This is a genomic window from Shinella zoogloeoides, assembly GCF_022682305.1.
GTDB lineage: Bacteria > Pseudomonadota > Alphaproteobacteria > Rhizobiales > Rhizobiaceae > Shinella > Shinella zoogloeoides_B.
This window is the reverse complement of record NZ_CP093528.1, coordinates 279,657-391,840: the sequence shown is the minus strand read 5'-3', so window position 1 is coordinate 391,840 and position 112,184 is coordinate 279,657. Positions and strand designations below refer to the sequence as shown.

113 protein-coding genes, 1 tRNA gene and 1 pseudogene (2 of these 115 cut by a window edge) are annotated in these 112,184 nt (G+C 63.7%); 29 read left to right on the top strand and 86 right to left on the bottom strand.

Going from position 1 to position 112,184, the window contains the following annotated elements; all coding sequences use genetic code 11:
- The 4 genes from MOE34_RS01995 to MOE34_RS01980 form a co-directional block, all read right to left on the bottom strand.
- Positions 1 to 929, bottom strand: partial view of an alpha-glucosidase family protein gene (locus MOE34_RS01995; protein WP_242220368.1) — the 5' portion only. Its footprint begins 724 nt before the window's first position; 929 of the gene's 1,653 nt are visible here — the first part of the coding sequence; the start codon lies at positions 927 to 929; its stop codon lies beyond the left edge, outside the window.
- 25 nt (positions 930 to 954) lie between these two features.
- Positions 955 to 2,100 (bottom strand): carbohydrate ABC transporter permease, encoded by a 1,146-nt coding sequence (locus MOE34_RS01990; protein WP_242220367.1) that lies wholly within the window; start codon positions 2,098 to 2,100, stop codon positions 955 to 957.
- A 1-nt stretch (position 2,101) separates the two neighbouring features.
- Positions 2,102 to 3,112 (bottom strand): carbohydrate ABC transporter permease, encoded by a 1,011-nt coding sequence (locus MOE34_RS01985; protein ID WP_242220365.1) that lies wholly within the window; start codon positions 3,110 to 3,112, stop codon positions 2,102 to 2,104.
- A gap of 136 nt (positions 3,113 to 3,248) precedes the next feature.
- Entirely contained in the window at positions 3,249 to 4,589 is a 1,341-nt protein-coding gene (locus MOE34_RS01980) for an ABC transporter substrate-binding protein (RefSeq protein ID WP_431522402.1), read from the bottom strand.
- 327 nt (positions 4,590 to 4,916) lie between these two features.
- Between MOE34_RS01980 and MOE34_RS01975 the strand changes: the two genes are divergently transcribed.
- On the top strand, positions 4,917 to 5,942 hold the full coding sequence (locus MOE34_RS01975; RefSeq protein ID WP_242220361.1) for a substrate-binding domain-containing protein: 1,026 nt from the start codon (positions 4,917 to 4,919) through the stop codon (positions 5,940 to 5,942).
- A gap of 40 nt (positions 5,943 to 5,982) precedes the next feature.
- On the opposite strand, the gene folD is transcribed toward MOE34_RS01975, so the two are convergent.
- Positions 5,983 to 6,882 carry a bifunctional methylenetetrahydrofolate dehydrogenase/methenyltetrahydrofolate cyclohydrolase FolD gene (gene folD / locus MOE34_RS01970; RefSeq protein ID WP_242220359.1) on the bottom strand — a complete coding sequence of 300 codons (900 nt, stop codon included), beginning with the start codon at positions 6,880 to 6,882 and terminating at the stop codon, positions 5,983 to 5,985.
- A 318-nt stretch (positions 6,883 to 7,200) separates the two neighbouring features.
- Here folD and MOE34_RS01965 point away from each other — a divergent pair, with 318 nt between their 5' ends.
- Entirely contained in the window at positions 7,201 to 7,989 is a 789-nt protein-coding gene (locus MOE34_RS01965; RefSeq protein WP_242220357.1) for a WecB/TagA/CpsF family glycosyltransferase, read from the top strand.
- Positions 7,990 to 8,025: 36 nt separating this feature from the next.
- On the opposite strand, the gene MOE34_RS01960 is transcribed toward MOE34_RS01965, so the two are convergent.
- From MOE34_RS01960 to MOE34_RS01865, 20 genes are all read right to left on the bottom strand, one after another.
- Positions 8,026 to 8,556: a hypothetical protein gene (locus MOE34_RS01960; protein WP_242220354.1), complete on the bottom strand. Its 531-nt coding sequence runs from the start codon at positions 8,554 to 8,556 to the stop codon at positions 8,026 to 8,028.
- Positions 8,553 to 8,921, bottom strand: coding sequence for a hypothetical protein (locus MOE34_RS01955; RefSeq protein ID WP_242220352.1), 369 nt, complete (start codon positions 8,919 to 8,921; stop codon positions 8,553 to 8,555). Before MOE34_RS01955 ends, MOE34_RS01960 begins: the two co-directional genes overlap by 4 nt.
- 15 nt (positions 8,922 to 8,936) lie before the next feature.
- The gene (locus tag MOE34_RS01950; RefSeq protein WP_242220351.1) at positions 8,937 to 9,488 is read right to left on the bottom strand and encodes a rod-binding protein; all 552 of its coding nucleotides are present in this window, start codon (positions 9,486 to 9,488) and stop codon (positions 8,937 to 8,939) included.
- 262 nt (positions 9,489 to 9,750) lie between these two features.
- Positions 9,751 to 10,149 (bottom strand): hypothetical protein, encoded by a 399-nt coding sequence (locus MOE34_RS01945; protein WP_242220349.1) that lies wholly within the window; start codon positions 10,147 to 10,149, stop codon positions 9,751 to 9,753.
- 1 nt (position 10,150) lies between these two features.
- Positions 10,151 to 10,903 (bottom strand): flagellar biosynthetic protein FliR, encoded by a 753-nt coding sequence (gene fliR / locus MOE34_RS01940; protein WP_242220346.1) that lies wholly within the window; start codon positions 10,901 to 10,903, stop codon positions 10,151 to 10,153.
- Complete coding sequence (gene flhA, locus MOE34_RS01935) at positions 10,900 to 12,987, bottom strand: flagellar biosynthesis protein FlhA (RefSeq protein WP_242220343.1); 2,088 nt, start codon at positions 12,985 to 12,987, stop codon at positions 10,900 to 10,902. The genes fliR and flhA overlap by 4 nt, the downstream gene beginning before the upstream one ends.
- 97 nt (positions 12,988 to 13,084) lie before the next feature.
- Complete coding sequence (gene fliQ, locus MOE34_RS01930; RefSeq protein WP_160787025.1) at positions 13,085 to 13,351, bottom strand: flagellar biosynthesis protein FliQ; 267 nt, start codon at positions 13,349 to 13,351, stop codon at positions 13,085 to 13,087.
- Between the two features lie 9 nt (positions 13,352 to 13,360).
- Positions 13,361 to 13,777, bottom strand: a complete 417-nt coding sequence (gene flgD / locus MOE34_RS01925) for a flagellar hook assembly protein FlgD (protein WP_242220341.1) — start codon at positions 13,775 to 13,777, stop codon at positions 13,361 to 13,363.
- On the bottom strand, positions 13,771 to 14,217 hold the full coding sequence (flbT, locus tag MOE34_RS01920) for a flagellar biosynthesis repressor FlbT (protein WP_160787023.1): 447 nt from the start codon (positions 14,215 to 14,217) through the stop codon (positions 13,771 to 13,773). Before flbT ends, flgD begins: the two co-directional genes overlap by 7 nt.
- Positions 14,214 to 14,564 carry a flagellar biosynthesis regulator FlaF gene (flaF, locus tag MOE34_RS01915; protein ID WP_160787022.1) on the bottom strand — a complete coding sequence of 117 codons (351 nt, stop codon included), beginning with the start codon at positions 14,562 to 14,564 and terminating at the stop codon, positions 14,214 to 14,216. The genes flbT and flaF overlap by 4 nt, the downstream gene beginning before the upstream one ends.
- A gap of 38 nt (positions 14,565 to 14,602) precedes the next feature.
- Positions 14,603 to 15,658: a flagellar hook-associated family protein gene (locus MOE34_RS01910; RefSeq protein WP_242220338.1), complete on the bottom strand. Its 1,056-nt coding sequence runs from the start codon at positions 15,656 to 15,658 to the stop codon at positions 14,603 to 14,605.
- Positions 15,659 to 15,661: 3 nt separating this feature from the next.
- Positions 15,662 to 17,116 carry a flagellar hook-associated protein FlgK gene (flgK, locus tag MOE34_RS01905; protein ID WP_242220335.1) on the bottom strand — a complete coding sequence of 485 codons (1,455 nt, stop codon included), beginning with the start codon at positions 17,114 to 17,116 and terminating at the stop codon, positions 15,662 to 15,664.
- Positions 17,117 to 17,159: 43 nt separating this feature from the next.
- Positions 17,160 to 18,455, bottom strand: a complete 1,296-nt coding sequence (locus MOE34_RS01900) for a flagellar hook protein FlgE (RefSeq protein WP_242220332.1) — start codon at positions 18,453 to 18,455, stop codon at positions 17,160 to 17,162.
- Between the two features lie 110 nt (positions 18,456 to 18,565).
- Entirely contained in the window at positions 18,566 to 19,240 is a 675-nt protein-coding gene (gene rem, locus MOE34_RS01895; RefSeq protein ID WP_242220330.1) for a transcriptional activator Rem, read from the bottom strand.
- A 281-nt stretch (positions 19,241 to 19,521) separates the two neighbouring features.
- Positions 19,522 to 20,100, bottom strand: a complete 579-nt coding sequence (locus MOE34_RS01890; protein ID WP_160787017.1) for a transglycosylase SLT domain-containing protein — start codon at positions 20,098 to 20,100, stop codon at positions 19,522 to 19,524.
- Entirely contained in the window at positions 20,024 to 21,352 is a 1,329-nt protein-coding gene (locus MOE34_RS01885) for a flagellar hook-length control protein FliK (protein WP_242220327.1), read from the bottom strand. Before MOE34_RS01885 ends, MOE34_RS01890 begins: the two co-directional genes overlap by 77 nt.
- Positions 21,349 to 22,683 (bottom strand): chemotaxis protein MotC, encoded by a 1,335-nt coding sequence (motC, locus tag MOE34_RS01880; RefSeq protein ID WP_242220324.1) that lies wholly within the window; start codon positions 22,681 to 22,683, stop codon positions 21,349 to 21,351. Before motC ends, MOE34_RS01885 begins: the two co-directional genes overlap by 4 nt.
- A gap of 3 nt (positions 22,684 to 22,686) precedes the next feature.
- On the bottom strand, positions 22,687 to 23,922 hold the full coding sequence (locus tag MOE34_RS01875) for a MotB family protein (protein WP_242220321.1): 1,236 nt from the start codon (positions 23,920 to 23,922) through the stop codon (positions 22,687 to 22,689).
- Positions 23,919 to 24,569: a hypothetical protein gene (locus MOE34_RS01870; RefSeq protein WP_242220318.1), complete on the bottom strand. Its 651-nt coding sequence runs from the start codon at positions 24,567 to 24,569 to the stop codon at positions 23,919 to 23,921. Before MOE34_RS01870 ends, MOE34_RS01875 begins: the two co-directional genes overlap by 4 nt.
- Positions 24,570 to 24,866: 297 nt before the next feature.
- Positions 24,867 to 26,144: a flagellin gene (locus MOE34_RS01865; protein ID WP_242220315.1), complete on the bottom strand. Its 1,278-nt coding sequence runs from the start codon at positions 26,142 to 26,144 to the stop codon at positions 24,867 to 24,869.
- A 753-nt stretch (positions 26,145 to 26,897) separates the two neighbouring features.
- On the opposite strand from MOE34_RS01865, the gene MOE34_RS01860 reads away from it, so the two are divergent.
- The 3 genes from MOE34_RS01860 (at position 26,898) to glf (ending at position 34,090) form a co-directional block, all read left to right on the top strand.
- Positions 26,898 to 30,737 carry a beta strand repeat-containing protein gene (locus MOE34_RS01860; RefSeq protein ID WP_242220312.1) on the top strand — a complete coding sequence of 1,280 codons (3,840 nt, stop codon included), beginning with the start codon at positions 26,898 to 26,900 and terminating at the stop codon, positions 30,735 to 30,737.
- 153 nt (positions 30,738 to 30,890) lie between these two features.
- A complete protein-coding gene (locus tag MOE34_RS01855) occupies positions 30,891 to 32,939 on the top strand; it encodes a glycosyl transferase (RefSeq protein WP_242220309.1) in 2,049 nt (682 codons plus the stop codon).
- Positions 32,936 to 34,090 carry a UDP-galactopyranose mutase gene (glf, locus tag MOE34_RS01850; protein ID WP_242220306.1) on the top strand — a complete coding sequence of 385 codons (1,155 nt, stop codon included), beginning with the start codon at positions 32,936 to 32,938 and terminating at the stop codon, positions 34,088 to 34,090. Before MOE34_RS01855 ends, glf begins: the two co-directional genes overlap by 4 nt.
- 59 nt (positions 34,091 to 34,149) lie before the next feature.
- Here glf and MOE34_RS01845 read toward each other — a convergent pair whose 3' ends face one another.
- From MOE34_RS01845 to MOE34_RS01770, 16 genes are all read right to left on the bottom strand, one after another.
- Complete coding sequence (locus MOE34_RS01845) at positions 34,150 to 35,352, bottom strand: flagellin (protein ID WP_242220303.1); 1,203 nt, start codon at positions 35,350 to 35,352, stop codon at positions 34,150 to 34,152.
- Positions 35,353 to 35,703: 351 nt separating this feature from the next.
- The gene (locus tag MOE34_RS01840; protein ID WP_160787007.1) at positions 35,704 to 36,924 is read right to left on the bottom strand and encodes a flagellin; all 1,221 of its coding nucleotides are present in this window, start codon (positions 36,922 to 36,924) and stop codon (positions 35,704 to 35,706) included.
- A 236-nt stretch (positions 36,925 to 37,160) separates the two neighbouring features.
- The gene (gene fliP / locus MOE34_RS01835) at positions 37,161 to 37,907 is read right to left on the bottom strand and encodes a flagellar type III secretion system pore protein FliP (RefSeq protein ID WP_242220300.1); all 747 of its coding nucleotides are present in this window, start codon (positions 37,905 to 37,907) and stop codon (positions 37,161 to 37,163) included.
- Positions 37,904 to 38,431 carry a flagellar basal body-associated FliL family protein gene (locus MOE34_RS01830; protein ID WP_242220298.1) on the bottom strand — a complete coding sequence of 176 codons (528 nt, stop codon included), beginning with the start codon at positions 38,429 to 38,431 and terminating at the stop codon, positions 37,904 to 37,906. The genes fliP and MOE34_RS01830 overlap by 4 nt, the downstream gene beginning before the upstream one ends.
- Before the next feature lie 32 nt (positions 38,432 to 38,463).
- Positions 38,464 to 39,174: a flagellar basal body L-ring protein FlgH gene (gene flgH / locus MOE34_RS01825; protein ID WP_160787004.1), complete on the bottom strand. Its 711-nt coding sequence runs from the start codon at positions 39,172 to 39,174 to the stop codon at positions 38,464 to 38,466.
- Positions 39,171 to 39,701 (bottom strand): MotE family protein, encoded by a 531-nt coding sequence (locus tag MOE34_RS01820; RefSeq protein ID WP_160787003.1) that lies wholly within the window; start codon positions 39,699 to 39,701, stop codon positions 39,171 to 39,173. The genes flgH and MOE34_RS01820 overlap by 4 nt, the downstream gene beginning before the upstream one ends.
- Positions 39,698 to 40,765, bottom strand: coding sequence for a flagellar basal body P-ring protein FlgI (locus MOE34_RS01815; RefSeq protein WP_242223692.1), 1,068 nt, complete (start codon positions 40,763 to 40,765; stop codon positions 39,698 to 39,700). The genes MOE34_RS01820 and MOE34_RS01815 overlap by 4 nt, the downstream gene beginning before the upstream one ends.
- A 44-nt stretch (positions 40,766 to 40,809) precedes the next feature.
- Positions 40,810 to 41,319 carry a flagellar basal body P-ring formation chaperone FlgA gene (gene flgA / locus MOE34_RS01810; protein ID WP_242220295.1) on the bottom strand — a complete coding sequence of 170 codons (510 nt, stop codon included), beginning with the start codon at positions 41,317 to 41,319 and terminating at the stop codon, positions 40,810 to 40,812.
- Positions 41,320 to 41,339: 20 nt separating this feature from the next.
- Positions 41,340 to 42,122: a flagellar basal-body rod protein FlgG gene (gene flgG, locus MOE34_RS01805; protein WP_242220287.1), complete on the bottom strand. Its 783-nt coding sequence runs from the start codon at positions 42,120 to 42,122 to the stop codon at positions 41,340 to 41,342.
- A gap of 9 nt (positions 42,123 to 42,131) precedes the next feature.
- Positions 42,132 to 42,464: a flagellar hook-basal body complex protein FliE gene (locus MOE34_RS01800; RefSeq protein WP_242220284.1), complete on the bottom strand. Its 333-nt coding sequence runs from the start codon at positions 42,462 to 42,464 to the stop codon at positions 42,132 to 42,134.
- Complete coding sequence (flgC, locus tag MOE34_RS01795; protein ID WP_160786998.1) at positions 42,461 to 42,880, bottom strand: flagellar basal body rod protein FlgC; 420 nt, start codon at positions 42,878 to 42,880, stop codon at positions 42,461 to 42,463. Before flgC ends, MOE34_RS01800 begins: the two co-directional genes overlap by 4 nt.
- Positions 42,881 to 42,883: 3 nt before the next feature.
- Entirely contained in the window at positions 42,884 to 43,264 is a 381-nt protein-coding gene (gene flgB, locus MOE34_RS01790; protein WP_160786997.1) for a flagellar basal body rod protein FlgB, read from the bottom strand.
- A 194-nt stretch (positions 43,265 to 43,458) separates the two neighbouring features.
- Positions 43,459 to 44,022, bottom strand: coding sequence for a flagellar protein (locus MOE34_RS01785; RefSeq protein ID WP_242220283.1), 564 nt, complete (start codon positions 44,020 to 44,022; stop codon positions 43,459 to 43,461).
- Positions 44,019 to 45,374, bottom strand: coding sequence for a flagellar protein export ATPase FliI (gene fliI / locus MOE34_RS01780; protein ID WP_242223690.1), 1,356 nt, complete (start codon positions 45,372 to 45,374; stop codon positions 44,019 to 44,021). Before fliI ends, MOE34_RS01785 begins: the two co-directional genes overlap by 4 nt.
- Before the next feature lie 60 nt (positions 45,375 to 45,434).
- The gene (flgF, locus tag MOE34_RS01775) at positions 45,435 to 46,160 is read right to left on the bottom strand and encodes a flagellar basal-body rod protein FlgF (RefSeq protein ID WP_242220280.1); all 726 of its coding nucleotides are present in this window, start codon (positions 46,158 to 46,160) and stop codon (positions 45,435 to 45,437) included.
- Positions 46,161 to 46,162: 2 nt separating this feature from the next.
- Complete coding sequence (locus tag MOE34_RS01770; protein ID WP_242220278.1) at positions 46,163 to 46,942, bottom strand: DUF1217 domain-containing protein; 780 nt, start codon at positions 46,940 to 46,942, stop codon at positions 46,163 to 46,165.
- A gap of 172 nt (positions 46,943 to 47,114) precedes the next feature.
- On the opposite strand from MOE34_RS01770, the gene motA reads away from it, so the two are divergent.
- The 6 genes from motA to MOE34_RS01740 all read left to right on the top strand — a co-directional run bounded on the left by motA (position 47,115) and on the right by MOE34_RS01740 (position 52,291).
- Complete coding sequence (gene motA, locus MOE34_RS01765) at positions 47,115 to 47,993, top strand: flagellar motor stator protein MotA (RefSeq protein ID WP_160786993.1); 879 nt, start codon at positions 47,115 to 47,117, stop codon at positions 47,991 to 47,993.
- A gap of 3 nt (positions 47,994 to 47,996) precedes the next feature.
- Positions 47,997 to 48,941, top strand: a complete 945-nt coding sequence (locus MOE34_RS01760) for a FliM/FliN family flagellar motor switch protein (protein ID WP_242220276.1) — start codon at positions 47,997 to 47,999, stop codon at positions 48,939 to 48,941.
- A gap of 63 nt (positions 48,942 to 49,004) precedes the next feature.
- The gene (gene fliN, locus MOE34_RS01755) at positions 49,005 to 49,595 is read left to right on the top strand and encodes a flagellar motor switch protein FliN (protein WP_242220274.1); all 591 of its coding nucleotides are present in this window, start codon (positions 49,005 to 49,007) and stop codon (positions 49,593 to 49,595) included.
- A gap of 30 nt (positions 49,596 to 49,625) precedes the next feature.
- Positions 49,626 to 50,663: a flagellar motor switch protein FliG gene (gene fliG / locus MOE34_RS01750; protein ID WP_242220272.1), complete on the top strand. Its 1,038-nt coding sequence runs from the start codon at positions 49,626 to 49,628 to the stop codon at positions 50,661 to 50,663.
- A gap of 96 nt (positions 50,664 to 50,759) precedes the next feature.
- Positions 50,760 to 51,839: a flagellar biosynthesis protein FlhB gene (gene flhB / locus MOE34_RS01745; RefSeq protein WP_242220270.1), complete on the top strand. Its 1,080-nt coding sequence runs from the start codon at positions 50,760 to 50,762 to the stop codon at positions 51,837 to 51,839.
- A 5-nt stretch (positions 51,840 to 51,844) separates the two neighbouring features.
- A complete protein-coding gene (locus MOE34_RS01740) occupies positions 51,845 to 52,291 on the top strand; it encodes a hypothetical protein (protein ID WP_242220267.1) in 447 nt (148 codons plus the stop codon).
- Positions 52,292 to 52,339: 48 nt separating this feature from the next.
- On the opposite strand, the gene visR is transcribed toward MOE34_RS01740, so the two are convergent.
- From visR to MOE34_RS01675, 13 genes are all read right to left on the bottom strand, one after another.
- A complete protein-coding gene (visR, locus tag MOE34_RS01735; RefSeq protein ID WP_242220266.1) occupies positions 52,340 to 53,083 on the bottom strand; it encodes a transcriptional regulator VisR in 744 nt (247 codons plus the stop codon).
- 11 nt (positions 53,084 to 53,094) lie between these two features.
- On the bottom strand, positions 53,095 to 53,838 hold the full coding sequence (visN, locus tag MOE34_RS01730) for a transcriptional regulator VisN (RefSeq protein WP_242220263.1): 744 nt from the start codon (positions 53,836 to 53,838) through the stop codon (positions 53,095 to 53,097).
- A gap of 579 nt (positions 53,839 to 54,417) precedes the next feature.
- A complete protein-coding gene (gene fliF, locus MOE34_RS01725; protein ID WP_242220262.1) occupies positions 54,418 to 56,112 on the bottom strand; it encodes a flagellar basal-body MS-ring/collar protein FliF in 1,695 nt (564 codons plus the stop codon).
- 268 nt (positions 56,113 to 56,380) lie between these two features.
- Entirely contained in the window at positions 56,381 to 56,770 is a 390-nt protein-coding gene (gene cheT / locus MOE34_RS01720; RefSeq protein WP_242220260.1) for a chemotaxis protein CheT, read from the bottom strand.
- Positions 56,771 to 56,854: 84 nt separating this feature from the next.
- Entirely contained in the window at positions 56,855 to 57,409 is a 555-nt protein-coding gene (cheD, locus tag MOE34_RS01715; RefSeq protein ID WP_242220258.1) for a chemoreceptor glutamine deamidase CheD, read from the bottom strand.
- Positions 57,406 to 57,795, bottom strand: a complete 390-nt coding sequence (locus tag MOE34_RS01710) for a response regulator (RefSeq protein WP_160786984.1) — start codon at positions 57,793 to 57,795, stop codon at positions 57,406 to 57,408. Before MOE34_RS01710 ends, cheD begins: the two co-directional genes overlap by 4 nt.
- Positions 57,795 to 58,850: a protein-glutamate O-methylesterase CheB gene (gene cheB, locus MOE34_RS01705; RefSeq protein WP_242223687.1), complete on the bottom strand. Its 1,056-nt coding sequence runs from the start codon at positions 58,848 to 58,850 to the stop codon at positions 57,795 to 57,797. Before cheB ends, MOE34_RS01710 begins: the two co-directional genes overlap by 1 nt.
- The gene (gene cheR / locus MOE34_RS01700; RefSeq protein ID WP_242220257.1) at positions 58,847 to 59,752 is read right to left on the bottom strand and encodes a protein-glutamate O-methyltransferase; all 906 of its coding nucleotides are present in this window, start codon (positions 59,750 to 59,752) and stop codon (positions 58,847 to 58,849) included. The genes cheB and cheR overlap by 4 nt, the downstream gene beginning before the upstream one ends.
- On the bottom strand, positions 59,749 to 60,213 hold the full coding sequence (locus MOE34_RS01695) for a chemotaxis protein CheW (protein WP_242220255.1): 465 nt from the start codon (positions 60,211 to 60,213) through the stop codon (positions 59,749 to 59,751). Before MOE34_RS01695 ends, cheR begins: the two co-directional genes overlap by 4 nt.
- A gap of 6 nt (positions 60,214 to 60,219) precedes the next feature.
- Entirely contained in the window at positions 60,220 to 62,499 is a 2,280-nt protein-coding gene (locus MOE34_RS01690; RefSeq protein ID WP_242220253.1) for a chemotaxis protein CheA, read from the bottom strand.
- A 23-nt stretch (positions 62,500 to 62,522) separates the two neighbouring features.
- Positions 62,523 to 62,888 (bottom strand): chemotaxis response regulator CheY1, encoded by a 366-nt coding sequence (cheY1, locus tag MOE34_RS01685; protein WP_024270516.1) that lies wholly within the window; start codon positions 62,886 to 62,888, stop codon positions 62,523 to 62,525.
- On the bottom strand, positions 62,885 to 63,184 hold the full coding sequence (locus MOE34_RS01680) for an STAS domain-containing protein (RefSeq protein ID WP_242220251.1): 300 nt from the start codon (positions 63,182 to 63,184) through the stop codon (positions 62,885 to 62,887). Before MOE34_RS01680 ends, cheY1 begins: the two co-directional genes overlap by 4 nt.
- A 138-nt stretch (positions 63,185 to 63,322) precedes the next feature.
- Positions 63,323 to 64,921, bottom strand: coding sequence for a globin-coupled sensor protein (locus MOE34_RS01675; RefSeq protein WP_242220249.1), 1,599 nt, complete (start codon positions 64,919 to 64,921; stop codon positions 63,323 to 63,325).
- A gap of 586 nt (positions 64,922 to 65,507) precedes the next feature.
- Here MOE34_RS01675 and MOE34_RS01670 point away from each other — a divergent pair.
- Positions 65,508 to 65,762 (top strand): GlsB/YeaQ/YmgE family stress response membrane protein, encoded by a 255-nt coding sequence (locus MOE34_RS01670; RefSeq protein WP_242220246.1) that lies wholly within the window; start codon positions 65,508 to 65,510, stop codon positions 65,760 to 65,762.
- Between the two features lie 18 nt (positions 65,763 to 65,780).
- Here the strand turns inward: MOE34_RS01670 and MOE34_RS01665 are convergent, their stop codons facing one another.
- Positions 65,781 to 66,065: a hypothetical protein gene (locus tag MOE34_RS01665; protein ID WP_242220244.1), complete on the bottom strand. Its 285-nt coding sequence runs from the start codon at positions 66,063 to 66,065 to the stop codon at positions 65,781 to 65,783.
- 109 nt (positions 66,066 to 66,174) lie between these two features.
- On the opposite strand from MOE34_RS01665, the gene MOE34_RS01660 reads away from it, so the two are divergent.
- Together MOE34_RS01660 and MOE34_RS01655 are read left to right on the top strand one after the other, a co-directional pair.
- Complete coding sequence (locus tag MOE34_RS01660; protein WP_242220242.1) at positions 66,175 to 66,801, top strand: ribonuclease D; 627 nt, start codon at positions 66,175 to 66,177, stop codon at positions 66,799 to 66,801.
- Between the two features lie 78 nt (positions 66,802 to 66,879).
- Positions 66,880 to 68,112, top strand: coding sequence for a hypothetical protein (locus MOE34_RS01655; protein WP_242220239.1), 1,233 nt, complete (start codon positions 66,880 to 66,882; stop codon positions 68,110 to 68,112).
- Here MOE34_RS01655 and MOE34_RS01650 read toward each other — a convergent pair.
- Both MOE34_RS01650 and MOE34_RS01645 read right to left on the bottom strand, forming a co-directional pair.
- Positions 68,109 to 68,456, bottom strand: a complete 348-nt coding sequence (locus tag MOE34_RS01650; RefSeq protein ID WP_242220237.1) for a DUF6665 family protein — start codon at positions 68,454 to 68,456, stop codon at positions 68,109 to 68,111. The two genes, MOE34_RS01655 and MOE34_RS01650, sit on opposite strands and share 4 nt — an antisense overlap.
- A gap of 57 nt (positions 68,457 to 68,513) precedes the next feature.
- The gene (locus MOE34_RS01645) at positions 68,514 to 69,896 is read right to left on the bottom strand and encodes a nicotinate phosphoribosyltransferase (protein ID WP_242220235.1); all 1,383 of its coding nucleotides are present in this window, start codon (positions 69,894 to 69,896) and stop codon (positions 68,514 to 68,516) included.
- A 410-nt stretch (positions 69,897 to 70,306) separates the two neighbouring features.
- Here MOE34_RS01645 and MOE34_RS01640 point away from each other — a divergent pair, with 410 nt between their 5' ends.
- Positions 70,307 to 71,803: a hypothetical protein gene (locus MOE34_RS01640; RefSeq protein ID WP_242220233.1), complete on the top strand. Its 1,497-nt coding sequence runs from the start codon at positions 70,307 to 70,309 to the stop codon at positions 71,801 to 71,803.
- Positions 71,804 to 71,870: 67 nt separating this feature from the next.
- On the opposite strand, the gene rpsA is transcribed toward MOE34_RS01640, so the two are convergent.
- The 3 genes from rpsA to aroA form a co-directional block, all read right to left on the bottom strand.
- Positions 71,871 to 73,577: a 30S ribosomal protein S1 gene (gene rpsA / locus MOE34_RS01635; RefSeq protein WP_242220232.1), complete on the bottom strand. Its 1,707-nt coding sequence runs from the start codon at positions 73,575 to 73,577 to the stop codon at positions 71,871 to 71,873.
- Between the two features lie 165 nt (positions 73,578 to 73,742).
- Positions 73,743 to 74,375, bottom strand: a complete 633-nt coding sequence (gene cmk / locus MOE34_RS01630; RefSeq protein ID WP_242220230.1) for a (d)CMP kinase — start codon at positions 74,373 to 74,375, stop codon at positions 73,743 to 73,745.
- The gene (aroA, locus tag MOE34_RS01625) at positions 74,375 to 75,742 is read right to left on the bottom strand and encodes a 3-phosphoshikimate 1-carboxyvinyltransferase (RefSeq protein WP_242220228.1); all 1,368 of its coding nucleotides are present in this window, start codon (positions 75,740 to 75,742) and stop codon (positions 74,375 to 74,377) included. The genes cmk and aroA overlap by 1 nt, the downstream gene beginning before the upstream one ends.
- Before the next feature lie 257 nt (positions 75,743 to 75,999).
- Here aroA and MOE34_RS01620 point away from each other — a divergent pair, with 257 nt between their 5' ends.
- A complete protein-coding gene (locus MOE34_RS01620) occupies positions 76,000 to 76,389 on the top strand; it encodes a TIGR02300 family protein (RefSeq protein ID WP_242220225.1) in 390 nt (129 codons plus the stop codon).
- A 147-nt stretch (positions 76,390 to 76,536) separates the two neighbouring features.
- A tRNA-Ala gene (locus tag MOE34_RS01615) sits at positions 76,537 to 76,612 on the top strand.
- Positions 76,613 to 76,934: 322 nt separating this feature from the next.
- On the opposite strand, the gene MOE34_RS01610 is transcribed toward MOE34_RS01615, so the two are convergent.
- From MOE34_RS01610 to MOE34_RS01600, 3 genes are all read right to left on the bottom strand, one after another.
- On the bottom strand, positions 76,935 to 77,591 hold the full coding sequence (locus MOE34_RS01610) for a recombinase family protein (RefSeq protein WP_242220222.1): 657 nt from the start codon (positions 77,589 to 77,591) through the stop codon (positions 76,935 to 76,937).
- 133 nt (positions 77,592 to 77,724) lie between these two features.
- The gene (locus tag MOE34_RS01605; RefSeq protein WP_242220220.1) at positions 77,725 to 78,273 is read right to left on the bottom strand and encodes a hypothetical protein; all 549 of its coding nucleotides are present in this window, start codon (positions 78,271 to 78,273) and stop codon (positions 77,725 to 77,727) included.
- 215 nt (positions 78,274 to 78,488) lie between these two features.
- Positions 78,489 to 79,037: a BRO-N domain-containing protein gene (locus MOE34_RS01600; protein WP_242220217.1), complete on the bottom strand. Its 549-nt coding sequence runs from the start codon at positions 79,035 to 79,037 to the stop codon at positions 78,489 to 78,491.
- A gap of 212 nt (positions 79,038 to 79,249) precedes the next feature.
- Here MOE34_RS01600 and MOE34_RS01595 point away from each other — a divergent pair, with 212 nt between their 5' ends.
- The 4 genes from MOE34_RS01595 (at position 79,250) to MOE34_RS01580 (ending at position 81,633) form a co-directional block, all read left to right on the top strand.
- Complete coding sequence (locus MOE34_RS01595; RefSeq protein ID WP_242223685.1) at positions 79,250 to 79,570, top strand: DUF3992 domain-containing protein; 321 nt, start codon at positions 79,250 to 79,252, stop codon at positions 79,568 to 79,570.
- Between the two features lie 985 nt (positions 79,571 to 80,555).
- Positions 80,556 to 80,834, top strand: coding sequence for a hypothetical protein (locus tag MOE34_RS01590; RefSeq protein ID WP_242220215.1), 279 nt, complete (start codon positions 80,556 to 80,558; stop codon positions 80,832 to 80,834).
- 2 nt (positions 80,835 to 80,836) lie between these two features.
- Positions 80,837 to 81,040 (top strand): hypothetical protein, encoded by a 204-nt coding sequence (locus tag MOE34_RS01585; protein WP_242220213.1) that lies wholly within the window; start codon positions 80,837 to 80,839, stop codon positions 81,038 to 81,040.
- 104 nt (positions 81,041 to 81,144) lie between these two features.
- Positions 81,145 to 81,633 carry a hypothetical protein gene (locus tag MOE34_RS01580; protein ID WP_242220211.1) on the top strand — a complete coding sequence of 163 codons (489 nt, stop codon included), beginning with the start codon at positions 81,145 to 81,147 and terminating at the stop codon, positions 81,631 to 81,633.
- Positions 81,634 to 81,736: 103 nt separating this feature from the next.
- Here MOE34_RS01580 and MOE34_RS01575 read toward each other — a convergent pair whose 3' ends face one another.
- The 7 genes and pseudogenes from MOE34_RS01575 to MOE34_RS01545 form a co-directional block, all read right to left on the bottom strand.
- The gene (locus MOE34_RS01575; protein ID WP_242220208.1) at positions 81,737 to 82,246 is read right to left on the bottom strand and encodes a virion core protein, T7 gp14 family; all 510 of its coding nucleotides are present in this window, start codon (positions 82,244 to 82,246) and stop codon (positions 81,737 to 81,739) included.
- Positions 82,228 to 82,728 (bottom strand): hypothetical protein, encoded by a 501-nt coding sequence (locus tag MOE34_RS01570; RefSeq protein ID WP_242220206.1) that lies wholly within the window; start codon positions 82,726 to 82,728, stop codon positions 82,228 to 82,230. Before MOE34_RS01570 ends, MOE34_RS01575 begins: the two co-directional genes overlap by 19 nt.
- Positions 82,725 to 83,153, bottom strand: a complete 429-nt coding sequence (locus tag MOE34_RS01565) for a hypothetical protein (protein WP_242220203.1) — start codon at positions 83,151 to 83,153, stop codon at positions 82,725 to 82,727. Before MOE34_RS01565 ends, MOE34_RS01570 begins: the two co-directional genes overlap by 4 nt.
- A gap of 1,075 nt (positions 83,154 to 84,228) precedes the next feature.
- The gene (locus MOE34_RS01560; RefSeq protein ID WP_242220202.1) at positions 84,229 to 84,546 is read right to left on the bottom strand and encodes a hypothetical protein; all 318 of its coding nucleotides are present in this window, start codon (positions 84,544 to 84,546) and stop codon (positions 84,229 to 84,231) included.
- 54 nt (positions 84,547 to 84,600) lie between these two features.
- Positions 84,601 to 85,317, bottom strand: a complete 717-nt coding sequence (locus MOE34_RS01555; protein ID WP_242220199.1) for a hypothetical protein — start codon at positions 85,315 to 85,317, stop codon at positions 84,601 to 84,603.
- Complete coding sequence (locus tag MOE34_RS01550; RefSeq protein ID WP_242220197.1) at positions 85,314 to 86,678, bottom strand: DUF6538 domain-containing protein; 1,365 nt, start codon at positions 86,676 to 86,678, stop codon at positions 85,314 to 85,316. The genes MOE34_RS01555 and MOE34_RS01550 overlap by 4 nt, the downstream gene beginning before the upstream one ends.
- A 167-nt stretch (positions 86,679 to 86,845) precedes the next feature.
- Positions 86,846 to 87,118 (bottom strand): annotated as a pseudogene (locus MOE34_RS01545) (DUF2934 domain-containing protein); the annotation flags it as partial.
- A 135-nt stretch (positions 87,119 to 87,253) separates the two neighbouring features.
- Between MOE34_RS01545 and MOE34_RS01540 the strand changes: the two are divergent.
- Positions 87,254 to 88,423 carry a TMEM43 family protein gene (locus MOE34_RS01540; protein ID WP_242220194.1) on the top strand — a complete coding sequence of 390 codons (1,170 nt, stop codon included), beginning with the start codon at positions 87,254 to 87,256 and terminating at the stop codon, positions 88,421 to 88,423.
- 24 nt (positions 88,424 to 88,447) lie between these two features.
- Complete coding sequence (locus MOE34_RS01535; protein ID WP_242220192.1) at positions 88,448 to 89,239, top strand: YdcF family protein; 792 nt, start codon at positions 88,448 to 88,450, stop codon at positions 89,237 to 89,239.
- A 2-nt stretch (positions 89,240 to 89,241) separates the two neighbouring features.
- Here the strand turns inward: MOE34_RS01535 and MOE34_RS01530 are convergent, their stop codons facing one another.
- Complete coding sequence (locus MOE34_RS01530) at positions 89,242 to 89,715, bottom strand: hypothetical protein (RefSeq protein ID WP_242220189.1); 474 nt, start codon at positions 89,713 to 89,715, stop codon at positions 89,242 to 89,244.
- A gap of 129 nt (positions 89,716 to 89,844) precedes the next feature.
- Between MOE34_RS01530 and MOE34_RS01525 the strand changes: the two genes are divergently transcribed.
- On the top strand, positions 89,845 to 90,480 hold the full coding sequence (locus MOE34_RS01525) for a trimeric intracellular cation channel family protein (RefSeq protein ID WP_242220187.1): 636 nt from the start codon (positions 89,845 to 89,847) through the stop codon (positions 90,478 to 90,480).
- A 9-nt stretch (positions 90,481 to 90,489) separates the two neighbouring features.
- Here MOE34_RS01525 and irrA read toward each other — a convergent pair whose 3' ends face one another.
- A complete protein-coding gene (gene irrA, locus MOE34_RS01520) occupies positions 90,490 to 90,909 on the bottom strand; it encodes an iron response transcriptional regulator IrrA (protein ID WP_242220185.1) in 420 nt (139 codons plus the stop codon).
- Positions 90,910 to 91,224: 315 nt separating this feature from the next.
- Here irrA and fabA point away from each other — a divergent pair, with 315 nt between their 5' ends.
- From fabA to fabI, 3 genes are all read left to right on the top strand, one after another.
- A complete protein-coding gene (gene fabA / locus MOE34_RS01515) occupies positions 91,225 to 91,740 on the top strand; it encodes a 3-hydroxyacyl-[acyl-carrier-protein] dehydratase FabA (RefSeq protein WP_160787572.1) in 516 nt (171 codons plus the stop codon).
- Positions 91,741 to 91,806: 66 nt separating this feature from the next.
- Positions 91,807 to 93,030, top strand: a complete 1,224-nt coding sequence (gene fabB / locus MOE34_RS01510; protein WP_242220183.1) for a beta-ketoacyl-ACP synthase I — start codon at positions 91,807 to 91,809, stop codon at positions 93,028 to 93,030.
- A gap of 5 nt (positions 93,031 to 93,035) precedes the next feature.
- Entirely contained in the window at positions 93,036 to 93,842 is an 807-nt protein-coding gene (fabI, locus tag MOE34_RS01505) for an enoyl-ACP reductase FabI (protein WP_242220181.1), read from the top strand.
- 48 nt (positions 93,843 to 93,890) lie between these two features.
- Here fabI and MOE34_RS01500 read toward each other — a convergent pair whose 3' ends face one another.
- Positions 93,891 to 94,490, bottom strand: coding sequence for a LysE family translocator (locus tag MOE34_RS01500; protein ID WP_242220178.1), 600 nt, complete (start codon positions 94,488 to 94,490; stop codon positions 93,891 to 93,893).
- A 130-nt stretch (positions 94,491 to 94,620) separates the two neighbouring features.
- Between MOE34_RS01500 and MOE34_RS01495 the strand changes: the two genes are divergently transcribed.
- Entirely contained in the window at positions 94,621 to 95,079 is a 459-nt protein-coding gene (locus MOE34_RS01495) for an Lrp/AsnC family transcriptional regulator (protein WP_242220176.1), read from the top strand.
- A gap of 3 nt (positions 95,080 to 95,082) precedes the next feature.
- Here the strand turns inward: MOE34_RS01495 and MOE34_RS01490 are convergent, their stop codons facing one another.
- From MOE34_RS01490 to rimP, 11 genes are all read right to left on the bottom strand, one after another.
- On the bottom strand, positions 95,083 to 96,099 hold the full coding sequence (locus tag MOE34_RS01490; RefSeq protein ID WP_242220174.1) for a class I SAM-dependent methyltransferase: 1,017 nt from the start codon (positions 96,097 to 96,099) through the stop codon (positions 95,083 to 95,085).
- A gap of 89 nt (positions 96,100 to 96,188) precedes the next feature.
- Complete coding sequence (pnp, locus tag MOE34_RS01485) at positions 96,189 to 98,330, bottom strand: polyribonucleotide nucleotidyltransferase (protein ID WP_242220172.1); 2,142 nt, start codon at positions 98,328 to 98,330, stop codon at positions 96,189 to 96,191.
- 304 nt (positions 98,331 to 98,634) lie between these two features.
- On the bottom strand, positions 98,635 to 98,904 hold the full coding sequence (gene rpsO / locus MOE34_RS01480) for a 30S ribosomal protein S15 (RefSeq protein WP_064328820.1): 270 nt from the start codon (positions 98,902 to 98,904) through the stop codon (positions 98,635 to 98,637).
- A gap of 162 nt (positions 98,905 to 99,066) precedes the next feature.
- Positions 99,067 to 99,390: an SH3 domain-containing protein gene (locus MOE34_RS01475; protein WP_242220171.1), complete on the bottom strand. Its 324-nt coding sequence runs from the start codon at positions 99,388 to 99,390 to the stop codon at positions 99,067 to 99,069.
- A complete protein-coding gene (locus MOE34_RS01470) occupies positions 99,387 to 101,114 on the bottom strand; it encodes a sensor histidine kinase (protein ID WP_242220170.1) in 1,728 nt (575 codons plus the stop codon). Before MOE34_RS01470 ends, MOE34_RS01475 begins: the two co-directional genes overlap by 4 nt.
- Positions 101,115 to 101,255: 141 nt before the next feature.
- The gene (gene truB, locus MOE34_RS01465) at positions 101,256 to 102,188 is read right to left on the bottom strand and encodes a tRNA pseudouridine(55) synthase TruB (RefSeq protein WP_242220169.1); all 933 of its coding nucleotides are present in this window, start codon (positions 102,186 to 102,188) and stop codon (positions 101,256 to 101,258) included.
- 13 nt (positions 102,189 to 102,201) lie between these two features.
- A complete protein-coding gene (rbfA, locus tag MOE34_RS01460) occupies positions 102,202 to 102,606 on the bottom strand; it encodes a 30S ribosome-binding factor RbfA (protein WP_242220167.1) in 405 nt (134 codons plus the stop codon).
- A gap of 72 nt (positions 102,607 to 102,678) precedes the next feature.
- Positions 102,679 to 105,330, bottom strand: coding sequence for a translation initiation factor IF-2 (infB, locus tag MOE34_RS01455; protein ID WP_242220164.1), 2,652 nt, complete (start codon positions 105,328 to 105,330; stop codon positions 102,679 to 102,681).
- A gap of 101 nt (positions 105,331 to 105,431) precedes the next feature.
- On the bottom strand, positions 105,432 to 106,085 hold the full coding sequence (locus MOE34_RS01450) for an RNA-binding protein (protein WP_242220162.1): 654 nt from the start codon (positions 106,083 to 106,085) through the stop codon (positions 105,432 to 105,434).
- Between the two features lie 119 nt (positions 106,086 to 106,204).
- Complete coding sequence (gene nusA, locus MOE34_RS01445; RefSeq protein WP_242220160.1) at positions 106,205 to 107,803, bottom strand: transcription termination factor NusA; 1,599 nt, start codon at positions 107,801 to 107,803, stop codon at positions 106,205 to 106,207.
- 115 nt (positions 107,804 to 107,918) lie between these two features.
- A complete protein-coding gene (rimP, locus tag MOE34_RS01440) occupies positions 107,919 to 108,533 on the bottom strand; it encodes a ribosome maturation factor RimP (protein ID WP_242220159.1) in 615 nt (204 codons plus the stop codon).
- Between the two features lie 258 nt (positions 108,534 to 108,791).
- On the opposite strand from rimP, the gene MOE34_RS01435 reads away from it, so the two are divergent.
- Positions 108,792 to 110,420 carry an MFS transporter gene (locus tag MOE34_RS01435; RefSeq protein WP_242220157.1) on the top strand — a complete coding sequence of 543 codons (1,629 nt, stop codon included), beginning with the start codon at positions 108,792 to 108,794 and terminating at the stop codon, positions 110,418 to 110,420.
- 68 nt (positions 110,421 to 110,488) lie between these two features.
- Here MOE34_RS01435 and MOE34_RS01430 read toward each other — a convergent pair whose 3' ends face one another.
- Together MOE34_RS01430 and recR are read right to left on the bottom strand one after the other, a co-directional pair.
- Positions 110,489 to 111,739, bottom strand: coding sequence for a lytic murein transglycosylase (locus MOE34_RS01430; RefSeq protein WP_242220155.1), 1,251 nt, complete (start codon positions 111,737 to 111,739; stop codon positions 110,489 to 110,491).
- Between the two features lie 8 nt (positions 111,740 to 111,747).
- A protein-coding gene (gene recR, locus MOE34_RS01425; RefSeq protein ID WP_242220152.1) for a recombination mediator RecR crosses the window boundary here: on the bottom strand, positions 111,748 to 112,184 show its 3' portion. Its footprint extends 169 nt past the window's final position; only the last 437 of its 606 coding nucleotides appear in the window; the start codon falls outside the window, past its right edge — the gene reads right to left on this strand; the stop codon is at positions 111,748 to 111,750.

Genomic DNA, 112,184 nt, shown 5'->3' with positions numbered 1-112,184 from the left:
GCCAGGAACTCGAAGGCGTAGCACATGTGCATCTTGTCGCCGCCGGACGTGTATTCGCCGGCAATTTCAAGGCCGCGCTGGCTGTCGCCTACCTCGCCGACGGCGGCAATCGCCGGGAACTCCTCCATGACGGCGCGGAAGCGCTTCAGGAACTCCAGGTTCTCCGGCTGGTTCTTGTCGTAGATATGTTCCTGATAGTTGTAGGGATTCACGGCAGGCGCGGTCTGGGCATTGCGGCGCTCGGGGGCGAGCGACGGGTTGTCGCGCAACTCCTTGTCGTGGAAGTAGAAGTTGATCGTGTCGAGGCGGAAGCCGTCGACGCCGCGTTCCAGCCAGAAGCGGGCGACCGAAAGCAGCGCGTCCTGAACCTCGGGATTGTGCAGGTTGAGGTCGGGCTGCGAGGTCAGGAAGTTGTGCATGTAATATTGCAGGCGCGTCGGATCCCACTGCCAGGCGGAACCGCCGAAGATCGACAGCCAGTTGTTCGGCGGCGTGCCGTCGGGCTTCGAATCCGCCCAGACATACCAGTCGGCCTTGGGATTGGTGCGGCGCGAGCGGCTCTCGACGAACCAGGGGTGCTTGTCCGATGTGTGCGATAGCACGAGGTCGATCATCACGCGGATGTTGAGGCGATGGGCCTCGGCAATCAGCGCGTCGAAATCGGCCAGCACGCCGAAGATCGGGTCAACGTCCTGATAGTCCGAGACGTCGTAGCCGAAATCCTTCATCGGCGAGGTGAAGAAGGGCGATATCCAGATCGCATCCGCCCCGAGGGAGGCGACATGGGCGAGCCGTTCGGTGATACCCTTGAGGTCGCCAATCCCGTCGCCGTTGGTGTCCTGGAAGGAGCGCGGATAGATCTGGTAGATCACCGCGCCGCGCCACCAGTCCTTGTCCGGCGTGAGAAGAGTGGAATCCAACGTCGTCATTCTTGTTTCCTGCATAGAAGTTGCGTCAGCCGCCCTTGACCGAACCCGCCAGCAGGCCGCGCACGAGATAGCGCTGCAGGCTGAAGAAGACGATGAGGGGGACGACGATGGTAATGAAGGCGGAGGCCGTGAGGATTTCCCAGTTGCCGCCGCGCGAGCCGAGCAGGTTCACGAGGCGCCCGGTCAGCACCAGTTCGTCATTGCCCGTGCCGAGGAAGACCATGGCGACGAGCAGGTCGTTCCAGGTCCACAGGAACTGGAAGATGGCGAAGGAGGCGAGCGCCGGGAAGGAGAGCGGCAGGATGATCTTCACGAAGATATCGAAGTCCGACGCGCCGTCGACGCGGGCGGATTCCATGATCTCGCGCGGCAGGCCGGCCATGTAGTTGCGCAGGAGATAGACCGCGAGCGGCAGGCCGAAGCCCATATGGGCGAGCCAGATGCCGACATAGGTCTTGGCCGGCACGCCGAGGAAGGCGCCGACGCCGTTATAGAGCCGGAGCAACGGGATCAGCGACATCTGCAAGGGCACGACGAGCAGGCCGACGATGACCGCGATGAGGATCGCCCGGCCGGGGAACGGCATCCAGGCGAGCGCATAGGCGCAGAAGGCAGCGACGAGGATGGGGATGATGGTCGAGGGGATCGCCACCGTCAGCGAGTTGATGAAGGATGAGCCGATGCCGGCGGCGCTCAGCACTTCGCGATAGTTGTCGAGCGTGAAGCGCGGCGGGACGGAGGCGGTGTAGAAGATGCGCTGGCCGCGCGTGCCTTCCATCTTCGTGGGTGAGACGATCTCGTAGCTGCCGTCCTCGTTGACGGTCAGCGTCTGGCCGTCGCCGATATCGGCGGGCTTGCCGGCCTCGAAGGCGGCGGGTTGCAGCGGGCGGAAGCCGAAGGCGGAGACCTTGGCGTCGCCGCCTTCCACGAGGTCTCCCGCAATGACGAACTTGCCGTCCTTCTCGACCTGCGTTTCCGGCGAAGCGGCGCGGCCGGTGAGGTTCTGCGAGGAGGTGGAAAGCGCCGTCCACCAGCCCGAGACGGCGAGCTGATCCTTGTCGCGCAGCGAGGAGATGAGGAGGCCCGCGGTCGGCAGGGTCCACAGCGCGACGAGCAGCAGGACGGAGATATGGACGGCGATGGTGAGCGGCGAACGGGACGAAGCGATCATCTCAGTGGCCTTCCATTTCCTTGGTGGCGTTGCGGATGTTCCAGATCATGATCGGGATGACGAGGATCATGATGACGACGGCGATGGACGCGCCGCGCCCGAAATCGCCGCCGCCGCGGAACATCCAGTCGAACATCAGGTTCGCCAGAACCTGCGTCTGCCACTGGCCGTTGGTCATCGCGAGCACGATGTCGAAGACCTTGAGGACGAGGATGGTGATCGTGGTCCAGACGACGGCGATCGTGCCCCAGATCTGCGGCACCATGATCTTGAAGAAGATCTGGAAGCCGTTCGCCCCGTCGATGACGGCCGCCTCGATGGTCTCTTCCGGAATGCCGCGCAGGGCCGCGGACAGGATGACCATGGCGAAGCCGGTCTGGATCCAGATCAGGATGACCATCAGGAAGAAGTTGTTCCAGAAGGGAATGGTCATCCAGGCCTCGGGCGTGCCGCCGAAGGCGACGACGATGGCGTTGAGGATGCCGATCTGCTCGGAGCCTTCCGAGCGGAAATCGTAGACGAATTTCCAGATGACGGCGGCGCCGACGAAGGAGATCGCCATCGGCATGAAGATCAGAGTCTTTGCGATATTGCCCCACCAGATGCGGTCGGTCAGCGCGGCGATCACCAGGCCGAAGAAAGTGGCGAGCGCCGGGACCACAAGGAGCCAGAGGAAATTGTTGAAGATCGACTGGCGGAATTCGCCGTCGCCGAACATCCAGATGTAGTTGCTGAAGCCGACGAACTGCTGGCCGGAGCGATCGAGGAAGGAAAGCCGCACGGACTCGAAGACCGGATAGACGAGATAGATGGCGAGCGCGAAGAGCGCGGGCGCCATGAACAGCCAGGGACGGATGGCATTGGTAAGCCGAAGATTACGGGAAGCCTGCGCGCCCGCCAGCCCCTTGGAGGGGAACATCCTGTCGAGTAGCCAGTTCGTTCCGAAGAAATAGACGACGCAGGCGAGAACGCCCCCGACCATCGTGAAGATGGCGAATAACAATTGCTGCATGGCGGTCCCTCCCCAGGAATGCACCCCGCCCTCTTGGGCGCATCGATCGTTCACGCGGCTCCCACCGCATGGTCCGGCTGCACTTTCGCATGCGTAAGAAAACCGGCCGACGGATGCCGGCCGGTTCGCCAGAGATTTACTTGATGGCGTCCCAGGCCTTTTGGACGCCGGCCGCCACATCGGCCGCGGACTTGCCGCCGACGAAGTCGACCATGCCCGTCCAGAACGCGCCCGCGCCGATCTTGCCCGGCATCAGGTCCGAACCGTCGAAGCGGAAGGTCGTCGAGTTCAGCAGGATTTCACCCTGCTTCTTCATCGGCGCGTTGGCGTAGGCGTCCTTGTTGGCGCTCTTGAAAGGCGTCAGGAAGCTGGTCTGCGCCATCCAGAGTTCATGGGCGATCGGCGTCTTGAGGAATTCGATGAAGGCGCGCGAGGCCGGGGTGTCCTTGGTGATCATGGCGAGCGTGCCCGCGCCGAGGACAGGATTGCCGAGTTCCGGCTTGCTGGCATAGGGCGGCATGTAGAAGAAGTCCGCATCCTCGCCGACGACCGTGCCTTCCGGGAAGAAGGACGGGATGAACGAGGCCTGGTGGTGCAGGTAGCACTTCGGCGGCGAGGCGAAGAGGCCCTTCGGGCTGTCGCGGAAATCGGTGGAGGCAACGGCCGCCGCGCCGCCATCGACGAACTTGTCGTTCTTGGCGAACCAGCCGAATTCATCCAGCGCGCCGACCACGGCGGCATCGGTGAAGGGGATCTCGTTCGTCACCCACTTGTCGTAGGTCTCGGGCGTCTGCGTGCGTAGCATCAGGTCTTCGACCCAGTCCGTCGCCGGCCAGCCGGTCGCGCCGCCCGAACCGAGGCCGATGCACCAGGGCGTGCCGCCGTCGGCGACGATCTTCTCCGTCAGCGCCTTCAGCTCCTCCATGGTCTTCGGCACTTCGTAGCCGGCGTCCTCGAAGTTCTCCGGCACGTACCAGACGAGCGACTTCACGTCGATCTTGTACGGGAAGGCATAGAGCGCGGCATTACCGTCCTTGCCCTTGTAGGTCGAAAGATCGACCCAGGACTGGCCGGCGGCGTAGTTGTCGAGAAGCCACTGCTTGGTCTCGTCGCCGAGCGGCGTCAGATAACCCTTGGAGGCAAGGTCGGCGATCAGGCCCGGCTGCGGCAGGATGGCGACGTCCGGCGGGCTGCCGGCCTGCGTGTCGATGACGATCTGCTGCTCATAGTTCTCGGAAGAGGAGTATTTCAGTTCGACGCCCGTCGCCTCGACGAAATAGGCATAGACATTCTTGAAGAGGGCTTCGTCCTCACCGCGCCAGGGGCCGAAGATGGTCAACGTCTGGCCCTTGAGGTCGTGGCCCTTCTTGAAGTCCTCGAAGCTCTGCCAGTTGAACTTGGAATCCTCGCCCGGCTTGAACTTCAAGTCGGCAGCAATAGCGCCGCCCGCCATGAACAGAGCGAGCGCAGCCGTCATCAACAATGTCTTTTTCACCTGATTTGCCTCCCATAGCAAACCCGCTCTCTCCCGGAGCGGGCGGTCTCTTCCCTAGCCAAAATTCAAAGCGCTTTGGATTTCTCTTCATCCCACTTCCACCTTGCCTTCGTCAAGACCCCACGAATCATTTGCAGGCAGCAATGGCGCTTCTGACGCAGCGCAGCGTATTTTTGCGCCGCAAAATGACTAAATCCCGCTTTTCCTGCGGGATTGGCTGATGTTAGATACCGAAGCGCTTTGGGGCACAATCGGGGATAAAATGGATAATATCCAAAGCGCTTTTGGTCTTTCAAGAAAGCTAAGCATGTGAATCTCAAGCAGTTATCGCAATTGCTGGGCCTCTCGCAGACAACCGTGAGCAGGGCTTTGAACGGCTATCCGGAGGTGAACGCCGAGACACGCCAGCGCGTGCTCGACGCCGTCCGGGAGACGGGATACCGGCCGAACCGCGCCGCCCAGCGCCTTGCGACCGGTCGGGCCGGCTCGATCGGCCTCGTCATGCCGATGGCCGACGGCATCGAGTCCGACGTGCATTTCGGCGAGTTCCTGGCCGGCCTCGGCGACGAGGCGGTCAAGCACGATTTCCATTTCGTCATCAATCCGAGCCACCCGGACGACGAGGCCGCGACCTGCCGGCGGCTGGTGGCGAGCGGCAATGTGGATGCGCTTTTCCTTGCCTATATGCGCGAGAAGGACCCGCGCATCGCCATGCTGAAATCGCTGAAGACACCCTTCGTGGTGCATGGCCGCTCGATCGGCGTGCCGACGGATTATCCCTTCGTGGACATCGACAATACCGGCGCCTTCTACGACGCTGCCCGCCTGCTGGCGCAGCTCGGCCACCGGCGTTTCGCGCTTCTCAACGGTCCCGAGCACCTGACCTTCGCGATCCGCCGGAAGAAGGGCACCGTGCGCGCGCTTGCCGAACACGGCCTCGAACTGCGCGAGGATTGCGTGCACCATTCGCAGATGACGGACGAGCACGGCTTTCGCGCCATGGAGCGCTTTCTCCAGCTCGACACACCGCCGACGGCGGTGCTGTGTTCCAGCACCGTGCTGGCGCTCGGTGCGGTACGTGCCATCGGCCAGGCGGGGCTGAAGCTCGGCTCGGATATCTCGCTGATCGCCCACGACGACGTGCTGCCGATGCTGAAACCGGAGAACTTCATGGTGCCGCTGACGACGACGCGTTCGTCGCTGCGCGCCGCCGGCCAGCGCATCGCCCGCCGCCTCATCGCCGGCATCCTGCAACTGGAGACGCTGCCGCAGCAGGAATTGTGGAAGGCAGACCTCATCGTGCGCGCCTCGACGGGACCTGCGCCGGGCAAATGAAAAGGCGCCCCGCAGGGCGCCTTCGCATATTGTCGATCGTTCAGAACTTCGGCGGTATCCTGCCGGCCTTGCGGCAGGCGGCAATGACCGTATTGGCCATCAGCATGGCGATGGTCATCGGACCCACGCCACCGGGAACCGGGGTGATGACGCCCGCGACCTTCGCGCATTCCTCAAAGGCGACGTCGCCGACGAGGCGGGACTTGCCCTCGCCCTTTTCCGGAGCGGCGACACGGTTGATGCCGACGTCGATGACGGTCGCACCGGGCTTCACCCAGTCGGCCTTGACCATTTCCGGGCGGCCGACCGCGGCAACGAGGATATCGGCATTGCGGCAGACGGCGGGAAGGTCCTTCGTGCGCGAGTGAGCGGTCGTGACCGTCGCGTTGGCGGCGAGCAACAGGGCCGACATCGGCTTGCCGAAGAGGTTGGAGCGGCCGATCACCACGGCATTGAGGCCGGACAGGTCCTCGCCATGGACGCGGCGCACGAAGACCATGGCCCCGGCCGGCGTGCAGGAGACGAGACCACCGTCGAGATCGCCGGTCGCGACCTTGCCGGCATTGACGACGTGCAGGCCGTCGACATCCTTTTCCGGCCGGATCGACTGGATGATCGGCTCGGAATTCAGGTGTTTCGGCAGGGGAAGCTGCACGAGGATGCCGTGGATGCTCTCATCGCCATTCAGCGTCTCGACGAGGCGGGCAAGCTCCTCCTGCGTCGTCTGCTCCGGCAGCGTGTGCTGGATGGAGTTGAAGCCGCATTCCTTGGCCATGCGGCCCTTGGCGGAGACATAGGCATGGCTTGCCGGATCGTTGCCGACGATGACGACGGCGAGGCCCGGCTTGATGCCGGCATCCTTTTCCAGGGCGGCGGTGGCGGACTTCACGGTGTCAATCACGGAAGCGGCAACCTGCTTCCCATCGATAATGGTGGTCACATAACTCTCCCTGGATGAATTGCGCCCAGTCTAGTGGGGCGAGCGCGCGGCGGGATGGCCTCTCAACGCCCTATGCTGTCGAAAACGCATAAATTCAAGTCGAACGATTGGGAAGAGCCAACGCCCCGCCTTTGACGATTTCGCCGGACCACATGCGGAAAAGCGGGGCAGGAGTGGAGATTCCCGAGCGTCTTCAAACCCTTGCCTCCATGGTTACCAGGAGGTGAACATCAGCGCTCACTTTTTCTCGAAATCCTTAAACGGCTTTTCAACCCATCCTGCTAGAGGAGAAGGCGAAAGTGGCAGGAAGGAACGCATATGGCATTCGTGTCGGGCAACATCATCGCCTCGCAACGGGATATTCTCGGTCTGCCGGTGTGCGATCTCGGCTGGGCGGATGCCTTCACCTTTGCCGAAGAGGTCGCCGGCATGCCCTTCGGGCAGAGCGTCATCACGTTTCTCGACGCGGAGAACGGCAACCGGATGGTGCGCGACGCGGAGTACCGGGCAGTGCTGCAGCGTCAGATCGTCCTGCCGGATGGAGAAGGCGTCGACATCGCTTCCCGGCTGTTCCATGGCCGCAGCTTCCCGGCCAATATGAGCGGCGCATCCTTCGTGCCCGCGCTCCTGACCTATATGGCCCGGCCGATGCGCGTCGCGCTGGTCGGCGGCGACGCGGCAACGCTCGGGCAGGCCGTAGAGACGCTGCGCCGTCATGCGCCCTGGCACGATATTCTCCCCATCGCCGACGGCGGCTTCGCGCCGGCCCAATCCGACGAGGTCATGGAGCGCGTGCGCGCGGCCAAGGCGGATATCCTGATCGTCGCCATGGACAGCCCGGCGCAGGAAACCTGGATCGACCGGCATGTCGGCCCCGGCCATGCACGCCTCGTGCTGAGCGTTCGCGGTCTGTTCGCCACGCTCACCGCCGGGGTTCCCCGTGCGCCGGTCGGCGTGCGCCGGCGCCGCCTTGCAGGCCTTTCCCGCTTCATGCGGGCACCGAACCTCGCCGCCCCGCTCTTCCTCTATCATATCCTGCGCTACAGGCTGTCGAGCGTTTCCGCCACGCGGGGATCGGCCGCAACGGCAAAGGCCGGCTCGCTCTAGCGGCCGGCCTTCCGAAATCGTCCCCTTCGCGCGCCGTCAGTGCCCGCTGTTCTTCGCCTCGGTCTCAACGGCCGGGACCTCACCCTTCAGCAGCGTCACGCCCTTTCTCGGCGGCGGATTTTCCACCGACGCGGTCGTGAGATAGTCGATCTGCTCGACATAGACTTCGGCAATGACTTCCTCGCCGAAACGGCGGTTCAGCCCTTCTTTCACGATACCCCGAAAGGCTTCGAGATCGAAGCTGCCGGCATTGGCCACGTCGATCATCTTCTGGCCGACAAGCAGCGTGTAGAGTTCGTCGGTGATCATCTGCGGCAGCGGCACCACCTGCTTGGCCGCCAGGTCCTTGTTGGCCTTGTAGGCGAGCTTGGTGAGGAGATAGCCGTTGACGCCGCCCTCCCCGATCACCGGGAGGGTGGTCGTATAGCCGCTGACGAATTCCATCGCCGCCTCGCGCTCGGCCGCGGCGGTGTCCACCTTGGGGGCCGAGGCCATCTTCAGCGAGAAATAGACCGAAGCGAGCGTGATGGCGAGAACCCAGACACCGGTGCCGATGAGCTTGATCATGTGCCGTAGCCCAGGCGGAACTGTTCCTGCGAATAGGTACCGTCAGCCTCGAGGTCCTGCACGGCGTTCTTCAGGATGCTGACGACCTCGCGCACGGCTTCCAGATGCGCCGAGACGCGCTGGGCATTGACGGCGAGCTTTTCCCGCACGCGGCCGAGTTGCGTGGAGAAGGTCGGCGGAACCTCGTCCGGCCGTACGTCGCGCGTCAACATGGCCAGCTCGTAGAGGCAGCGGCTCTTGTGCGCGTTGGAGGTGGGCAGGTCGAATTCGGGATCGCTGCCGATATTGTCGTTCTCATTGTCGATGATCGTCTCGAGCCGGCCAAGGACGGTGCGGATCCGGAGTTCGTTGTTCGCCTGTTCCATTGTTCTCTTCTCCGCTTATGCTTTCTTGTCGTGTTCCTTGATGCCGGGCGTCAGGTCCGCGAAGGCCTCACGCTGCATCGACTGCACCATGCCAGCTGCGACACGGTCGACATCCTTTTCCTTGGGATCGGCGCCGGCGCCGCTCTTCTTGGCGAGGCTCTCGGCAATGCCGATGCCGCCACCCTTGGAGAGCACCTCGCCGAGCTGGTCGGCCATCATGCCGCGCCACATCTCGCCGGCCGTGCCCTTGCCGTAGGTTTCCTCGCTCTCGGCGGGCAGCATCGATTTCACGAAGTTCTGCAGCACCATCGTCTCGAACTTGCGAAGATGTTCCGGGATGGCCTTGCCGCCGACCGCGCTGACGCCTTCGGCGGCGGCATGGGTGGTGACCGAATTGCGATTGAGAATGCCGACGGCGGCCTGGAAACCGGCGCCCGCCTCGGCAAGGCTGGTCGCCTCGAAAGCGGCGCGGTTCGATTTCAGCTTGGCTTGCGCTTCCTGAACCTGCGTCGGGTCGGCGGCGCGCACGACATCCAGCACCAGGTCGCTGGGGGGAGAAATTGCCACGTGTCAGAGCCTTTTCTGGTGATTCTCAACAGCCGGACCCGTCCTCATGGCGGTCCGCCGGCCTCATGACCATTCCGGACATCCGGTTCGCCACTTGGGCAAACCTCTTCATCGTCCTGATACGACTATCGCTGCTCAACCTTACGGGAGGCTGGTGGCGGATGACGAAGCCGTGACGGAGGCGCAGCGGCGATCCACCCTGACGCAAGCTTGAGCATCAGGCGAGAATCGCTTTTCGTTCCAGAGGCTTGAGGCGAAACGCCTAGGTCTCGCCCGTCTTGTAGGCGATGTGCTGATCGATGAGGTCGTAGATCGAATCGTCCGCCGCCACGCGTTCCTCGGCCTCGCGGGCCTCTTTCATGCGGTCTTCCATGCGGTCGCCCTTGGTGCGCTCGCGCACCACGCGCATCTCGTGCATCTGCTGCACGTTGGACAGCATCTGCTCCTGCTGCTGCAGGCGGCTGTACTGGCCGGAATAGTGATGGGAGAAGCTGCGGTGCACCGGGTCGAGCGAATTGATCGCGTCGATGACGACATCCATCGTCTCGGCGACCTCCTGCCGCTGGCGCGTCGTGTTGGCAAGGTCCATCTCGGCGATCTTCTCGAGATGACGCTGGACATTGACGAGGCGCTTGAGCTTGTCGGACCGGTTCTGCGCCATCTCAACCGCCCTGGAATACGGGCATGAAGCCGGCGGCGAAAATCTCCAGTAGCGACTGGATGCCGAAATACATCAGGATCAGGCCGCCCATGATGATGAAGGGCAGCGAGACGAAGTAGATCGGGATCTGCGGCGCGAGCTTGTTGATGAGGCCGATGGTGACGTTGAAGACCAGACCATAGAGGATGAAGGGGCTGGCGAGCCGCAGCATGATCATGAAGGTCTGGCTCAGCGTGTCGGTGAGCGTGATCAGCGCGCTCTGCGGATTGAAGCCCGCGCCGAGTGGCATGACATTATACGACTCCACCAGCGCCCGCATGACGACATGGTGGAAATCCAGCATGAAGAGCACCATGAGGGCGGCGAACGACAAAAGGTTCGTCAACTGGTTCTCGGCCGCGTCTTCCAGCACGTCCGGCGTCGGCGGCGCGTTGAAGCCCATCATCATGGTCAGAACCGTACCGGCGAATTGCAGGCCGAGCACGTAGTAGCGCGCGATGAGGCCGATGACCGCACCGGTCAGCGTCTCGAAGACGATCATCTTGATGTAGCCGTCAAGCGAGCCGGTGGCGCGCGGATAGATCGTATCCCAGAGGATCGGCAGGATCGCGATGGAGACCGCCACCGCCAGGAACAGGCGGATCTGCACGGAAAGGCGCGCGGAGGAAAAACCCGGCAGCAGCATGAAGCACCCGCCGACACGGCAGAAGGCGGCGAACAGCGCCAGCACCGTGCCCTGCGGGTCCGTGATCATGAAATGGAGCCGAGAATCTTGATCTCGATGCCCTTGGCAAGCTCGACATGCGAGAGAACCGGCAATGTGGCGAAGAGGCGCTCGATGATCATGCGCACATAAGAGCGGGATTCGGGCGACGTGACCAGCACAAAGGGCGTGCCGCGGTCGAGAAACTCGCGGATAACCCGGGTCGCCTGCTCGGAAAACTCCTCCAGCTGGCGCGGATCGATATCGAACTCGACGATTTCGCCCTTCGAGTCGCGCTTGAGCGCCTGGTGGAAGACCATGTCCCACTTGTTGCCGAGGCGGAGCACCGGCAGCACGCCGTTGTCCGTGAGGTCGCCGCAGATTTGCTGCGCCATGCGAATGCGGACGTGCTCGACGATCTGCTCGGTCTTGCGCACATGCGGGGCGAGTTCGGCGACTGCTTCGAGGATGAGATGCAGGTTGCGGATGGAGACGCGTTCGGCGAGCAGCAGCTTCAGGACGGCCTGCAGGCCCGAATAGGACATGTGCGAGGAGCAGATCTCGTCCGCGAGCTTGCGGTATTCCGGGTCGAGGCGCTCGATCAGCACCTTCACGTCCTTGTAGGAGAGAAGCTGCGGCAGGTTGTTGCGGATGACTTCGGACAGGTGCGTCAGCACCACCGAGACGTTGTCGATCGGGTGGAAGCCCTCGCGGCGCAGGTCATCGGCGAAGGTCTCGAGGATCGAAACCGCCGGCATGCCGAAGGCGGGCTCACGGATATCGTCGCCCGGCACGCTCGGCTTGCGGCCGCCGCCGGTGACGACGAGCACTTCGCCGACGCGCACGATATTGGAGGCGATCGTCGTGCCGTGGATGCGGATCTGGTAGGACTTGTCGGGAATGGTGATGTCGTCGGAGACCTTGATTTCCGGCACCACGAAGCCGTATTGCCCCGCGAATTTCTTGCGCATCTTGCCGACGCGGAACGCCAGTTCCTGATGGGCGCCGAGAAGGCGGGTGGAGACCTGCTTGCCGAGCAGCAGCTCGATCTCGGCGGTCTTGAGCACCGACTTGACCGAATCCTTTTCCTGATCGCGCGAGGCCTGGACCTGCTGGGCCTCCTCCTCGCGCTTGATGCGGTTCTCCTCGGCGATACGGCGCGGGATGATCCAGGCGCCGAAGGCCATGACGCCGCCGAGGATCATGAAGGGGAAGAAAGGCAGGCCCGGCATGACGGCGAGCAGCATCATCAGGCCGGAGGCGACGAAGAGCGCGCGCGGATAGCCGGAAAGCTGGTTGACGACCGCCTGGTCGGTGGAGCCGGACGTGCCGCCGCGCGAGACGATGAGGCCGGCGGCGAGCGAAACGATAAGGGCCGGGATCTGCGAGACGAGACCGTCACCGACCGAGAGCTTCACGAAGACGTCGGCCGCCTCGCCGAGTTCCATGCCGTGGCGGAAATAGCCGATGATGATGCCGCCGAAGACGTTGATGGCGGTGATGAGCAGGCCGGCGATGGCGTCACCGCGCACGAATTTCGAGGCACCGTCCATCGAGCCGAAGAAGGAGCTTTCCTCTTCCAGTTCGCGGCGGCGCAGCTGCGCCTGCTTCTCGTCGATGAGGCCGGCCGAAAGGTCGGCGTCGATCGACATCTGCTTGCCGGGGATGGCGTCGAGGGTGAAGCGGGCGCCGACTTCCGCGATACGGGTCGCGCCCTTGGTGATGACGATGAAGTTCACCACGATCAGGATCATGAAGACGATGATACCGATGACGAAGTCGCCCGACATGACGAGGCTGGCAAAGCCCGCGATCACGCCGCCGGCCGCATCGTGCCCCTCGTTGCCATGCGAGAGGATGACGCGCGTCGTTGCGATGTTGAGCGCGAGGCGCACCATGGTCGCGATGAGGAGGACGGTCGGGAAGGACGAGAAGTCGAGCGGGCGCTGGATCCACAGCGAGACCATCAGGATCAGCACCGAGAAGGCGATGGAGAAGGCGAGGCCGATGTCGATCATGAAGGCCGGGATCGGCAGGAACAGGATCGACAGGATCGTCAGGATGCCCACGGCGAACGCGATATCGCGGCCACTGGGGCTGACCTTCGGAAGGTTTATTGCCGGTACTTGCGCCATCTGGATGCGTCCCGTCTCATCATGAGAGGCAGCGGCGCGTCACACGCGTCGCCCATTTCATCCGATGGGTACAGAACGAAGCTTGCGCGAAGGTGAGCTAGAATCCGGATTCTATTCGCGAGAAGACGAGATTGGTGAAGATGGAGATCTGGGAGCCGATGAAGGGGGCCGAGATGGCGATCGTCACGAAGATCGCGAGGATCTTGGGCACGAAGGTGAGGGTCATTTCCTGCACCTGCGTCAGCGCCTGTACGAAGGCGATGGCGACGCCCACGAGCATGGCGACGAGAACGGCCGGACCGGAGGCCACGACGACCGTCCAGATGGCTGCCTGCGCTATGTCGAGGGCGTCTGCCTCATTCACGGAATAGGATCACTTCACGGTTACGCCGGGTCCTATGACAAGCTTCTTGCCCGAATCAAGCGTCGCAACGATACCGTCGTTGTATAGCGTCACTTCCTTGACGACGCCAGACGTCGCGCCGTCGTTGCTGACGACCGTGCGGCCGATGACGGAGTTGGCCTCCTGCAGCGAGGTGCGCTGAAGCATGCTTTCCAGGTTCTTGTTCGTCTTGATGGTCTGCTCGACCTGCGAGAAGGTCGCAAGCTGCGCCATCTGCTGGGTCGCGTCCATCGGCTCGGTCGGATCCTGGTTCTTCATCTGCGCCACGAGCAGCTTCAGGAAGCTCTCGTAGTTCAGCGTGGCATCCTTCGTGTCCTTGCCTGCGTCCGCGCCCGTAACGCCGGGAACGTAGCCGGATGACGTCGCCGTGCCGACCGGGTTCACCATGGTGCGATCTCCCTGCGGATCTGCTCGATCGTGGCCGGAGCCATCTCGTGGTTGTTGAGGATGCGGTCCTCGATGGGATAGAGGCCGCGGATCGCCTTCAGTGCCTCGAAGGCGCGGCCCTGCGTGACGAGGGCGTCGACGCGCTTCAACTCGGCCAGCACTTCCTCGTTCTTGAAGCAGGACAGCAGCATGATGACCGACTTGCGGAACATGGCGACCGACTGCTCGGCGCCTTCCGGGTTGATCAGCGACATCTGCGCGATGAAATAGAGCTGACGGAGCGGCGTGGTCGCCTGTTCCGGCTGCAGGACGTGGTTTTCCAGAAGGAAGGTCACGTCGTTGAGGAATTCGATGGCGACCTTGCGGTCGACCCGCAGAACCGCGCCATTGACGAAAATGCGCTCACCCGACTTCAGCGATATACGCAGTGTACTTTTCATTTGATGCCATCCTTGATGATGGTGGTAATGTCGATGATGCCCTGGAAATTCGAGGATTCGCGCTTGCGGATCTTTTCGACCTCTTTGAGAATCCAGATGGCGATCGAGATGAGATTGGCCCGCAGCTCCTCCTCGAGCTGGTTTTCCGGGTTGCCGAGATCTTCGATGAAACGGATCCAGACGCGGCGGGTGAAGTAGACGGCCTCGACCGTCTCCTTGCCGTAGCTTTCCCCGCTGGCCATCGCCGCCTTCAGAAGCGCGATCGACCGGTCCAGAACCTGCCGTTCCCGATCCTTGGAGACGGTAACCCCCTCCTCCATGATTTCGGCGTATGAAAACTGGTACATTCAGACATCCTTCATGTGTGTCCGTACCCTCTGGTTCATCAGAGGTAATTCAGCAGACTGAGATTCTGGATCCTCGAAGTCAGCGTGTAGGCGAGCGAGAGCTGCGATTCGAGCGTTGTCACGCGCGTCGCGGCCTCGTAGGTATCGATACCCTCCATGTCCTTGATGCTGGTGCCCAGGATGGTGATCTGCGCGTTGAGCGAGACATTCGCCTGCGTGACGCGGGATTCGGAGATGCCGAGCTTGGAGCGCTCGCTGTCGACGCCGGAGACCGCGCGGCCCATATAGTTGATCGCCGCGTCGCTGACTGCCTTGCGCGTCTGCTCGGTGGTGCCGAGCGCCAGCAGCTCCTGGCCGAGCACGAGGCCGAGCGCCATGTAGCGCATGCCCTCCGTGTTCGTGTTGGTCGAGCTTTGCACCGTTTCAGCGGCGCTGATGCGGCTCTGCATGTTCTCGTCCGAGGCGGTCGACCAGTTGGCCTGCCAGTCCGGCCCCATGAAGCTCGCTTCCAGATCGCCGATGAAGATCTTCATCTCGTCCGGCGTGATCTCGGCGACGCCGGGATCGGTCTGGGTAAAGCCAAAATGCACGAAGAAGGCGGTATCGAACGCATCCTTGGCCTCGGAGGCCGGCGACCCCTCGAAGTAGTCCTTGAACGGGATCACGTCGGAATTGATGCCGGCGAAGAGATATTCGCCGCTGAAGGACGTATTGGCCGCCGCCGTGAAGGTGGAGAGCGCGTTGCCCATGTTCTTCTGCGCCAGGTCGAGCTGGTCGGCCGTGGTGATGCCGGACAGCGCGATCAGCACCTCCATCGCCCCGTTCGCCGCTTCCGACATCTTGCCGAGGGCTTCCTGCGAGGCGGCGAGCCGCTGGGTGGTGAGCGCGTTGGTGCTCTTCAGCGATTCCATGCGCTGCAGGTCGCGGTGCAGGTTCAGCGTGCGCGCCGTCTTGGCGCCGAGCGTGGCGCCGACATCCGCGTGACGGCCGGTGACCGTCTCCTCCTGGAGCTGCACCATCTCCTTCTGCGCCTTGGACACGGTGAGCCGCATGGCGTTCTGGAGGGACATGTTGGAAACGAAGGAAGCCTTCATGACTTAGCCTGCCGCCTGTAGGAGAGCGGTGATCATCTCATCGACCGCCGCCACGAGTTTCGCCGACGCCTTGTAGGATTGCTCGAGATCGAGAAGCAGCGCCAGCTCCTCGTCGAGGCTGACCGAGGTCACGTTCTGCAGGGCCTCCTGCGTGCGGCCGAGCAATGCGTTCTTGTCGTCAGCCGCCGTGGTGGCGGCGCTGCGGACTTCCTCCAGCCAGCCGACCGAACCGCTCGAGAAGGCCAGGATCGTGCCTGTCGTGTCGATGGCCGCGGCGCTGTCGAAGGTCATCGGCACTTCGAAGGCCGACGCATAGTTGTTCAGCAGGTCCGAGAAGCTGGCGAGCGGATCGCCAAGGGGATTGTTGAAGTCCTCGTAGATGCCGTCACGCAGCTTCATGGCGTTGCCGCCCTGGCTGGTGATCACCTCGGGATTGACCTTGATGACGGTCGAAAGGCCCGGAACGACGGCCGTGACGCTGAGATCGTCACCGACGGCGACGCCGTTGCGGATGAACAATCCATCCACCACGCCGCCCGCCGTGTTCTCGGAGAACATGTTGATCAGGCCACGCGCCATCTCGTCGAGCTGGGCCTGGAAGGTCGGGGCCGTGTGGTCGCGGATCTGGAGCAGCGCCGCGATGGAACCGCGCGCACTGGTGTTACCGCCCGCGCCGGCCTGCACCGGAACGCCGTCGATCAGCACCTGGTTGCCGGTGACCGTCGCCGTATAGGTCGTCGTCGGCTGGAAGGACACGCTGCGCTCGACCGTCTCGAACAGCACGGTGCCGTCGCTGGTATAGAGCGCCAGATCGTTGTTGGTGCGGGTCACGGTATTGACGCCGACGATGGCCGAAATCTCGGTCAGCAGCTTGTCGCGCTGGTCGAGGGCATCGTTGACATCCGTGCCGGCGGCAGTGCCCTGGCGGACCTGGTCGTTGTAGGTCCGGAATTCCTTGAGCAGGCGGTTCAGCTCGACGACAGCGGTGTCGATATCCGCGTCCGCCTCGGCGCGCAGCTTCTGCAGGGACTGCGAGGTGCTGTTCAGCGAATTGGCGACGTCGACCGCATCCGAAACCACGGTCTCGGCGAGCGAGACCTCGTTCGGCTTGTCGGCGAAGGTCTGGAGATTGTCGCGCAGCTTGGCGAGATAGGTGGACGGGGCGAGTTCGTAGTCCTCGCCGCCGAGCATCATCTTCATCTGCGTGAGACCGGCGAGCAGCGTGTCCTGCCCGCCCGCCTTGGAGATCGAGAGCAGGTTCTGCTTCAGCAGCGCTTCATTCTGGGCGCGCTGCGTTTCGACCACGGTGGCGCCCGAGGACGCCGTGGCGAGGATCGCCGCGCGGCGCGCGTAGGCCGGGTTGCTTGCATTGGCAATGTTCTTCGACGCGACGGCCGACTGCAGCCCCACGTTGGAGAAGCTGGACTGTGCAGTCTTCATTGCTGTTGAAAGCGACATCGGATCTACCTAATTCTCGAATGCTTGCGCGGCGACGAACGCCTTATCTCTTCAGATTGACGAGGACTTCCATGAGTTCCGAGCCGGTCTGGAAGACCTTCGAATTCGCCGTGTAGTTACGCTGCGATTCGATCATGCTGGTCAGCTCCTCGGCGATATCGACGTTGGAGTCCTCCAGCGCGCCCGAGATAATGGTGCCGTAGCCGCCGTTGCCGGCGTAGCCCATGACGATGACGCCCGAATCGGGGCTTTGCGAATAGACGTTGCCGGCGAGCGGCTTGAGGTTGTCCGGGCTTTGCACGTTCGCCATCGCGATACGGTACTTCGGCGCAAGGTCGCCGTTCTCGTATTTCAGGTAGACGATACCGTCGTCGCTGATCTCGTAGCCGGACACGCCGCTCGGGCCGATGCCGTCGATGTCGCCCTTGGCCGCGAAGGCCGCGGCGAGCTGCGTGCTGCCGCCGGCGGTTCCGCCGATGGAAACCGTCAGCGGATTGAGGACCGCGCCGTCGATCGGAAGCTCGTCGAGGACGAGGTCCGCCGGGCTGGTGGTCAGGTCGAGCTTGCCGTCCGCGCCGAAGGTCAACATCTTGGGCGTTGCCAGGTCCGCCGATGCGATGGTCCCCGGCGGGTTCGTGCCGCTCATCATGTCGTAGATATCGCCCGTCACCGGATCGGTGTAGGTCACGCCGACGGACCATTCGCTGGTCGGCGGCGGGCCAGCGGTGGTGCTGACCTTGGTATAGGTGAAGTCGAGCTTGCGTGTGTTGCCGAGGCTGTCATAGGCCACGAGCGACGTCGCCTTCTTGAAGCCCACGTCCTCGTTCGACGGCAGGTTGACGTGCAGGTAACCCGATTCGGAAGCCTTCACGTTCAGTTCGCCCGAGGCGAGGTTGATCTCCTCGAGACCGGCAAAGCCGTTGATGACGATCGTCGGGTCCTCGGTCGAGGAATAGGGATAGCCCATCAGCGTGAAGCCGGCGGAGTTCTTCAGCGTGCCGTCGTCCATCACGGTGAAGGCGCCGGCGCGCGTGAGATACTCGACGCCGTCCGAGCCATTGACGATGAAGAATCCCCTGCCGTTGATGGCAAGGTCCGTCGCCGAGGTCGTATAGGTGAAGGTGCCCTGCGAGGAAATGGAATAGCGCACATCCGTGGTGACGCCGCCCGAGTTGTAGGCGCCGCCGGTGGTGGGCAGGATCAGCGAGGAGAACTGGGTCGAGGCCTTCTTGTAGCCCGTCGTGTTCGCATTCGCGATGTTGTCGGCGACCGTGCTCAGGCGATTGGCCTGGGCATTCATGCCGGAAACACCCGTTCTCATCGTACCGTAAAGGCTCATTGGATTTCCCCGTTCGTCTCGTGCTCAGACCCTATGGGACGGGCCTTGCGTGAAGCTGGCTGCCGGGGGCCGCTGGAGGGGTCCCCTCCCCTCCGGCCCGGCAACGGATGTCAGCCCTGCCAGTCGATGCAGTAGCCAAGGAAGCGCTTGGAATCGATCGGGTCGAAGCCGAGCTTCTTGCGCAGCTTCTTGCGCAGCTTGCTGATGTGGCTTTCCACGACGTTCTCCTCGACGTCCTCGTCGAAGATGCCGTAGATCGCGTTGAAGATCTGGGTCTTGGAAAGACGGCGGCCGCGGTTGGCGACCAAATATTCCAGGATACGGCGCTCGCGGCGCGGCAGCGGGAAGACCTCGTCGTTGATTTCCGGATCGCGGCCGTCCGAGAAGACGCGGATCGGGCCGATGTCGGTGTGGTTGGCAAGCGCCTTCAGGCGACGCCGGATGGCCGCCGCACGGGCCAGAATCTCACGGGGATGGACCGGCTTGCGCACGACGTCGTCGACACCGCTGTCGAAGAAGGCAAGCGTGGTTTCCAGGGACGGCGTGTCGCTGACCGCGATCACCGGTGCCTGCGAGCGATCGCGGATGGCCCGCGGCAGCTCCATGGAAAGCTGGCCCTGACCGATCAGGAAAGCCTCGACCGCATCGATGTCCGAATCGGCGGCGGTGTTGACCCACTCGCCGAATTCACGGGGATCGAACCCCGTCGAGGGCACGCCCTCGCGACCAAAAAGAGAAGTATAGCCGTCTTTAACGAGCTCGCGCTCATCAACCACTACGATCATTCGTCCGCCTCCGAATCAGTGTGGTGTTTCGTTCAGGCAGTGGTACGAATCGGGCGAATCACCGGCAACTAGAGGAACTAAACGGCTGATTTTAACAGTTGATTAAGATTTGCGTGCCGATTTGATCTACATATAGTAGCCACCCCCATTCTTTGCCACAATTTTACGGTGGAAAAGTTAATAAAGGTTAACGCCCAGCCTTGCATGCCCCAAAGCGGGCGCATTCCCGCCACATTACGGGACAGTGTCTTCAGGAGGCGAACTCTCAACCTTTGAGGGAATTATTGGCAGAACGCTTTCGCGTTCGGCGTCCAGCTTCCGTAGCCCGTGGCGACCAGATTGGCGATCACCCGGCAGACATAGCGCTTCTGCGCGGGATCGTTGTTGGGACCGGCATGGTAGCGTGCGACCGCCATGGTCCAGGTCTCGTGCCGGGCGTGCAAGCGGGCAAGGAACGCCGCCGCATATTCGACGTTCTTGTGCGGATCGAACATCTCGGCGGGCGAGGCGAACTGATCGCCGTGGAAGTGGTGGTTGATCTGCATGCAGCCGAGATCGATCAGCTTCGCGCCGCTTGCCCGCGCCGCCTCGAAGGTGCGCAGCGCCTCCTCCCGGCTCCCGCCGAAATAGGCCTTGCCCTCGACATTCAGGGCATAGGGCTGGAGCGATCCTTTCCGGCCGGTCTCGGTGAGGCCGACCGAATAGAGGATACCGGCGGGGATGTCGTATTTGGCGGCAGCGGCGAGGATTTCCCGCTCGCAGGTGCCGACAGCAGCCGAGGCGTCAGAGATAGACGCCGCCAGAGCGCCCAGACTGGCCGCCAGCAACGCCAGCAGCGGTTTCCGAGATGTTGCCTTCATGGGACCTTCCCTCGCGTCCGAACGTGCCTGCGCCTTCGTCACCGCGCTGTCCGCGGCCATTGCCGCCCTCGCGGGCCTGCGGCTGGCTGGAGAATTGCTGCTGGCCCTGGCCATCGCCCTGTGTGCCGGCGCTGCGATCGGCCGGCGCAAGCTGCACGGAGACCTGATCCACCGCGAAGCCATGGCCGCGCAGGGCGCGCACGATGGCGTCCTGGTCGTCGGCAAGCTGGCGATAGGCTTCGCCCGTCTCCACCTGCAGCGAGACGACCAGCTCATCGCCATGCAGGCGCAGCGTCGCCGTCACGAGGCCAAGCTCGATCGGGTGCATCTGAATCTTGAGCGTGTTGACCACCTTGCCGGTCGCCGCCGCCTCCGAATGGGTGAGACCGCCCGTCGCGCTGAGCGAGGCGGTCCATTCCGGATCCTGCGTGATGGCGGTCGTCACCGCCGCCGCGTTGCCGGCCTGTGCAAGGCCGATATAGCGGCGGGAATCGACCACCGTCACCGTCTCGCCCTTCGGCCCGGTGGGATTGGCGTCACGGAAGGAAGCACGGTCGCCGCCGATGCTCACATCGAGGTCACGGCCCTTGCCGTCAGCGCGGATGAGGCGGAAGAGCTTGTCGGTCTCCGATTGCGGCACCTCGCCGCCATCCGCCTCGACAAGATCTGCCGCATCCGTCCTGCCGGCCATATCGGCCTTGGCCGCCGTCTTGCCGGCCGGCTGGGTCCTGCCCTCCGGCGCGCCGCCGAACGCCGCAGCGCCATTGGCGCCGGCATGCGGCAGGGCGGCGTTCGGCGTCGCCAGCAGATCGAGAAGATTGCCGACATCCGTTTCACCGGCCATCAGCGCGTTCGGATCGACCTCGCCCTCGGTTCCTTCGATATTTCCTGCCGCATCCCCGGCGGCCTCATGGCCTCCCGCACGGGGTCTGCCGCCGGCATGCGCTGCAGCCTTCGTCTTTCCATCAAGCGAGGGCTTGGCCTCTCCCACCGCATCGCCGCCGGCCTTGCCGAGCGCTTCGGCAAGGGCCTGCTCATCGCGATGGCCCGGCTTGGCCCGTGCGCCGCCCGCCCGCTCGCCGTTGCCCGAGATCGAGCGGCCGCCCTCCCCATCCCGGGAGCGAAGACTCGCGACCGCCATGGCGAAATCGCCGCCGCCGGATGCCTCGCCCGCCTTGCCGTGGCCGGTCTTGCCCTTGGCTGGCGCCTCTGCCTGAACGGCGCCCAGAACCCCGCTGCCGATGGTGCTCAACTGCCTTCTCCTTTCAAGAGCGCGTCGATTTCGTCGAGCTTGGATCGGCCGGTCGACACGAAATTGTCGAAGGCCGGGTCGATGCCCGTCTCTTCCTGCTGCGCCTGCTTTTCCTGTTCCGGCTTTTTCTGCTCCGGCCTGGCGACGGCAACCGGTGTTTCCTCCGCCCCCGCCCGCGGGTCCATCGCCCGGTCCGCTGCCGCCTCGGCCTCGCTCAGCCCTTCGTAGGAAGGGTCCTCCGCCTTCGCGGGCACCACCGCCTTTTCCTGCGCGCCGCCGGCAACGGGCGCGCGCAAAACCTCTTCGGCCACGGCGCGCGCGGCCTCCTTCAAGGCCCTGTCCTTGGCCGACAGCTTGTCGTCCGGAATGGCGACGATTTCCTGCATCGCCGACGCCACGTCGCCGGAGGGCACGGACGCCAGCCCCGAATAGAGGTCCGCCAGCACCTTCGGGACGCTCTCGCCGTCTCCCGAGAGGATCTGCGCGCGTTCGGCCGCAAGGCTGGCGAGCTTGTTCTTGCCCGAGATCGCCGCCAGCCGCGCCATGCGCAGATAGACCTCACGCTGGCGGGGCACATCCATGAAGGAGAGGATTTCGAGGATATCGTCCTGCTTCAGCGCGTCGAAGTGATCGACGGCGAGCTTGACGAAGAGATCGGCGAACTGGCTGGCATAGGGCGAGCGCAGGTAGCGACGCGCATAGCGGTTGGCATAGGCCATGCTCCTGTCGATCCAGCCCGCCTCGCTGGCGATGAAGATGGAGCGGCGCAGCGCCGCCTCCTCGACGATCGTTCCGGGCGCGACGAGGCGCGCCCAGTCGAAATAGGTAAGCGCCAGCTTCGGGTCCTTGCGGATGACGGAATTGGCCGAGACGAGCGCCAGATAGGGACCGACGCGCGAGCGCTTGTATTCCGGGAAGATTTCCGCCAGCGACTTCACGCTCTGGCTGCCGCGCCCGCCGAGATAATTGCTCAGCGTGTCGGTCAGGCGGGAATCGAAATGGCCGGCGACGTCCTTCTTGAGCAGCAGCTCCAGCGTCTCGGGATTACCGCCGCTCATGGCGTAGACGAGCGCCGCATCCACATTGCGCGGATCGTCGAAGATCGAGGGATCGGCAGTGCGCAGCCGCTCGTCGATGGTGGTCAGCAGGAAACGCTGCATCTCCATCGCCGAATGGTCGCCGAGCACCACCGTGTCCTGCACGAACTGCAGCGAGCGGATCATCTTGTAGGGCGCAAGATCGTCGGGGCTTTCTGCGCGCGCCGACGCGCCGGCGACAAGCGCCGCGCAGAAAACCGTACCCGTCAGGAGCGTGCGCCGGAGGAAACCCATCGATCAGCCACCCTCGGCCTGGATGAGGATTTCGATACGACGGTTGGCGGCGGCCATCGGATCGGCCGGCACCTTCAGGCGACGATCGGCAAAGCCCGAGACCTGGCTGACGCGCTTCTCCGCAAGGCCGCCGCGCACCAGCATGTAGTAGGCGCTCTGCGCACGGTCGAGGGAAAGACGCCAGTTGTCGTTCTTGCCGCCGGCGAAGGGGCGCGCGTCCGTATGGCCGCGGATGGCGATGGCGCCGGGCTTGCCTTCGAGGATCTTGCCGATCTTCTCCATGGCCAGCACCATTTCCTGCCGCGGCACGGCAGAGCCGACATTGAACATCGTCGTGTCGAGCTGGTCGGTGAGGCTGACGAGGAGGCCGCCTTCGGCAGGGGTGACGGTGAGGCCTTCGGCGAGCTTGCCGATCGCACCGATTTCCTGCGCGATCTGCTTCTTCAGCGCGTCGGCGTCCTTGTCCTTCTTCGCCTTCTCGGCCTCGTCGGCCTTCCTCTCCGTCTCGGTCTTGTCTTCCTCGGCCTTCTTCATGGCCTCTTCGGCATCCGCCTTGGCAAGCGCATCCTCGACCGTCCTGTCGGTATCGACAGCCGCCATCGTCTGCTGGCCGGGCTTGCCCGCCTGCGCCTTGGCCTCGCTGCCGGCGCTGGTCGCCTCGGAGATTTCCACCTGCTGCGTCCAGAAATCGGGATCGAACGGGTCGCGATAGGCTTCGCCGCCGCTGGCGCCCGTGGCCGGGCCGGAGCTTGCCGCGCCGCCCTCGCCCTTGGCGCTGACATTGGCCTGCTGGCCGACTTCCTGCGCGATCTCGGAGAGCACCGAATAGGGATTGGAGAAGAAGTCGGCCTCGGAATACTTCGTCTCCTCGCCGGCCGTCGTGTTCTCGTCCTTGCCCTTTTCCGCGCCGTTGCCGCTCGCCTGCTGCTGGCCTTGCTCCTTGGACTTGTCCTGGGTCGCCTCGCCTTCCTTGCTGTTGGCGGGTTTCTTCACGGATTTGTCCGCCGGCTTGTCGTCGGTCAGCTTGATCGGGTTGAAATAGGAGGCGACCGAAGCCTTGGTCTCCTCGTTGGCGGCATTGACGAGCCACATGACGAGGAAGAACGCCATCATGGCCGTCATGAAGTCGGCATAGGCGATCTTCCAGGCGGCCGCATGGTGATCGCCCTCGTGATCGCCATGTCGCTTGACGATGATGATCTCGTTCTTGCCGTGGTGGTGATTTTCGCCTTCGCTCATGCAAGCACCTTGCGTACGGTGTCAGCCCAGGCCGCCATCCGCGTTACCAGGACGGCGTCGCCGAATTCCACCGTCAGATCGACATCCTGCACCTCGACATGCCGGAACACCGGCATGGGGTCCTCGAAGTGCGACTTCAACTGCTCGAAGAGGTTCAACGGCCCCTTCACCGTAATCGTCATGCCCTCGCCGTCCTTCAGGCCTTCGGCGACCAGGCGCGCGAGGTCGGCGACCGCGCCCTTGGTCAGGACCTGGCTCATGACGGGGGCAAGAACCTGCGCCGTCTGCGCGGCGACCTGATCGGCCACCTCACCCGTCAGCGCGGAGAACCGTTCGGCGAGCGCCGCCGCGTAGTCCTGTTCGTAGCGCGCCTTCAATGCCTCGAGTTCGGCCTTGTGGGCTTCCTTCAGGGCGGCAAGGGTGGCCTCGTGCTTCGCCTGAAGCTCGGCTTCGGCCTCTGCCCGGCCTTCCGCCAGCGCCGCGGCCCTTTCGGCCTCCACATCCACCGCCGGCAGGGCAGGCAGCAAGGCAAGGGGTTCGGCCATGGCCGGCATACTCTCCTGCGCGAAGCTCGGCGGCTGGAAGACCGGCGCAGGCGCACGCGGCGTGCTGAAATCCTTGAGGTAGCGGGCGAGATGGGTGCTCATGCCATCGCTTCCTGCCGGACGAACGGAACGAAGGCCCGGCGGGACAGCCGCGGACCGCTTCGACGCTCGCTCATGGGGACACTCTTGCCTGACAACACCGCTGACCTGTCTCCTCGGACACCGCGCCCCGCCGGGAGGCGGAGGGCGCACAATCTTCCTGATCGTGCCACCGAACCTAGGGGTTCAAACTTGTGCGAGGATGAAGATGAAGGGTGTTGGGCCGCGCCAGGGCAATCGCGCGGCCCAACCGCCCACCCGGCCGATGACCACGGCCGGGCGGATCGAAGCCTCCCACCCTTACTGGCGGAAGAGCTGGAGAATGTTCTCGGCGCTCGAATTGGCGATCGAGAGCGACTGGATGCCGAGCTGCTGCTGGGTCTGCAGCGCCTTGAGGCGCGTGGATTCCTCGTTCATGTCCGCATCGACCAGGCGGCCGATACCCTTGTCGATCACGTCGACAAGCGTGGCGACGAAATCCTCCTGCAGGCCGATACGGCTCTGGATGGAGCCGAGCGAGGAGGCCGCGCTCGTCATGGCGAGGAGCTGCTGGTCCACGAAGCGCGTCATCACGTCGAGCACATCGACCTCGACATAGGTCTGGCCCGTCATACCGCCCATCGTGGTGGCGAGATCGAGCAGCTTGTTGATGTCGAGCGTGGCGACGGAGAAGCCGAGGGAGCGGCTGTCCATGTCGTTTGCGGCAGTGGCGACCGCATAATAGGGCGTGCCGTTGTCGTAGGCCGCGGTCGTGGTGCCGCCCCCGATGCTCGGATCGGTCGTCGTGACCTCGACCCAGCTATCGTCGGCAATCTTCAGATAGAATTCGCCGGATACCTCGTAGACGCGCGGATCGCTCCCCGTCGTCGGCCCCTTCACGGCGAGGTCCGCATTGGTGTAGCTGGCGACGGCATATTTCTTGGTCGCGACATCCCCTGCACCGTCCGTTTCCTCGATGGAGACGGCAACCTCCTTCTCCGAAAGGAAGCCGGCCTCCTTGTCGAGGACACCGAACTTGCCGCCGCTTTGGTCGAAGAGAACGGTTTTGGAATCGAGCGGATAGTCCACCGTCGTGACGGCGACCTGCCCGGAGGAGGTGCGGATGAAGGAGGCGACGACCTGCTTGGTGATCGGCCGCTCGACGGGCGGCGTGGCGCCGTTGCTGATGACGCCCTGCAGCCAGTTCTCGCCGGAGAAGGAGGCGGATTCGGAAATACTGCGGAGCTGGTTCTGGAGCTGGGTGATCTCTTCCTGGATCTTGGCGCGGTCGGTGCCGACGCCATAGGCGGCGACGAGCTTGGCTTTGATCTCCTTCACCGTCTCGATCGCGCTTTCCATCGCGGCATAGGCGGTGTCGACCTTCGCGGCGCCGAGGCCGAGCGCGTCGGCCACCGTGGAAAGCGCCCGATTGTCGGAGCGCATCGTGGTCGCGATCGACCAATAGGCGGCGTTGTCGGAGGCGTTCTCGACCCGCAGGCCCGAGGAAACGCGCGCCTGGGTGGTTTCGAGGCCGTTGTCGATGCTGCGCAAGGTCTGCAGCGCTGCCATGGCGGCGGAGTTGGTCAAAATGCTGGTCATTGGCACTTGCCCTGAAAAGGAGATTGTCGGGGACATGCCGGAGTGAGGCGGGGACCGGTAACGACAGGGGGCGTCATGCATTCGGCGCCGCCTGTTTGCCCTGGGCGCCGATCCATCGTTCTTAACAATTGGTTAACGAGAAATGGTTAACAAATGGTTAACGCCGCCGGCGCGTGTAAAGGAAATTGAAGAAATCGTAAATTTCCGATGACCAGATCTGGCCTCGTCCATGTATCCGCAAGATGGCAATCCGGCCATTCCCCCTGACAATCGAGGGGTTTTGCGGGCCTGTCGATATCCATCGGCACGGTCCGGTTTACCGGGCGAAACGGCGGGCCGAGATTGCAACTCCTACGAGGCCTGTTAACCTAAAATTAAAAGCTGCCGGTTTAGAACTGGCCTTGGTCGAAAAGGGGAGTAATGGGGCACTCTGTGCGTTCCGGTGGCTCCCCCTGACACAGCACAGCCGATGCAAGGCGTTTGTGACCAAATGGCGTAGGGATCGGAGCCGCTTCGGCTTCCGCGCATGATGCCCTTCCGATGCGCTGGCTCGTTCGAGCCATGTTTCAATTGACATAGTTTTCGTCCAACCGGACGTCCGGAGCGTAAGCGCCCGCAATTGGCGCCCGACCGAGCGGTACGACGGCCAGCGCAAGGCGCTTGGGGACCCGAGGAGAAGAGCCAACTCTTCCCGCACGGTCGGTGGCACGAAGACGACGTCGACCAGATCCGCTAGAACAAGGGCGCGCGTCCATGACTTCAATTATTTCCAATCTGACCGCCAGCCAGATCAAGAATCTCGCCACAGCGACGATTCAGACGCTCAACACCGAGGATGTCGCGGCCTTGACCTCCGACAAGGTGGCAGCGCTCTCCTCCGCACAGCTCAACGCTTTCACCTCGACCAGCCTGGTCTCCTTCACCTCCAGCCAGATCAGCGCGATCACCGCGACGGCGCTGAAGGGCCTGAGCGCCACCCAGATGGCCGCTCTCGATTCCGGCCATATCGCCGGCCTCACTGCCAAGCAGGCCGCTTCGCTCACCAGCGCGCAGGTTGCCACCTTCACGACCGACGAAGTCAGCGCGCTCTCCGCGACGCAGATCGCCTCCCTTGGCTATGACGTCTTCACGACCTTCGATTCGGCTGAAATCGCCCTGTTCTCCACGGACGAAGTCGCCGCCATTTCCGACAAGGCCATCGCCGGCCTCACCACCGCCACCGTCGCAAGCCTTGGCACCGACAAGCTTGCCGCGCTGACCACCAAGCAGATCGCAGCCCTCTCCTCGAGCCAGCTCAACGCGCTGACCAGCGCCCAGCTCACCTCGCTCGGCACGGACAAGATCGCCGCCCTCTCCGCCAAGCAGCTCGCCGGCGTCAGCACCGGCCAGATTGCCGGCCTCAGCACCACGCAGGTCGCCTCGCTCGGCGCCAAGCAGATCGCAGCCTTCACCACCGCGCAGGCCGCCGCCCTGAACACCGCCCAGGTCGAGGCTCTGACCTCCTCGCAGGTTGCCGCGCTCAGCGCCGCTGCCCTCAAGACCATCGACTCCGCGGAACTGGCCCTGTTCTCTACCGACGAACTTGCCGCCATCTCCGACAAGGCGATCGCAGGTCTCGAAACCGCTGCCCTCGCAAGCCTCGGCACCGACAAGCTCGCCGCGCTCAACACCAAGCAGATGGCAGCACTCTCCTCCGCACAGCTCGGTGCTCTCAGCAGCACGCAGCTCAACTCGCTCAGCTCCGACAAGCTCGGCGTCCTCTCCGCCAAGCAGCTTGCCGGCCTGACGACCGGCCAGGTCGCCGGCCTCAGCACCACGCAGGTCGCTTCGCTCGGTGCAAAGCAGATCGCAGCCTTCACCACCGCACAGGCCGCTGCGCTGAACACCGCCCAGGTCGAAGCCCTCACCTCCTCGCAGATCGCCGCCCTCGGCGCAGCTGCCCTCAAGACCATCGACTCGGCGGAACTGGCCCTGTTCTCCACCAGCGAACTCGCCGCCATCTCCGACAAGGCGATTGCAGGTCTCGACAGTGCCGCTCTGGCAAGCCTGACCACCGACAAGCTCGCTGCGCTCAACACCAAGCAGATCGCGGCCCTTTCGTCGGCGCAGCTCGGTGCTCTCAGCAGCGCCCAGATCAACTCGCTGAGCTCCGATAAGCTCGGCGCGCTGTCCGCCAAGCAGCTTACCGGCCTGACGACCGGCCAGATTGCCGGTCTCAGCACCGAACAGGTCGCCTCGCTCGGCGCCAAGCAGATCGCCGCCATGACGACGGCGCAGGCTGCGGCCCTGAGCACGGCTCAGGTCGAAGCCCTCACCTCCTCGCAGGTCGCCGCGCTCAGCGCCGCTGCCCTCAAGACCATCGACTCCGCGGAACTGGCCCTGTTCTCCTCCAGCGAACTGGCCGCCATCTCCGACAAGGCGATTGCAGGTCTCGACAGCGCCGCTCTGGCAAGCCTGACAACCGACAAGCTTGCAGCCCTGAACACCAAGCAGATCGCAGCTCTTTCGTCGGCACAGCTCGGCGCCCTCAGCAGCGCCCAGCTCAACTCGCTCAGCTCCGATAAGCTTGCGGCTCTCTCTGCCAAGCAGATCGCGGGCCTGACGACCGGCCAGGTGGCTGGCCTCAGCACCGATCAGGTCGCTTCGCTCGGCGCCAAGCAGATCGCCGCCCTGACGACGGCACAGGCCGCCGCCCTGAGCACCGCCCAGGTCGAGGCTCTGACCTCCTCGCAGGTTGCTGCGCTCGGCACCGCTGCCCTCAAGACCATCGACTCCGCGGAACTGGCCCTGTTCTCCACCAGCGAACTGGCCGCCATCTCCGACAAGGCCATCGCCGGTCTCGACAGCGCCGCTCTGGCAAGCCTGACAACCGACAAGCTCGCGGCCCTGAACACCAAGCAGATCGCGGCCCTCTCCTCGGCTCAGCTCGGCGCGCTCAGCAGCGCTCAGCTCAACTCGCTCAGCTCCGACAAGCTCGGCGCCCTCTCCGCCAAGCAGCTTGCCGGCCTGACCACCGGCCAGGTGGCTGGCCTCAGCACCGATCAGGTCGCTTCGCTCGGCGCCAAGCAGATCGCCGCCCTGACGACGGCACAGGCCGCCGCCCTGAGCACCGCCCAGGTCGAGGCTCTGACCTCCTCGCAGGTTGCTGCGCTCGGCACCGCTGCCCTCAAGACCATCGACTCCGCGGAACTGGCCCTGTTCTCCACCAGCGAACTGGCCGCCATCTCCGATAAGGCCATCGCCGGTCTCGACAGCGCCGCTCTGGCAAGCCTGACCACCGACAAGCTCGCCGCGCTCAACACCAAGCAGATCGCGGCGCTCTCCTCGGCTCAGCTCGGCGCCCTCAGCAGTGCCCAGGTCAACTCGCTCAGCTCCGATAAGCTCGGCGCTCTCTCCGCCAAGCAGATCGCGGGTCTGACGACCGGCCAGGTCGCCGGCCTCAGCACCACGCAGGTCGCTTCGCTCGGTGCAAAGCAAATCGCAGCCTTCACCACCGCACAGGCCGCTGCTCTGAACACTGCTCAGGTCGAAGCCCTCACCTCCTCGCAGATCGCCGCCCTCGGCGCCGCTGCTCTCAAGACCATCGACTCGGCGGAACTGGCCCTGTTCGCCACCGACGAACTCGCCGCCATCTCCGATAAGGCGATCGCCGGTCTCGACAGCGCCGCTCTGGCAAGCCTGACAACCGACAAGCTCGCTGCGCTCAACACCAAGCAGATCGCGGCCCTCTCCTCGGCTCAGCTCGGCGCCCTCAGCAGCGCTCAGCTCAACTCGCTCAGCTCCGATAAGCTTGGCGCGCTGTCCGCCAAGCAGATCGCTGGCCTGACGACTGGTCAGGTGGCTGGCCTCAGCACCGATCAGGTCGCTTCGCTCGGCGCCAAGCAGATCGCAGCTCTGACGACGTCGCAGGCCGCTGCCCTGAACACCGCTCAGATCGAGGCTCTGACCTCCTCGCAGATCGCCGCCCTCGGCGCCGCTGCCCTCAAGACCATCGACTCCGCGGAACTGGCCCTGTTCTCCTCCAGCGAACTGGCCGCCATCTCCGACAAGGCGATCGCAGGCCTTGAAGCTGCGGCCCTCGCAGGCCTTGGCACCGACAAGCTCGCCGCGCTCAACACCAAGCAGATCGCGGCGCTCTCCTCGGCACAGCTCGGCGCCCTCGACAGCGCCCAGCTCAACTCGCTCAGTTCCGACAAGCTCGCGGCCCTCTCGGCCAAGCAGCTCGCCGGCCTGACGACCGGCCAGGTCGCATCACTCAGCACCACGCAGGTTGCGGCTCTCGACGCCAAGCAGCTCAATGGCCTCAGCTCCAGCCAGGTCGCGGCTCTCTCCTCGACCCAGGTCGAGGCCCTCAACAGCACGCAGATCGCCGGCCTCACCGCCGCCGTCCTGCAGGCCCTGAGCGCGGACGAGATCAAGACCTTCACCACCGACGAACTGGCCGCCATCAGCGCCAAGGCGATTGCCGGCCTCGCCACGGAAGACATCCTTGCCCTGAGCTCCGCCCAGGTCCGGGCTCTGAAGGCCGAGCAGGTCGCCGCGATGAACACGGCGCAGGTCGAAGCCATCATCCAGGCCTACAAGACGGTCTAACGCACGATAAAGGGCGGCGCGGCTTCGAACCGCGCCGCCCTTTCCCCTTCCCGGCGACCAGCCCGACGCAAGTCAACTCCGATAGCAAGGCGGACGAGCTCATCCAGAGTCCGTTCAACAGCCCGGCCAGCAGGCCCCTTGCCGCAGGATGTCATGACCGTCAGCCCTTCCACCGTTCCCGATCCGAACGCGCCGCTTCTCCAGCTCCTCCTGCGTGCCCGCACCCAGCAGCTTTCGCTCGCAGACCTGTTCCAGACCGCGGAAACCCTTGCCAGCGCCGGCCAGAAGGCGGCGGCCGTGGAACTCTACAAGACCTGGATCGCCTTCAACGACGCGAACCCGCTGCTGCATCTGGCCTATTTCAACTATGGCGTGGCCCTTTCCTCCGCAGGCGATATCGCCGGCGCGATGCATGCGCTGCGCGCGGCGATAAGGTTGAGCCCGCTTTTCGGCCAGGCGCATATCAATCTCGGCCGCGCGCTCGAGGATTGCGGGCTGATCGGCGATGCCGTGCAGCAATGGCGCGTCTTCGCCGATGCGACGGCGGAGATGACGCCCGACAAGCTCAACAACCGCCTGCTCAGCCTGCAGCATATTGGCCGCGTGCTGGAAGGCGCCGGCCAGCTCGACGAGGCCGAGGTCGCGCTCTGGCAGGCAATGGAACTGCAACCCTCCCGCCCCGAGGCCGCCCAGCACTGGATCTCGCTGCGCGCACGCCAGTGCAAGTGGCCGGTCGTCGCACCGTCCATGCACCTGACGATGCGCAACTTCATGGACGCCATGTCCTCCATGACGATCGCCTGCTATGCGGACGACCCGCTGTTCCACCTGGCGAAAGCCTATCGCTACGGCCACCGCACCGTCGGCCGCCCTGCGGACCTTGCCGCGCTGGAACGCCGGCCGGTGCGGATGAAGACCGGAACCGGGCAGCGCCTGCGCATCGGCTACGTCTCCTCGGACCTGCGCCAGCACGCCGTCGGCTTCGCGCTCAGCGAGGTGCTAGAGCTGCACGACAAGGCCACTGTCGAGGTCTTCGCCTATTATTGCGGCGACCCGGCCCCGATCGACCAGACACAGGCGCGGATCAAGCTGGCCGTCGACCATTGGCGCGACATTTCAGGCGTCGGCGATCTCGAGGCCGCCCGCCAGATCGTCGACGACGAGATCGACGTGCTGATCGACGTCAACGGCTATACGAAGAACGCCCGCACGAGGATCTTCGCCTACCGGCCCGCACCGGTGATCGTGAATTTCTGCGGCTATCCGGGCACCATGGCGACGCCATACCACCAGTACATGATCGCCGACGACGTGATCGTGCCGCCGGAAAACGAGCTTTATTATACGGAAAGGGTCCTGCGCATCGCCTGCAACCAGCCGGTGGACCGCAAGCGCGCGGTCAGCCCGCGCCCGACCCGCACTGCGGCGGGCTTGCCGGAGGAGACCTTCGTCTTCGCCAGCTTCAACGGCATGCAGAAGATCACCGCCCCGTGCTTCGCCCGGTGGCTGGCCATTCTCCACGCCACACCCGGCAGCGTGCTCTGGCTGCTGGCCGGCGACGACAGCGCCAACGAGCGCCTGCGCAAGATGGCATCCGACGCCGGCATCGCGCCCGAACGGCTGCTCTTCGCCGGCAAGGCGATGAACCCGGATCACCTCGCGCGCATCGGTCTTGCCGATCTCTTCCTCGACACCTTCCCCTATGGCGCGCATTCCACCGCGGCCGATGCCATCACGCAGGGCCTGCCGGTGCTCACCGTCGCCGGTAAGAGCTTCGCCTCGCGCTTCTGCGCCAGCATCGTCACGGCCGCCGGCGTTCCCGAACTGGTGTGCGAGGGGCCGGACGAATATGTGCGCAAGGCCGTCGCCTTCGCGCGGGACCCCGCCAGCCTCAAGGCGGTGCGCGACGCCATCGAGCACCAGCGGGAAACCGCGCCGCTGCGCGACATGCCCGCCCTTGCCTTGCGCCTCGAAGACCTGTTCTGGCAGATGCAGGGCGAGGCCGAGCGCGGCGAGACGCCCGTGCCGGACCTGCGCAATCTCGACATCTACTACGAGATCGGCACGGAGCTTGCCGCGCAGGGCATCGAGTTCGAGGACGAGGCCGCCTATCGTGCGCGCTACCGGGCGGAACTTGCCGCCCTCGACGCCTTCGCGCCGCTTTCGCCCGATGCCCGCCTCTGGCAGGGCGACGCGCCATGACGCAGGAAACGATCCTCATCGTCGGCGCCGGCCTTTCCGGTGCCGTCATCGGCCGCGAACTGGCCCGGCAGGGCTACCGGATCGAGATCGTCGATTCACGTGCGCATATCGGCGGCAACTGCCACACGGAGCGCGACGCGGCGACGGGCGTGATGGTGCATGTCTACGGCCCGCACATCTTCCACACGGACGATCAGGAAGTCTGGGATTATGTGAACGGCTTCACCACCTTCATGCCCTACAAGAACCGCGTGAAGACGACGAGTGGCGGACAGGTTTATTCGCTGCCCGTCAACCTGCACACGATCAACCAGTTCTTCGGCAAGACCCTGCGCCCGGACGAGGCGCGCACCTTCCTCGAGGGCGAGGCGGACACGTCCATCGCCGATCCGCAGACCTTCGAGGAACAGGCCCTGCGCTTCGTCGGCAAGGGGCTCTACGAGGCCTTCTTCAAGGGCTATACGCAGAAACAGTGGGGCTGCTCGCCGACCGCCCTGCCCGCCTCGATCCTGAAGCGCCTGCCGGTGCGCTTCAACTACGAGGACAACTACTTCTTCCACAAATACCAGGGCATGCCGGAAAACGGCTATACCGAGATGATCGCCGGCATCCTCGACCATCCGAACATCACGGTGCGGCTCACAACCGATTTCCGGCGCGAAGCGGCGGACGGCTATTCCCACATCTTCTATTCCGGCCCGCTCGACGGCTATTTCGACTACGAACTCGGCCGCCTCGGCTATCGCACGCTGGATTTCGAGCGCTTCACCTATGACGGCGACTACCAGGGCTGCGCGGTGATGAACTACGGCGACGTTTCGGTGCCCTATACGCGCATCACCGAGCACAAGCATTTCTCCCCCTGGGAGGAGCACCGGGGTTCGGTCTGCTATCGGGAATTCTCGCGGGCCTGCGAGCCGGGCGACATCCCCTACTACCCGATCCGTCTCGTGGAGGAGAAGGCGCAGCTTGCCGACTATATCGCGCGCGCCGAACAGGAAACGGGCGTCACCTTCGTCGGCCGGCTTGGAACCTACCGCTATCTCGACATGGACGTGACGATCCGCGAGGCGCTCGACACGGCAAGGCTCTACCTTGCCCGCCGGGCGGAAAACGCGGCCATGCCGACCTTCCTGAACCCGCCGCTCTGAAACGCGAAAAGGCCCCGGTAAACCGGGGCCTTCTGATTTCCGTATCCTGCGTTTTCCGATTAACGGAAGAGCGTGAGGATGCTTTCCGAAGCCGAGTTGGCGATCGACAGCGACTGGATGGCGAGCTGCTGCTGGGTCTGCAGGGCCTTCAGGCGGGTCGATTCCTCGTTCATGTCGGCGTCCACGAGACGGCCAACGCCCGAGTCGATGGAGTCGGTCAGCTTGGAGACGAAGTCTTCCTGCAGGCCGATGCGCATCGCCATGGAGCCGAGGTCGGCGGCGGCGGAGGTCATCTTGCCGAGGGCTTCGTCAACCAGCGTGATCAGGCCGTCGAGCTGTGCGCCGGTGGTCGTGCCGTCGATCGAGAATTCCGAAACGGATTCCGCCGTGGAGCCTGCGGGAACGGTCGTATCAACTTGCCAGAGGAAGTTGGTGGCATCCTTGGCGAAGGCTTCCTGGCCGTTGTTCGCGCCCAGATCCTGTTCTTTAGCGGCGACCCAGACGTCATCGGCAACCTTAACGTAACCGATACCGGCGCCAGCGCCGTCGCCGACCGTGGTCCAGGCAATCTTGCCGCCGGCATCGAAGCTGCCGCCTGCGAGCGTCACGGCATCGCTGACCTCTGCGGACGTGAATTTCGGCACGTTTACGGGAGCAGTCGTGCCGTTCGTGTTGACGTTGACCACAACGCCGTCGCCGGCAATGTTTTGCGTCTGGTCGAGGATACCGGTATTACCGCCCTTGTCGAACAGAACGTTGTCTACCGTAAGGTCATAGTTGACCTTCTTGACCGAAACAGCACCGCCGCTGTCGCGGACGAAGGAGGCGACGACGCTCGTCTGGTCGCCTACATTGGCTTCAAGCCAGTTCTCGCCGGAGAAGGAAGCGGCTTCGGAAATGCTCTTGAGCTGGTCCTGAAGCTGGGAGATTTCTTCCTGGATCTTGGTCTTGTCGACGCCGTCTTCCGTGGCGGCAACCAGCTTCTTCTTGATTTCCTTCACGACTTCGATCGAAGAGTTCATACCGGCATAGGCGGTATCGACCTTCGCGGCACCGAGGCCGAGGGCGTCCTGAACGGCGGAAAGCGCCATGTTGTCGGAGCGCATGGTCGTCGCGATCGACCAATAGGCGGCGTTGTCGGACGCGCCGCCGACGCGCAGGCCGGAGGAAACACGCGCCTGCGTGTCTTCCATGTCCGAACCGATCGACCGCAGCGTCTGGAGAGCGGACATAGCCGCAACATTGGTGAGAATGCTCGTCATTGAATGGTGCCCCTTGATTGGCTTCAGGAGAAGGGACATTCCGGGTTCCACCGGGAGCGCCAACCAGCATCATGCTTGCCAGGCCTGTCATTCTTGAGGCCGGCTTGTCGCTTCGATGGTTCTAGGTAACGCGCTCATGGTTAACGAACTGCTAAGCGGGGCGAGAAAATACACTGAGCGGTAACCATAACCGTCGCCGCAGAACCAAACCCTCTCTTTCGTCATGCTCGAGGCGGGCCGGAGGATGAAGGAGCAGGTGGTGCAGGGTTTAAAACGCAAAAGCCGCGCTTCTTGCGAAGCGCGGCCTCCATAGAGAAGTGGAGAAAATCCCCACCGGTCCTGCTGTCTCGATTAACGGAACAGCGACAGAACGTTCTGCGATGCGTTGTTGGCGATCGACAGCGACTGGATGGCGAGCTGCTGCTGGGTCTGCAGGGCCTTCAGGCGGGTCGATTCCTCGTTCATGTCTGCATCGACCAGGCGGCCAACGCCCTTGTCGATGGCCGAGCTGAGCTGGGAAACGAATTCTTCCTGCAGGCCGATACGGGAAGAAATCGAACCGAGAGCCGAAGCGGCGCTGGTCATGCTCTTGAGCGCGTTGTCGACGTTCTGGATCAGTGCGTCCAACTCCGTGCCGGTGGTGGAGTTGCTGATCGAGAAGCCCGATACGGACGCCGTCGGAGTAGTAGACGGGCTGGTGACATCGATCTTCCAGAGGTTCGTGCCGGCGTCCGTCGCAAACGTTTCCTGACCGTCGTTGGCTCCCTTGTCCTGCTCTTCTGCAGCAACCCAGGTGTCATCAGCGATCTTGACGAAGCCCCGACCGGCACCGGCGCCATCACTAGCCACCGTCCAGGCGATGTTGCCGCCTGCATCGAAGCCGCCGGTTGCACCGGTGACGGCAGTGCTGACTTCAGCCGTCGTGAACTTCTTCACGTTGACGGCAGCGACCGTGCCGCCCGTATTGACGTTGACGACGATGCTATCGGAGCCAAGGCTGTTCATCTGGTCCAGGATACCCGCATCGGCACCGGACTTGTCGAACAGCACCGAATTTGCGTCGAGCGTGTAATCGACTTTCTTGACCGAGACCGCACCGAGGTCGTTACGGACGAAGGAGGCAACGACCGTTGCCTTGTTGGCCGGGCCGCCGCTGGCGATGTCGGTTTCCAGCCAGTTCTCACCCGAGAACGAAGCAGCTTCGGAGATGCTCTTGAGCTGGCCCTGGAGCTGCTTGATTTCTTCGTTGATCTTGGTCTTGTCGACGCCGTCTTCCGTTGCCGTCACCAGCTTCTTCTTGATTTCCTTGACCACGTCGATCGAGGAATTCATACCGGCATAGGCGGTATCGACCTTCGCCGCACCGAGGCCGAGGGCGTCCTGAACGGCGGAAAGCGCCATGTTGTCGGAACGCATGGTCGTTGCGATCGACCAGTAGGCGGCGTTGTCGGACGCGCTGCCGACGCGCAGGCCCGTCGAGACGTGCGCCTGGGTTTCGTCCATGTTGTTGTTGATGGAGCGCAGCGTCTGGAGAGCAGACATTGCTGCTGCGTTGGTGAGGATGCTCGTCATTGTCGTTGTCCCTTTGAACGAAGTACTGGTGGGGACATACCGGACTCAAAAAACTTTACCGGTTACGGCGGTTCGGCCTCATGCCAACTCGGTTCCTCTCGCGGTCGGAGGGATACCAAACCCGTCGTGTCACGGTGAAATTCGCAGCCATTCCTTGCCAACTGATTAAATCGGCGATTCGACTTCGACGCACTAAGATTTATGGTTAACCGCCGGTAAAAGCCGACGGGAGCGGCCTAGCTGAAGGACCGCACGAGGCTGCCGACGAGCAGGTTCCAGCCGTCGATGAGCACGAAGAACAGGATCTTGAAGGGCAGCGAGATCGAGGTGGGCGGCAGCATCATCATGCCCATGGCCATGGTGATGGTGGCGACGATCATGTCGATGACGAGGAAGGGCAGCACGACGAGGAAGCCGATCTCGAAGCCGCGGCGGATTTCCGAGATCATGAAGGCGGGGATGACGACGCGCAGGTCCGCCACATTGTCCTTCACCATGGTCTGGCCGCGCTCTTCCGCCAGCGAGATGAACAGTTCGATATCCTTGTCGCGCGTGTTGGCGACCATGAATTCGCGGAACGGCTCGGCGATGCGCTTGGCGGCCTCCGTCTCGTCGATCTGGTTGGCCATCAGCGGCTCCACGCCGTTCTGCCAGGCGCGGTCGAAGGTCGGGGCCATGACGTAGAAGGTCATGAACAGCGCCAGCGAGACGAGGATCATGTTCGACGGCGTGGTGGCAAGGCCCATGCCCGAGCGCAGGATCGAGAAGGCGATGACGAAGCGCGGAAAGCTCGTCACCATGATCAGGATGCCGGGCGCGACCGAAAGGATCGTCAGAAGCCCGAAGGTGCGGATGATCCAGGCCGCCGCGGAGCCGTCTACGGGCGCGTTCAGGAGGCCGCCCGGCAGTTGCAACTGCTGCTGGGCGTAGGCCATGCCGGTCATCGCCATCATGGCGAGAAAGGTCAGAAAGGCTCGAATCATTCGATCACGAAGGTGCGGAACATGACGTTGGTTACGCGCCCTTCGGACCTGAGGTCAACCCGCTCCTCCAGGTCTTCCCGCAGATATTGGAAGCCGCGCGGCCCCTGCACCTGCTGGAGCGAGACCGTGCGCATATAGGCCATGATATCCTGATGGATTTCCTCCGCCAGAACCGCATCCGGCGCGCCCTTGAACATCAGCGCCACTTCGAGCCGCACGCGGTTGTCGGACGGATAGGCAAGGTTGCTGGTGATCGGGTCGAGCAGCACGATGCCGTTCGCCTCGGTGGAGATATGCGGGATTTCCCCCGCCTCCGCCTTCTCGCCGCCGCCATGGCCGCCCTCGGCGGGAGGCTCGGCCTTCGCCACCTCTTGCGCCGGCTCTTCGGCCGGCGGCGGGGCAAGCATGTTGCCCACGAACCAGCCGCCGCCACCGGCCAGCAGCGTCAGCACGGCGACGACCGCGATGGTGATGACCAGCGAGGGCTTCTTCTTGGTCTCGACGCCCTGTTCTTCGTCCGCCATGTTCGTGTTTCCGGGTTGGGAGAATGGGATCGTCAGATCGGCGAGAACAGGTCGATGGCCTGCTGGCCCCACGGCGGCTGCTGCACTTCCGTCAGGCGGCCGCGGCCGCCGTAGGAGATGCGGGCTTCCGCGATCTTCTCGTAGGAAATCTGGTTATAGGCGTCGACATCCTGCGGCCGCACGATGCCGGCGACGTTGAGGATGCGAAGCTCGTGGTTCACGCGCACTTCCTGTGAACCGCTGATCAGAAGGTTGCCGTTCTCCACGACGCCGGTGACGACCGCCGCCACGAGCAGGTTCAGCTTTTCCGCGCGCTCCGTGGAGCCGTCGCCCTTGGTGCTGGTCGACGAGCCGAAGGAAAGATCGCCCTCGGCATCGACGCTGCTGCTGGCGGATTTTCCGCCGAAGCCGAAATTCATACCGCTCTTGTTGGTGCGCGAGCGGTCCGTCTTGTTGTCGAAGCTCGCCTTGTCGTTGACGCGGATGTTGACGGTCAGGATGTCGCCCATCTTGAAGGCGCGCGAATCCTTGAAGAGCGCCGATTGCTGGTCGCTCCACAGCGAATAGCCGGCGACCGAATTGCGCGGCTGCTTGGGATACATGGCCATCTGCGGCGTCTCGGCATAGCTGAGGCCGCTGCCGATGGGGCTCATCGCCGGCGCCCGGCCGATTTCCTTGACCGCCTGGCTCTGGCAGCCCGACAGGGCCAGCGCGACGGCGAGTGCGGAGGCGATCTTTTTCATGACGGGTCCTTTGAGGTATTCGGGTCTGTCGCCGAAACGAGGATGCGGGTGAGCGCGGCGGCCTTGTCGGCCGGCATCTCGCCGAGAATGGTGCTCGACTGGCGCGGCGGCAGCTTCATGACGATGGCCGAGGCGATCTCCGGGTCCAGTTCGGCGAGCTGCGCGGCAGCGGCGTCCGGCTTCATCTTGCGGTAGATGTCCACCAGGTCCTTTTCCGTTGACTTCAGGAAGTCGTTGCGGCGCTTCAGCCAGTCCTGGTATTCCGCGCGCCGCATCTCCAGCGTCTTGATGCGTTCGTCGACGTCCTTCTGCAGCTTCTCAAGCTCCTGCTTCTGGAGAAGGTAGCGCTGGTCGCGCGCGGCATCCGCGATGTTGGTGCAGAATTCGCGGATTTCGTCGGCGCTCGCCTTGGTCGTCATGATGACGGGGCGCTCCTCGGCGAAGGCGCCGGGAATGGCCATCATCACGAGGCCGGCGAGAGGAAGGGCGAGCCTTCTTGCGAGAAGGGAAAGGGTCGTGTTCGTCATTGCAATACCAGTTCCGCCTGGAGGGCTCCGGCCGTCTTGATGCTCTGCAGGATGGAGATGATGCCATCCGGCTTCACGCCGATGCTGTTCAGGCCCGAGACGAGCGAGCGCAGGCTGGAGCCGTCGAGCATCGCGACGTTGCCGCCTTCCTGCTGGACGAGGATATCCGTGCGCGGCTCCTCGGCCGTGACGCCGCGGGAGAAGGGTTCGGGCTGAACCACCGTGGGCATTTCGCTGACCTGCACGGTCAGCGTGCCGTAGCTGACGGCGACGGGCGAAATGCGCACGTCCTGGCCGATGACGATGGTGCCCGTGCGCTCATTGATCACCACGCGCGCCGGCGCATCGGTCTCGATGACGAGGTTCTCGATATCGGCCATCAGGCGGGTGAGGTCCGCCATGCGGGGCTTGGCGACATGCACGGCCTGGGAATCGCGCGATTCGGCGATCGGCCCGCCATATTGCGCGGCCGCATAACGGTTGATCGCATCCGCCATGCCGACGGACGTCGAGAAGTCGGGGTTGCGAAGCTGCAGCACGAGATCGGAGGCGTCCTTGAAGCGCGAGGGCAGCTCGCGCTCGATGATCGCGCCGTTCGGCACGCGGCCGGCGGTCGTCACGCCCTGCTGCACGCTCGCCGCATCACCGCTGGCATTGATGCCGGTAACGACGACGGAGCCTTGCGCGACAGCGTAAATCTGGCCGTCGGCGCCGGAAAGCGAGGTCATGACCAATGTGCCGCCGCGCAGCGACGAGGCGTCGCCCAGCGAGCCGACCGTCACGTCGATGCGGCTGCCGGGGCTGGCGAAGGGCGGCAGGTTGGCGGTGACGAGCACGGCCGCGATGTTCTTGGCGCGCGTCTGGTTGCCGACCATCGAGATACCGAGGTTCTGCAGCATCGCGCGCATGGACTGCTCGGTGAAGGGCGCGGCGCGCATGCTGTCGCCGGTGCCCTGGAGGCCGACGACGAGGCCGTAGCCGATGAGCTGGTTCTCGCGGCCGGACTGCACCGAGGCCACGTCCTTGATGCGGGCGGCCGGCAGCGCCGGGCCTGCCGCGAGCATCAGGCAGGCGACAACGGCAAGCGCGCGACCAAGAAGGGACTGCATCATTTCGCCACCACGTGTACGGTTCCGTCCGCCATGACCGTGCCGGCGACGATCACGCCGGAATCCTTGTTGCGGACCTTGATGAGAGCGCCGACCGCGGCATCCTCAAGGGACGTTCCGGCCGCCCGGAGCACCAGCGTGCCGCTGTCGAAGACGAGCTGGACGGTGGTGCCGCGGGAAACGGCAAAGGGTTCGCGCAGGGCCGAGACGAGGATGACGCGGCCGGGAAGCAGCGTGCGCTTGCTCACCATGCCGCTGACATCGGCGATGGTCTCGGCAAAGCCCTTCACGATGTTCGGGTTGGTGACCTCGACTTCCTCGACCTGACCGGCATCGATCTCCTCGCCGGGATAGATGGTGCGCTTCGGCACGACGGCGGTGCGCGCGTCGGCAAGGGCCGCATCGGCCACGAGAAGACCCGCCAGCACGGCCGGCACGGCAAGTGCCGTGCGCCGCCATGCACTGAGGGTCTTTGCGGTACGAAGAGCTGCTATCAGGCGAAACATCATGTTCCCCGCGTGTCCGGTTGCTATCTCAGGTTCTTGCTGACGACCGCGGCCATCTCGTCCGCCGCCTGGATGATCTTGGAATTCATCTCGTAGGCGCGCTGGGCGGAGATCAGGTCGGTGATTTCCTTGACCGGATCGACGTTGGAGGCTTCGAGATAGTTCTGCTGGATATAGGCGAAGCCCGCCTCGTCCGGTGCGCCGACATTGGCCGGGCCGGAGGCGGCGGTCTCGCGGTAGAGGTTCTCGCCGAGCGGCTCGAGGCCGGCCTCGTTGACGAAGTTCGCCAGCGTGATCTGGCCGAGATCCTGCTGCTGGCCCGCCACGGTGGCGAAGACCTGGCCGGACCGCGTGACGGTGACTTCCGTCGCGTCCTGCGGCACCGTGATGCCCGGCACGACCGTATAGCCGTCGAGGGTGACGAGCTGGCCTTCTGCGTTGGTGTTGAAGGCGCCGGCGCGGGTGTAGAGCGTCGAGCCGTCCGAAGCCTCGATCTGGAACCAGCCGCGCCCGATGAGCGCGAGGTCGAAGGAGTTGCCGGTGGAAACGAGGCCGCCCTGGAGATGCAGGTTGCGCACGGCCGCCGTCTTCACGCCGAGACCGATGATGGCGCCTTCCGGCACGACCGCCTGGTTGGCGCGGTTCGGCACGCCGGCGGCGCGCTCGGTCTGGTAGAGAAGGTCGGAGAACTCGGCGCGGGCGCGCTTGAAGCCGGTCGTGTTGATGTTCGCGATGTTGTTCGCGATGACTTCGAGGTTCGTCTGCTGCGCGTTCATGCCGGTGGCGGCGATGGCAAGGGCTTTCATGTCCGGTCCTCAGATCTGCATTCTGGCTACTTCGAGATAGGCGGTGACGACCTTGTCGCGGATGGCGATGGCGGTCTGCAGCGACTGCTCGGCATTCATGACGGCGTCGACCACTTCGCGGGTTCCCGCCTTGCCCTGGATGGCTTCGAAGGACTTGGTCTCGCTGAGTTTCAGCGCGCCGGCCATGTCGCTCGCCATGTCGCCCAGCACCTGGGCAAAGGACATCTGCGTTCCGGTTCCCTGCGCTGCGGCGGCGCTCACGCCCTTGGAGGCGGTCGCCTCGACGCCGGAGAGCGCGTCATTGGACAGAAGGCTGGTTACGCCCTTGATGCTGTCGATCATTGCGATGCCCTCAGAAGGTCGATAGTGGCGCTGATCAGGTCGCGCGACTGCTTGATGCTCTGCAGATTGGCTTCGTAGGAGCGGTTGGCTTCCCGCATGTCGGCCATCTCGACGAGCACGTTGACGTTCGGCATCTTGACGAAGCCCTTCTCGTCGGCCGCCGGGTTGCCCGGATCGTATTCGGTCGAGAAATCGCCCTCGTCGACACCGAGGCGTTCGACCTCGACGAGCGCGGCGTTGGTCGCGCGGTCAAGCTCGGCGGCGAAGGTCACGGTCTTGCGGCGGAACGGATCGGCGCCGGGCGTGTCGCCCGTCGAGCGGGCGTTCGCCAAGTTTTCCGAAACAATGCGGATTCGGGTGGATTGCGCCTCAAGTCCCGAGGCCGCGACTTTCATTGAAGCTACGAGCGGATCCATTTCTTACCTTCTGACTGTCATCAGCATCATGCGATGAAAGGCCTTTACGAGGCCGGCATTCAACTCGAAATCACGCTTGACCTGGCCCTCTTTCATGAGTTCCTCGGCAAGGCCGACGGTGTTGCCGGACTCCTGCACGCCGATCTCCTCGGTGGGTCGGGTCTCGATGACGCGGCTTGCCATTTCGGTTTCGGTGAAATGGCCCGGCTGCGTCGCCGCCATGCGCATGCCCGTCGTTTCGAGCACGGACTGGAAGGGAGTGACGTCCTTCGCCTTGAACGCGGGTGTGTTGGCGTTGGCGATGTTGCCTGCAACCACACTCTGGCGGACTGAGAGCCATTCGGCCTGCTTCGATGCCAGTTCAAACAGTTGTATCGGTTGCATGACAAGCTCCATCCTTGTTCACGGCGAACCTACGGAGCCAATCTTGCGTCAGACTTGCTGTGCTGCGGTTTCCCGCCAACCAACTGAATTCATGAGGGATAAAGTGCTCAAGCCGCTTATTTCCGGGCGAGCGAAAGGCCGGGCGCGGCAAGGCGACCCGGCCGAATCGAGGGTGGGCGACCGCCCGCCACCCGTCAGTTGCGCTTGATCACCGCGCCGTTCGAGGTGACGATGACCCAGGCCCCGTCGCGCTGCTCCAGCGTCGCGAGGCGGCTGTTGTCCGGCAGAATCGAGCCGACGCGCACGATATACATGCCGCGCGCGTCCTCGATCAGCGCCCGCCCGTTCGCCACATGCATGAGGCGGAAGCCGGAATTGGCCGGCAATGGCTGGTCGAGGCCGGTTTCCACCGGCGCGCCGAGCTTGCTTTCCGTGCCGAGGCCGGATGTCGTGGCGGTCGCCACGGGATCGAGGCCCTTGAGCGCCGGATCGTTGTCGTTGTCGATCATTGCGGAGGGAGAAACGCTCACCACGTCGCGCGCCGCCGTTTCCGGCAGGTCACGGGTCGTGCCTTGCCAGAGCGTCGGCACGGAGAATTGTTCCGGGTTGAGGAAGACATACCAGGGGAAGAAGGCCGCGCCCGCCGCGAGCATCACGCCCGCGCCGACAAGCACCTTGTCGCCAATGCTGTAGCGTCCCCGATCCGCTCGCCTGAGCGGCTGGATGGTCTCGTCTGCGTCGAAGTCCGTCACTGTCATCCCCTTCGCGTTGCCGGCGCGGCGCCCTGCGCGGCCGCATTCCTCAATGCGACGGCGAGATCGGAGAAGGCGTCGGCGGCGAGCTTCTCGCCCGGCGTCTGTTTCAATACGTCGTAGATGATCGGCACCTGCTTGATCGCCATGTCGAGGTCGGGATCGCCGCCCGGGCGATAGCCGCCGATGAGGCGCAGGTCGCGCGTCTCCTCGAAGCGATGGATGAGCGACTTCAGCCGCGACACCAGCTTCTCCTGATCCGTCGTCCACGCCTTGCGCGCAAGGCGCGAGATCGAGGCCAGCGGATTGATCGGCGGATAGCGCCCCTCCTCCGCGAGGCTGCGCTCCATGACGATATGACCGTCGAGGATGCCGCGCGTCGAGTCGGCGATGGGGTCGTTGTGATTGTCGCCATCGACGAGGATCGAGATGATCGCGGTGATCGTGCCCGCCCCTTCCGCCCCGGGACCCGCACGCTCCAGAAGGCGTGGCAGCTCGGTGAAGACGGAGGCCGGATAGCCGCGGGCAATGGGTGGCTCGCCGGAAGCGGTCGCCACCTCGCGGATCGCATGGGCGAAGCGCGTCACGCTGTCGATGATCAGGAGCACGTTGTCACCCTGATCGCGGTAATGCTCGGCGATGGTGACGGCCGTTAGCGGCGCCATCTTGCGCAGCATCGGGCTTTCGTCGCTGGTCGCCACGACCGCGACGGACTTGGCGAGGTTGTCGCCCAGCGTGTCCTCGATGAATTCGCGCACCTCTCGGCCGCGTTCGCCGACCAGCGCGATCACCACCTTGTCGAAGGCGTCCGCCCTTGCCAGCATCGACAGCAGCGTCGACTTGCCGACGCCGGAGCCGGCAAAGATGCCGAGGCGCTGGCCGAGGCAGAGCGGAGCGAAGATATCGATGGCGCGAACGCCGGTGCTGAAGCCCTTCTCGATGCGCTTGCGCGTCATGGAAGGCGGCGCGGTGTTGGAGATGGACCGGCGGTCCTCACCCTGCGGCAGCGGACCCAGCCCGTCGATCGGCTCGCCGAGCGCGTTGATCGTGCGGCCGCACCAGGAGGCGGTCGGCGCGACGCGGAAGGCACCCTTGCGGATGACCGTGTCATGGATGCCGATAGGTTCGCCCGGCTCGATGGGGCAGACGACGACCGTCTCCTGCTCGACGCGGACGACCTCGCCGAGATGGATGCCCGTCGCGCTCTTGTGCGCCACGAATTCACCGAGCCGCACATGCCGCGACAGGCCGCTGACCGTATAGTTGCCGGCCGCGATGGTCTGTACGCGGCCACCGTGGGTGACCGAGAATTCCGGCGAGGAATAGCGCCGCACCAGCCCTGCCAGCGCGTTCAGCATGCGCCCGCCGTCGGGTGTCTGGGTGGAGTTCGCCGTGGTGCCCTCTGCCGCCGTCATGGATTACTTGCTGCCCCCGAGCGTGCGGACCGCCTCGTTCATCGAATCCTCACTGCTGCGCATCAGCGCGGCGATGTTCTCGAAGGCACGCGTGACCTGGATAAGCTGCGTCATCTCGCCGATGGCGTTGACGTTGGATTCCTCGACATAGCCCTGCACCACGCCGGCGTCGACGCGGTCGACGATGGGCTGCGGCCGGTTGGAGGGAATGATGCCGCTGTTGCCGGCGCGCACGAAGCCGGCGGAAAGATCGGCCTCGAAGATGCCGAGCGCGGCGACGGGCCGGCCGGCCTGGTTGAGCTGGCCGTCGGCGCTGAGCATGACCGGGCCGGCATTCGCATCGATCTGGATGGGACCACCGCCGGCATCGAGCACCGGATAGCCGTTGAGCGTCACCAGTTCGCCGGCGTCCGTCAGCGTGAAGCGGCCGTCGCGCGTCAAAGTCGGGCCGGAGGGCGTTTCCACCTGGAACCAGGCCTCGCCCTTGATCGCGAAATCGAACTGGCCGCCCGTCTCCGTGAGGCCGCCGTTGCGGGTCGAGATGAACTCGTTGCCCTTCGAGACGAAGGCGACGTCGGCGGTCTTCTGGTCGCTGACGACCTCGTTGAACTTCACTTCGGTGGCGCGGAAGCCAACCGTCGTGGAATTCGCGACGTTGTCGGCGAGGGTCGCCATGCGGCGGTCGAGCGCGATCTGGGACGAAAGCGATACATAAAGCCCGGTCTGCATGCTCAGCGGCCTCCGAGTTTCAGGTTGTTGATGGAAAGCAGGAGGTCCGTCGAGATGCCGGTGAGGCTGGACGGCTGGAACACGGTCATCGGATCGTAGCTGCCGGAGGGATTTTCAAGTTCCCACATCGAGGTGAAGCGCTCGAGGAACTTGCCGAGCTTGGCCGGTTCCTTGAAGTCCTCGATGTTCAGCGCGTCCTCGTAATACGCCGCCTGACGGTCGATATCGGTGGCAGCGAACTCCGCAGGAAGCTGGAGCGCGGTGCGCACGACCTGCGCCAGCGCATCGTCGGCGATGATGGAATAGCCCGAGGTGACGGAGGAGGCCATGCGCTCGAAATAAAGCGCGAGGCGCACGCCCGTATTGTCCTCGCCGACGCTGACCTCAAGCGTCTGACGGGTGTATTTGTCGACGACGCCCTTCTGGGCGCGCTCGAAGGTGGTGGCAAGCTCGCCATGGCGGGCGAAGTTCAGCGATTCCGCCAATTCCTTGTAGCGCGTGTCGCTGAGCTGGTTGGCGAAGGCCGCCTTGTCGTCGATGCCTTCTGTCAGAACCTTGCGCATGAAGGCCTTGGCATAGGCCATGTCGTCCAGCCCGTGCGCCTTCATGGCGTAGTTGTAGAGCCGGCTGTCGGCGAAGAACTCGTCGATCGTCTTTATGCTGCCGATCTTCGCGAGATAGTATTCCGTCTCGCGCTTGACGTCCGGCTGCTCCGATACGCGCTTCAGCGAGGTCTGGAGGTCGGAGGAAATCAGCTTGTAGCTGGTATAGGTGGTCGTCACGATAGGCCGCCGATCAGGGTTCAGGAAGGCATGGATGCCCGTTTTGAACCGCGATCCTTGCGGCTTTTGCTTGTGCGAACCTGATCCGCGACCCCGCCGCCCGGTACAGCCTCACGCAAGGCTGGAACCGTATTGCCGGAAGGGTCAGAATTGTGTCGGGACACCTGCGCTCATGAACATCATTATCGGTCTCATCGTCACCATCGGCTGCGTCTTGGGCGGCTTCATGGCCATGGGCGGGCACATCGAAGTGCTGAACCAGCCATTCGAACTCATGATCATCGGCGGCGCCGGCGTCGGCGGCTTCATCGTGGCGAACACGATGAAGGTGATCAAGGAAACCGGAAAGGCGCTGGGCGAAGCCTTCAAGCACAAGGTGCCGAAGGAACGCGACTATCTCGATACGCTCGGCGTGCTCTACAGCCTTATGCGGGACCTGCGCACCAAGTCGCGCAACGAGATCGAAGCGCATATCGACAACCCGGATGAATCGCCGATCTTCCAGTCCGCGCCGACCGTGCTGAAGAACAAGGAACTCACCGCCTTCATCTGCGACTATGTCCGCCTCATCATCATCGGCAATGCCCGCTCCCACGAGATCGAGGCGCTGATGGATGAGGAAATCCAGACGATCACGCGTGACAAGATGAAGCCCTATCACGCCATGTCGACGATGGGCGACGCCTTCCCGGCCATCGGCATCATCGCGGCCGTTCTCGGGGTCATCAAGGCCATGAGCAAGATCAACGAGTCGCCGGAAGTGCTCGGCGGCCTCATCGGCTCGGCGCTCGTCGGCACCATGCTCGGCATCTTCCTGTCCTATTCGGTCGTCGCGCCGATCACCACGAACATCAAGGTCGTGCGCGAGAAGCAGAACCGCCTCTACGTCATCGTCAAGCAGACGCTGCTCGCCTACATGAACGGCTCGGTGCCGCAGGTCGCCCTCGAATACGGCCGCAAGACCATCTCTTCCTACGAGCGCCCGTCCATCGACGCCGTCGAGCAGGAAATGATGAATCCGGGCGGCGGCGGCGATTCGAAGGCGGCCTAAGACATGAGCGCAGCGACCGTGACCCCTCACCCCACCATGGACCCGATCGTGCTCGCCCGCCTCACCGGCAGGCTCGGCGACCAGGCGACCATCTCCAAGCTCTGCGCCAGTCTCGGCGACGTCTTCGCCGAATTCCTGCCCGACATGCTGGAAAGCGAACTTGGCTTCGAGGTCGCGGTTTCCTATGCCGGCTTCGAGACCGGCCGCTACGGCACGCTCGTCTCCGGCCTCGGCGGCGCAATGGCCTGCTGCGACGCTTCGCTACGCGACTGGTGTGATCGCTTCACGCTGATCTGCGACAGCCCGATGATCATCACGCTCGTCGAGAACATGCTCGGCGCCGTCAGCGATTCGGTCGAGGATCCGGAGCCGCGCCCGCTCTCCAAGATCGAGCTGGACGTAGCGGCGATGATGTTCGACCGCATCTCAGGCGTGCTGAAGACGGCCGTCAACGGTGCGAACGGCTTCGAACCCTTCCTCGGCTCGGCCCACAATGCCGAGACCCGCAAGCCCTCGGAAGACGCCAGCGACGACGCCTTCGTCGCCATGGTCAACATGGCCGTCGGCATCGGGCCGGTGCTCTCCACCTTCCATGTCGTCATTCCCCAAGCCGTAATGCTGAAGTCGACCATCACCGCCCCGAAGCCGGCCAATGCCCCCAGGACCCGCGTCGAGTGGAGCGAACAGCTCGGCGAGCAGGTCCGCCGCTCGAAGGTGACGCTGGAGGCGCGCATCCGCCTCGAACGGCAGACGCTCGACACGATCAGCAGGCTGCAGGCCGGCGACATCATCCCCTTCAACGAGGCGGGCGACGTGCGCGTGGAGGTGAACGCCAACGGGCGCAACCTCTATGTCTGCGAATTCGGCCGGTCCGGCGCCCGCTACACGGTCCGCGTCAAGGATACCTACGGCTCGGAGGAAGACCTTCTCCAGCACATCATCGGATAGTTTTGCGCGTGAAGCCTGCGGGGCGGCACGCCTCAGGCAAGTTTCGAATGGAATAGTGGTCTTATGGCACCGAAGAAAACACCCATCGCTGACGACATCATGTCTTCCATCAACGCAGGCGACCAGGAACTGGAGCAGGCGATCGACGATCTGCGCGGCGTTCTTCAGCACGATGCCGCCGGCTCGATCGGCGCGGACTTCCCCGCTACGGCCGGCGATGACCCGCTTGCCGCATTCGGCGGCGATTTCGGCAATTCGGATTTCGGCGGCGGCGCGGCCACCACGGATTTCGGCACGGATACCGGCTTCGGCGGTTCGGATTTCGGCGGCGGCGATTTCGGCGGCGGCAACGACTTCTCCGCCGACCTCGGCGAAGCGCCCCGTCCGGGCAGCGCCATGGAATCCAACATGGACCTCATCATGGACATCCCGATCGATCTGCAGATCGTTCTGGGTTCCTCGCAGATGCAGGTCTCCAGCCTCATGAACCTCAGCGAGGGCGCCACCATCGCGCTCGACCGCCGCATCGGCGAGCCGGTCGAAGTCATGGTCAACGGCCGGATCATCGGCCGCGGCGAGATCACCGTTCTTGAAAACGACGACACCCGCTTCGGGGTCAAGCTCATCGAAGTGAAGAGTACACGCAAGATCTGATGACCGGTTAGGTCTCAGGGGGATAAATCCATGATGGATTTCGAGAATTTCGGGACATCCACGGCGGTCGGAACGCCGCTTTCGCAGGTCGAGAAGGCAGCAGCCGTCCTTCTCGCCATGGGCAAGGGTGTCGCCGGCAAGCTGCTGAAATATTTCACCCAGAGCGAGCTCCAGCAGATCATCGCCGCCGCGCAGAACCTGCGCGCCATCCCGCCCCATGAACTGATCGACCTCGTCAACGAGTTCGAGGACCTGTTCACCGAGGGCGCGGGCCTGATGGACAACGCCAAGATGATGGAAGGCATCCTCGAAGAAGGCCTGACGCCGGACGAGGTGGACGGCCTGCTCGGCCGCCGCGCCGCCTTCCAGGCCTTCGAGACGACGATCTGGGACCGCCTGCAGGATGCAGACCCGGTCTTCGTCGCAAAATTCCTGCTCAACGAGCATCCGCAGACCATCGCCTACATCCTCTCGATGATGCCGTCCTCCTTCGGCGCGAAGGTCCTGCTCGAAATTCCCGAAGAGCACCGCGCCGACATCATCAACCGCACCGTCAACCTCAAGGATGCCAGCCCCAAGGCAACGGCCATCGTCGAGGCGCGGGTGATCGAGATGATCAATGCGCTGGATGCGGAACGCAACTCGGTCGGCTCGAACAAGGTCGCCGACCTCATGAACGAACTGGAGAAGTCGCAGGTCGATGAGATGCTCGCCTCGCTCGAGACGGTTTCGACCGAATCGGTCAAGAAGGTGCGCCCGAAGATCTTCCTCTTCGAAGACGTGCTCTACATGCCGCAGAAGAGCCGCGTCGCGCTCTTCAACGACGTGTCCGGCGACATCATCACCGCCGCGCTGCGCGGCGCGACGATGGAACTGCGCGAATCGGTCCTCTCCTCCATCGGCGCGCGCCAGCGCCGCATGATCGAATCGGACCTTGCCGCCGGCGATGCCGGCAACCCGCGCGAAGTGGCGATCGCCCGCCGCTCGATCACGCAGGAAGCCATTCGCCTGGCCGCAGCCGGACAAATCCAGTTGAAGGAAAAGGAACAGGAAGCCGAGGCGGCCTGATCCTGCTTGACACGGCAGAGCCGCGAGCGGAGCGTGTTTTCGGCCCGAATCTCCTGACATGGGGTTCGGGCCGTCTGCTTTTCCGGGGAGTGCGGCGTGTCGGACGACGACAAGGACAGTAAAACAGAACTCCCGACCGAGAAGAAACTCCGGGATGCGGCGGAGAAGGGCAACACGCCTTTCTCGCGCGAGATCACGGTCTTCGCCTCGACGCTGGCGATCTATCTCTTCCTCGTCTTCTTCGTGCCAGGCGGAATCTCGCGCATGAACGAGACGCTGCGCGATTTCTTCGAGCAGCCGGAAGCCTGGAACCTCAGAACCGGGACCGACGTCATCGCGATCTTCCGGCATCTCGGCTGGGAGGCCGGCGCGCTGCTGCTGCCGATCCTGGCCATGATGATGCTCTTCGGCATCGCCTCGTCCGTCTTCCAGAACCTGCCCAGCCCCGTGCTTGAGCGCGTGCGCCCGCAGATCAGCCGCCTCAGCCCGGTCAAGGGCCTCAGCCGCCTGTTCGGCAAGCAGGGTCTCGTCGAATTCGGCAAGTCCCTGATCAAGATCCTGCTCGTCTCGGTCGTCGTCGCCCTTGCGATGCGCGGCAATTTCTTCGCCTCGCTCGACACCATGTTCTCCGAGCCGGCGGCGCTCATCTACATGATGAGCTCGGACATCAACAAGGTCCTGCTGATCATCCTCTTCGCCACCGCTCTCATCGCCGCCCTCGACTTCGCCTGGACGCGCCATCACTGGTTCTCCGAACTGATGATGACAAAGCAGGAGGTGAAGGAGGAAATGAAGCAGGCGCAGGGCGACCCCATCGTCAAGGCGCGCATGCGCTCCATCCAGCGCGACCGCATCCGCCGCCGCATGATGACGGACGTGCCGCGCGCCACCCTCGTCATCGCCAACCCGACCCACTTCGCCGTGGCGCTGCGTTATGTGCGGGAAGAGGGCGACGCACCGGTCGTCGTCGCCAAGGGGCAGGACCTCATCGCGCTGAAGATTCGCGAGATCGCCGAGGAGAACGGAATTCCCGTCTTCGAGGACCCGCCGCTCGCACGCTCAATGTTTGCGCAAGTCTCGGTGGATAGTGTCATTCCGCCGGTGTTCTACAAAGCCGTGGCGGAGCTGATTCACCGGGTTTACGCAGCCTCGCCCCAGACCAGACGGGTAAACTAGATCCGATGAGAAAATGCACCTATTCCGCCGAGCGCGAGAAGATTGTTGCCGAAGCAATCTGCCCGGTCGCCACTGAGCTGAGACTGCTCGATGCCGCCGATCTCGTCTCGTTGTTGCGTTTCGAGTGCTACGGTAACCTGGCCGACCTGGTCTCCTCCGCGGCGGAGCTTTACTTCCTGCCCGGCACGATCAATTTTGGCGCAGGCGGCGACTATCGTCTCGACTGGGACACGGAGCCGGAAGTGACGCTCGACATGGAAATCCGCCCGCAGGGCGTTACGGTCTATGCGCGGCTCATGCTTCAGAAGGATACGGCCGGCGTGGAAGTCACCCACGTCGCCTTCAACGATCCGTCCGCGGACCCCGACGACAACACCGATTTCCTGCGCAGGAGCCTTGCCGAGGCGCGCTACGTGAAATCCGGGATGCCACCGGCGCAGCACGCCCATTGAGGGACAGACCAGGGGAAGCGGCCATGCCGAGGCGTGGCCGCTTTTTCGTCAGGTGATGTAACCGAGGCGGATCGCCTTCGCGATGGCCTGGATGCGGTTCACCGCGTCAAGCTTGGTGGTGGCCGTGCCGAGATAGGCGTTCACCGTATGCACGGAAAGCCCCATCTTCTCGGCGATCGCCTCCGAGATACAGCCGTCGCCGGCCATCTGCAGGCAGGCGATCTCTCGCTCGCTCAGCGCTTCGGCCGGGGCCAGCTTCTTCTCTTCGCATGCCAGCATGTCGATCAGCACCTGGCAGCTCTTCATGTGCATGTCGATGATGAGGTCGCTGGACGGCGCGATGAACGTGCCCATGAAGAGCACGTAACCGTTGCCATGCGCGCCGAGGCGCACCGGAAACGCCATGCCCGACCACGGCAGAAGCCGGGGCGGAAGGCGCGTGGTGAAGGTTTCCACACTCGATTCGGCGAACTGGTTGTCGCCGACGCCGTCCCAGATCAGCGGCAGCATGGAGGCTTCGAGATGCTCCAGCATCACCGCCCCGTAGGCGTCCAGAAGCTCGCGGCCATGGCCGTCGGCGTCGTGGGCGAGGTTATGCAGCGAAAGCGCGAGCTTGCGGGCGGACGGCAGGCCATGGCCGCCGAGGCGGAGCACCGCGAAGTACCCGGCGCCGAGAATCGTCTGCATCACCTGCAGGCGGGAGACGAAATCGGACGCCGTAGCGGCCTTCGGAGGCCGGGCGAGGCGGATTTCCGCCTCGATGCCGGCGGGAGGAGAAAGCTGAATGCCCATGCCCATCTCCCTCAGACCAGATTGTTTCGAACGGCCCAGGCGATCGCCTCGGACCGCGTCTTCGTCGCGGTCTTGCGCATCACGCTGGTGATGTAATTGTTGATCGTATTGCGCGAGATGCCGAGGATGACGGCGATCTCGTCGCTCGTCTTGCCTTCGGCGATCCAGTAGAGGCATTCCACTTCGCGCTCGGTCAGCTCCATCTCGCGATCCTGCCGGAGGAACGCGCCCTGGCAGCAGACGCTGGCGAAATAGCCGGTCATCACCCCGACATCGCGCAGCTTGCTCTGGGAGAGGATGAAATGCTCCGGGAAGAGCAGCAGCAGCGACATGCGCACCCGGCCGACATGGAAGGCGATGGTGCAATATTCGCGGCTGATGCCCTTCGGCACCGCGATATCGTCGGCAAGATGACTGAAGCATGGTTTCAGGAGCGTCAGGCACTTGTCCAGCTCGCTCATGCGGGACTGGCCGGCGAGGATAGCGCCGGCAATAGCGCGCACCATGTCGAAGGGCCAGTCTGAGGCGATGACGCTTTCGAGGCCGGCCTCCGGCATGACGTCGTGGCGAAGAAGGAGGAAATGCGAGGCGCTGACGTAGTCGGTCAAGGCCCTCAGCCCCGGGGAGAGACCGGCGTGGCCGGTACAGCGCCCGAGGTGTTGAACTAACAACGCACGCGCACTCTTACGCTCACCCGCTTCGGCAGAGAATCCATAGGATTCCCAGGCCGCAGCATCCGACCGGATCGTTTCCATGATAGCCCCCTGTTCCGATTCCGAACGGAGATTCCGTCTCCTTCCCAACAGGCATTCGGAACAGTCCGAACCCCTTGCCGGTCAGGCCGCATCGACGGGAATCACCAAGCGAATCAGTAACTAAAGTGTACATCTCCTTTCGCTAAAAACCATCGCCCCCTTCTCGGGATTTACTTTTGCCGGCAACTATGAATCGCCATTCGTCAAGTGATTTGCCTTGGGGCGCGGCACATCGACCTTCTGGACAACTTTCGTTTAAGTAATTGTTAACCATGCAATATTTGAAGGAATTCCGGGCGGGCGGATAAAGAAGGCATGCCTAATGCGTGCGGGAATTGCATGCAACACCTCCCGTTTCGCAACCGTAGGGGCGATAAACTTTTTTCGAAGATCACGCGCCCGTGAAGAGCCACACGGGAAGGTTCGGCCCGACTGCAACGGAAATGTTGCAATGAGGCTGAACAAGCGTTGCTGAAAAGCGACAGCGAGACTTCAAAAAACGGCGACGCCTTGATTTACGCGCAATAAAAAACGCGGCCGTTTCCGGCCGCGTCATTTCTGTTTTTGCTGGCGGAGCCGTCAGGCGGCTTCCCTCTCGACGGCCCATTTGCGCAGGATCTTGGCGGCGCGTTCCTCGCTGATCTCGACCATGCGGCCGAGGCGACGTTCCGGGCCTTCCTTGACGCGGCGGTTGAAGGAACCGTCGCCGTCATCGCCGGCATTGAGCAGGTCGTCCGTGCTGTCGAAGCCGAAGTCGGCACCGAAGCCGTCCATGAGGGTGGCGCCGGGGCCGCCGATGCCGCTTGCCGGCGAGAAGTCGGGCAGTTCGAGACCTGCCGCGCCGCTGTCCAGCGCGCCGGCCGAGGCGCCGCCGCCGGTGACGGAACGGACCGCCGGGCGCAGGCCGAACCAGACCACGAGGAAGGCGACACCGACGAAAGCGAGCGCATTGATGATGCCGCCGAGATTGCGTGTCAGTACTTCCAGGATGCCCGGGCCGGGCACGGCTTCGTCGAGAAGCTGGTGATCAAGGAATTCCATGGCGGTGATCGTCACCACGTCGCCGCGATCGGTGTTGAGGCCGGCGGCGGACGAGACGATCTTCTGCATGTCGGCGATATAGGCGTCGATCTTCGCCTGGTCCGCCGGCTCGCCGACCATGGCCGCGACGCGAGCGCGGTTGACCACCACGGCGACCGACAGCTTCTCCACGGCGACACCGTTGCGGACGGTCGCGACCGTCTTGCTGTTGATCTCGTAGTTGGTCTGCTCTTCCTTCTTGTCCGCCTCGTCCTTGGACTGCGGGCCGTCGCCGTTACCTTCCGGGCCGCCCTGCGGAATGTTCTGCTCGACGGTCGCGGCCTTGTTCGTCGCCTGCTGGCTGGACTTTTGGCTTTCACGCGTCACGCGGATGGAGCGCTCGACGCGCGATTCCGGATCGTAGACCGTTTCCTGGATCTGCTGCGTATCGGTATTGAGCGAGGCGGTAACGCTGGCGCGGAAATTGTCCATGCCGAGGAAGGGCGCAAGCGCCTTTTCGATATTGCGCTCGATCTCGCTCTGGACGGTCTGGACCGCCGTCAGCGAGCGATTGACCGCGCCGTTCTCCGGGTCGTCGCCGGAAGCGAGAAGCTGGCCGGCGGAATCGAGAATGGTGACACCGTCGACTTCGAGGCCCGGCACGGAGGCCGCGACGAGGTGGCGGATGGCGGCGGCCGATTCACGACCGGCCTGCGCGCTGGCGCGGATCATGACGGAGGCGGTCGGCACCTGGTCGGCTTTGCGGAAATTGCCGCGCTCGGGCATCACGATATGGACGCGGGCGGCGGCGATGCCACTGATCTGCTGGATGGTGCGGGCGATCTCGCCTTCGAGGGCGCGCACACGCGTCACTTCCTGCATGAAGGAGGTCAGGCCAAGGGAGCCGACCTTGTCGAAGAGTTCATAGCCGGCATTGGCGCTGCTCGGCAGGCCGCGCTCGGCGAGATAGAGCCGCGCCTTGCCGGTCTGGCCGACAGGGACCTCGATGCTTGCACCGTCCGTTCCGGTGTTGAAATCGATATTGGCCTCGGCAAGCGCTAGGCTGATCTGGTTCACGTCGGTCTTTTCAAGGCCGACATAAAGCGTCTCGTAGGCGGGCTTGTTCACGAGGATCCCGGCGGTAAGCACGAGACCGATCGACACGACGGCGGCTCCCGCCAGCATCGCGAGTTTCGCCTGCCCCAGCGAAGCCAGGTTCTTGTAGACTTTCGTCAACTGTTCCAACAGATTCATTCTGTTCCCGCACGGACTAGTCGCCTGTCCACCGGACTAGCATGCCGGCGCTCCCAGACGCATTTTCAATCTCGTGGGACGGGACCGGCACATTTCCGCACGCGCCGACCTGCCCCATGGAATACGCGGACCTAACTGATCCGGCCTGGAAACTAGACCGTGAAACTTGCGCGAGCATGTCGTGGCGCAGCTTTGCCCGCGGCGCAAAACGCAAGACGGCGCCGGTAAGGCGCCGTCGAAAGGAACGGGGTTTCCCGGAGGAAACCGCTCAGAAGAACTCGAAATCGCCGGCAGCCTTGCCGAGCGGCTGGGAATGGCCATGGCGCAAGCCGTTGCTCAGCGCCTTCTGCATGTCGGCAAGCTTCACGAGGTTCAGCGCCGTCGTGACGTCGACGACCCAGCCGTCGGGAATACCGCCGGTGATGGTGTCGATGAATTCGGCAAGCCCGCGCGTCTTCTGGACGGCAAGGTCGATCCCCTGCAGCACCATCATGCGCTCGCCGGCGTCATTTGCGCCTTCGTTCTGGATGGCCGCAAGCTGCGGCTCGATGCGCTCGATGAGATAGGCGACGTCGTGCAACTCGGACACGATCCGCATCAGGACATCCGGAAGGGCTTCTTCCATGGCGGTCGCGGCACTCTGATACTCGGCTTGCATGGATTACCCTTTTCTGTACGAGCCGGCGAAAACCGGCAACGCAATACACTTCGTACTTTCGTTTCCGCGCAGCGGGACCGCCGCTCAGAAGAATTCGATCGAGCTTTCGACGGGCTTGACGACGGGAGCGGGCCGCTGCTCCAGCGCAACCGTCTTCTGCGTCTCGACGCCGGTCAGGGCATATTGCCGGGCACGGCCGCTCGACGGCCAGTATTCCAGCTTGCGCCCGTGCTCGCCGCCCGTGCTCTCGCCCACGACCTTGATGCCTTCGTCCATCAGGAACTGGCGGGCGAAGAGCGCATTCTGCTCGCCGACATTGGAGAAGCGGGCGATCGTGCGCGCACCGCCGAAGATCTTCGCCTCCAGCCGGTCCCGCCGCGCGCCCTGCTTCAGGAGGCCGTTGATCAGCAGTTCCATCAGGTGCACGCCGTAGCGTGTGGCGTCCCCGCCCGAGGCCAGGGCCTCGGCCGAGCCGGGCAGCAGGAAGTGGTTCATGCCCCCGACGCCAATGACCGGGTCGCGCATGCAGGCGGCCACGCACGAGCCGAGAATGGTGGTGAGCACCACATTCGGATCGTTGAGGACCTTGTATTCGCCCTGAATGACATGGACGCGGCGCGTCCCGGCGTCTGTTATCATTTCAATGCCCCGAACACGGCTTCGATAGCCGCCTTCATCTTCTCGATGGTGAAGGGCTTGGCGAGAACATTGTTCGCACCCAGCGCCGCCGCCTTCTGCACGAGGGCACGGTCGCCCTGCGCGGTCAGGATGATGAAAGCCGCCTTCTTGGTGTTCGGATTGGACCGAACCGCCTGAAGGAACTCGATGCCGTCCATCTTCGGCATGTTGAAGTCGGAGATGACGAGGTGGTGCGGCTGCTGGGCCATGATGGCCATGCCCTGCGCGCCGTCACCGGCCGCGGTGATCTGCTTGAAACCGAGCTGCTGGAGGGCATCACCCAAAAGCAGGCGGCTCGTCACCTGGTCGTCAACGATGAGTACTTTGATTTTTTCAGCGATAGACATTATTCGCTCCCTTCTCTACGGGCCGCAGTGATCTTCAGGATTTCCTCCCCTATGGAGGAGAGCGGAAACTGGTGTTCCACGGCACCCAGTTCGAAAGCCACTCTGGGCATTCCATATACGACGCAGGTCTTTTCGTTCTGGCCGATGGTACGCGCCCCTGCATGGCGCATCTTCAACAAACCCGCCGCCCCGTCCCGGCCCATGCCGGTCAGGATGACGCCGACGGCATTGCGGCCGGCGAGCTCTGCCACCGAATCGAACAGCACATCCACCGAAGGGCGGTGACCGTTGACCGGATCGCGTTCCACCAGCCGGCAGCAGGGCGCATGCGGGTTGGTGATCTGAAGGTGACGGTCGCCGCCGGGCGCAAGATAGATCTTGCCGATCTCGAGACGCGCGCCATCCGTCGCTTCCTGTACCACCGGCGCGCAGAGGCGGTTCAGCCGCTCGGCGAAGCTCTTGGTGAAGGTCGGCGGCATATGCTGCGTGATGACGGTTGGCGGGCAGTTGACCGGGAATTTCTGCAGGACCGCGATCAGCGCTTCCACGCCGCCCGTCGAGGAGCCGATGGCGACGACGCGGCGGCCGGGCCGATAGCCGGCGGCCGGGTTGACGTTCGAGGCGGCGGGCGCAAGCGGCGGCGGCTCTGCGTGGAAACGGCGCTGCGAGCGGGCGGCAGCCTTCACCTTCTCGGCAAGGTCGCCGAAGGGACGGGCATCGCCCGGCTGCGGCTTGCCAACGCAATCGAAGGCGCCGATCTCCAGCGCCATCAGCGAGGCTTCCGCGCCGCGATGGGTGAGCGTGGAGACCATGATGACCGGCATCGGCCGGAGCTTCATGATCTTGTCGAGGAATTCGAGCCCGTTCATGTTCGGCATCTCGATATCCAGCGTCACGACGTCCGGATTGAGCTGCTTGATCGCGTTGCGGGCTTCCATGGCGTCGCCGGCCTGGCCGATGACGTTCACATCGGGATCGGCGTTGAGCACGGCCGTGATCAGGCCGCGCATGGTCGGCGAATCGTCGACGACGAGGACACGCGCTGGTGCCATTATGCGCCCCTCCTGTACTTGCCGGTGTAACGGTAGGTGGTGATGCCGATATTGTCGAACTGGTTCTTCGCCTCGCCCGAGACACGCTCGGAATGGCCGATATAGAGGTGGCCGTTGTCACCCAGCATGCCAGCGAAGCGCGACCAGATCTTCATCTGCGTCGGCTCATCGAAATAGATGACGACGTTGCGGCAGAAGATCACGTCAAACGGACCCTTGAACGGCCACTGCGCCATCAGGTTCAGCTCGTTGAAGGTGATGAGCCGCTTCACCCGGTCGTCGACCTGCCACTTCTGCCGGCCGCCCGCATCCACCTCGCGGAAGAACTGCTTGCGCATGGCGGGGTTCACCGTTTCCAGCGCATTGGCGTCATAGGCGCCGGCCCTGGCGATGGCGAGGATCTTCGGGTCGATGTCCGTCGCGAGGATGCGGAAGTCGTAGTCGGCGATATTCGGCATCAGCGACAGCACCGTCAGCGCAATCGAGTAGGGCTCCTGCCCGTCCGAACAGGCCGCCGACCAGATGCGCACGCGGCCGCCGTTGCGGGCGCGGGCGAGCAGCTCCGGCAGGACGTCGCTCTTCAGATGGTCGAAGTGATGGTTCTCGCGGAAGAAGCGCGTGAAGTTCGTAGTCAGGTGCGACAGCATCTCCTTGCGCGCCGAAGCGCCGGCCGGCGAGGAGACGAGCGCGCAATATTCCCGGAAGCCCTTGAGGCCGAGCTGGCGGATATGCTTCGACAGGCGCGAATAGACCAGCGAAGCCTTGGTCTCGTTGAGATAGATGCCTGCATCCGCATAGATCATGGCCGCGATCTCGGACAGATCCTTGCGCGTCAGCGGATACTCGCCGCTCGCGAGGCATTCGTCCGGCGATTGCCGTGTATCGATGGCCGAAGAATAGGTCATGCGGCTTCGCTTTCGGTATGCGGGAACAGGGATTCGAGCTCGAGAAGACAGATCATGCGGCGCTCGATGGCGAGGATGCCGCGGGCATAGGCCTTGGTCGCCTCGTTGGCGACGTCAGGCGTCGGCTGCATGTTCTCGTCGGTCACGGTCAGGATGTCGGATACCGCATCGACCAGCAGGCCCACCACCTTCGGCCCGACCTGGGCAACGATGATGACGTGGCGCACGGTCGGCTCCACGGGCTTCATGCCGAGGCGCAGCGACATGTCGACGATCGGCAGGACGACGCCGCGCAGGTTGATCACGCCCAACACGTAGGAAGGCGCGTGCGGCATCGGCGTCGCCGGGGTCCATCCACGGATCTCCCGGACCGACATGATGTTCACGCAGAACTCCTGATCGCCGATCCTGAAGGCGATCAGTTCGCGTCCGTGGGTGAGATTCTTGACCGCGTTCGTCATGGGCTATCAACCGGTGGCAGCGAGCGAGATGTCTTGTTTCAGGGACTGGCCGCGCGAAGCGGCGACAACCGCATCGACGTCCAGGATGAGAGCGACGCGACCGTCACCGAGAATGGTGGCGGCGGCGATGCCCGGCACGTGGGTGTAGTTCGCCTCGAGGCTCTTGATGACGACCTGGCGCTGGCCCTGGATCGCATCGACCATGAGGGCGCGCTGGCCGCCGCCTTCCGATTCCACGAGAAGCGCGACGCCCTCGATGGGATTTGCCTGCGTGGCGCGGAAGTTGAGAATCCGGCCGACATCCACCAGCGGGCAGAACGAGTTGCGGATCGAGATGAGCCGCTGCGATGCGCCGAAGGAATGGATGGCGGAGGCTTCCGGCTGCAGCGTCTCGACGATGGCCGTCAGCGGCACGACGAGCGTCTGGCCGGCGACCGTGACCACCATGCCGTCGAGGACGGCGAGCGTCAGCGGCAGGCTCATGGTGAAGACGGAGCCCTGCCCCGGCTTGGACGAGATCGAGATGCGGCCGCCGAGCGCCTGGATCGAGCGCTTGACGACGTCCATGCCGACGCCGCGGCCGGACAGGTCCGAGACCTTGTCGGCGGTGGAGAAACCGGCGTGGAAGATCAGGTTGTCGATTTCCTCGTCCGACAGGTTCGCATCGGCCGCGATCAGGTCATTGTCGATGGCCTTCTGGCGCACCTTCTCGCGGTTGATGCCGGCGCCGTCGTCGGCCAGCTCGATGACGATGCGGCCCGAACGGTGCTTTGCCGTGAGGCGGACGGTGCCTTCCGGGTTCTTGCCGAGGGCTTCGCGCTTCTCCGGCATTTCGAGGCCGTGGTCGACCGCGTTGCGGATCATGTGCGTCAGCGGCTCGGCGAGCTTGTCGATGACGGTCTTGTCGACTTCGGTGTTCTCACCTTCCGTGATGAGGCGAACCGACTTGCCGGTGATGTCGGCGATTTCGCGGACAGTGCGGGCCATGCGCTGGAAGACCGGCTTCACCGGCTGCGCGCGGATCGCCATCACCGAGTCCTGGATCTCGCGGGTGAGCTGCTGCAGCTCCTCCAGACCCATATTGATGGAGGACGTGCCGTTGTTGTCGTTCTCCACAACGCTCTGCGAAAGCATCGCCTGGTTGATGACGAGCTCGCCGACGAGGTTGATCAGGCGGTCGACGCGATCGAGATCGACGCGGATCGTCTGGCCTGCGGCAGCAGCCTGGTTCGCCTGCGCGGCGCTGGCGGCCGAAGCGGCGGCAGCAGCCTTATTCTCGGCGGCGCGGCTTGCGACCTGCGCGACCTTGGTGGCGGTTTCGGCGGCGGCGACGGCAGCCGCGGCATCACTTTCGATGATGGCCGGTTCGTCGGCGGCAGCGGCGCCACCGTCGTCGAGCATGGAAAGGTCGAAGGGAACAGGCTGCATCGGCAGCTCTTCGTCACCGCTCGCCTCACTGACGACGTCTTCCTCGATGGTCTGGATATCGAGGTCGCAATCCCATTCCGCGAATTCGAAGACGGAGCGCACGCCGTCCTCGCCCTTTTCGGTCGTTACCGAGATTTTCCAGGAGAAATAGGCTTCCTCCGGGTTCATCTTGTCGAGCGTCGGCAGGGCATCCATGTCGCAATAGACGCTCATCTCGCCGAGGCGGGAAACGTCGCGCAGCAGGAGGACGGCTTCGTTGCCCTTGGCGTAGAGGTCTTTCTTCGGCTTGAACGAGACCTGGACGGTCGGCACGTAGTGGTCGGCGCCCTCCTCGTCGAAATCCCCGAAGGAGAACGGGATCGGCTGGAAGCCTTCGTCGTTGACCGCCGGCTTCTCGACGACCGGTGCAGGCGCGGCCGCCTTGGGGGCAGCGGCAACCGGCTTCGGCGCGGGCGCCTCGGCGGCAGCGGGAACCTCGCCGTGGGCCAGCGCCTCGAGTTCCCGGATCAGGGTGCGGCTGCGCGCCTCGTCGACGCTGCCGCCGTCACGGGCCGCGTTGGTCAGGTCCGCCAGAACGTCGGCGGACTTGAGCATGACCTTCAGGACGTCCTGGGTGGGCTCCAGCTTGTTGGATCGAACGCAATCCAGTGTCGTCTCGAACACGTGGGCGAAGGAGACGAGGTCATCGAGGCCGAATGCGCCGGCACCGCCCTTGATCGAGTGGACGGCACGGAACACGGCGTTGACCGTCTCCGGGTCGCGATCCCCGTCATTCAACTTCAAGAGACCGGATTCCAGTTCCGCGAGCTGCTCCTCGCACTCCTGGAAGAAGATCTCTTTGATTTCGTTCATATCCATCGGGAAAATCCTGGACTGGAGGATTAGGCGGTTACGCGCTCGATTGCATCGATCAGCTTGGTCGGGTCGAAGGGCTTTACGATCCAGCCCGTCGCACCGGCCTGGCGGGCGCGGTTCTTCTTCTCGGCATCGCTCTCGGTGGTCAGAACGAGGATCGGGATCGCCCGGTACTTCTCGTTGCGGCGCACGCCTTCGATGAAGCCGAAGCCGTCGAGGCGCGGCATGTTGATGTCGGTGACGATGACGTCAGGGTTCGCGTTTTCGAGGACTTCGAGGCCCTCTACGCCGTCTTCCGCCTGAATGGTCTCGAAGCCTGCATTATTGAGAGTGACCAGAAGCATGTTCCGGATCGTCCGGGAATCATCCACGGTCAGGACTTTTTTCTTCATTGCGTAGCCTCCTGTGCCAGCAAGTGATCAATATTCACGCCGATAAGTTGCATTGTCTTCATGAAAGGGTCGGACACCTTGGTGAAGGTGAAGGGCTGCTTGTCCTCTTCCCAGCTCTTGGCGCCGGCCATCAGCACCTGGGCGCAGAGCGCGCCTACCCGCTCGACCGCCGAGGCGTCGATTGTCAGCGGATTGCCCTTGAGGCCCATGAGCTGGGTATGCAGCGCCGTCGCCTCGTTGAGATCGAGGACGGGGGCAAGGCTTAGACTTTTCTGAGCGGCTTTCTTGCTCGCCATTATCGCGTTCCTTGTCTGAAGCAGTGACTGCGTCTTTCCGAATGCGTTGCTCCGCCATTCGGTGCCGGCGGCAGGCCTTCTTCGGAAAGCCGGCTGCGCGCCGTGGAAAACCAGTGCCGGGGTTGGCTTGCCGTCATCTCAGCCTCCGAAGCCGACGGCGCGCGCCGTCAGGAAATCGAGGGGAGAGGACGATGTTTCGCCTGCCGGCATCGTCGCGCGCGGCTCCGCCTGCGCGGGGCGAGCCGGGCGGCGAAGGTCGCGCTGCGACGAAACGTGGAATTCGCGGATCGTGCGGCCGAGTTCGAGGATGACGGTGTGGAGGTCGCCGCCCGCATTGCCGAAGCGACCGGCCTCCGCGGCGTCGGCTTCCAGCATGCGGCCGGCGCGACCGATCTCGGCCGAAACACCGTTCAGCCCATCCGCATCGACGGCGCTTTCGCGCGCGATGCCGGTGATGGCCTCATTGATGTCCTCGACCTGGCGCACGATGTTGCCGATGGCGTCCTGCGTGCGATGGACGTGCTCGACGCCGGCCTCGACCTGCGCCTTCGTGCCCGTGACGAGCTGCTTGATCTCGCGCGCGGCGTCGGCCGAGCGCTGGGCGAGCGCGCGCACTTCCTGCGCGACGACGGCAAAGCCTCGGCCGCTGTCGCCGGCGCGGGCAGCCTCGATGCCGGCATTGAGCGCCAGCAGGTTGGTCTGGAAGGCGATCTCGTCGATGACGCCGATGATCTGGCCGATCTTCTCGGCCGAAGCCTCGATATCCGCCATGGCCGACATCGCTTCACCGACGATGTTGCCGCTGAGCGCGACGGAGGCCTGCGTGGAGGCGGCAGCGGCCTGGGCCTTGCGGGTCTCGCCCAGCGTCTGGCGCACCCGCTCGACGATGGCGCCGAGGGCGTTGGCGGTCTCGATGAGGTTTGCCGACTGCTCGGAGGAACGGGCGGAGAGCGCATTTGCGCCTGAAGCCAGCGTGCCGACGAGACGGTCGGATTCGCTGGCGCGGTCAGCGGCCGCGGCAAGACGGGACTGGATTTCGTCGAGCGCGCCGTTCAGCGTGTCGGCCATGTCGCGCCAGGCGTCGGGCATCTCGCCGGAAACGCGCTGCGAGAAATCGAGCTGCGAGAGGCCGCGGATCGCCTCACCGAAGACCCGGTCAAGCTCGGCGCGGTCCTCGCGGCGCTGTTCGCCGAGCGCGCGGGCATGGGCGTGGCGCAGCTCGTTGAAGCGCAGCGAGACGCCGATTTCCGCGTCGACCATGGCGGTGCGCAGGAAGGCGGAGACGAGCTCGGTCAGCTCCTTGCGGCGGGCCTTGCCGCCGCCGAGGATGGATTTCGGCCAATATTCCTCGATGAGGCCGGTGACGACCGTCTCAAGGACGACCGAATGACCGGCGATCCGCCAACGCGGATCGAGGCCCATCTGGCTTTCGCTGTCGGAGAGAACCTTGACCCGCTCGGCATAGAGGCCGTCGAAGCGCGCATCGGTCAGGACGCTCCAGTGGGAACTCTGGAGGTCGTGCAGACGGTCGACCTGGCGCTCGCTCTGGAAGTGGCGGGCAGCATCGGGAAAGGTCTGGAAACGCTGGAAGAGATCGCGAAGGGCCGTTTCGACATGCCGTTCGAGCGTCTGGCGATGGCGGCGCAGGATATCGCCGTCGGCGCTTTCCACCCCGGCAAAGCGCAAACGGTCGCGCAGGCTGGCTGCCTGTCCCGTTCGAGCCTGTTCTGCCGGCATTTCCTGCACCAATCCGCTCCCAAACCAACGATGCCCGGTTGCCCTGCGGGCGAACCGACTGAATTTCGCATGGATGGGGAGCTGGCCGAGCCGCACGCTGCCGCAAACGGCATGCGTGGCACTCCCGTCGATCCATGATCAAATTCGGTGAAACTCGAATACCGGCTCTGTTCCGGTACGGCGGTTCGGCATCATGCCTGGGTGAGAAACGGCGAGTTTCCCATTCCGACGTGTAGACCCATGTTTATGGTTAATTCCTTGCCTGAAGGTTAATAGTTCACACCTTGTTTATGACTTCGCTAAAATTAACACGACCCGACGTTGCGTAAGCCACGGGCAAGCCCGCGCGCGTAATCTTCAAGTCGTAAACTGACAATGATGTCAGAGGGAACAGGCAATGATTGTTCTGGGACTGGGCGCCACACTGATCGCTTCCGCAACGCTCGCAGCACTCTATCTTCTCATCGACATCGAGGCCGCGCGCACGAAAGCAAAGGCGCGGGTTTTCTAAAAGTCCCTCTTGCTTTCGCCAAATCGGCTGCCAGATTACATCCCGACGGAATGACACCGTCCAAGGGAGCACATCATGGGCATTGAAAGCATTCTGGTTTTCCTCATCGTCGGCGCAGTCGCCGGCTGGCTCGCCGGCCTCATCGTCTCGGGCTTCGGCTTCGGCCTCATCGGTAACATCGTCGTCGGCATCGTCGGCGCCTTCATCGCCGGCTATCTCTTCCCCGCCATCGGCGTCAGCCTCGGCAGCGGCATCGTCGCCGCCATCCTCCACTCCACCATCGGTGCCGTGATCCTGCTCGTGCTGATCAAGGTCATCAAGCGCGCCTGAGCGACAAGCGCCCTGCGTCTACCGGTCCAGGCCGCGCAGGGTGCGTATGCTCGACGGGGGCGGCTGCGTGCTGCTCCACGTCATGCCGTTCTTCTCGCAGACATAGACGCTTCGCGGCATCCAGTGGGTCCTGTCGCTGCGCGGCACCTCCACCTGCTGGGTGCAACGCGGCGCGTCCTTGTTGCTGTATTCCTCCGTGGCATCGGAGGGAACGACGCCGGGAAGATCCTTGAAAGCCTGCGCCCGCCCGGTGGAGGCGGACACAAGGATGGTAAGGAGCACGAGGGCGGTGCGTGTCTTCATCGTCTTTCCCGGTCGGAGCCGGCCTTTCGCAATCCACAAAGAGGTACCGCCGGCCGGCGACATGCGATATAGGCCTGCGGATATTCAGACAGCTTAGATGGGGTTTTTCATGGCAAGTGCAATCCGGTATCACGAAGGCGATATCCCGGCGGCGGATGCGGCCCGCTATACCGGCGCCATTGCCATCGACACCGAGACGCTCGGCCTCGTCCCGCGCCGGGACCGACTCTGCGTCGTGCAGCTCTCGCCGGGCGACGGCACCGCGGACGTCATCCGCATCGCCGCCGGCCAGAAGGAAGCCCCCAACCTTACCGCCATGCTGGAAGACCCGGCGCGCCAGAAGATCTTCCATTACGGCCGCTTCGATATCGCCGTGCTGTTCCACACCTTCGGTGTCACCACCACACCGGTCTTCTGCACCAAGATCGCCTCGCGCCTGACCCGCACCTATACCGACCGCCACGGCCTCAAGGACAATCTCAAGGAAATGCTCGAAGTCGACATTTCCAAGCAGCAACAGTCTTCCGACTGGGCGGCCGCGACGCTGTCGCCGGCACAGCTCGAATATGCCGCCTCGGACGTGCTCTATCTCCATGCGCTGCGCGACAAGCTCACCGCCCGCCTCCTGCGCGATGGCCGGGCAGAGCATGCGGATGCCTGCTTCGCCTTCCTGCCGACCCGCGCCAAGCTCGATCTGCTCGGCTGGGAGGAAACGGATATCTTCGCCCATAGCTGACCCCGCAAATCCGCGGGCGCAGGCTTAACGCCCGGTTAACGGCCTCGGCCTTATCCTCCAGTCTCCTGGAGGTTTGCCATGCTGACATCGCTGCAGAGCGCGCAGTCCACCGCCGCCATCTCGGCCATGCAGTCGATCGTCGAGACGATCGAGGATCGCCGCCGCGAAGAGGCGGAGAAGGCGAGCGGGCGCAAGAACGACGACATCCGCGAGCAGGCGCACCTGCAGTCGGACGACGCCGCGCGCCAGGCGAACACCCGCATCAACGAACATTTCTTCGGCAGCAACGCCCGCGGCGGCGATACGCTCGCCAAGGTGATCGCCCGTTTCAGCGATACGCTCGGCATCACCCAGCAGGATGGCGAATCCGCACGCGCCTTCGCCCAGCGCCTTTCCGACAAGATCACCCTCGTCGACAGCGTCGGACTTGCCGCCAAGGGCAGCACGCTCAATGTGAGCCTGCGCTCGCTCGGCACCACGCTTTCCTCCGTCAAGGAGGCGATGGCCGGCCCCTCCGACGATGCCGCCGCCAATCTCGTCGCACGCCTTGCGTTGGCGACGGGCGTGACGCAGGGCGAGGACGAGGCCGACTTCGAGCAGCGCCTTTCCGCCATGCTGACGCGCGAGCGCGGCGAACTTCCGGCGGATGTCGCGACGCTGGAGAGGAAATCCGGCCTCACCGATCTCGGCCTTACCGCGAGCGATATCATCGGCGCGATCCGAAACCCCTATGGCACCGAGGCTCAGCGCGTGAAGGACGCGCTGGCGGAGAAGGCTGAGGAGGAAAAGGCGCTCACGCCGGAAATGCGCAAGGTTCTCGCCCGTCTCGAGGACGCGGCGGACCCGAAATCCATCGAGGAACTGAAGCTCGACCGCACGAAACGGGATCCGACGCGCGTCGAGGATGCTGAAACGCGCAAGGAGCGCGAGGAAACCATCGGCAAGCTGGAGGCCGGCGAGAAGCTCGAGGACGTCGAGAAGCTTCAGGACGCCGTCGGCCACGCCAACGAAGACGCCGTGAAGGGCAAGGCCGACAGCCGGACGCCGACCGAGGCCATCGACACGATCCAGTTGCTCGCCGCCGGCGCGGAGGCGACCGAGGTTGACGAGAAGGCCCCCGCAAAGCCCGATCATGGCCTCTCCCCGCAAACGGAAACACCGGCCGAGAGCACGGGCGAAGCCGTCCGCAACCTCGATGCGGCGGGTGTGATCGAGCAAGAGGAACGGGAAGAGGCGAAGAAGGGTATCTTCGCGCTGCGTGTCGACGACAACGGGATTTACGACCTGATCACCCGCCAGCTCGTCGCCTAGGACCGGGACTCCGGTTTACGCCGCACGATACCGAGGCGGGCGATGACTTCCGGCGGGATACCATAGCGGCGGACCGCATCCTTCTGGCTGCGCAGACCGCACATCTCCCGCTGGATGAAGAAGGCCCAGACCTTGTCGGCCGCGTCGTCGAGCAGGTCTTCCCGCTCCCCCTCCCCGCAACCGGCTGCAAGACGTTCGGCCAGAACCGCCAGCGCCTTCTCGACCTTCAGCCCATGCCGGCCGAGCGCATCTGCCCGTTCGGACATCAGCTCGTATTCGAGGATATTGAGGCCCGTTTCCTTGGTGAAGGAAGGGGCAAGCGCCTGCGGCGGGCGAACCGTCATCTCTCGTCTCCAGTCAGGAGACTCAAGATGGCGCGGCGCGGGCCGGGTTGCAAGGGATCAGGCCGCGCGGGCGCGCACCGCATCGAAGGTCCAGTCGACGAGAAGCTCGCCATCGCGCCAGACGGGCTGCAGGAGATTCCGCCGACCCGCGAGCTGGTCGACACGCGCCGCTTCAAGGCCCACATAGCCCTCGACCACCGCCTGCCGGCCGGCCTTCGAGGCCTTGAGGTTCATGGTCGCCGGGCGCTTGTAGACGTCGTGCCAGTTCCCTTCCATGTCCTGCCGGGCATTGGCCTTCATGGCGAAGGAATAGGTGTCGCGGTTGACGCGCTGAAGAAGCCCCGCGCCCATGCCGAAGGCGATGTTTTCCGCCGAGAAGCCGAAGGCTTCCATACGGCCGAGGATGAGGCCGATATCGGCGGGCGAGATGCCGTCGCCCTGGATGACACGCACGCTGTTATCGAGCACCTTGTAGCCCTTGGCATTGAGATGCGTGCCGAAGGCATAGGCGAGCTGGCGCACAACCTGCACCGGCGTTTCCACCGGATCGCCGCTGTCCGGGCGCACGACCAGCGTGCCGCCGGCCGCCTGCACGCGCTCCTTGAGCTGTTTGCCCCAGATTTCCGCGACGGCATTGTTGATGTCGTAGCTGTCCGACACCACGGCATAGAGGCCCTTGCTGCCGAATTTGTCGACCATGTTGCCGTAGGCCTCCGCCTCGCGGTCCTGCCCCCAGGCGGTCATGGTCGAATGCTCGGAGGCGGGAATGGAGAAGCCGGCCATCTCGGCACCGTAGTAGCGGCGGGCATAGAGCACCGCGCTCACCGTGTCGGTGCCCATGAAATTGACGAGATGCGCCACCCCACCGATGCCCGCCTGCTCGAAACTCGTGGTTCCGCGTGCGCCGAAATCGTGCAGGCGGAAGGGCAGCACGGCGGCCGGGTCGTCGCAGGTCTTTTCCAGGATCGGCTGGATAACCTGCTTCACCTTGCGCGAATTGGAGGCGACCGTGCTCGGATACCAGATGGCGCGCAGGAAGGCCGTCTCGATATAGGATGTGAGCCAGAAGCAGGCCGGATCCGTATTGACCACCTGCGCCACCGGCACGCCGCGGCGCACCATCGTGCCCTCCGGCAACGCCTCGATGAGCAGCGGCAGGAAGCCGCCATGCCTGTTGACGATATGGGTCCAGCCCTCGCGGTTGAACGGCAGGCCATGCGCCGTGACGATGGCCTCGGCCTCGTCCACGTCCCGCATCGTCACCGGTTTCGACAGATATTCCTTCAGGAACATCTGGAGCCCAAAGAACAGCACTTCCGGATGATCGGAATGGCCGCGCGCCTCGACATAGGAGGAGATCGCCCGCGTTTCCGGCGGATATTGCAGGTAGTGGCTGAACTTGTAGCTGTCGGTGTTGAGGATGAGGTTGGTGAGGTTCATCGAAGGGTCTCCGCCGCATCCGCGGTCCGCAAATCCCCGGCGGCCGACAGTGCCGGCAAGATTTACGCGAGCCGAGCATAAGGGGCAAGGCCGTGGCGGCGGGGAAATTGCGCGCGGAATGTTGCACCTGCGAAGCGCCCGCCGCGACGTTAGCGTTTCATTAACCATAAAATGCCAATTGTAACGAAGAGTAGTTGTTCGGAGTTTCGGGGCGTCCCGTCCGGCCACAGTCAGCGGTTCAGTGTTTCGCCGGCCCCGCCGCCGCCTCCCCGCATGAAATGCCCGGTTTTCCGGGCCGAAAGCACTTCATCTCGCAGCGTCGCGCATGATGCGCCATCCGACGAACGATGGTACATTCATTCGCAGGCCTGGGATGCGGACCGCATCGGCAAGGACGGACAGGAGGCATCATGCTGCCGCGCGTGGCACCGACGACAGGGGTATCGCAGCCCTCCCCCGCCCTGCAGGCGGGTGCGCCGGCCGACGCCGCCGCCACGCCGCAGGCCTCCGCCGCCACTCTCGCCAATCTCAGGGCCGAGGTGCTGCTGCGCCTGCTCGAAACCATGCTCAAGCACATGCCGCGCACGGCGGAGCCGAGCCCAGGCCGGGATCTTCTGGAAACGCTGCTGGCCGCGCTGAAGGCGATGCCCGACAGCGAGGGCGGAAACGCCCGCAAGCTTGCCGACATCATCGCACGACTGCCGCCGGAGCTTCGCCCGAGCGTGGAAAAACTGATCGGCACCGTGCTTTCAGCCATGCCGACACGCAGCCTCGTGGAGATCGTGCGCAATCCGAACGGGCCGGAGGCGCAAAAACTGGCCAACCTGCTTGCGACGAGCCTTCAGCCCGGCGACCTTTCCGGTACGGAGCGCCAGCAGAAGCCTGTCGGCCTGACCGCCCAGCAACTCGCCGCCGTCGGCCGCCACGGTCCGCAGCAGGCGGCGCAGGTGGTTGGCGACGCCCGCGCGCTCCAGACGGCGCTGAAGCGCATTTTCGATCTCGAAGGCAGCAGCAAGCCGCGCCCCGTGGCCGGCCAGACATCCGCGCCATCGGGCGAGGCGGAACACATCCTTTCCAATTCCGGGAACACCGCGGCGCGGGCAGAATCCCGCCTGCCAAACCCGGCCGCCAGGACAACCGACCAGCGGCCAGTCGATGCGGCCCAATCGGTGATCCGACACCAGGATGGCGCGGAAGACACGCAAGCGGCATCCCCCACACTGAAACGGGAAGAGGTTCCGGCCAGGGCGCAGATTTCCAACGCGGCGGGACAAGCGCTTGCCCGCAGCGTGCTACAGGCCGTCGCCCGTGACGCGCCCCCCGCCCAGCTCATGCAGGCGGTGGCGCACCTGATGGAAAACCTTTCGCCGGAGGAGGCGAACTTCATCCGAGCACTCCTCGAACACCCCTTCGATCCGGCGATCGAGCAGGAACTGGCCCAGATCGCCAGCGAGCACACAGAAGAGGCAGCAAGCAAGCCTCGCCCCAAAGCCGGCGAACCGGAAGCGGCGGCGCCGCAACCCTCCGCCGAACCGGACGAGGCAGCCTCCGCGCCGCAAGCCAGGGCGGCCGCCCAATCCATGGCGGTGGCCGACGTCCTGCCGGAGAGGCTACCCGCCGCAGCAATTCCCCGTGAGGGCGTTCCCCTCGCCTTCGTGCCCTACCTGCCGGCGGAAGAGGATATCGCCTGGCCGGAAAGCCGCGAGGCCGAACAAGACGATGCGCCCGGCGAGGACGACCCGGCCGGCGAAGAGGACGGCGAGGAGATGCAGGAGGACCCCGGCGGCGGGGAACCGGAGCCGGAAAGCCCCGACATGGCGCGCCGGCGCGAGAAGACGGCGGAGATGGTCGGCGTCATAGAGCCGGGCCTCGTCTTCTACCAGAAGCTCGGCGACTACTGGACCTGACCGATCCCCCAAAGAAAAAGCCCGCGGAGATCGCTCTCCGCGGGCTTCTTGTTTCGTAAGCGAAGGCTTACTCGGCGTTGTTGCGGTTCTTCAGAGCCGCGCCGAGGATGTCGCCGAGCGAAGCGCCCGAGTCGGACGAACCGAACTGTGCGACGGCTTCCTTCTCTTCGGCGATTTCCAGCGCCTTGATCGAAAGCTGGATCTTGCGATCCTTCTTCGAGAAGTTCAGGACGCGGGCGTCGACGGTCTGGCCGACCGAGAAACGCTCCGGACGCTGTTCGTCACGGTCACGCGACAGGTCGCCGCGACGGATGAACGCGGTGATGTCTTCGTGGTTGACGAGCTTCACTTCGATGCCGCCATCGTTGACCGCGATGACTTCAGCCGAAACGACGGCGTTCTTGCGCAGGTCGCCGGAAGCAGCAGCTTCACCGACCGAGTCACGGCCGAGCTGCTTGATGCCGAGCGAGATGCGCTCCTTGTCGACGTCCACATCCAGAACAACAGCCTTGACGACGTCGCCCTTGTTGAACTCTTCGATGACCTGCTCGCCCGGACGGTTCCAGTCGAGGTCCGACAGGTGAACCATGCCGTCCACGTCGCCGTCGAGGCCGATGAACAGGCCGAATTCGGTCTTGTTCTTGACTTCGCCTTCGACTTCCGTGCCAGCCGGGTGGCTGTGCGCGAAGGCCTGCCACGGGTTCTCGAGGGTCTGCTTGAGACCGAGCGAGATGCGGCGCTTCGTCGGGTCGACTTCGAGAACGACAACGTCGACTTCCTGGCTCGTGGACAGGATCTTGCCGGGATGTACGTTCTTCTTGGTCCAGGACATTTCGGAGATGTGGATCAGGCCTTCGATGCCCGGCTCCAGCTCGACGAACGCACCGTAGTCGGTGATGTTCGTGACGGTGCCGGAGATCTTCTTGCCGACCGGGTACTTCGTGCCGATGCCATCCCACGGATCCGACTCGAGCTGCTTCATGCCGAGCGAGATGCGGTGGGTTTCCTGGTTGATGCGGATGATCTGAACCTTGACCTGCTGGCCAATGGACAGGATCTCCGACGGATGGTTGACGCGGCGCCAGGCCATGTCGGTGACGTGCAGCAGGCCGTCGATGCCGCCGAGGTCAACGAACGCACCGTAATCGGTGATGTTCTTGACGACGCCGTCAACAACCTGGCCTTCTTCGAGGTTCTGAACGATTTCAGAACGCTGCTCGGCGCGCGACTCTTCCAGAACCGTGCGGCGCGAAACGACGATGTTGCCGCGGCGCTTGTCCATCTTGAGGATTTCGAAGGGCTGCGGGTTGTGCATGAGCGGCGTGACGTCGCGGATCGGACGGATGTCGACCTGCGAACGCGGCAGGAAGGCAACGGCGCCGTCGAGATCGACGGTGAAGCCACCCTTGACCTGGTTGAAGATGACGCCTTCGACGCGCTCGCCGGCTTCGAACTTGACTTCGAGCTTGGCCCAGCTTTCTTCGCGGCGAGCCTTTTCGCGCGAGAGAACAGCTTCACCAAGCGCGTTTTCGATGCGCTCGACGTAGACTTCGACTTCGTCGCCGACCTTCAGCGTGCCGTCCTTGGACTTGGCGCCGAATTCCTTCAGCGGAACGCGACCTTCAACCTTGAGGCCGACGTCGACGATGGCGACGTCCTTTTCGATCGCGGTAACGATGCCCTTGGCGACATAGCCTTCGGCGAGATCGTTAGCGGCGAAGGATTCCTGCAGAAGGGCTGCGAAATCTTCGCGCGTGGGGTTTGCTTGAGACATTGAAACTCCTGATGTGCCAAAGGCACGGGCGCCGGGGGTTAGCGTTGGTAATGAACGAGGCGCTATCCGCTGCCCTTGGGCAGCAAATCCGGCGCGGGGACAGGCCTTGTTCTTATGTTTCGCAACACCGGACGGAAAACCGCTTCCGCACTTTTCCTGGCGTTGCTAGCGCTTAAGCGCGGCGTCGATGAACGACTTTGCCGCGGAAAACGCGGCCTCTATACTCATTTCCGAGGTATCGAGCAAGTGCGCATCGTCAGCAGGCTTCAGTGGACTGTCCGCCCGGCCCATGTCGCGCTCGTCGCGGCGGCGAATATCGTCGAGGATCGTCCCATAATCGGCCACCCCGCCACCGGCAACGATCTCGTCGTGGCGGCGCTTCGCGCGCACTTCGGCTGAGGCCGTGACATAGAGCTTTACCGGCGCCTTGGGGCAGACGACCGTGCCGATATCGCGCCCGTCAAGCACCGTGCCCGGCTCGCGGGCGGCAAAACCCTGCTGCGCCTCGACCAGCGCCCGGCGCACCGAGGGCATGACAGCAATCTTCGAGGCCGCCTCGCCGATGGCGTGGGCCGACAGCACGGAGCGTTCGAGCCCACCGAGATCGAGGTTTTTCGCCACATCGGCCGCGACCGCCTCGTCATCGAGCGGCAGGCCACGATCCAACAGGGCCTTCGCCGTCGCCCGATAGGTCAGCCCCGTATCGAGGTGATGGAAGCCATACTCCTCCGCGATGCGGCGGGAGAGCGTGCCCTTGCCGGCGGCGGCAGGACCGTCGATGGCGATGGTGAAGGTCATCAGGCGGCCTTCGTATCGTGAAGCTCGATCCTCGCGCCGAGGCCGGTCATCAGGTCCATGAATTCGGGGAAGCTCGTCGCGATCATCGTGGCGTCGTCGACCGTGACGGGATTCTCCGAGACGAGGCCCATGACGAGGAAGCTCATGGCGATGCGGTGATCGAGATAGGTCGCGACGGCAGCGCCCGAGGCATTGCCGAGACCCTTGCCGTCCGGGCGGCCGCGCACGACAAGCGAGGCTTCGCCCTCGTCGCAATCGACGCCGTTGAGCTTGAGGCCATCGGCGACGGCCGAAAGACGGTCGCTTTCCTTGACGCGCAGTTCGTCGAGGCCGTTCATGACGGTCGTGCCTTCGGCGAAGGCGGCCGCGACAGCGAGGACCGGATATTCGTCAATCATCGACGGCGCGCGGTCTTCCGGCACCGTGACGCCCTTCAGCGCAGACGAGCACACGCGCAGGTCCGCCATGTCTTCGCCGCCGGCAAGGCGCGCATTCAGGATTTCGATGTCAGCGCCCATTTCCTGCAGCGTCAGGATGAGGCCGGTGCGCGTCGGGTTCATGAGCACGTTGAGAATGGTGACGTCGGAGCCCGGCACGAGTAGCGCCGCCACCAGCGGGAAGGCCGTCGAGGACGGGTCGCCAGGCACGTCGATGACCTGGCCCGTCAGCTTGCCGCGGCCTTCGAGACGAATGGTGCGTACGCCGTCGGCATCGGTATCGACCGTCAGGTTCGCGCCAAAACCCTGCAGCATCTTCTCGGTGTGGTCGCGCGTCATGATCGGCTCGATGACGGTCGTGATGCCGGGCGTGTTGAGACCGGCGAGCAGCACGGCGGACTTCACCTGCGCGGAGGCCATCGGCACACGATAGGTGATCGGCGTCGGCGTCTTTGGCCCACGCAATGTCACCGGAAGACGATCACCCTCAGCGGAGGTGACCTGCACGCCCATTTCGCGCAGCGGGTTCAGCACGCGGCCCATCGGGCGCTTGGTCAGCGAGGCATCGCCGATGAAGGTGGAATCGAAATCATAGACGCCGACGAGGCCCATGGTGAGGCGGCAGCCGGTGCCGGCATTGCCGAAATCGAGCGGCGCCTGCGGCGCGAGCAGCGCGCCGTTGCCGACACCGTTGATGATCCAGGTATCGCCTTCCTTGCGGATTTTGGCGCCCATGGCCTGCATGGCCTTGCCCGTGTTGATGACGTCCTCGCCCTCGAGTAGGCCCGTAATGCGCGTCTCGCCGCTGGCAAGGCCGCCGAACATGAAGGAACGGTGCGAAATCGACTTGTCGCCGGGAATGCGGACGGTTCCGGAAAGGCCGGAGGATTTGCGGGCGGTTGCGGGCCGTGCGATGGCGCCGTGCGACATGGGCGTCTTCCTTGTAATTCCACGGTTCCCCGGCGGGATCGCCCGGGAAAGTGCGGGCTTGCTATCACAAACGATTTAAAGCGTCATCATCCTGCCCGAAAACATTCGGCAGAAAGACCGTCGCCGTGTCCCGCGAAGTTTGGCTTTGACAGGATTGCGCAAGACCATTATGGGGACCGGCTAATCATTTTCCCCTTCAACGCGCCGGAAACACCGGCCCCGCCGGCAAGAAAAACGGCACCTGAGAGGCTTTGACAGTGGCAAAACCGGAACTCGGCACCAAACGCATCGACCCGGAAACGGGCAAGAAGTTCTACGACCTGAACCGCGACCCGATCGTCTCGCCCTACACGGGCAAGACCTATCCCCTCTCCTTCTTCGAGGAAACCTCGGCCGCGGCCGTTCTTGAGAAGGAAGAGGAAGAAGACGCAAACGAAGTCGATACCGAGAACACGGAAGTCGAACTCGTCTCGCTCGAGGACGCCGACGAGGATGCGGCAGGTGGCGACGATCTGCCGGATCTCGGCGACGACGACGTCGAGATCGACGGCGACGACGACGACACGTTCCTTGAACAGGACGAAGACGACGACGATGACGACATGAGCGACCTCATCGGCGTCACCGGCGACGAAGACGAAGCTTAAGACCTTGATAATCCGGCCGGTTTCAAAAAAATCGGTCGGATTTCATTTTTCGGCTTGCCATCTCCGAAGCCCGGAAGTAATAAGCCGCCACACCCGAACGGCAACGCCGCTTCGGTTCCCGGAAACCGGCTCTGCCGGACCCGTTATGGGGCTATAGCTCAGCTGGGAGAGCGCTTGCATGGCATGCAAGAGGTCAGCGGTTCGATCCCGCTTAGCTCCACCAATCCGCCTTTTTTCCTATATAAATATCTGAAATCACTGCAATATTAGTGGATAGAGATTTATCCTGAGTACCCACTCGCGTACCCAGAATGCTCCCCCACCCGCCTGCTATTTCGCCTTCACCCTTCGCCGCTTGATCCGATCCTCCACGAACAAGGACAGCGGGACCACGGTCATGCCGAGGACTGAGGCGGCGGCTGCCAGCCAAACCACGGCCCAAAAGATTGCCTGTATTGCGTCGATCATGTGTGAAACTCCGGGTTTCCCGAGTGGGATTGGTATAGGTGGAAAAATGTGGGGAGGGGCACGAACGTAATATGCCGCTACGTCGCCTCGTCCTTGATCCTCTTCGCCAATCTCGCCAGCGTAGACGTGGAGACCTTATCAAACCCCGGCTTATCCTTCCGCTTCACCTTCGTGCTGTCGATAATCGTCTTGTATGACATGCCAGCCTTGAGCATCCTCATGAGGGCCGCATTGCGCTCCTCGTCCTCAGGCCTCCCCTTGTAGGCCCCCTTCCCCTTCGCTTTCTCAATCCCTTGCGCCTGTCGCCTCCTGCGGTCCTCGTAGTCCTTGCGAGCGATAGCCGCCAGCATGTCGAGCATCATGCCGTTGATGGCATCAAGCATCCGGGAGGAGAACTCATCGCCGCCCTGTTGGATCAATTGATGCGAGGTTGGAAGGTCCAGCGCCACGACGCGGACACGCTTGGCGGCAATCTCCGCCTTGAGCTTCTCCCAGTCGGCGGCATTGAGGCGGCTGAGACGGTCCACCTGCTCCACCAGAAGCACATCCCCCGGCTGGCAATCGGATAGGAGGCGGAAGAGTTCCGGGCGCTGGAGGGATGCGCCGCTCTCGTTCTCGACATAGGAAGCAGCAATCGGAAGGCCGCGCTCATCAACGAAGCGCTGGAGGTCTACCTTGGCACGGGTAGCATCTTGCTCTTTAGTGGAGGCGCGAAGGTAGGCGCGGATAAACATGGCGTGAAGCTCCATAATTCGCTTTGGGTAGCTTCGATATTACTGCTTCGCTTTACATTGTCAATACCATTTATCGAAGTGCGATTTGCCGGGACTTTCATCACTTCGCCTGAGATATACCTAAATGAAAGCGCTATGCGAGACCGGGGAACCTCTCGGAAAACGCGGCACGAACCGCATTCCAGCCGTCAACTTCGTGCGGATGCTTCCACTTCACCGTATTCAGGACGTGGTATCCAGCCGCAGCAAGACCCTCTGCTAGTGCTTTCTCCAGCGCCCCAACGGCATTCCGTATCGGCGTATGCTTTGCCATGAGGTCATCTCTGGTGAGGCCATCTTGTTTTTCGACCTCACCGTAAAGGGGTCCAAAGGCCACAAGGTCGAAAGAGACGCATTCTTCCGGCTCGATCTGCTGCTCGCGCAAGTGCCGCCGTAGCGCATTCTGGTTTGAGGCAAACCCGAGATGCTGCCCCATGCGGGTGTATGGAGCGGTTGCGTGGGGGCTGGAGTTGTCGCCGGTTCGTCCAACATAATGCATTTGCCCCTTGGGGGTCTCGACAACCCAAACGTAAAGCCAGAAGCCGCGCCGCAGCATTGGACCCGGCAACGTAAGCGAATGTAATTGAGCAGACATGTCATCCTCGCAATCTGGAATAGCGCCTATCAGTCCGGTTCTACTCACCTACCAGCCTGTCCTCTGTTGTGCTAGGAGGCATTCAAAGTGGCCGCACTCTTTCTGGCACCCCTACCGCCCGGAGACCCCAAGGCCCTCCAGTGTCCCCCACCGCAACAGCAAGCACCCCTGCTCCAGAGGTATGCCGCCAAGGTGTGCCGGGGGGTCGGGTATAGGGGCCACTATATGCGCCCCACCCCGGTACGGGGGGATTTAGGCTTGGGCTATATACATGTAAGCCGAAACAGATTTTTCGGAAAAAGGTCGCGGGGTTCCCTCGGGGAAACCTTCAGTCCCGCCCTCTCCGCCCTCACCTTCATGTCCTCGTAAATCTTCATGAGAGCTTCGTAGCCGCGCAGGGCAAGCTCCTCGCCGGACATCTCACCGGTCGCGACCTTCTCCTGATCCTTGATGTACCCGCCGTTCTTGCGGATCGAGGGGAGGACTTCGCGGGTCACCCAGTTCTGGAAGGCTTTCGCCTCGGGCTTATCAGAGCGCATGATGAGCTTGTAGAGGCCGCTCTCGGAGATGAGGGTGTAGGTTGGAGCCACTCTCCCGCCTACCGCAAACAGATCGCGGTAGTCTCGATTCGTCACCACTCGTTTCTCATCAGAATGCAGTGCCCCGAGGTATCTGTGGGTTCCCTTCAAGACGCTCATATCCAAGCACCGACAGACGTCAGTCGTGACGAACCAGGGGTCGCTATCGATCTCAACCACCCTGATCTGCTGCTTATTGAACCGGAAAAGAGAAACAGGTTTGTTGTCGTTCATGTGCAATCTCACAGGTTCGCGGCTTGAAATGCCGGAGAAGAGACCCATGCCTGACATGTGTCTCTTCCGAACCACGCCTCGCTTACAGGCGACCGCACTCAGTCTTCTCGACTCCGATCACCCCGGCCATCCGTTCACATTACGTTAAGGTTCGAGACGCTCTAATCCCACCGCCTGATTGTGGGCTTATGGGGTTGTTTAATATGAAGAATATGAAATATGCCGTTCTTGCGATTGCGTTCACTCTTGCAACTGGAGCAGCGCACGCTGAAGACCTCGTCTTCACGCTGAAGAACGGCACAGGCTCCGTCCTGAATAACTTCCACACCTCGCCTGTTGGCGTCGAAAGCTGGGAGGAAGATGTTTTTGGTAATCAGGTTCTCAATCCGGGTGAGTCGATGGAAATTACCATCAAGGATGGGCGTGATGTCTGTAAATACGATATGAAGTTCGAGTTCCAAGGCGATGAACTCGACACGACAACCGACACCCAGAACCTCTGCGAACTCGGCGAATACACCATCAATGAATAAGGTGCCAGGGACGCCTGTCGGGCGTATCTGATACAGAACATCGTCAGCCACTGTTCGCCCCCGTGGAGCAATCTGCGGGGGCTTTGCTTTTGCAAGACGATTTCCTGACGACGCATCGACGGTGGAGAGGCGTTTTGGGGTGCGGAATGGCAACGGAAGCCGGGCAGTTTGACTAGCCCCCTTTCGTCAGCCGGAGCCGACTGAACGGGTTGCATTTTGCTACCCCTATTTACATTAGCGTTTTCTTTATTTACTCTCCCACTTGTCTCGCTCTGTATACGTCCCCGTGCAGAATGATGGCAGCATCTTGTCCCTCCTCAAGAAGAACTCAAGGCCCCCGGAAGAGCCAAGCCGGGGGTCTTTTTTGTCATTTGCCAAGATGGCGGGTGGCAACGGGTTCACCGCATCGGCCATTTTCGCAGGTGTTGCGTCCGTCCGTATAGGCCTACTGATTCAACTCACCCATGTTCTCGGCAATCCGACCGCTGCGGCGTTTGGGTGTTTTCTCATCCCCAGCACCCCTTCAAGGTTCCTATCGAGGATATAGGGATCATCGGTATTGACTCCGCATCCATACGCGGCTTGCATAGGCCTGAAGCTTGGAATGCAAAAAATGGGGAGCAGCCATGCACAAAACGAAAGCAGAAAAAGCCGCCGGGATTGCCGCCGCGATTGCGTCCAGTGTTCTCGCATTTCTCTTGATGTTGCCTCTGTTGATTAAGTTCATCTGAGGTGCCCCCCCCCCGACCGGCGCTCGCCACGCGAACTTTTTCATTTCCTCCGCAACCGAAGAGACCTCCGGGTTCTCTCGCGGACACCGCCCGGATATCCATGGCAGAGCCGTTTCGCCATTATCTTCGATAACGAAGCCTTTGATATTCCTGAGAATATCTCCAAATTTAGTGCTTTTATTCGGCGCTTTGATGTGAGCAATAGGAGGTCCCGCCGCGACACTCGCGGTTCACTCAGAGGAGATTTCGGGACCATGGCAAAGACAAGACCCGCACCGCGCACCTTCGGCGTTGTCTACTACACGGAATGCGGAGCAGCGCTTCGCACCGGAACGATTATGGCAACCGGCTACTGGGAGGCTTGCGAGGCAGCATGGGACGAGGTGCATAAGAGCCGCGACAAGAGAAGCATTGCCGACTTCCAGATTGTCGAAGACCAAGCGGCAATCGCTGTCGGTCCTCAGCATATCCGGGCGGCGGCTGTCATGATGATCATGGCAAACCGCGAAGTCAGCCGGAACGCGGCGGCGTGACGATGGCGAGGAGAGACAGAACAAGACGCGCCGGGGATCGCCTCGGGTTCTTCACGGTCGCCTATTACGGCACCGGGAACCGCTTCATCCTCGCGGAGACCCTCAAGGCATACAGCATCGAGAACGCCAACGAACGGGCGGAACGCGCGATGCCTCCCGGCGCGGTGACGTATGAAGTCACCGACAACGCGGCCAGAGGGCGCTGACGGGGAACTACGGGACCTTGCGGTGTTAGCAACCTAAAACCACCGCTTGTCTCCGCTCTTCAATTATGCATTGTGCCGAAAGGAGAATATCTAGGGGGCAGAAGTTGAAGAAGATTGCTGTAGTCGTCCTGCTCGGCGGTATCGCCATATCGGGTTGCACAAGCTCGACCGCCGTCAGGACGTCGCAGAACACCGCTATTATCAAGACCAGCGCGGAACCCATGTGTGGAAGCATCGGGGCCGCTCGGGTGGCCGAGAAGCAAGCCGCTATCGAGACCATCAAAGCTGGTTATGATCGCTACATCATAACAGGCGCTGGTGCATCGGATAGCGTCAGCGTCACGCAGCTTCCCGGCCACTACAACACCTACGGCACTGCGAACGTGTACGGCGGCTACGGAACTTACAACGCAACGACGGTTTACCAGCCGGGACCGACAATCGTTACCGGCTCCTACGATCAGTCTTACGCCATCCGCATGTTCCGCGAAGGAGAACCCGGCGCGTCTCAGGCGATTTCCGCGAAGGAGACCTTGGGGCCGAAATGGGAAATGTTCGTGAAGAAGGGCATTAGCCTCTGCACCGCCACGTAACGGCGCTTCGCCAGTCCGAGTTTGCTTTGAATTCGGGCAAACTAATACTCGTAGTTGGCAGTGACAAAAAGGGGTAGGCCCGAAGGCCCACCCTCCTGAGAGATCACTTGAAGCGCCCTGCCGGTGTCGTGGCGGATTTACCGGACGGGAAGTCGCCCAACGTGCCGTAGCCAGAAGCACCGGACGAGGCGATGTTGAAGAACGAAGTCATGGGGCTGATGGCTTGGCGGTTGATATCGTTCTGAGCGTTGATCTGGGAATGCTTCCCGGCCATTGCATAGTTTGCATTGGCGGCTGACTTCCGGTCCTTCGCGTTCTCTATGGACAAGGCAGTCTGGCGGCGTTGCTCGGCAACCTGTTGTCCCGCCGTGGCCCCGCCCATTCCCTCGCCCATGGCGCGGACGGCCGATGCGGCGCGGTCGCCCTCAAGCTGAGCCTGATAGCCTTCCTTGTTTGCGCCATCGACCTGGATCAACCGCTCCTGCTCTTGGGTAGCGTGCTCCAGCTTCGCTTGCCGAATGGATTGGTCCATGTTGGCATCGGCGGCTTGGGCCTCACCAATGGCGGAGGCGGCACCGGAGGCAAGCCCAAGGATCATACCGGGGTCGCACACGCTGCGCTCCTTTCGATCACGAACGGGCGGAAGAGTTCCCCCTGAAATCCTATGGGTTTCCTTGGGAATACCGTCGCACCGATTGACCGGAGCCAGCGAAGATAGAGGCGGTTGCTGGCATGGGTGAAGTTGACGAGGTATCGCAGCTTGGAATGCTCCTCGAACCATCGGCGGATGACATTGCGGGTCTCTCGCACCAGCGGAGCGCGGAACCGGGAGACCGTAGAGGTTCCCACGGCCCATACTCCTGCCGTGGTCTCGTCCAGCGGCGCGAAGCCGAAGACAAGTATAGGTCGCCCGTCGTGCTCCACGATGCGGACCTCTGAGGACTCGGCAACAGCCATGGTGAGGCGGTCGCGGTAGTTCGAGTGGCCGGAAGCCGCCCGGAGTTCCCTCGCGTCGGCGGCGCGGAGATTGGCGGCGATGTAGTCGAGGTCGTCCGGCTGGAGTTCGCGGATGAGGTAAGCGGAGGCCAGAGTCATGCGGCGACTCCCAGTGTTGCGGTGGAAGCCGTGGAGAGGCGTTTGGGTTCGGAGCTACCCTTGCCTACCTCGCCCCCGTCTTGCGCGTCCTTGACGCCTACGGAGTCAGGAAATGCACGGTATCGGACGGGGTGGAGGGAGCGCGTATCGCTTTCGACCATATCGGTCCCGGCCCATGCCGCCAGAGTGCGGTCGCGACGGAAGACTGGGATGAAGCCTTCCCGGTCCAACGCCTTGCGGATGACATGGACGCGCTCCTGCGGGTCATGACCCTGTTTGAGCAGAAGTCGGCAGAGAACCGGTATCGGGCTTTTCGCTGTGTCCTTGCGGGTGCACTTGGCGCGATCAACGCTGGTGCCGCCTTCAACGTGGCGAGCGCCGAAGGAGCCGAAGAGTTCAATGGTGATGGTGGTGGCGGTGTTCAAATCTGGATACCTTTGCCAGTGGACGGGCGGTTGCCCGGAGAAAGTGCGCATCTTGAGGACGCGCTGAGACGCCCGGTGGTGAAGCCGGGGCGGATGGGGTGATGAGGTGGCGGTGGATGGAGCGGCTGGAAATGTCAGCCGTGGAGAGCCGCGAGGGACTCTCGGGTGTCATCGGTCACGGAAGACGACGAACGCGCTAAATCGCTCCTACCGCAACAGAAAGGGCGTGGGTCTGGCGGCGATGGAGGATGCGGGATTAGGAAGAACACCAAGGATGCCGCCGAGATCAAGCAAAGCACACCGCCGGGAGGCGTAAGCGATCTACAAGGCAGCATCCTTGGACCGCACGTCGCGGGAGGGCGAAGACATGCGGGATAAAAAGACAAGGGGATGGAGACGATGAAGGAGGAGATGGAAGGTTTACCCGAGGAGACCGGGAGAAGCTGAAGGTTATCTTAGGTGGAATACTTCTTCTTAAACCTAGAAAGAAACCTTATATAACTATAGGTAACTTAAAGACGCGCACACGCGAATAATGTTAGGCAAATGTGAATTCAAGGGCGGGTTAGATTTTTTCTTCGCCAGCGGATTTTGTCTTCGGCAAAGCAACGTTCTTGTCTTTCCTGCAATCCAAGCCGCGTCGGTTGCTCGAAAGATTTTGTTCGTATGTACAGTATGGGCGGATAATTGCCTGCGATCCCAGAGTCACGCTCTTCTCAGTATGTGGCGTTAATTATCCCGGCTTTCCACACGCACACTGAGCGTCATCGCTGGCCCCGGAGGGCAACCTACCGGCCACCCGCCGAAACGCGCTGAAACGCCTTTACCGCAACAGAAAGAACGCGGGTCTGGTGGAGACGGAAGGAGGCCCGTGGGTGAACCGGCAGAGGCGATAAGGCGGCTCGGGGTTCTCTATAGTGGGAGGTAATTGTCGGCTGCGGCCAACGGGGACCGCACGTCGCGGGAGGGCGACGACATGCGGGATAGGTAGACAAGTGGGCGGAGACGGTGAAGAAGGAGATGGAAGGAGGTCCCGCGAAGGAATGGGCAGAGCCTCCGGGCAGCGAATTGCTCGCTAGACCCAAGAGCACGCGGCGTTGCTCAGCTTGTCCGCGTTGGCGTACCACGCCACGGCATCAAACAAAATCTTGTTCGCATCGACCATCGTCTTCCCGACCTGCAAAAGCTGAGCGGGGCTGGGAGATGACTCTCGGGTGAGGATTTCGTCGCAAGCATCCAGCCAGCGAACGGCCATCCCCAACAGAATGACATGATCCTCTGCGAGCGGCCCTCGCGACCGCATCGTCTTGTCGCCTTTCAGGCCTTCAAAGACGTGGCGCGTGGCTTGCTTGGCGGCCGGAAGGGCGGTGCAGAAGAAGGTTTCGTAGTTCATGGGTAGCTCCTTTCGAGGGCTTGGGGTGTCCTCATAGTGCATCCATAATAACTATCAGATTTCATTCATATATTCTTCTTCTAACTTCCGTATAAGACCTTCCCGACGTTTTGTCTCGATGTAGTCATCGCCAAACAGCCAGATCGGATCGACGGGATCGGTGATTTCTGTGAGCCGTCTTTCGATCCACCTCGGGGCGATATCGGGGAGAATGCCAGCCGGGTCAGACCGAAGGCGTTCCGCAAGCGCGGGGAAACGTGGATCGCAAGAGCACGTAAAGGCTATCCGCTCCAGACGGCCGAACTGTCGGGTGCGAAGCTCAGGAAGCGCCACCAGCCCCAACGCTAGGTGTTCAAAGGCGCGGTCGCTCTCGGCCACGGCTCGCTCCGCCGCCGCGTAGTTTAGACTGCGATCCGATAGGCGCTGCACCTGATGCTGAACGTATGCGAGATTTGCAGTATTCAGCCTTCGAAGGGTCGCCCCGCTCTCCTTACCCTGCCGAACGGCGGCATTGTGGGCGGCGGAATTGCGATGCTCTTTCAATCGCGAGCGGAAATAGCGTAGCCGCTCGACGTCAAATTTCTCGGCTTCCAGCGGGTCCACCACACGGTTCCACCAGTCGAAAATCAGCCGGTGCCGGAAGGGCTGGTCGGTTGTCGCGTCTGCAATGATGGCATCGGCCACGTAGGCATAGGTGTGACGCCGTATCCGTTGCCGTCGCTTTTTCAGGATTGCGGCTTTGATTTCGGAGAGAGACATCCGTTCATTCATGAGGATTGCTTCCCACTCGGGAGCTTGACCGCCTCAACACATCGCCTTGCTTGCTCCAGCGCTGGTCCCGCCGAGTAAACCCCAAGGGTCATCCCGTTCCGCTTGTGGCCCACGACTGCCGCGATGATGCCCTCCGGCTGGTCTGCCCGTTCGGCAGCGGTGATGAACCAGCGACGGAAGGAATGGAAGTTGACGCGGGACCGCCTGTTGCCCTCTCGCGTGTCTTCGACCTTTAAGCTGCGGCGGTAGTCGGTGAAATTGTTCGACGCCTTGAACGAATGTTCACGCAAGGACTTGCTGGACTTCGCCGGGGGCCACTCGGGGAATATGCTGTCGTCCTCCCCAAGGTTGGCCGTGCGGCGCTCTACGATTTCCTTGAGGGCCGAGTGGATCGGGACAAGCCGGGACGATGTTTCCTTCTTCTGCGGCTTGAAGATGAAGTTTCCATCCTTGCAGTCCTTCGCCCTGAGGCAAACGATAGCGTCCAGCCGCGCCCCTGTCAGGGCAGCGATACGCATGAGGTCGTGCATTTCCGGCGAGGCGGGACCATTGAGCAAGGCCACCAACTCGGCAGTCGTGAAGGGGCGCTCCTTCTGAGCGTCAGTCTCAATCGGAATGGTATAGGTGCGCCCCTGCCAAACGTTCGCGGACACCTCGTCGCGGCTCTCCATCCACTTCCAATAGGAACCAAGACGGCGAATGTACTTGTTCAGGGTGCGGGGCTGCTCGGTGCCAATCAAGGCAGGGAAGGCATCTGCAAACCGAATGGCATCACGCCGCCCGAAGCTCTCAAGAAACGGCGGCACGTTCTCCGCCTTGCACCAGTCTAGCAGGTACTTCATCGCCCTGTTGTCATCCGCCAGCGTTCGAGCCTTCACACGCAAGCTCGCCTGATAGCGTTGCCGGTGTGCATCTATCGGCGTCCGCTGGCCCGTTGCGATCCCGGCGAAGAGCTTGCCCTCGCTTTCACGCGCCGCCTCATAGATGGCGTCACCTTGCCGGTCGGTGCCGATGGCCTTGCCAACAATCTCTTCGACACGATGTAAGATGTAGGCATCCAAGCCTTCTTCTTCATCTTCGGTCGTCGTGGACCGGCGAAGCGCTGCCAGCTTAGCGGCCTCTTTGCGGAGGTCGTCCGGGTTCCCTTGGGGATTTCTCGCGGACTCTATCCGGCCCTGCAACTCCGCCACCACAGCCCACTTCTGCCGATTGGCCTCTGATAAACTGTCGGTTTCCAGAGTGTACTTGAGCTTAGAGGCCCCCAAAGTTGCCCTTAGGTCTCTGGGGACCGCCACGACAACGCGCCATTTCGCGCCGTGTTGCTCAAGGTATCGCTTGTCACTTTTTGCTGGTCTTGCCACTTCAAATCGTCCGGTGCGTACCCAATTACGTACCCAAGGTGATCCTTGGAACTCATTGGTTACATTTAACTATTTGAAACGAAAAGCGCAATACCCCTCGGTTTTCGTACCCCGCTTAGCTCCACCAAATTTCTCCCTGAACCAGATACCCGATCCACAGCAAGCCATTACGGCTGTTCGCGCATCCCCGGCGTCGCCTCGCGCTGCTCCGCATCTTCCAGGTCGGTCTTCACGAGGAAGGTGTCGTTGTGCTGGCGGGCGGCTTCGCGGAGGGCTGCGAGGTTTGGCTGGTCGTCGCCCTCGATCTCGCCATCGCCGTGGTCGATTTCCCGTTCGGCCTGAAGCCAGTGGTCGTCCGGCCGGCCTTCCGGCGAGCCTTCCTGCTGCCAGAGCTGGTAGGCGCGTTTGCGGATGCGGTCTTCGCGGTCCTGTGCCATGGACGTGCTCCCTTCCATACAAACAGGATAAACGGGCGGGAGGCCGGGAAAGTTCCCCGCTTGCGCGGTTCAGGAACCGTGAATAAGCATGGTCTTTCAGGCGCTCCAGGCGGGAGCGCACGCTTTGCGGGGGATACCATGAGCTTTACGGAAACGACGACCACGTCCTGGTTCGCCAGGCTGAAGGGAGCGCTGATCAGGATTCTGGTCGGATTCCTCCTGGTGATCGCCTGCGTCTGGCTTCTCTTCTGGAACGAGGGTCGTTCGGTGAAGACCTACAGGGCGCTCGTCGAGGGCGCCGGCCTTGTCGTTTCGGTCGACAATGGCAGCGTCGATCCGGCGAACGAGGGCAGGCTCGTGCATATTTCAGGGCCAGTGAAACCCGTTGGCGTGCCTGAGGACGACATGCTCGGCGTTTCCGCGGACGGGGCCGTGGGACTGCGGCGCATCGTCGAGATGTTCCAGTGGGTGGAAAGCTCCTCGTCCGAGACACGCAAGCAGCTCGGCGGCAGCGAAGAGACCGTCACCACCTATTCCTATCGCAAGGAATGGAACCAGCGGGAGATCAGCTCGAGCAGCTTCCGCCAGCCCGGGCACGACAATCCGCAGATGCCCATCGACGGCGCGAGCTTCGCCGTTCCCACGGCAACGATCGGCGCCTTCAGCCTGGACGGTCGCACGCTTGCGGGCCTCGGCGACGATCGTCCCGTGCCGCTGACAGCCATCGAGGCGGGCCGCATCGGCGAGGCGGTGACGATTGGCAGGCCGGTCTCGGCCATTGCAGGTCAGGCGGTGTTCTCCTCCGACCCGCAGAACCCGCAGGTCGGTGATATCCGCATCCGCTTCGAGCGGTCAGACATTGCCGAGGCGAGCTTCGTCGGCGCGCAGCGCGGCAACAGCCTCATCCCCTACAAGACCACGAACGGACGCAACCTCTTCCTCAGCCGGGCCGGCATCGCCGACGCTGCCGTCATGTTCGACGCGGCGCAGAGCGAGAACACCACCATCACCTGGCTGGTGCGGGCGGGCGGCCTCATCGGCCTCTTCGTCGGCTTTTCGTTCATCCTCTCCATTCTCGGCGTGATCGCCGATGTGGTGCCCTTCGTCGGCTCCATCGTGCGCTTCGGCACCACGGCCATCGCGCTCATCTTCACGCTGCTGCTCGGCCCCGCCGTCATTGCCATCGCCTGGATCGCCTATCGACCGTTCATCGCCATCGCGATCCTGGCCGCCGGCATTGCGCTGGCGGCGGGCATCCTCTATCTGCGGCGCGGCAAGGGGGCGGCCACGACCGCCGCGACCGCATAGCGACAAGAGCAGGATGGGCAAGGCGTGACGTTCTATATTTCCAAGATCTTCTGGCTTCTGGCCCAGCCGCTTTCGCTTGCCCTGTTCCTCATTCTCGCCGGCCTCGGTGCGGGGTTCCTCAAGTGGAACCGTACCCGCACCTGGGCGAGCGCGGCGGCGGCGCTCCTGCTGTTCGCAACGCTCTTCACCTCGAGCGGCGCCGTCCTGCTGCAGAAGCTGGAGGACCGCATTCCCCGCGCCGCGCTGCCCGCCGGCGGGCCGATCTGCATCATCACGCTCGGCGGCGGCTTCGAATCCGAGGTCGTCACGGCGCGTGGCGGCTTCGAGATGACCCAGGCCGGCGACCGCTTCGTCGAGACGCTGCGGCTCGCGCTGGAATTCCCGCAGGCGCGCATCCTGATCTCCGGCGGCGATGGATCGCTGAGCGGGGCCTATGAAGGGGACGCCATCGTCGGGCCGCGCTTCCTCGAGGCGTTCGGCGTGCCTGCGACGCGGGTGATCCGGGAGACGGAATCGCGCGATACGTTCGAGAATGCGGGCAACACGCAGGATCTCCTGAAACGGAACGGCCTCGAAAACTGCCTGCTGGTAACCTCCGCCTTCCACATGCCGCGCTCGGTCGGCCTCTTCCGCAAGCTGGGGCTTACGGTCCTGCCCTGGCCGACGGACTACCGCACGACCGGAACGGCGCGCCTCGGGCTGGATCTCACCCAGCCTTCCATCAACGCGCAACTGATGACGACGGCGATGCGCGAATGGACAGGCCTTGCCTTCTACCGCCTGGCGGGCCGGACGGACGCCTTCCTGCCGCAATAGGCCTATTTCTTGGAGATCGTCTCGAAGCGGGCGTTCCGCACACGGATGGTCATGGTGCAATATTCGTCGTCGTCGCGGCCGCAGCTCGCCGCGTCGGCCTTCAGTTCCAGCACCATGTTGCCAAAGCGCTTCTTCATGTCATAGCCGTAGAGATCCGCATTGGCGGCGAGGAAATAGCCGCCCTCGGCCACCTGGATGTAGAATTCATGCGGGCAGCCGACATTGCCGCACAGGCCGCCGGGCACGCCGTCGCAATTGACCGCGCCGAGATTGAAGATCGCATCGGGCAGGCGGTCGTTGTTGAAATCGACGGTATCGGCGAAATCATCGCCATAGACCGCCGTCTTGCAACGCTCGGCGACCTCGGCCTGAACGGCGGCCAGCGCATCCGGCACGATCTCGGCGGCCCGGGCCGGCGCGGCGGCCAGAACGAGCACGGCGGAGAGAAACGCGAGAAAACGCATGCGGATGGCCATATCTCAAACCTTTCCATGGCGGGCGATTCGGTCATTATGCGGCCGGAGCGCCGTGCGGCATGATTCTGCCGGCGCGCGCATTCTAATGCAGCAAAGCTGTCGCGAGGCTTAGGTCGCGAGGGGGAAGCCGTGCCGATCCTGGAATTTCTGGACTATACGGGGGTCGCCGTCTTCGCCGCGACGGGCGCGCTCTCGGCCTCGCGCAAGCAGCTCGACATCATCGGCTTCCTGTTCCTCGCTGCCGCCACCGGCATCGGCGGTGGCACGTTCCGCGACGTGATCCTCGGCGCGACGCCCGTCTTTTGGGTGGTGAACCCGACCTATCTCATCGTCTGCGTGGCGGTCGCGCTCGTCGTCTTCGTGCTCGCACACCGCATCGAGTCGCGCTACCGCCTTTTGCTCTGGCTCGACGCCATGGGCGTTTCGGCCTATTGCGTCATGGGCGCGGCCAAGGGCTTTGCAGCGACGGGATCGCCGACCGTGGCCATCACCACCGGCGTGCTGACGGCAAGCTTCGGCGGCATCATCCGCGATCTTCTCGCCAACGAGCCGTCCGTGCTGCTGAGGCCCGAAATCTACGTCACGGCAGCGCTGATCGGCGCGGCGGCCTTCACGGCGGCAACGGTGGCCGGCGCGCCGCTGTGGCTCGCTTCGGCGCTCGGCATGGGCGCGGCCTTCCTGGTGCGCGGCGGGGCACTGCGCTTCGGCTGGCGCTTCCCGGTCTACCGGCCGCGGCCGGGCCGGCATCCCGACGATGTGATGTGACGGACGATTTCAGGCCTTGCGGGGGCGCAGGCGGATGACCACGTCCACATGCGAGATCTCCATGCCTTCCGGCGGCTCCGGCAGGTTGCCGATCTCGAGATTGCTGACGGGAATGTCGAGAACGTGGTTCTCGCCTTCCACGAAGAAGTGGTGGTGGTCGGAAATGTTGGTGTCGAAATAGGTCTTCGAGCCTTCGACGGCCAGAACGCGGATCAGGCCTGCCTCGGTGAACTGGTGCAACGTGTTGTAGACGGTCGCCAGTGACACCGGCACGCCGGCCGTGACGGCCTCCTCGTGCAATTCCTCCACCGTCAGGTGACGGTCGCCCTTGGCAAACAGCAGATCGCCCAGGGCCACGCGCTGGCGCGTGGGGCGCAGGCCGCTATGGCGCAGGCGCTCTTCGATGGGCGTCTCGTGTGCATGCGTCATGGGCACGGATCCGTTCGTCAGGCCTTGAACAACAATCTTGAGCTTTCGATATAACTTTAGCGCCGCCGGGATTCAATAGGATTGCGGCGGCCGAAAGCCACGCAACATGCGGAAAAACCGGGGCCTTTGCCCCTGTCACGGCAATTTGCGCTGGCTGTGAAGCCGAGCATCATGTATGCGGACAGCAGAAATAACGTCTTGCCCGGGCCGGGCGCGGCGGGAAAAGAACGGAGATGCGGGTGCTTCCATTCGCCCCGCGCCTCCAAGAGATCGGACGCCGGAAAGGCGTTGCATAGACCGGGGATGAGACATTCGATGACGACCAGGCAATCCAGCTACAACTACGAGGAAATCCTGTCCTGCGGCCGCGGCGAGCTTTTCGGCCCCGGCAACGCGCAGCTTCCCCTGCCGCCCATGCTGATGGTCCACCGCATCACCGACATTTCCGAAACGGGCGGCGCCTTCGACAAGGGCTATATCCGCGCCGCATACGACGTGAAGCCGGATGACTGGTACTTCCCCTGTCATTTCCAGGGCAACCCGATCATGCCGGGCTGCCTCGGCCTCGACGGCATGTGGCAGCTCACGGGCTTCTTCCTCGGCTGGCTCGGCGAGCCGGGCCGCGGCATGGCGCTCTCCACCGGCGAAGTGAAGTTCAAGGGCATGGTCCGCCCGGACACCAAGCTTCTGGAATACGGCATCGACTTCAAGCGCGTCATGCGCGGCCGCCTCGTGCTCGGCACGGCGGACGGCTGGCTGAAGGCCGATGGCGAGACCATCTATCAGGCGACCGACCTGCGCGTCGGCCTGTCGAAGGACAAGGAAGCCTAAGGCGGACAGCCTTTTGGGGGCGGTGCGCCGCCCCCGCCACGAGACGTTCAAGAAAAGGTCAGGAATATGAGACGGGTAGTTGTCACGGGTCTGGGGATCGTATCCTCCATCGGGAACAATGCTGACGAAGTGACGGCATCGCTGCGCGATGCACGCTCGGGTATCAGCTTCAGCCAGGACTTCGCTGACCACGGCTTCAAGTGCCAGGTCTGGGGTTCGCCGAGCATCGACACGACCGACCTCGTCGATCGCCGCGCGGCCCGCTTCCTCTCGCAGGGCGGTGCGTGGAACCACGTCGCCATGAAGCAGGCGATCGCCGATTCCGGCCTCGAAGAGTCCGAATACTCGGCCAATCCGCGCGCCGGCATCATCATGGGTTCGGGCGGTCCGTCCACCCGCACGCTGATCGAGGCGGCCGACATCACCATCAAGAACAACTCGCCCAAGCGCATCGGCCCGTTCGCCGTGCCGAAGGCGATGTCCTCGACGGCATCGGCGACGCTCGCCACCTGGTTCAAGATTCACGGCGTCAACTATTCCATCTCGTCGGCCTGCTCGACCTCCGCGCACTGCATCGGCAATGCCGCGGAGATGATCCAGTGGGGCAAGCAGGACATCATGTTCGCCGGCGGCCACGAAGACCTCGACTGGACCATGTCGAACCTCTTCGACGCCATGGGCGCCATGTCCTCAAAGTACAACGACACGCCGTCCACCGCCTCACGCGCCTATGACGTCAGCCGCGACGGCTTCGTCATCGCCGGCGGCGCTGGCGTCCTCGTCCTCGAGGAGCTGGAGCATGCCAAGGCCCGCGGCGCGAAGATCTATGCCGAGATCGTCGGCTACGGTGCGACCTCCGACGGCTACGACATGGTGGCACCGTCGGGTGAAGGCGCGATCCGCTGCATGCGCCAGGCGCTCGCCACGGTGAAGGGCGATGTCGACTACATCAACACGCACGGCACCTCGACGCCCGTCGGCGACAGCAAGGAAATCGGCGCGATCCGCGAAGTCTTCGGCGACAAGATCCCGCATATCCAGTCGACCAAGTCGCTGACCGGCCACTCGCTCGGCGCTGCCGGCGTGCAGGAATCGATCTACGGCCTCCTGATGATGCAGGCCGGCTTTATCGGCGAAAGCGCGCATATCACCGAGCTGGACCCGGAATTCGACGGCGTTCCGATCGTGCGCAAGCGCATCGACAATGCGAAGATCGACACGGTTCTTTCCAACTCCTTCGGCTTCGGCGGCACGAACGCCACGCTGGTCTTCCAGCGCCACAACGGATGACACCGATGACCGGGATCATGAACGGCAAGCGCGGCCTCATCATGGGGGTCGCGAACAACCACTCCATCGCCTGGGGCATTGCCCAGAAGCTCGCCGGCGTCGGCGCGGAACTGGCCTTCACCTACCAGGGTGAAGCGCTCGGCAAGCGCGTTAAGCCGCTCGCCGCCGAACTCGGCTCGGACTTCGTCATCCCCTGCGACGTCGAAGACATCGCCTCGGTGGATGCGACGATCGACGCGATCAGGGAAAAGTGGGGCAAGCTCGACTTCGTCGTGCACGCCATCGGCTTCTCCGACAAGAACGAGCTGAAGGGCCTTTACGCCGACACTTCGCGCGACAACTTCTCGCGCACCATGGTCATCTCCTGCTTCTCCTTCACGGAGATCGCCAAGCGCGCGGCGGACCTGATGACGGACGGCGGCTCGATGCTGACGCTGACCTATGGCGGCTCGGTGCGCATCATGCCGAACTACAACGTCATGGGCGTCGCCAAGGCCGCGCTGGAAGCCTCCGTGCGCTACCTCGCCGGCGACTACGGTCCGCAGGGCATTCGCGTCAACGCAATCTCGGCCGGGCCGATCCGCACGCTGGCCGGCGCCGGCATTTCCGATGCCCGCGCCATGCTCTCCTGGCAGCAGAAGAACGCCCCGCTCCGCCGCACCGTCACCATCGAGGATGTCGGCAATTCGGCGCTCTATCTGCTCTCTGACATGTCGAGCGGCGTTACCGGCGAAATCCACTATGTGGATGCCGGCTACAATATCACCTCCATGCCGACGCTGGAGCGGCTGGCGAAAGCGGACAGCGAGTAAGACACACACACGGCGCGAAGTTCTCCTTCGCGCCGTTTTTCTTTGTGCTCAGTCGAATACGACCGGCACAAGCGACAGCACCAGCAGCAGCGCCATGGCTCTGTTGAACAGCTTCAGGCTGTGCTCCCCTGTCATGAAGCGCCCTGCCCCAACACCAATGCCGGCCCAGGCCAGCGTGCTCACCAGCGTCGCGCCGCCGAAGATGACGGCGAAAGCGGATGGGATCGCAAAGTCCCCGGCAACGCCCCCGCCATAAGTCACCACAGCGCCCGCGACCATCACCCAGAGCTTCGGATTGACGAGCTGCAGCAACGCGCCTTCGACGAAGGTGAACGGCCGCTGCCGGCTGCTCTCGGACGAGTGGCCGACCGGAGCCGTCGCGATACGCCAGGCGAGCCAGAGCAGATAGGCGATGCCGATCCATTTCAGCACCAGATGCACGCGCGGCTCCGAGAAGACCGCGCCGCCTGCCGCAGCCACAGTGAAGATGATGACCGCCACGCCGATGCCCATGCCTATTGCGACCGGGAGGGTGCGACGGAAGCCGTAGTTGGCGCCTGATGCCATCACCATCGTATTGTTCGGCCCCGGCGTGCCCGCCATGGCGAAGGCAAAGCCCGATGCCGCCATTATCCAAGCCCAGTCCATCCTGCCCTCCTCACCCAGACATCGGCACCCTATGCCGTCCCATGCGCAACGGGGTTGCGAAAATGCCAGCAATGGACAAGAATTTGGCATTCCATGCCGCTGAATGGCTTGAACGTTTGTGAGGATTTCAATGCAGCTTGACGATATCGACCGCCGTATCCTGCGCGAGCTGCAACAGGATGGCCGCCTGCAGAATGTCGAGCTTGCAAGGCGGGTCGGTCTGTCGCCCTCCCCTTGCCTTCGAAGAGTGAAGCTATTGGAGGAGGCCGGTATCATCGACCGCTATGTCGCGGTCGTGGATCAGGCGAAGGTGGGGCTGCAGCTTTCCATGTTCGCGCGCATCTCCCTGACGGCGCAGGATGCCGAGACCATCGACCATTTCATCGCCGCCATGAAGCGGCTACCGGAGGTGGTGGAGTGCTATATCATGCTCGGCGAGAGCGACGCGCTGCTGCGCGTCGTCGTCTCGGATCTGGAAGACTATCGCCGCTTCCAGTCGACGCATCTCACCCGCAGGAACGGCATCCAGACCGTCAAGACGGATGTGCCGAGCGAAACGGTCAAGCAAAGCTTCGCGCTGCCTTTATGAGGCTCAGCGCTTGCCCCACAGCACCTTGAAGCGGGCGTTGCGGCAAAGCTCGCCGCTTTCCTTGAAAGCCTCCTTCAGCACCGGCTCGTAGGGCAGGCCGCGATTGGCGACCATCAGCAGGCGGCCGCCGATCTTCAGCGACTTCGCCGCCATGCGGATCATGCCAGCACCGAGCGAGTGGTCGGCGGCATGGCCCTCATGGAAGGGCGGGTTCATGACGATGAGGTCGTAGTGGTCGCGCGGCGTTTCCGTCGTCAGATCGAACCAGTAGAAGCGCGCCGGGATGTTCGGGCAGTTCTCCGCCATGTTCTCCTTGGCGGCTTCCAGCGCTTCGTAATGCGCTTCGAAGACGTCGATGCCCTTCGCGTACGGCGCGCGGCCGCCGAGCATGACGGAGAGATAGCCCCAGCCCGCGCCGAAATCGGCGGCGTGGCCGTTGAAATCCTCCGGGATGCGGGTGGCGAGCAGTTCGGAGCCGTCGTCGATGCGGTCATGCGAGAACATGCCGGGCGCCGCCGTGAAGCGGCCGGCGATGCGCACCGGCTTGGCCGCGAGCTTGGAGATCGCTTCCGCCGGGTCTTCCGGGCGGGCGAACCAGATGGCGAGGCCATGGTACTTCGGCATGGAATCGCCCGTCAGGCCAAGCTGGTCGAGGCGCTTGCGCATGGACTGCACGCCGTCTTCCTTGCCGCCGGCAACGACGATCAGGCCGCCCGTACGCACGCGGCGCAGGGCTTCGGCGATGCGGTTTTCGTTCTCACCCTTGTGCTTGGTCATCAGGATGAGTGCGCCGTCGAAATCCTCGCCCTCGATGACGGGCTTGACCGGTGCGCGCACGGCTTCCAGCCCGCGATAGAGCGAGCGCAGCGGCTGCACCGCCTCCAGGGACGCGCCAAAGCCTTCCGGCGGGCGCTGGCCGGCTTCCGCGCCGAGGAAGAGGTAGCGTTCCCCCTCACCCGGCAGGCCGAGCGTGCCGGAGGCGAAGGGATGGAACAGGGTTTTCAGGGCGTCGCGGGTCATGGTCGGCTTTCGGCGGATGATTGGTCTCTAAAAAAGAAAAGGGGCGCGGAACGTGCCGCTCCGCGCCCCCTTCATGCATTGGTGTCCGATTACTCGGCGGCTTCGCCGTCGCCCTTCTTGTCGGCGGCGATTTCCTTGCCGGTCGCCTGGTCGACGACCTTCATGGAGAGGCGAACCTTGCCGCGCTCGTCGAAGCCCATCAGCTTGACCCAGACCTTGTCGCCTTCCTTGACGACGTCGGAGGTCTTGGCAACGCGCTCCTGGGCGAGCTGCGAGATGTGCACGAGGCCGTCACGCGGGCCGAAGAAGTTGACGAAGGCGCCGAAGTCGGCGGTCTTGACGACCGTGCCTTCGTAGATCATGCCGACTTCCGGTTCCGCGACGATGGAGTGGATCCACTTGCGGGCCGCTTCGATCTCCTTGCCGGACGAGGACGCGATCTTGATCGTGCCGTCGTCTTCGATGTTGATCTTGGCGCCGGTCTTTTCGACGATTTCGCGGATGACCTTGCCACCCGTGCCGATGACTTCACGGATCTTGTCGACCGGGATGTTCATGACTTCGATGCGCGGTGCGAATTCCCCGAGCTGGCTGCGGCCTTCGGAGATGGCGTGGGCCATTTCGCCGAGGATGTGCTTGCGGCCGCCCTGCGCCTGGCTGAGTGCGACCTTCATGATCTCTTCGGTGATACCGGCGATCTTGATGTCCATCTGCAGCGAGGTGATGCCGTCGGCGGTGCCGGCGACCTTGAAGTCCATGTCGCCGAGGTGGTCTTCGTCACCGAGGATGTCGGAGAGAACCGCATAGCGGTCGCCTTCGAGGATGAGGCCCATGGCGATACCGGCAACCGGCTTTGCCAGCGGAACGCCGGCGTCCATGAGAGCGAGCGAGGTGCCGCAGACGGTGGCCATCGAGGACGAGCCGTTCGACTCGGTGATCTCGGAAACGACGCGCAGCGTGTAGGGGAACTGTTCCGCCGTCGGCAGCATCGGGCGGATAGCGCGCCAGGCGAGCTTGCCGTGGCCGATTTCGCGGCGGCCCGGGGAGCCCATGCGGCCCGTTTCACCGACCGAGTAGGGCGGGAAGTTGTAGTGCAGCAGGAAGCGTTCCTTGTACATGCCGGTCAGGCTGTCGACATACTGCTCGTCTTCGCCGGTGCCGAGCGTGGCAACGACCACGGCCTGGGTTTCACCGCGGGTGAAGAGAGCCGAGCCGTGCGTGCGCGGCAGGATACCGACTTCCGAAACGATGGCGCGAACGGTTTCAAGGTCGCGGCCGTCGATGCGGCTCTTGGTGTCGAGGATGTTCCAGCGAACGATCTTGGCCTGCAGATGCTTGAAGACGGCGCCGATGACTTCTGCGCTGTACTTCGGCTCGACGCCTTCCGGCAGGAAGTGTGCCTTCACCTTGGCCTTGACGGCGTCGACGGCGGCGTAGCGATCAGCCTTCTGGGTGATCTTGTAGGCAGCGCGCAGTTCGGTTTCGGCAAGGCCGAGCATTTCGGCTTCGAGTTCGGAATAGTCTTCCGGCTGGAAGTCGCGCGGCTCCTTGGCAGCCACTTCAGCGAGCTTGATGATCGCGTCGATGACCGGCTGGAAGCCCTTGTGGCCGAACATGACGGCGCCGAGCATGACGTCTTCGTTCAGTTCCTTGGCTTCGGATTCGACCATCAGGACGGCGTCCTGCGTGCCGGCGACGACGAGGTCGAGAACCGACTCGTCCATCTCGTCGAGATGCGGGTTCAGGACGTATTCGCCGTTGATGTAGCCAACGCGAGCGGCGCCGACCGGACCCATGAAGGGAACGCCGGAGATCGTCAGCGCGGCGGAAGCGGCAACCATCGACAGGACGTCGGGATCGTTCTCGAGGTCATGCTGGACGACCGTGACAACGACCTGCGTGTCGTTCTTGTAGCCTTCCGGGAAGAGCGGGCGGATCGGGCGGTCGATCAGGCGGGAAACCAGCGTTTCCTTTTCCGACGGACGGCCTTCACGCTTGAAGTAGCCACCCGGGATCTTGCCCGCGGCGTAGGTCTTTTCCTGGTAGTTGACGGTCAGCGGGAAGAAATCCTGGCCCGGCTTCGGCGCCTTGGCGGAAACGACGGTGGCGAGAACGACGGTTTCGCCGTAGGTCGCGAGAACCGCGCCGTCAGCCTGGCGGGCGATCTTGCCGGTTTCCAGCTTGAGCGGGCGGCCGGCCCACTCGATTTCAACCGTATGGGTATCGAACATGTCTTGTCCTTCTTGACGGATACGCGCACCGCCGCCCGAAAAGGCGCAGGTGGTCTATCCGTGTTCGTGACGCATCATGGGCAAGACAGCGGGAGGCTTCCGTGGTGGCGTTCTGCGCCCGAAGCATCCTGCAATCCTGCCCCATGACAGGCCATCGGTTGGTTCCGCAGGACCGGCCCATCCGGCCTGCTGGAGAATCCCGTTCCGCGAGGCGGCCGCAGCCGGCACAGACAGAACGGTACGGCGGAATTTTCTTCCGCAAAAGAAAGCGGCGGGCGTTCGCAAGGAACGCCCGCCGAAAGGCTTAGCGGCGAATGCCGAGAGCAGCAATCAGCTTGCTGTAACGGGATTCGTCCTTCTTCTTGAGGTAGTCAAGAAGCGAGCGGCGGCTGGAAACCAGCGTCAGAAGGCCACGACGGGAGTGGTTGTCCTTCTTGTGGTCCTTGAAGTGGCCGGTCAGGTTGTTGATACGCTCGGTCAGGATCGCGACCTGTACTTCCGGAGAACCGGTGTCGCCTTCCTTGGTGGCGTATTCCTTGATCAGCGCAGCCTTGCGCTCAGCAGTGATCGACATCGAGATGTCCTTTCATGAATGGAGAACCAAAGTCGCCAAAAGCCGGGATGTCGTCCAGCAATGGCCGTGAAGGCAAGCGGGCAGGCCCGCATTGCTGGCGGTGCCTATAAACCATTAGCGGGCGAAATGGAAGGGGCCGTCATCAACCGCCGATTCGAGCCATCAGCGCTGGCTGGTCGGCTGGCCGGGCGCCGCCTCGCGCGTATTCCCGCCCTTCGGGCAGACCACATAGGCGCCGAAGATCCAGCCGAGCCGTTCACCCGCCAGCGACACGAAGAGCCAGCGCTTGCCGCCGCGTTTCGTTTCTTCCAGCACCTCCACGCGCGCGCCGTTCGGCAAGGTCGTCAGGATCGGGCCGCTCGGCGCGGAGCGCACGTTGAGCGGCGTTCCGGTCGGGTCGTCGACGAGGCATTCGCTGGCCGCGAGCGCCGGCGAAGCGGCAAGGGTGGCCGCCATCAGGCAAGCCCGCAAGACGAATGCTCTCATTGCCCCTCCTCCGGCCTGCCGACGCCCTCGTCGCGCAACCTTGCGAGCGGGAGCGTCACCCGCCATTCGATGCCATCGTCATGTACAAGGAAGTCGAGCCGGGCATCGAGCGCCATGCCCAGCATGCGCTCCAGCACCACGCTGCCGAAGCCCTTGCGGCTGGCGGCAATGGCCTGCCTGTCGATCACCGCACGGCTCTCGCGCCAGATGAGGTTCAGATCGTCGCCCGACACGGTCCAGTTCAGGGAGACGATGCCGGCCTCGTTGGCGAGCGCGCCGTATTTGGTGGCGTTGGTCGCAAGCTCATGCAGCGCCATGCCGAGCGTCTGGGAGGCCTGCGGGCCAAGCCGGACGGCGGGACCGGCGATGCGCACGCGCGCGGCATCGTCCGGTGTGAAGGGCTTGAGCTGGTTCCTGGCAAGTTCCGCAAGGTTCACACCCTGCGTCGCGTTGGCGATCATCAGGTCCGTCGAGCGGGCGAGACCCGCGACGCGCCGGCGAAAGGCCTCTGCGAAATCGCCGGCGCTTTCCGCGCCGGCCGCCGACTGGTTCAGCATGGCCTGGATGACGGTGAGCTGATTCTTGGAACGGTGCGCCACCTCACGCATCAGGAAGCGCACGTCGTTTTCCGCCTTCATCCGGGCATCGGCCGCCTCCGCCAGCGCATGGGACACGGTCTCCAGCTCGGAAATGGCATAGGGGCGCGGGGCCACGCGCTCGCCCTCGCCGAGACGGCGCGCATCCTGCGCCAGAAGACGGACATCGCGCGAGAGCACGCGGGCAATGCCGGCCGCGCCCACGGCGGCAAGTACAGCGAAGACCGAGCCGCCGATCGTCAGCCAGAGGAAGGAGGAGACCGCGGGGGCCTGCACGTCGGAGGATTTCGCCCAGGCGATCATGCGCCAGCCGGCAAGCGCGGAGAATTCCGTGACGAGCTGGTAGCTGGTGCCGTCCTGCTCCATGGTGCTGACGCCAAGGCGGAGCGACGGCACGACGCGCAGGAAGAAGGGCGCGCCCGTCTTCTGGGTCTCGTCGGTCGAGACGATCACCCTGCCCTGCGTATCGAGCACCGCCGCGTTCCAGCCGGGGGAGAGGATATCCGGGTTGACCGCGCGCCGCAGCGCCCCGGCGTTCTTCGTCAGCGTCAGCAGCACATGCCGGCCGTCCGGCAGACGCATCGGCTGGTAGACGTTGAAGACCCATTGCTGCGCCGTCTTGCCGAAGAAGATATCCGAGACCATGCGCTCGCCCCGTACCAGCGCTAGTCCGGCGGAAACCGGCTCGGAGGCCGGGTTCAGCGGCGTGCCGTAGGGCACGCGCGTGTTGAGGAGTTGGCGCATCGTCTGGTCGATGACGAGGAAGTAGATATCCGTGCCTTCCAGCGCCTTCGTCGCCTGGCCGTGCAGCAGCGCATAGTCGCCCTTCAGCAGGCTATCGGAGGTCGACAGGAAGTTCAGGGTCGAGAACATGCCGGAGATCTCGCGCTCGACGGCGCGGTTCACGGCTCCGGTGGAGGTGCGCAGCAGCGACTCGAATATCCGGTCCTGCGCCTCATTGGTGCGTTTCAGCACGACGAGGGAAAAGAGGAAAGCCGGGATGACGACGACGAAGATGAGGCAGACGAGATAGAAGGCGACGGGATGGTGCATACGCCGACGGACGCGGCCGGCGGCAGTGCCCTTGCCCGCCTCCTCCGCGGGCACCGTCCTGTCAGTCGGCGCCATCGTCAACAGCCAAGCCCCTTACCCTTCGCGCGGGGCGGCCAAGCGCCGCCCGGCCCGCTTGTGGGCGAACCGCGCCGCTTCATAAAGCCTGCAGCTTGTGGTGAAATCAAGTCGGAGGCGGAGGGCTGCGCCCCCCGATATTTAGCCTGCGAAAACCCGCTTCGGGCGGAACTCGCCGCCGCCGATCTCGCCGATCGCAACCAGCTTGCCGCGCGCCGTGGCATAGGCCTCGTCCGCGGAAACCGGCGCGTCGCGGCCGCGCAGGATAATGGGATTGCCCATGCGCAGGCGGTGCGCCTGATCGTCGTTGATGACGATCTGCGGCAGGCTGGAAAGCGCTTCGCCGGTATCGATCAGGAAGGCGTCGAGGGCGGCAAGCCGCTCCGCTTCGTCCTCGATCTTTTCGAGCGCCGTCAGGTCCGCGAGCGGCACCATGTCGTCCTCGCCGAAGGGCGCGACGAAGGTGCGGCGGAGCGCCGAGATATGGCCGTAGCAGCCAAGCTGCCGGCCGAAGTCGCGGGCGAGCGCGCGCACATAGGTGCCCTTGCCGCATTCCACTTCGAAGGCCGCCGTGTTCTCGTCCGAGCCGATCAGCGTCAGGCGGTGGATTTCCACCTCGCGCGAGGGGATTTCGACCGTCTCGCCTTCGCGGGCAAGGTCATAGGCGCGTTCGCCATCGATCTTGATCGCGGAGAACTGCGGCGGAATCTGCTGGATTGTGCCGGTATATTCGCCGAGGATCGCATTGATCTCATCGGCGGTCGGACGCTTGTCCGAGCTTTGCGTCACCTCGCCCTCGAGGTCGTCGGTCGTGCGCTCCTCGCCCCAGGTCACGGTGAATTCGTAGACCTTGCGGCCATCCATGACATAGGGAACGGTCTTGGTGGCGTCGCCCAGCGCAATCGGCAGCATGCCGGAGGCAAGCGGGTCGAGCGTGCCGGCATGGCCGGCCTTCTGCGCCTTGAACAGCCACTTGATCTTGGAGACGGCCTCGGTCGATCCGAAATCGAACGGCTTGTCGAGGATCAGCCAGCCGGAAACCGGCCGGCCCTTGGGTTTGCGGGGTCTGGACATCTTTTACCTGAAATTATTCGTCGCCGTCTTCGGCGTCGAGATCGCGGGCGACTTCCGGCGAGCGCAGGAGTTCGTCGATCTTCTTGTAGTTGTCGAAGCTGGTATCGTCGCGGAAGCGCACGTCCGGCATGTATTTCATCTGGCGCAGATGCGGGCCGAGGCGGCCGCGGATGAATTTCGAATTGCGGTTCAGCGCATCGATCACCACCTCATGGTCCTTGACGCCGAGCGGCGTCACATAGGCCGTGGCATGCTTCAGGTCGGGAGACATGCGAACTTCCGAGATGGAGATCACCGTCTTTTCGAGAAGCGGGTCGCGTACTTCGCCGCGCTGGAGAACCTGGGTGATCGCCGCGCGCACCTGCTCGCCCACGCGCAGCATGCGTTGCGACGGCGCCGAGGATGTTGCTCTGGTCATGGTCGTCACCTTCAAAAAAATGCGAGCGCCGAAAAGGTCCGGCGCTCGCACGATACTCTATTGGCGAAACGCTTACAGCGTGCGCGTGACATGCTCCACGCGGAAGCACTCGATCTGGTCGCCGGCGCGGATGTCTTCGTAGTTCTCGAAGGCCATGCCGCATTCCTGGCCGACATTGACTTCCGAGACTTCGTCCTTGAAGCGCTTGAGCGTCTTGAGCTTGCCTTCGTGGATAACGACGTTGTCGCGAACCAGGCGGACGCCGACGCCACGCTCGACCTTGCCCTCGGTGACGCGGCAACCCGCGACCTTGCCGATCTTCGTGATGTTGAACACCTCGAGGATCTCGGCGTAGCCGAGGAAGGTTTCGCGGCGCTCGGGCGAGAGCAGGCCGGACATCGCCGCCTTCACGTCATCCACCAGATCGTAGATGATGTTGTAGTAGCGGATTTCGATGCCCTGGCGCTCGGAGAGCGAGCGGGCCTGTGCGTTCGCACGGACGTTGAAGCCGATGATGGCGGCGTTGGACGCTTCGGCGAGCGAAATGTCCGACTCGGTGATGGCGCCTGCGCCGGAATGCACGATGCGCACCCGCACTTCGTCCGTGCCGAGCTTTTCGAGCGCGCCGGCAATGGCTTCGATCGAGCCCTGCACGTCGCCCTTGATGAGCAGCGGGAATTCCTTGAGACCGGAATTCTGGAGCTGGTTCATCATCTGCTCGAGCGAACCGCGCGAACCCGACTGACGCGCCACCTGCTTTTCGCGGGCGAGGCGCTGGCGGTATTCGGAGATTTCGCGGGCGCGGCCTTCGTTCTCGACGACGGCGAACTTGTCGCCAGCGGCCGGGGTGCCGGAAAGGCCGAGGACCTCGACCGGCATGGACGGGCCAGCTTCCTTGACGTGCTCACCCTTGTCGTTGACGAGCGCGCGCACACGGCCCCACTGATCGCCGGCGACCAGGATCTGGCCGGGCTTCAGCGTACCCGTCTGCACGAGAACCGTCGCGACGGCGCCGCGACCGCGGTCGAGCTGGGCTTCGACGACGACGCCCTCCGCCGTGCGGTTCGGGTTCGCCTTGAGGTCGAGGATTTCGGCCTGCAGCAGGATTGCTTCCAGGAGCTTGTCGAGGTTCGTGCCGTTCTTGGCGGACACTTCCACGTCGAGCGTTTCACCGCCCATGGATTCGACGAAGACTTCGTGCTGGAGGAGCTGCGTGCGAACGCGCTGGGCGTCCGCCGTCGGCTTGTCGATCTTGTTGATCGCCACGATGATCGGAACACCCGCCGCCTTGGCGTGGTTGATGGACTCGATCGTCTGCGGCATCACGCTGTCGTCGGCCGCCACCACGAGGATCGCGATGTCGGTCGCCTGCGCACCACGGGCACGCATAGCGGTGAACGCGGCGTGGCCGGGAGTGTCGATGAAGGTGATCTTGTGGCCGTTCTGCTCGACCTGGTACGCGCCGATATGCTGCGTAATGCCGCCGGCTTCGCCAGCGACCACGTTTGCATGACGGATGGCGTCGAGCAGCGAGGTCTTGCCGTGGTCGACGTGGCCCATGATGGTCACGATCGGCGGACGAGATTCCAGATCGCCTTCTTCGTCGGCAACGTTGAAGATGCCTTCTTCGACGTCGGATTCCGAGACGCGCTTGACGGTGTGGCCGAATTCGCCGGCGATGAGTTCAGCCAGGTCGGCGTCGATCAGATCGCCGGGCTTCATCATCTGCCCTTCCTTCATCAGGTACTTGATGACGTCGACGGCGCGTTCGGACATGCGCTGCGACAGTTCCTGAATGGTGATGGTTTCCGGAAGAATGACTTCGCGCATGACCTTTTCGCGGGTCTCCTGCATCTGGCTGCGCTTGAACTTCTCCTGACGGCGGCGCATGGCCGACAGCGAACGGCCGCGCTGCGCGCCGTCCTCGTCGCTCGAAGCGGTGGTCAGCGTCAGCTTGCCCTGACGGCGGCCGTCGTCGGCCTTCGGACGCGCCGGGACCTTCGCCGGTTCCGGACGCTTGACGGCGCCGCGATTGGCGGGCGCACCGCCACGCGGACGCTTGTCGTCTTCTTCTTCGGTTTCGCGGCGGCCGCGACCGGCGACCGGCGTGGAAGCCGGAGCGGGAGCCGGCGTGCGGGTCGGCTGCGGACGGGCGTCCGCGGCAGGGCGCGCGACCGGCTGCGAAGCAGCCTCTTCCTGGACGGCCGGAGCCGGTGCGGCGGCCTCGGCGGCGCGGCGCTCGGCCTCTTCCTTCTCGCGGACGATGCGGGCTTCTTCCTCGGCCTTGCGGCGGGCTTCTTCTTCCACCTTGCGGCGGGCCTCGTCCTCGGCGCGCTGGCGCGCTTCCTCGGCGTCGCGGATCTGCGCTTCTGCAAGCGCGCGACGGCGGGCCTCGACCTCATCGGGCGAAAGCTGGTTCAGCACAACGCCGACGCGCGGGCGGCTCTGCTCGGCCTGCGGGGCAGGACGGGAAGGCTGCGGCGCGGGGCGCTTCTGCTGCTGCGGTTCCGGCTGGCGCTGGACCGGGGTGACGGGGGCTGCCGCCTGGCGCTCTTCGCCGGGACGGCTGAAGTGGCGCTTCGTGCGGGTCTCGACCACGACGGCCTTGGTGCGGCCACGACCCATGTCCTGGCGCACGGTTCCCTGGTGAACCCCCGAGGGCTTCAGGCTCAGGGTCTTCTTGCCAGCCACACTGATCGTCTTGTCGTCTTCGTTGTCGGTCATTCCGTTCCGTTCCTAAGATCAGGGCCAGATACGGATCGGACCCTGTCGTTCAAATGTGTACATCCAATGCATTCGGGCCGGCTGAAAGCCGGTAACCCGCATCATTGGTTTGGCTGGCCAGCGCCGCCATGTGCCCCCGACCGGGCGTCGCCCCGGTATTTTTCGAGCATGATTGCGCGCTTCACTACACCCTCACCCGCCTGCCCTGCAAGCGCTGCGGCATGGATAAAAGCATTCTGGCCCAAAAGGCCCTCCAATTCGCTCTCCGAGAAGAGCTTGAAGGAGGGTATTTCCGTCTCGTCCTCGGTGAGGAAGCTTGCAGCCTTCCTCGCCTGATCTATCTTTCGCACCCCGTCCGCCGCCGCGTCCGTCGCGTGGAAGACCGCAAGGGCCGCCAGAGAGCGCACCGCGAGGTCCACTTTCGCAGAGCCCGTGATGAACTGGCCTGCCTTGCGTGCCATGTTCATCATGCCGCCGAGCTGGGCCGCCAGAAGCCGATCCAGTTCCGCGCCCAGTTCCGGGCCCGCCTTCGCATCCGCTCTCAGCGCACGCGCAAACAGCTTCCTGGCGACCGCCTTGTCGACAATCGCCCTTTCCGCCTTCACCCAGCATCCACGTCCGGGAAGCTGACGCTTGAGGTCCGGCACGACGCTGCCGTCCAGTCCCGCGACGAAACGGATGAGATCATCCGCATCGCCGCTTTCGCGCGTCACGATGCACATGCGGTCGTTCACGCCATCGTCCTTCTTGCCCATATAGGTTTCCGTTGTTGCCGACGCAAACCGCAGCACAAAAGGCCGACGGCATGTCAAACTCCGAAGCGCCTTCGCTGTGAAAGCGCCCCGGCTGCTATTCCTTGTTGAAGAACGCCCGATCAGGCGTCCTCTTCACCGCCCTCGACGGCCGGTTCTTCAACGGCAAGGTCCTCTTCCGTGATCCAGCCGGCCGCAAGACGGGCCTGCACGACCATGGCTTCGGCCTCGGCGCGGGAAACCTCGAACTTCGAGAACAGGCCCTCGAACTTCTTCGTCTCGCCGTCCTTGCGCTCCGACCAGCCGACGAGGTCGTCGGCGGCGCAGCCTGCGAAGTCTTCCATCGTCTTGATGCCGTCTTCGCCGAGCGCGACGAGCATCTGAGCCGTCATGCCGTCGATCTGGCGCAGGTCGTCGGAAACGCCCAGTTCCTTGCGCTTTGCGTCCATCTCGGCCTCGATGCGCTCGAGATATTCGCGGGCGCGGGTCTGGATTTCCTGGGCCGTGTCTTCGTCGAAACCGTCGATGGAGGCGATTTCGTCGAGATCGACATAGGCAAGCTCTTCAACGGCGGCAAAGCCTTCCGAAGCCAGAACCTGACCGACCATCTCGTCGACGTCGAGCGATTCCATGAAGAGGTTGGTGCGCTCGTTGAATTCCTTCTGGCGGCGCTCGGACTCTTCGGCTTCCGTCAGGATATCGATATCCCAGCCGGTAAGCTGCGAGGCGAGGCGCACGTTCTGGCCGCGGCGGCCGATGGCGAGCGAGAGCTGCTCATCCGGAACGACGACTTCGATGCGCTCTGCATCCTCATCCAGAACGACCTTGGCGACTTCTGCCGGCTGCAGGGCGTTGACGATGAAGGAAGCCGGGTCCTGCGACCACGGAATGATATCGATCTTCTCGCCCTGAAGCTCGCCGACGACGGCCTGGACGCGCGAACCGCGCATACCGACGCAGGCGCCGACCGGATCGATCGAGCTATCATTGGAGATAACGGCGATCTTTGCACGCGAGCCGGGATCGCGGGCGACCGACTTGATCTGGATGATGCCGTCGTAGATTTCCGGCACTTCCATGGTGAAGAGCTTCACCATGAACTGCGGATGGGTACGCGACAGGAAGATCTGCGGACCGCGCTGCTCGCGGCGCACGTCGTAGACGAAGGCGCGGACGCGGTCGCCGTAGCGCATATTCTCGCGCGGGATCATCTCGTCGCGGCGGATGATGCCTTCGCCACGGCCGAGGTCGACGATAACGTTGCCGTATTCGACGCGCTTGACCGTGCCGTTGACGATCTCGCCGATGCGATCCTTGTATTCGTCGTACTGGCGGTCACGCTCGGCTTCGCGCACCTTCTGCACGATGACCTGCTTGGCCGACTGGGCGGCGATGCGGCCGAAATCCATCGGCGGCAGCGGGTCGGCGATGAAGTCGCCGAGCTTGGCGTCCGGGTTGCGGTCGCGCGCCAGTTCCAGCGGGATCTGGGTGGAATAGTCCTCGGCGTGCTCGACGACCTCAAGCAGACGCTGGAGGCGGATTTCGCCGGTCTTGGAATTGATGTCGGCGCGGATGTTCGATTCCGTGCCGTAACGCGAGCGGGCCGCCTTCTGGATGGCGTCGGCCATCGCGGCAAGCACGATCTCGCGGTCGATGACCTTTTCGCGGGCCACGGCATCCGCGATCTGCAGAAGCTCAAGCCGGTTCGCACTGACTGCCATTTTCAGGTCTCCATGGTCTCAGGCCGGGGCATCGCCGCCGGCAATATCTGGAGCGGCTCGCCGCTCCGGTTCCGTCCTCTCCGCTCCACCGCAACGGGCGGAGCGCACTCACAACTTATTCTTCGTCGTCGCCGTCTTCGTCGTTCTGGTTGGCGGCCTGCGCGGCCTTCGCCTTCTTGTCGGCGGCCAGCGCGTCGCGGATCAGCTCGTCCGTCAGGATCAGCCGGCCCTCGGCGAGCGCCGTGAAGGGAATGACGACCGTCGGCTCCTCACCGGCGGCGGGCTGGTCGCGTTCCAGCGTGAAACCGTTCTCGTCGGCGGCAACGATCTTACCGCGGAAGCGCTTGCGGCTTTCGACGAGGACCGACGTCTCGCACTTCAGCAGATGGCCGAGCCAGCGCGTGAAGTCCGACTTGCGCACCATCGGCCGGTCGATGCCGGGCGACGACACTTCGAGATGATACGCCTTGTCGATCGGATCCTCAACGTCGAGCACCGGCGAGACGGCCATGGAGACCTGCTCGCAATCCTCGACGGTCATGGTGCCGTCCGGGCGCTCGCACATGATCTGCAGGGTCGCGCCGTTCTGCGCCGAAAGGCGCACGCGCACGAGCTGGTAGCCGATCTGCTCGATGGTCGGCTCGATGATGTCGGCTACGCGGCGGTCGAGGCCGGTCTCGACGATCAGCCGCGGCTCGACGGCAATTTGTGTCTGGGTCGTGTCGGTCATGACATGCCCTCCCCGGGAGTGTCGTTATCATGCGCTTGATCGGGGCAATAAAAAAGAGCGGGTCCTCGCGGACCCACTCTTCATCTGACGATCAAGAATTTGAGGCTGATATAGACCGGGTTCGCCGGAATTGCAAGTTCGGCAGCAAGGCGCGCCTGTGGGCGGCCAAATTAATCCCTCGTCGCCGCCACCGGGTTGCCGCTTTCGTCCTTTGGACTAGATTGTCACCAACGCTGCGTCGAGAATGAGTGCCCCAACGTGCCGGACCGGAAATCCACCCTCGCTCCTTTCCGAAACCAAACCTTTCGGGTGATCTGGGCGGCAAGCCTGATTTCCAATTTCGGCGGGCTGATCCAGTCCGTCGGCGCGGCGTGGATGATGGCGTCCATCTCCCCTTCCGCCAACATGGTGGCGCTGGTCCAGGCCTCCACCTCGCTGCCGATCATGCTGTTTTCCGTCGCCGCCGGGGCGCTCGCCGACAATTTCGACCGGCGCAGGCTGATGCTGACGGCCCAGTGTTTCATGCTGGCGGTCGCCGTCGGCCTCACGCTCTGTACGTGGTACGGCGTCATCACGCCCTGGCTGCTGCTGACCTTCACCTTCCTGCTCGGCTGCGGCACGGCGCTCAACAACCCCGCCTGGCAGGCTTCCGTTGGCGACATGGTGCCGCGCGAGGACCTGCCCGCCGCCGTCTCGCTTAACAGCATGGGCTTCAATCTCACCCGCTCGGTCGGCCCGGCCATCGGCGGCGCCATCGTCGCGGCGGCCGGCGCGGCAGCGGCCTTTGCTGCCAATGCGCTCAGCTATTTCGCCCTGCTCTACGCCCTCTTCCGCTGGAAGCCGGCCGTTTCGCCGAACGCCCTGCCGCGCGAGGATTTCGCCCGCGCCATCTCGGCGGGCCTGCGCTACGTCTCCATGTCGCCGAATATCGGCAAGGTGCTGCTGCGCGGCTTCGCCTTCGGCCTTACCACCAGCTCCATCCTCTCGCTCCTGCCGCTGATCGCGCGCGACCTCATCAAGGGCGGGCCGCTGACCTACGGCATCCTGCTCGGCTGCTTCGGCCTCGGCGCCATCGGCGGCGCGCTGATGAACGAGCGGGTGCGCGAGAAATTCACCAGCGAGACCATCGCCCGCTTCTCCTTCGCCGGCTTTGCCGTGAGCGCAAGCGTCTGCGCCGTCAGCGCCTCCGCAATCTTCACCGGCGCGGTGCTGCTGATCGCCGGCGCCTCCTGGGTGATGGCTCTGTCGCTCTTCAACACGACGGTGCAGCTTTCAACGCCGCGCTGGGTCGTCGCCCGCGCACTCTCACTCTACCAGACCACCACCTTCGGCGGCATCGCCGCCGGAAGCTGGATCTGGGGCACGACGGCGGATACGCACGGCGCTGAAGCGGCCCTGCTTGCCTCCGCCGTCGCGATGCTCGCCGGCGCGGCGCTCGGCCTGCGCTTCGGACTGCCGGAACTCGAGAGCCTCAATGTCGATCCGCTGGGCCGCTTCAGCGAACCGGACCTGCCGCTCGACCTTAAACCCCGCAGCGGCCCTATCGTCGTCCTCATCGATTATGAGATCGCCGAAGACGACATTCCCGATTTCCTGGAGACGATGACCGAGCGGCGGCGCATCCGCATCCGCGACGGCGCGGGCCAATGGGCGCTGATGCGGGACCTGGAAAACCCGACCGTCTGGACCGAGACCTACCATGTGCCGACCTGGGTTGAATATGTGCGTCACAACCAGCGCCGCACCCATGCCGACGCCGCCAACGGCGAGAAGCTGCGCCAGCTCCATCGCGGCGCGGAAGCGCCCCGCGTTCACCGCATGATCGAACGCCAGACGATCGTTCCGCATGAATACGAGCGCTTCAAGCGGCAGGTGGAAATCCACTAGCCAGTTTCGCGGGCGTCCCTAGGAGCATTATCCGACGCCGAAGCGGGACCGCTTCGGCTGGAAATGCTCTAGCGGAGTTTCGTCTTCAGCGAGGCATCGGGATAGCAGGTCGGCGCAAGGCCGCTCTTCGCCTGCCAGTCGCCGAGGGAGCGGCGGGTCTTGTAGCCCGGCAGGCCATCCACCTTGCCGACATCGTAGCCCTTGGCGACGAGCGCCTTCTGCATGGCGAGCACATCGGAACGCAGCATCTTGCCGACATCGCCCCACGCGCCCCGGAACGGACCGCTGCCATAGGCGATGCGGTCGGCGAGATTGCCGATATAAAGAGCATAGAGATCGGAATTGTTGTATTCCTTGATCACGTAGAAATTCGGCGTGACGATGAATTCCGGCCCGTGCGTGCCGGCGGGCACCAGCATCATGCCCGAGGCCTTGCCCTCGCCGGCGGAAAAAGCCTTGCCGGAAATGCGCGTGATGCCGCTCGACGCCCAGGCAGAGATCGGCTTGGCAAGGTCCGGCCCTTCCTGCGCGCAGGAAACGCCATCAGGGATCGTCACCTCGTAACCCCAGCCGCGGCCCGCCTGCCAGCCCTTCTGCGCGAGGTAGTTGGCGATGGAAGCAAGGCTGTCCGGCACCGAATTCCAGATATCGCGCACGCCGTCGCCGTCGAAATCGACGGCATATTGCAGGTAGCTGGTCGGCATGAACTGCGGCTGGCCGAGCGCGCCGGCCCACGAGCCCTTCAGTTGCTCCACGGTCCGGTCGCCGCCGTCGACGATGTGCAGCGCGGCGATCAGCTCGTTGCGGAACATGTCCTTGCGCGTCGACATGAAGGCCTTGGTGGCGAGCACCTCCACCGCCGAATAGGGGATCTTCGCGCTGCCGAAGCCCGACTCGCGGCCCCAGATGGCGACGACGATCTCGCCCGGCACGCCGAAGCGCTGCTCGATCTTGCGCAGCGTTCCCGCATGGGTCTTCGCAAGGCTGCCGCCCTTGCCGGCCAGCCCCTGAAGACGCTTTTCGGAAAAATAGGCGCCCGGCGAGGAGAATTCCGCCTGGCTCTGCGCCTGCTCTTTCTGCGGCTTGGAGCCGGGCGGCACGAGATCGGGCAGGTCCCAGTTGAGGCTCACGCCCCGCATCGCCGCGCGAAACGTCTTCTCGCTGACGCCGGTCTTCTGTGCCTCCGGCCAGAGATCGTTGTCGATCCAGGCGCGGAACAGGGTTTCCACCTCGGCCTTCGAGGCGGCCTGTGCAGGAACGGCAAGGCCGAGAACAAGCAGCGCTGCCGAGGCCTTCAGGATGTTGCGAATGATCTGCATGGGTCTCCTCAGATCGCCGTGCGCGCCCGGAGCGCCGCCGTCAGGGTGCCTTCGTCGAGATAGTCCAGTTCGCCGCCGACGGGCACGCCATGGGCGAGCCGCGTGATCTTCACCTCGAGGCCGGCAAGCTGGTCGGTGATGTAGTGGGCGGTGGTCTGGCCCTCGACGGTCGCGTTGACCGCGATGATCAGCTCACGCACGCCGCCCTTCGCCACGCGGTCGACGAGGCCGCGGATGTTGAGATCATCAGGCCCGACACCATCGAGCGGCGAGAGCGTGCCGCCGAGCACATGATAGGCCGCGTTCATCGCGCCCGCGCGTTCCAGCGCCCAGAGGTCGGAGACATCCTCGACGACGATGATGACCGTCTGGTCGCGCCGCACATCCGTGCAGACCGTGCAGGGATCGCTGGTATCGACATTGCCGCAACACGAGCAGATGCGCA

Bases quoted from the DNA above. Each gene is read 5' to 3' on its own strand.
- fliR (WP_242220346.1), bottom strand. From the start codon at position 10,903: ATGATCACGGACCCGCAGGGCACGGTGCTGGCGCTGTTCGCCGCCTTC.
- flgD (WP_242220341.1), bottom strand. From the start codon at position 13,777: ATGGTGAACCCGGTCGGCACGGCGACGTCATCCGGCTACGTTCCCGGC.
- MOE34_RS01490 (WP_242220174.1), bottom strand. From the start codon at position 96,099: ATGACCCGCGACGCCCTGAAAACCCTGTTCCATCCCTTCGCCTCCGGC.
- fliI (WP_242223690.1), bottom strand. From the start codon at position 45,374: ATGCTGAACGCGCTGGCAGGGCTGGTGCGGCGCTATTCCTCGCCGGAA.
- MOE34_RS01475 (WP_242220171.1), bottom strand. From the start codon at position 99,390: ATGAGAGCATTCGTCTTGCGGGCTTGCCTGATGGCGGCCACCCTTGCC.
- rem (WP_242220330.1), bottom strand. From the start codon at position 19,240: ATGATCGTAGTGGTTGATGAGCGCGAGCTCGTTAAAGACGGCTATACT.
- rbfA (WP_242220167.1), bottom strand. From the start codon at position 102,606: ATGACCAGAGCAACATCCTCGGCGCCGTCGCAACGCATGCTGCGCGTG.
- MOE34_RS01495 (WP_242220176.1), top strand. From the start codon at position 94,621: ATGCAGCTTGACGATATCGACCGCCGTATCCTGCGCGAGCTGCAACAG.
- aroA (WP_242220228.1), bottom strand. From the start codon at position 75,742: ATGTCGCACGGCGCCATCGCACGGCCCGCAACCGCCCGCAAATCCTCC.
- MOE34_RS01570 (WP_242220206.1), bottom strand. From the start codon at position 82,728: ATGACTCTGGCCTCCGCTTACCTCATCCGCGAACTCCAGCCGGACGAC.
- MOE34_RS01655 (WP_242220239.1), top strand. From the start codon at position 66,880: ATGCTGACATCGCTGCAGAGCGCGCAGTCCACCGCCGCCATCTCGGCC.
- infB (WP_242220164.1), bottom strand. From the start codon at position 105,330: ATGACCGACAACGAAGACGACAAGACGATCAGTGTGGCTGGCAAGAAG.
- MOE34_RS01855 (WP_242220309.1), top strand. From the start codon at position 30,891: ATGACCGTCAGCCCTTCCACCGTTCCCGATCCGAACGCGCCGCTTCTC.
- MOE34_RS01600 (WP_242220217.1), bottom strand. From the start codon at position 79,037: ATGAACGACAACAAACCTGTTTCTCTTTTCCGGTTCAATAAGCAGCAG.
- cheT (WP_242220260.1), bottom strand. From the start codon at position 56,770: ATGCAAGCCGAGTATCAGAGTGCCGCGACCGCCATGGAAGAAGCCCTT.
- MOE34_RS01960 (WP_242220354.1), bottom strand. From the start codon at position 8,556: ATGATCAAGCTCATCGGCACCGGTGTCTGGGTTCTCGCCATCACGCTC.
- glf (WP_242220306.1), top strand. From the start codon at position 32,936: ATGACGCAGGAAACGATCCTCATCGTCGGCGCCGGCCTTTCCGGTGCC.
- MOE34_RS01695 (WP_242220255.1), bottom strand. From the start codon at position 60,213: ATGACGAACGCGGTCAAGAATCTCACCCACGGACGCGAACTGATCGCC.
- fabI (WP_242220181.1), top strand. From the start codon at position 93,036: ATGACCGGGATCATGAACGGCAAGCGCGGCCTCATCATGGGGGTCGCG.
- flgB (WP_160786997.1), bottom strand. From the start codon at position 43,264: ATGCAACCGATACAACTGTTTGAACTGGCATCGAAGCAGGCCGAATGG.
- visR (WP_242220266.1), bottom strand. From the start codon at position 53,083: ATGGGCATTCAGCTTTCTCCTCCCGCCGGCATCGAGGCGGAAATCCGC.
- flhA (WP_242220343.1), bottom strand. From the start codon at position 12,987: ATGGCGCAAGTACCGGCAATAAACCTTCCGAAGGTCAGCCCCAGTGGC.
- MOE34_RS01660 (WP_242220242.1), top strand. From the start codon at position 66,175: ATGGCAAGTGCAATCCGGTATCACGAAGGCGATATCCCGGCGGCGGAT.
- MOE34_RS01815 (WP_242223692.1), bottom strand. From the start codon at position 40,765: ATGCTCGCGGCAGGCCCGGCGCTGCCGGCCGCCCGCATCAAGGACGTG.
- MOE34_RS01610 (WP_242220222.1), bottom strand. From the start codon at position 77,591: ATGTTTATCCGCGCCTACCTTCGCGCCTCCACTAAAGAGCAAGATGCT.
- fabB (WP_242220183.1), top strand. From the start codon at position 91,807: ATGAGACGGGTAGTTGTCACGGGTCTGGGGATCGTATCCTCCATCGGG.
- flgC (WP_160786998.1), bottom strand. From the start codon at position 42,880: ATGGATCCGCTCGTAGCTTCAATGAAAGTCGCGGCCTCGGGACTTGAG.
- MOE34_RS01990 (WP_242220367.1), bottom strand. From the start codon at position 2,100: ATGATCGCTTCGTCCCGTTCGCCGCTCACCATCGCCGTCCATATCTCC.
- MOE34_RS01910 (WP_242220338.1), bottom strand. From the start codon at position 15,658: ATGAAGGCTTCCTTCGTTTCCAACATGTCCCTCCAGAACGCCATGCGG.
- cheY1 (WP_024270516.1), bottom strand. From the start codon at position 62,888: ATGAAGAAAAAAGTCCTGACCGTGGATGATTCCCGGACGATCCGGAAC.
- flgH (WP_160787004.1), bottom strand. From the start codon at position 39,174: ATGAAAAAGATCGCCTCCGCACTCGCCGTCGCGCTGGCCCTGTCGGGC.
- MOE34_RS01830 (WP_242220298.1), bottom strand. From the start codon at position 38,431: ATGGCGGACGAAGAACAGGGCGTCGAGACCAAGAAGAAGCCCTCGCTG.
- flgK (WP_242220335.1), bottom strand. From the start codon at position 17,116: ATGTCGCTTTCAACAGCAATGAAGACTGCACAGTCCAGCTTCTCCAAC.
- flgF (WP_242220280.1), bottom strand. From the start codon at position 46,160: ATGCAGACCGGGCTTTATGTATCGCTTTCGTCCCAGATCGCGCTCGAC.
- MOE34_RS01820 (WP_160787003.1), bottom strand. From the start codon at position 39,701: ATGACGAACACGACCCTTTCCCTTCTCGCAAGAAGGCTCGCCCTTCCT.
- MOE34_RS01585 (WP_242220213.1), top strand. From the start codon at position 80,837: ATGGCGAGGAGAGACAGAACAAGACGCGCCGGGGATCGCCTCGGGTTC.
- MOE34_RS01870 (WP_242220318.1), bottom strand. From the start codon at position 24,569: ATGAGCACCCATCTCGCCCGCTACCTCAAGGATTTCAGCACGCCGCGT.
- MOE34_RS01840 (WP_160787007.1), bottom strand. From the start codon at position 36,924: ATGACGAGCATCCTCACCAACGCAGCAGCAATGTCTGCTCTCCAGACG.
- MOE34_RS01980 (WP_431522402.1), bottom strand. From the start codon at position 4,589: ATGACGGCTGCGCTCGCTCTGTTCATGGCGGGCGGCGCTATTGCTGCC.
- MOE34_RS01450 (WP_242220162.1), bottom strand. From the start codon at position 106,085: ATGGGCAAGAAGGACGATGGCGTGAACGACCGCATGTGCATCGTGACG.
- MOE34_RS01845 (WP_242220303.1), bottom strand. From the start codon at position 35,352: ATGACGAGCATTCTCACCAATGTTGCGGCTATGTCCGCTCTCCAGACG.
- flaF (WP_160787022.1), bottom strand. From the start codon at position 14,564: ATGTACCAGTTTTCATACGCCGAAATCATGGAGGAGGGGGTTACCGTC.
- MOE34_RS01500 (WP_242220178.1), bottom strand. From the start codon at position 94,490: ATGGACTGGGCTTGGATAATGGCGGCATCGGGCTTTGCCTTCGCCATG.
- MOE34_RS01590 (WP_242220215.1), top strand. From the start codon at position 80,556: ATGGCAAAGACAAGACCCGCACCGCGCACCTTCGGCGTTGTCTACTAC.
- fliF (WP_242220262.1), bottom strand. From the start codon at position 56,112: ATGAATCTGTTGGAACAGTTGACGAAAGTCTACAAGAACCTGGCTTCG.
- visN (WP_242220263.1), bottom strand. From the start codon at position 53,838: ATGGAAACGATCCGGTCGGATGCTGCGGCCTGGGAATCCTATGGATTC.
- irrA (WP_242220185.1), bottom strand. From the start codon at position 90,909: ATGACGCATGCACACGAGACGCCCATCGAAGAGCGCCTGCGCCATAGC.
- MOE34_RS01860 (WP_242220312.1), top strand. From the start codon at position 26,898: ATGACTTCAATTATTTCCAATCTGACCGCCAGCCAGATCAAGAATCTC.
- MOE34_RS01595 (WP_242223685.1), top strand. From the start codon at position 79,250: ATGAAATATGCCGTTCTTGCGATTGCGTTCACTCTTGCAACTGGAGCA.
- MOE34_RS01670 (WP_242220246.1), top strand. From the start codon at position 65,508: ATGGGCATTGAAAGCATTCTGGTTTTCCTCATCGTCGGCGCAGTCGCC.
- motC (WP_242220324.1), bottom strand. From the start codon at position 22,683: ATGGGTTTCCTCCGGCGCACGCTCCTGACGGGTACGGTTTTCTGCGCG.
- MOE34_RS01530 (WP_242220189.1), bottom strand. From the start codon at position 89,715: ATGGCCATCCGCATGCGTTTTCTCGCGTTTCTCTCCGCCGTGCTCGTT.
- MOE34_RS01470 (WP_242220170.1), bottom strand. From the start codon at position 101,114: ATGGCGCCGACTGACAGGACGGTGCCCGCGGAGGAGGCGGGCAAGGGC.
- fliN (WP_242220274.1), top strand. From the start codon at position 49,005: ATGGCACCGAAGAAAACACCCATCGCTGACGACATCATGTCTTCCATC.
- truB (WP_242220169.1), bottom strand. From the start codon at position 102,188: ATGTCCAGACCCCGCAAACCCAAGGGCCGGCCGGTTTCCGGCTGGCTG.
- flgA (WP_242220295.1), bottom strand. From the start codon at position 41,319: ATGATGTTTCGCCTGATAGCAGCTCTTCGTACCGCAAAGACCCTCAGT.
- nusA (WP_242220160.1), bottom strand. From the start codon at position 107,803: ATGGCAGTCAGTGCGAACCGGCTTGAGCTTCTGCAGATCGCGGATGCC.
- MOE34_RS01955 (WP_242220352.1), bottom strand. From the start codon at position 8,921: ATGGAACAGGCGAACAACGAACTCCGGATCCGCACCGTCCTTGGCCGG.
- MOE34_RS01890 (WP_160787017.1), bottom strand. From the start codon at position 20,100: ATGAAGGCAACATCTCGGAAACCGCTGCTGGCGTTGCTGGCGGCCAGT.
- MOE34_RS01760 (WP_242220276.1), top strand. From the start codon at position 47,997: ATGAGCGCAGCGACCGTGACCCCTCACCCCACCATGGACCCGATCGTG.
- MOE34_RS01945 (WP_242220349.1), bottom strand. From the start codon at position 10,149: ATGGCGCAGAACCGGTCCGACAAGCTCAAGCGCCTCGTCAATGTCCAG.
- rpsA (WP_242220232.1), bottom strand. From the start codon at position 73,577: ATGTCTCAAGCAAACCCCACGCGCGAAGATTTCGCAGCCCTTCTGCAG.
- MOE34_RS01640 (WP_242220233.1), top strand. From the start codon at position 70,307: ATGCTGCCGCGCGTGGCACCGACGACAGGGGTATCGCAGCCCTCCCCC.
- cheR (WP_242220257.1), bottom strand. From the start codon at position 59,752: ATGACCTATTCTTCGGCCATCGATACACGGCAATCGCCGGACGAATGC.
- flbT (WP_160787023.1), bottom strand. From the start codon at position 14,217: ATGAAAAGTACACTGCGTATATCGCTGAAGTCGGGTGAGCGCATTTTC.
- fabA (WP_160787572.1), top strand. From the start codon at position 91,225: ATGACGACCAGGCAATCCAGCTACAACTACGAGGAAATCCTGTCCTGC.
- MOE34_RS01740 (WP_242220267.1), top strand. From the start codon at position 51,845: ATGAGAAAATGCACCTATTCCGCCGAGCGCGAGAAGATTGTTGCCGAA.
- MOE34_RS01645 (WP_242220235.1), bottom strand. From the start codon at position 69,896: ATGAACCTCACCAACCTCATCCTCAACACCGACAGCTACAAGTTCAGC.
- MOE34_RS01900 (WP_242220332.1), bottom strand. From the start codon at position 18,455: ATGAGCCTTTACGGTACGATGAGAACGGGTGTTTCCGGCATGAATGCC.
- MOE34_RS01540 (WP_242220194.1), top strand. From the start codon at position 87,254: ATGAGCTTTACGGAAACGACGACCACGTCCTGGTTCGCCAGGCTGAAG.
- MOE34_RS01430 (WP_242220155.1), bottom strand. From the start codon at position 111,739: ATGCAGATCATTCGCAACATCCTGAAGGCCTCGGCAGCGCTGCTTGTT.
- fliG (WP_242220272.1), top strand. From the start codon at position 49,626: ATGATGGATTTCGAGAATTTCGGGACATCCACGGCGGTCGGAACGCCG.
- MOE34_RS01785 (WP_242220283.1), bottom strand. From the start codon at position 44,022: ATGACAGTGACGGACTTCGACGCAGACGAGACCATCCAGCCGCTCAGG.
- motA (WP_160786993.1), top strand. From the start codon at position 47,115: ATGAACATCATTATCGGTCTCATCGTCACCATCGGCTGCGTCTTGGGC.
- fliP (WP_242220300.1), bottom strand. From the start codon at position 37,907: ATGATTCGAGCCTTTCTGACCTTTCTCGCCATGATGGCGATGACCGGC.
- MOE34_RS01875 (WP_242220321.1), bottom strand. From the start codon at position 23,922: ATGAGCGAAGGCGAAAATCACCACCACGGCAAGAACGAGATCATCATC.
- MOE34_RS01665 (WP_242220244.1), bottom strand. From the start codon at position 66,065: ATGAAGACACGCACCGCCCTCGTGCTCCTTACCATCCTTGTGTCCGCC.
- MOE34_RS01675 (WP_242220249.1), bottom strand. From the start codon at position 64,921: ATGCCGGCAGAACAGGCTCGAACGGGACAGGCAGCCAGCCTGCGCGAC.
- MOE34_RS01680 (WP_242220251.1), bottom strand. From the start codon at position 63,184: ATGGCGAGCAAGAAAGCCGCTCAGAAAAGTCTAAGCCTTGCCCCCGTC.
- pnp (WP_242220172.1), bottom strand. From the start codon at position 98,330: ATGTTCGATACCCATACGGTTGAAATCGAGTGGGCCGGCCGCCCGCTC.
- MOE34_RS01560 (WP_242220202.1), bottom strand. From the start codon at position 84,546: ATGAACTACGAAACCTTCTTCTGCACCGCCCTTCCGGCCGCCAAGCAA.
- MOE34_RS01985 (WP_242220365.1), bottom strand. From the start codon at position 3,112: ATGCAGCAATTGTTATTCGCCATCTTCACGATGGTCGGGGGCGTTCTC.
- flgG (WP_242220287.1), bottom strand. From the start codon at position 42,122: ATGAAAGCCCTTGCCATCGCCGCCACCGGCATGAACGCGCAGCAGACG.
- MOE34_RS01555 (WP_242220199.1), bottom strand. From the start codon at position 85,317: ATGAATGAACGGATGTCTCTCTCCGAAATCAAAGCCGCAATCCTGAAA.
- MOE34_RS01710 (WP_160786984.1), bottom strand. From the start codon at position 57,795: ATGTCTATCGCTGAAAAAATCAAAGTACTCATCGTTGACGACCAGGTG.
- MOE34_RS01650 (WP_242220237.1), bottom strand. From the start codon at position 68,456: ATGACGGTTCGCCCGCCGCAGGCGCTTGCCCCTTCCTTCACCAAGGAA.
- cmk (WP_242220230.1), bottom strand. From the start codon at position 74,375: ATGACCTTCACCATCGCCATCGACGGTCCTGCCGCCGCCGGCAAGGGC.
- MOE34_RS01865 (WP_242220315.1), bottom strand. From the start codon at position 26,144: ATGACCAGCATTTTGACCAACTCCGCCGCCATGGCAGCGCTGCAGACC.
- rimP (WP_242220159.1), bottom strand. From the start codon at position 108,533: ATGACCGACACGACCCAGACACAAATTGCCGTCGAGCCGCGGCTGATC.
- cheD (WP_242220258.1), bottom strand. From the start codon at position 57,409: ATGATAACAGACGCCGGGACGCGCCGCGTCCATGTCATTCAGGGCGAA.
- rpsO (WP_064328820.1), bottom strand. From the start codon at position 98,904: ATGTCGATCACTGCTGAGCGCAAGGCTGCGCTGATCAAGGAATACGCC.
- MOE34_RS01965 (WP_242220357.1), top strand. From the start codon at position 7,201: ATGGCATTCGTGTCGGGCAACATCATCGCCTCGCAACGGGATATTCTC.
- MOE34_RS01800 (WP_242220284.1), bottom strand. From the start codon at position 42,464: ATGATCGACAGCATCAAGGGCGTAACCAGCCTTCTGTCCAATGACGCG.
- MOE34_RS01690 (WP_242220253.1), bottom strand. From the start codon at position 62,499: ATGGATATGAACGAAATCAAAGAGATCTTCTTCCAGGAGTGCGAGGAG.